Raw genomic sequence first — 115,343 nt, 5'->3', positions numbered from 1 at the left:
GAGAAGGTCCATTCCCCAATATTAGTGGGTTCTGTGCCAATTTGCAGGCGGTTTATCAAGCCTGACTGGGGGATTAGAGTGGGACATGGCTATCGGTCAGGCGAACCCGCCTGATCCGCTTGAGTCCCTAAACGCGCTCTACCCCACCGACCATCATGCACAGACAATCGACCCGATCTCCGCGTCTCGCCCTGCTCGCCGCCAGTCTTGGCTTCGTCATCATCTGCCTCGACGTGACGGTCGTGAATGTCGCTCTCGGGCGGATTCAGGAAACTTTATCCGTCAGCTCGACGGAGCTCGAATGGGTGCTCAACGCCTATACGCTCGCCTTCGCCGCCCTGCTGCTCAGCGCCGGCGCACTCGGCGACCGGTTAGGCGCGCGGCGCGTTTTCGTCGGCGGCTTTGCGATCTTCACATTGGCGTCGGTAGCATGCGGCTTCGCGCCCGGAGCGCTCACGCTTGTCGCGGCGCGTACGGTACAAGGCGTCGGGGCGGCGCTGTGTGTGCCGTCGTCGCTATCGCTGCTGAGCGCGGCCTTTCCCGACCCGCGGGCGCGCGCCAAAGCCGTGAGTATCTGGGCCGGAACCGCCGCGCTGGCGCTGGGTGCCGGCCCGCTCGTGGGCGGCTTGCTGATCGACCGCTTCGGTTGGCCAAGCATCTTTCTGATCAACGTGCCGTTCGGCATTGCCGGCATCTGGCTGACGCTCGCCCATGCGCCCGATACCCTCCGTCACGCGGCACGCCGTATCGATCTGACCGGCCAGATGCTAGCGGTGGTTGCGCTGGTGGCGTTGATGTTCGCCGTCGTCGAAAGTGGCAGGTTGGGCTGGGGTAGCCCGGCTGTGATGACGGGTATCGTTTGTTTCGTCGTGTTCGGCGCGTTGTTCGTGCTGGCGGAAGCGCGGCAAAAGGAACCGATGCTGCCGCTGTCGCTGTTCCGTATACCGGCGGTCAGCGTAAGTTCGTTGATCGGACTGTCGCTCAACTTTGGCTATTACGGGCTGATGTTCGCCATGAGCCTCTTCTTCCAGCATGTCCGGCACTACACGCCGCTCGAGACTGGTCTGGCTTTCCTGCCGATGACCGCCGTTGTCACCGTAGCGAACCTCGCATCCGGCGCGCTCACCTCACGATTCGGCTACCGTCTTCCGATGGTCGTCGGGCAGGCCGTGGCGGGGCTCGGTTTTCTGTCGCTGGCGCTGCTCGAGGTCAACAGCAGTGACCTGATAATCACCGCTCCGTTGCTGGCAATCGGCGTTGGCGTCGCGCTGGCCGTACCGTCGATCAACACCGCCCTCCTCGCGCATGTGGAGCCCCGTTCCGTCGGTATCGCTTCAGGTTTGCTGAACACGGCGCGTCAAATTGGAGGCGCACTCGGCGTGGGTATCTTCGGTTCGCTCATCGCCAGAACGGCAGGCAATCCCGTCACCGGACTGCACACCGCCGTGGTACTGGCAGGTGTATTGATGATGGCAGGCGCGGTGATCGCGATTGCGGGGTTGAAGACATCCGGCGGGGTGCCAGCCGCAGCATAGCGGCATTAGCGGACGCATCATTCCAAATGAATGCGCATCTGCTAAATTACACGGATGCAAGAAGATTCCGCGGACTACCACGCGCCATCCGGCATCGCGGCGCTGCCTTCCCTCGCCTGGGGAAGCCATATCGGTCAACTTTACGGTTCGGCCGCAGATTTGCGCGACCTTATTATTCCCTTCTTTCGGGCGGGTCTTGAGAACAACGAGCGTTGCCTGTGGGTAACCGGTACACCGCTCGACGCAGACGAGGCGCGCTCCGCACTGCGCGCGGTCGTCCCCGACCTCGACGCACGCGAGCAAAGCGGTCAGATCGAGATCCAGGACACGAGTGCCTTCTACAAGCAGGGCGAACCGCTGCGGCCACAGGCGCTCGTCGCAGGTCTCGTGCAACGCGAGCAGGAGGCGCTTGCCGCCGGCTACCGCGGTCTGCGCACCAACGGCAATTGCGCGTGGGTGGACAAAGCGAACTGGAGTGGCTTTCTCGATTATGAATCCGGCGTTGACGAGGCGGTCCATGGGCGGCGTCTCATCTGCATGTGCAGTTACCAGCATGACCGCATCGAAGCGGGGCAAGTCAGAGACGTCCTCGAAAGACACGGCCTCGTGCTGCATAGCCCGCGCTCGAACAGCACGGAACCGGGCCAGCTCGATGGCGGTGCGGCGTGCACATTGCCAGGCACGGCCGCCATGCACGACGCCCCGCAGGATGCCGAGGAAGCTGGCATGCGGCTCGCGGAAACCGAAGCTCGACTTTCCGACGCCCTTGCGCTGAACGCGCTGCACCATCAGTCGATCGCGGTGCTTGGTCACGATCTTCGCAATCCGCTCGTCGCCATCAGCGCGGGTGCAACATTCTTGCTCCGCAGCAAGCTGGACGACAAGGCACGCGCAATTTCGGAGGCCATCGCCAGAAGCGCGGATCATATGGCCGCCCTGATTGATGATCTCTCGGACATGTCGCGCGGCCGGCTCGGCAACGGCATCTCCCTGCGCCTTAGCCGCGAAGGGCTGGAGCCCGCCTTGCGTCACGCCGTCGAAGAGTTGCGCCTCGCTCATCCGGGGCGCCAGATCGAAGTCACCCTGTCACTGCGGCACCCGGTCGAAACGGACCCGGTCTACATGGCGCGGCTCCTGTCCAATCTCCTCAAGAATGCGCTGATTTACGGTTCGCAAACAGATCCGGTCGAGGTCAACGTATCCGCGGATACCGACTTCATCCTCTCGGTCAGCAACAAGGGGCCGCAAATTCCGCACGAAAGCCAAAAGCTGCTGTTCGCGCCGTTCACGCGCGGCGCGCTCGCCGCCGACCAGCAAGGACTGGGACTCGGGCTCTACATCGTCGCCGAGATCGCACGCGCCCACGGCGGCACGATCGAGGTCGCTTCGACGGAAGACGAAACGCGCTTCAGCTTTCGCATGCCGATCAGATAAAAAGAAGGCCCGGACAAACACGTCCAGGGGCCGCCGGCACCGACGCGTCTCGTCAAAAAGTGCTACGTTGCAAGGGTTCCCGCCGCTCAGCGGCCAACGTTAAACCTGCAACGGAGAAACGATGAACAACCCTTCCCGACGTGTACAAGATATTGTTTCTGAAGCCGAGTGGAATACGCGCATCAACCTTGCTGCGTCGTACCGGCTCATCGCCCATTTCGGCATGTCGGATCTCATCTATAACCACATCACCGCGAGAGTCCCGGGCAGCCATACAGAATTCCTCATCAACCCTTACGGGATGATGTACGAAGAAATTACAGCGTCGAGCCTCGTCAAAGTCGATCTCGACGGCAATGTCCTCTTCAATGTCGACGACAACTTCAGCGTCAATCGCGCCGGCTACGTGATCCATAGCGCGATACACGCCGCTCGCCACGACGTGGAATGTGTCATTCACACGCATACACGCGCGGGCATGGCCGTCTCCGTGCTGGAGTGCGGTCTCCTGCCGCTTACCCAGATGGCGATGCGCTTCGATTCCATTGCCTATCACGAGTACGAAGGTGTCGCGGTGGATCTGGACGAGCAGAGCCGGCTGGTAAACGACCTCGGCGAGCGCGACGTGATGATCTTGCGCAACCACGGACTATTGTCGGTAGGGAAAAGTATCGCCGAGGCCTTTAACGCGATGTATTGGCTCGAGATGGCGTGTCGCGCTCAGGTCGACGCAATGGCATGCAATACGCCGCTGCATGTGCCGCCGCAAGCGGTGGTTGAAAAAACGAACCATCTATATCGACCGCAGGTTCGGCGGCCGTTTGGCGTGATGGAATGGCCGGCGATGTTGCGTCTTCTTGATCGGCGTGACGAGTCTTACAAGAGCTGACAAACCGGCTGGCAGCATTCAAGTATCCACACAACCTCCCGGGGCCGGCGCTCGCCGTTCCCGTCGACGGCGTCCCGAAATAGCCAATGATCTGTCGACGAGCATTGGCACGCCATTTTCAATTCAGGCTTGTCTGAATGGCGCGTAGGGAAATACCGAACAACGCGTTTAAAACCCTGAATTATTTATCCGAATTTATCTTTCGTAAGAAAGTATAAAGTTATCCAACTATTTTCCGATATTCAGTCAGCTTCGACTCGATATGAGCGCGACGCGGGATTCGTCGTGTGTCTTCGTCTTTCACCTTCTACTCGCTGTGCATAAACCCAATAAGGACGCCCGGGCCGTCCTCAAAAAACAAAGGAAACCAATGCGTACCAGTCAGCTCTGCGTCGCAATAGCTATTGCAATGGCGACGTTTGAAACCGCGACACCCGCATACGCGGAACTCGGGGGGCCGCCGACCTGGTCGTCGAGCGGCGCCAACAACGTGACGATCCTCGCGCAACGCCAGAGCACCGCCTCGGTCACGTACAGCGTGAACCAAACCACCCTTACGTCCGGCACGGTCGTCAGTGAGTACGTGGCGCAAAGCGGCACCGTCTTTGCCATCACATGGCACGGTCCAAAGATCGCACCGCTCAATACCTTGCTAGGCACTTACTTCTCCGCTTATCTGCAGGGCTTGTCCACCGCACGCGCGACGATGGGTGGAGGCTCCGGCCCGCTATCGGTTCAGCAGTCCGGGCTCGTGGTACAGACGGGCGGCCACATGGGGGCCTACACCGGTCGTGCGTACCTGCCTCAGGCATTCCCGCAAGGGTTCAGTGCCGACGACATCCAATAAACGGGAAACAGAACAATGCGAGCAATTTTCGGGGTTATGGTCGCGGCATTGACGATTGGCCTCGCCGCATGCGGCGGCGGAGGCAGTTCGAATTCAACGACCTCCAGCACAACGAGTTCCGGTACTTCCAGTAGTACGAGCAGCAGCACCACCAGTTCCTCGACCAGCACGTCGACGCTCGCCACCGATGCGTCGGCCACGCCGACGTCCAGCAGCGCGACCAACACGGTTCCCATCACGATTTCGTCTGCACCGTACGGCAACAAAAACCGCCCGATGGTAAGCGTGACGGTTTGCACGCCGGGAAGTAACGCTGCGTCGAACTGTTCGACCATCGACAACGTCCTTCTCGATACCGGTTCGTACGGACTGCGTTTGTATGCGTCCGTCGTACCGAGCACAACGCTCTCGACGCTGACGACGCAAACGCAATCCTCAACCAGCGACACGATCGCCGAATGCGCGATCTTCGGTAGCGGCTACACGTGGGGCACGGTTCGCAGCGCAGACATCAAGATGTCCAGCGAGATTGCGGAAAACGTGCCGATCCACATCATGACCGACTCGACGCTCGCCGAGTCGGCTCCGTCGGACTGTCAGGTCAGTACTGCGCTCAGCACGCCGGCGCTGCTCGGCGCGAACGGTATCCTCGGCGTAGGCGTGCGGCCCCAGGACTGTGGCTCGAGTTGCGTGAGCGGCTCACAAAGCGCCGCCTACTATGCTTGCGGCAGCTCGACGTGCACGGCCACCACAGAGGCTCTCGCATCGCAGGTGGGCAACCCGGTCCAGTATTTCACGACCGACAACAACGGCGTGATCGTCGAGATCTCACAGGTCTCCGATAGCGGAGGGAGCACGGCGTCCGGAACACTGGTGTTTGGCATCGATACCGAGACCAACAATGTGCTATCCGGCACGAGCGCGACCGTCTTCACCACAGACGAGTATGGCGACGTAACGGCAACGTTTAACGGCACCACCTATACGGACAACGCGTTCTTCGACACAGGCTCAAACGGTCTTTTCTTCGCGGACTCGAGTATTTCCCAGAACAGCAGCACGTGGTACACACCGTCGAGCACGTTGGGTCTGTCGGCTACGGTCACGGGTTCCAACTCATCGAGCGCAAGCATTGGTTTCAACATTGCCAACGCGACCACGCTGTTTGCGACGGGCAACTACGCATTCAACGATCTCGGTGCGTATCTGTCCGGCAGCTTTGACTTCGGGCTGCCGTTCTTCTACGGGCGGCATGTGTACTTCGGCATTACCGGTACATCGTCGGCCGGCGGCGGAAGCGGGCCATACGTGTCGTACGTATCGAGCTGATCGTCGGTTGTGACACTAAAGGCCGGCGCCTTCAAGGCGCGGGCCGTTTGCATGAAATTAACGGCTGGCGCCTCCGGGCCGCTGGCCGTTTGCATCATGGGAACCGGAAACATCGTTTTCCTCAATAAGTTTCCGCGCCAGGGCGTCGGCCTGTTCTGTCTCATTGTTGGCGACAGGCGCAATGCTTGCCCCTGCGGGATCGGTGGCACTGGCCAACGCTCCGTCACGTTGATGCGTGTCGACCGACACGACCATCGACAACCCAACCCGCAGCGGATGCGCAACCAGTTCCGCCGGGTCGAGAGAAACGATCACCGGTACGCGCTGCACGACCTTGATCCAGTTGCCGGCCGCGTTTTGCGGCGGCAACATCGAAAACGCACTGCCCGTTCCGGGTGACAGTCCACCGATGCGGCCATGGAATACCATCCCCGAACCATACAGGTCGGAGACTGCGGAAACCGGCTGGCCGATGCGCAGGTTGCGGACTTGCCCTTCCTTGAAGTTCGCCTCGATCCAGAGTTGCCTGACCGGCACCACCGTCATCAGCTGGGCGCCGGGCGCAACGGGTTGACCAATCTGCACGGCGCGCTGAGCCACGGCGCCTTCGACGGGCGCCACGAGCGTCGTGCGCGCGAGCCTGACATACGCAAGCTTCAGTTGCTGCACTGCCAGCGACACGGCTGGATCGTCCTCCACGTTCCCCGAACCACTCGCCGCGAGTCCGCTGGCAAGCTGGCTGCGCGCCGCGGCCAGATTGGCCTGCGCAACGGCAACGGCCTCTCTCGCGCGCTCGTACTCTTCGCCGGACACCACCTGCACGGTGGCACCCGAGCGCGCCTTCAGTGCCTGCTCGGCCTGTGCGAGTTCCGCCGCACGGGCGTCGACCGCAGCGCGGTACATTGCATTGGCGAACTGGGCGCTGCGCGTCTGCCGCACTGCGCGGATGAGGTCCCCCTCGGCCTGCCCAAGCGCAATACGCGCTTCTGTATCGTCGAGCCGCACCAGCGGCTGTCCGGCCTTGACGTACTGCGTATTGCCCACCAGCACCTCCCGCGCGGTGCCCGCCACCTGCGCGGCGATCGGCACCACGTTGCCGGCGACATACGCGTTATCCGTTTCCTCAAAGAAGCGGCCGGAGACAAACCAGTTCACACCTACCGCGGCGGCCGCAACCGCCGCCACGCCGAACAGCAGCATAAACAGGCGGTTTCGGCGCGAAATCTTCCTTGGATCGCGATGCGCAAATGCCATGCGTTCGCCGGGCAGGTTTTCTGTACTCATGCGATTCAGCTAGAGGAAGGATTGTTGGATGAGCGATTATCACTCTGGCTTGCGGGCGAGTCCTGAATCGCGGGCTGGCGGGTCGCGGCGGGTGAAGCCGCAGCGGTACCCGTCTGGCTCGCCTCGTCGAAGCCGCCGCCCAGCGCGCGGATCAACGCAATGTCCGCATCGCGCCGTTGTGCCTCGAGTTCGAGAAGCCGCTGTTGCTCGTCGAGTTTCATATCGTGTTGCGCGAGAACATCCGCCTGTGGAATCAGGCCGCGGCGCTGCCGTTCAGTCGCGACCGCGATCATCTGCTCACGCGCGGCGAGGACGCGTTGCTGCTCATCGATGAGTGTCGTAAGGCTGCGCATCGTCGCAATCGATCTGGACACCTCGGCAAGAGCCCCATCGAGTGTCTTGTTGTACAGCGCGATCGTCTCGTCTGCTTGTGCAAAGTCGCCATGCAGTTGCGAGCGCAACTGGCCACGTTCGAAAATCGGCAGGGACACGGCAGGACCGATGGCAAAGAATGCCGACGCGCTCGAGAACAGCGAGCCGAGACTCAACGACGACAGGCCACCCCCAGCAGACAGATTGATGTTCGGGTAGAACTCCGCGCGGGTAGCATCGATCTTTGCGGTTGCGGCCTGCACACGCAGCCTGGCCGCGACAATATCGGGGCGCCGGCCGAGCAGTTCGAGCGGCAGGTTCGCGGGCACGGACAAGGCGTCGCTATCGGTGAGCGTCGGCCGTTGCAACGAGAGCCCGCGTTCCGGTCCCGCGCCGGTCAGCGCTCCAATCTGCAACTGCGTCTGCGTGATCGAATCGTCGATCGTCTGCAACTGCATGCGAAGCGCCGCCTGCTCGATCTGTTCCTGCTGCGCGCTGTAAGTGTTGTCGATGCCCCTCGCCTCGCGCGTGCGCCGGATCGCATCGAGTTGCTCGGCTTCATGGCGTCGCGCCTCTATCAGGTCGCGCCTCGCATACGCGTAGGCCAGTTGGCCGTAGAGGGTGACAAGCGAAGTGGTGAGGGTCAGGCGAGCCTGCTGCGCATCGACGCGCGCAGCATCGCGTGCCGACACCAGCGCCTGGGTGAGCGCGCGGTTCTTGCCCCACAGATCCAGTTCGTAGTTGGCGCCGACGATCACGCTCCCCGGCGACACCCACGGGTCGCTAAAGAGATCGATCGGTACCGTGGTGCCATCGAAATTCACGCTCGCCGCCCCGTCGACGGCAGGAAAGCGCGCCTTGTAGGCTGCCGCCGTCGCCGTCCCCGTCAGACCCGTGCCCGAGGCGAACCGTTCGAGTTGCGACTGCGCCTCGGCGATCCGCGCGCCGGCAATCTGAATGTCCGGATTGCCGGCAAGCGCTTCTGAGACCAGCGCGTCGAGTTGCCGGTCATGAAACGATGCGAACCATTGTGCCTCCGGCCACGCGCCGCCTGCATCTTTCGTGGTCTGCGCCAGTTCCTGCGGACCCGGCGAGCGCATGGCAAGCGGCTGATAGGGGGTGTGGTCCGCGCAACCGCTCAGTACACACAAACCGCTCAGCAAAGTAGCCGATGTTAAAGCCCATAAGCGCTTTAACGCGTGCTGGACATGGCAGAGTTCGATCGCCATCGTTCAGCCGCGCGCCAGACGGGCGGCGAGCCGCGGACGCGCGGTTTCGAGCGGACCCAGCCTGCCAAACATACCGTCGACAATCCCGCAGGCGATGCCGGAAAGCTTCGCCAGCTTGCCGGACTCGAAGAGCAACACCTGCCACACCTGCATGAGAGTGATGAAGTTAGGGATAAGCGCGACCGGAAGCGATAGCGTGTATTGCAGACACAGATGCATGCCGTTGCGTGCCATGTAATAGCGGCGAAACGCCGGATGGTTCATCGAAGTAAGGCGTATCGGACCGAACCGGTGCTGCCGTTTTTCGCCGATGCGATGTGACAGGATGAGCCGTGGCTCCACATAAAAAGGTACGCCACGCTGCAACGCGCGCAATGAATATTCCGTGTCGACGTGGTCGATAAACAACGGTTCATCGAACGCACCCAGCCGCTCATAAGCGAGGCGAGAAATGACGCAACCGGAAGACAGGAGAAAGGAGCACGGCTGCAACGATGCTCCCGCTTCGAAGGCCAGCGTGCGGATCGAAAAGCCGTTGCTGTACATCTGCGGCAGGAAGCGGCCGATGTTCTCGTCGTAGATACGCGGCCCGATAGCGAAGGCTCGTGCGCCGAGCGCCGCGCAGGACTCGCGCATCACGCGAAAGTAATCGGCACTCGCCAGCGAATCCTGATCGAACAGCGCCACCGCACCGATACCGCGTTCGAACAGGTGCGCAAGGCCCCGGTTGTAGGCGCCGGCAATCCCGCCACGATTGGCATTACGAAGATATGCAATACCGTGCGCGGCCAGTCCATCGGCAATCGAGGCAGCAGGCACCGGCGAATTGTCGACGACCAGCACCGGCACGCCAGGTTCGCACAGTTCGAGCAGATGCGTAAGCTGCTCGGGCGTCGGACGATACAACACCACCAGCGCGCCGAGCAACGGCGCGGCGCTCTCGGTGGCGCCCGCGCTGCCCGCAGAGGTGATCGTTTCGCTCATGATCGTTATCTCCCCATACGCGTCAATGTCTGGCGCGCGCCGCGGAGATGCCGCGCCACGGCCTGGTGGCCCACATCAGCACGGCGAGTGCGAGGCACACGAGGCTCGCCATATAGAACAGGTCGTTGGTCGCCATCATGTAGGCCTGTTGCTCGACCACACTGCGCACGGCGGCCAGCTGATTGGGGCCTAGTCCAAGCGTTTGCAGCGATCGCATGAACAGGCTCGTGCCGGTGGACGCATGCGTCACCGACTGCGCGAGATTGCCATAGTGATGCGCGGCGCGGTTGTCCCACCAGGTAACACTGAGCGCGGTGCCGAAAGCGGCCGAAAGCGTGCGCAAAAAATTCGACAGACCCGAGGCCGCCGCCAGTTTTTCGTTGGGGATACGCGACAGGATGGCCGCGCTCAACGGGATAAAAAAGCACGGCAGGCCGATGCCTTGAATGAAGGTCGGCGTGACGATCTGCCAGAACGACATCGTCAGGGTGAAGTGCGCGTCCCACGACAGCACGGCAAAAAACACCAGGAAACCAAACGACGTGACGACGCGCGCATCGAAGCGATCCAGAAACATGCCGACCAGCATGGAAAAAACCAGCGCAAGGATGCCGAGCGGCGCAACTGTCAATCCCGCCTGGAATGCGGTGTACCCCATCACGGTTTGCAGCCAGAGCGGAAAGATGACACCGATCACCGAGAAGCTCACCATTCCGAGCGAAATGATCGCCACGCCGAACGAAAACGTGCGGTCGCGAAACAGGCTGAGATCGATCACCGGATAGGGCTCGGCCGATTCCCAGATCAGCAGCGAGACCAAAGCGAGCGCGGCGATCAGCGAAAGCCCGACGATCAGGGACGAGTCGAACCAGCCGTGATCGCGCCCGAGGTCGAGCACGCCCTGCAGCGCCCCCACACCGACTACGAGCAGCACGATACCCATCACGTCCATCGGCGGCTGATGCGGATCGGGTGGCTCGCGTCGCAGCAGCGCGGCGCATGCCGCGAAGGCAAACAACCCGATTGGCAGATTGATGAAGAAAATCCACGGCCAGGAAAACTGGTCGATGATCCAGCCGCCCAGCACCGGCCCGAAGATCGGCGCGAGCAGAACTGTCATGGCCCACAACGCCAGCGCCAGCACACGCCTTTCCGGCGGAAACGCACGCAGCAGGATGGCCTGTGAAAGCGGCACCATTGGGCCTGAACAGAGCCCCTGCATCGCACGGCATACCACCAGCAGTTCCAGGTTGCCCGCCATCCCGCATAGCAGCGAAGTCAGCGTGAATAGCAGCACGGACCAGACGAACAGGCGCGCCTCGCCGATCCGTTGCGACAGCCAGCCGGTCAGCGGCACGGCAATCGCCGCCGCAACCGAATACGAACTGATGACCCAGGTCGCCTGTGAATTCGACACGGCGAGACTGCCCGCGATGGACGGCACGGCGACGTTCGTCACGGTCGAATCGAGCACCTCGATGAAGGTGGCGAGTGAAAGCGCAAACGTCAGCAAGGCGAGCATCGTGCCGCGCAAAGGCGGCGCCTCGCGAGCGCTGAGATCCGGTATGACTACGTCGCTTGAAGTACTCATATGGACCGTGCTGTTCCCAGGGTCTTACGGTCTGCGGGACGCGTGCCGGCAGCGGCACGTCGCTCGGCCAGACGCTCGATGTATTGCGCGGCGGCTTCGCAGGCGTCGGGGGCGGTGCCAATCCGTTGTCTGGCGATCGTGCAGCGCGCCGCGACCCATGGGTCCGTGGCGATGCGCGAGAGTGCGGACGCCAGCGCCTTACCGCTCGCCGGGCTGTCGATCCGGATGCCACAACCGCTCTGCGCGACGCGCTGCGCGTTGTCGAACTGATCGTGCGCAAACGGCGTGACCACCTGCGCAATGCCTGCTTCGAATGCCAATGCAGCCGTGCCGATCCCGCCGTGATGAACCAGCGCCGCGCAGTGAGGCAGAAGCTTGCGCATCGGCACAAAGTCGCGCACCAGCACGTCGGCGCGCGCATGCCACCGGTCTCCCACGTTGCGGGCGAGGACGATAGCGCGTGCGCCGGTACGGCGCAGCGCTTCGTCGACGGCGCCGAAATACGCCCGCTCGTCGATAAGCGTGGAGCCCGGTGTGAAGACCACCGGCCGTTTGCCCGACGAAAGGAAAGCACTCAGCTCGTCGTCGAACGCGCCGGGCGACACATCGTTGAAAAGCGGGAAACCCGCCATGAAATGGTTGCGCGGCCAGTCTGGCTGCGCGGCCGCAAACCACTCCGGAAACAGACACAGCACGCCGTCCGGCGAGTGCAGCCAGCGGCCGAGGATGCGGCTCGCCGGTGGCAGTCCCAGGCCCTGCCGGACGTCGTTCAGCGCGGGGCCGCAAGCCCTGTCGATAATGCCTGTCTCGATCATCTCCATGCACTTTGCCCTGAGCGGAAGCGGCAGCCACATGGGCACGGTCATACGCTTGTGGGTCGGCGGCGCGCTGGCGGACAGCAGCGTCGAAGGCGACACCTGAACAGATAGGTATGGCGTGCCGTGAACTTCCTGCATCAGGCGGGCAGCGAACGCCCACAGCGAGCCGACCAGTACCGTGTCGGAGGTCGTGAGCGCGGCAAGCTCATCGAAGTGCGGCCGGATCGACGGCGCGACGATGCTCCACAGCGTGCGAAACGACGTCCGCGGGTTCCAGAGCGCGGGGCTGGCCATCGCCCGCGCATACTCGTCCCACGTGCCGATCGGCACGAACGCAAAACCGTGCTGCTCGGCCAGCGGCGCGAATTGCGGATGCGTGCAAAGCACGATCCGGTGCCGCCGTTGCGCCAAAGCCCGGCCAATCCCGATGAATGGATGAACGTCGCCGGCCGAACCGATCGCGGTAATAACGATGTGAGCCATGGGTCGTGCGCCGCTCAATAGACCCAGGGCACAAGCGCCCTCACTTCGCGGCGATAGGTGCGGTAGGGGTCGCCGAAATGCTCCGACAACCACTGCTCCTCGACGCGGACCTTATAGGCCAGCGAAGCAAAGATGAGCGCGAAGCCGACCACTCCGCGCCACTCCTCCGTAACCAGAGCGGCGCCGGCGATGGCGAACAGACAGCCGGTGTAGATCGGATGGCGCACGAGCGCATAAGGTCCGCTGCGGACCAGTTCGTGATCCGCCTTCAAGGTGACCGATACGCTCCAGTTCGAGCCGAGATGGCGCCGCCCCCAGACCGAAAAACTCAGCCCGGCCACGATAATCGCCAGCCCGATCCATTGTTGCGAATCGAAGTGCGCGTCCGCAAGACTCCAGGCGCCGGCCAGCCGGTCCGGTAATACCACCAGCGCACAGCCCACGATCAACGGAATCGACTGGATCGTGCGCGACAAACGATCCTCGCGCCTGACGGTTTTCTTCGCCCACGAGGAGGCCTTCATCCAGTAGGCGAGCCACACGGCCCACGGGCCGAGAACGGCAATCGAGTGATAGATCGTCATTTTCAACCTCCGAAATCCACGTTCATTCCGGGGGTCGCAAACGTTTGCGCGACGGACAGAGAAGACGGCACCTCAGGTCGTGAACGACCGAACTCTTGAGCTACACCGAAGAAACCGAGGATTTCCTCACGGATGGCGGCCGCCTGGGTTCGCCCTTCCAGTTCGAGGAAATGCCCCGTGTTCGGCACCGCAGCGAACTGCGCGTGCATGACGTAGCGGGCGAGGACACGAATGTCCTCCGCGGTGGTGTATTCGTCGAGCTCGCCGTTGAGGAACTTGAGCCGGCAGCGAATCTCGGCCAGCTTGCCGAGGTAGCTTTCCGGCTTCAGCGCCAGGATCTGTTCGGCGTGGAACGAGACGCGGCGCTGATCTTCCTTCGGCAGGCCGGTGAGATAACGGTAGTTCAGCAGCTTCAGGATACGCGGCAGGTGCTTGCCTACGGTGTCGTTCAATAGCTGGGCGGCCTGCAGGTGCTCGCCGGCCTCGAGCATGTCCCGCGCCTGACTGACATAGGCGATCATCGCATCGTTGAGAAACGGCGAGAACGAGCCGATTACCGCGCCTTCGATACTGGCGGGCCGCCGCGCCAGGGCCAGCAGCGCCGCAAGGCCGCCCCAGGACACGGAATACAGGTAGCTCGGCTCGAAGTGATTGATCAGATGCAGCAGAATCTCCGCCTCGTCGTCCTTGGTCAGCAGGAACTCGCTGCGGTTGTGCTGCCGGGATTCGCCGGCATAAGGCAGGTCGAAACAGATAACGTTATATCGTTCGCCAAGGTATTTGATTGTTTGCCCAAATGAAGCTGATGTTGCGAGGGCCCCATTCACGAGAATTACGCTTTTCCGGTCAGCCTCGAAGATATGCCGCTCAGCCTGTACGCAAAGATAATTGGGTAGACGAACGATTGTTTTTTCAACCGGCATAGAACCCCCTTCATTCTTAATTGAATGAAAAATTGATTTGCACTTTATCGAATGCAGTGCAACAGGCAGCGCATTGGCATACAGCCACATCCATATAGGACAATGGCTTCCAGGATTTTGCGATGCAGTGATACTGCGAACAAATATTGTCTGAACAATTGTGAAAAATCAAGCACGTCTATATTTTATTTTTGGAATGAAAATTACTTATGTAAGGTTGGATAATATGCTTATTGAATTGCATATTAGAGAAATAATTCCCGAATGATATTTGTGTTGATTTTATGTCGGCAAATTATTCATCACCCGATTTATATTGTTATAACTCACGCGAATCCGGGCAGCCGCATATCACACTTCGTCCGAAGCCCCGCTCTCCCCCACGGGGATATGAAGTTGTACCGACGTGCCGTGGCCACGCTTGCTGAAAACGACCGGTTGCGCCAACGGCCAGCGCCCGTTCCCGGATGCCCAGCAAGCCTGCTGACGGGATCAAGGCTCCGTGGCCGCATCCAGTTCGAGTAGCCGTGGCAGCGTGGCCATATCGGACTTCGCCAGCGGCTTGCTATACCGAAACCCCTGCGCGACCTGACACCCGTTCGCCAGCAGGAAGTCTGCCTGTTCCGCCGTTTCGACTCCTTCCGCAACGACTTGCTGGCCGAGGCACCGTGCGATAGACAGGATCGCCTTGACGAGTTCCGCGTGGCGCCGGTCCGTGGTCACCTTCTGGACAAACGACCGGTCGATCTTCAGCGTATCGATCGGAAACCGTGCGAGATAGCTCAACGCCGAATAGCCGGTGCCGAAATCGTCGATGGCGATCGAGAGCCCCATGGCCTTGAGCGCCGAAAGCGTATCCAAGATGGTGTCGTCTTCCTCGAGCAGCAGGCTCTCCGTGATCTCGAGCTCCAGCCATTCAGGACGACAGCCGGTCTCTTCGAGCAACTCGCCGACCATCGGGACGAGATCGCGAAACTGAAACTGCCTCGCCGACAAATTGACCGCGACCGTGTGGCACGCTGTGCGACCGGCGTTCCATTCCGCTGCGGCGAGGCAAGCCTCGCGCAGGACCCACTTACCCAGATCGGCGATCAGGCCCGTCTCCTCGGCAAGCGGAATGAACTGGTTGGGAGGCACGAGGCCGACTCCAGGGCGCCGCCACCGCAGCAAGGCTTCTGAACCGATCACCTGATTGCCGTCGAGCAGTACCTTCGGCTGATAGTGCAACTCCAGTTCGTCACGCTCGACGGCGCGGCGCAGCTCCGATTCCAGTAGCAGGTACGCGGTCGCATCGACCGTCAGTTCTTTCGAGTAGAAGCGAAAGCTCCGGCCGCCGGCACGCTTGGCCGCGTACATGGCCAGATCCGCGTATTTCACGAGGTCGTCCGCTACGACGCTATCGGGCGGATACAGGGCAAGTCCAACGCTGCAGGAAACGTACACCTCTCTCCCGTTCAGGTAGAAAGGCTCGTCGAACTTGCCGAGAATCATCACTGAGATGTCCTCCAGAACGGCACGATCGCAAATGTCCGGAAGAAGAATCGCAAATTCATCGCCCCCGAAGCGGGCCACGGTATCGCAAGAACGCACGCAGAGGTTCAGACGCGCAGCCGCGTCGCGCAGCAACTGGTCGCCCACGGCATGCCCCATGGTGTCGTTGATACCCTTGAAGCGATCCATGTCGATCATCATCACGCTGGCAAACTTGCGCTGCCCGCCAGCCTCGCTGGTAATCCGCACCAAACGCTCATTGAACTCGGTACGGTTCGGCAATCCGGTGAGCGGATCGTAGAAGGCCATCTGGTGAATTTTCTGGCGTGAAACCTGCAATTCGGAAATGTCGCGGCCCACGGTCAGGACATGTTCAACCGTACCGTGCACGCCGAATTCCGGAGCCAGCTTGATCAGATGGCAACACTGCGCGCCATCCTTTTCTGTCCAGCTCAACTCGAATTCGGCGGCTTTGCCGCTAGCGAATACTTCCGTCAGCTTCTCCTCGTAAATCAGGGCATTGGGGCCGCCGGGACATTCGGACGGTTTCTTGCCGATCAGCGCGGCTAAACCGCCCTCGACGAGCGCGGCGGAAATCGGATTGACATAGACACGTCTAAGCTCTTTGTCATAGCGCACGATCGTGTCTGGCGAATTTTCCACCAGCGTCCGGAATTCCCGCTCGCGGCCGGCAAGCACCTCTTCGATACGTTTGCGCTCCGTAACATCGCGGGACAAGATGAGGAACGTGTCGGTCGCGGGCGTTTCGCCCAGCTTCTTCGCCAGCGAATACTCGAACCACCGGCGGCTGCCATCCGGCAGGTCGAGCATAAGCGTCTCGCCAACGGTCACCCCTTGCCTGTCGGCCATCCCGATGGAGCGCATCGCGGCGCTCGCCTGCTGCGCGGGCAACACTTCGTCGAGCGTTTTGCCGAGCAGCTCTTCCTTGGGCATGGCGAGCAATTCCGGATTCTTGGTCCAGACGTTCAGATACCTGCCATCACGGTCCAGTTCGAACAGAATATCGGGGATCGCGGCAATGACCCCTTCGGCGAAATCGAGCGCATGCTTGAGATCCTGCTCTGCCCGGCGCCGCTCGGTAATGTCGCCTCCAATAACCAGTACGGACACGATGACGTCCGTTTCATCGCGTTCCGGGACCAACTGGACGTGGTGGATGCGGGGCTCTCCCTCCTGCGTCGTGAAGCGCAATTCCAGTTGCCCTTCTTCTCCTGTGCGGGCTACCTCGAGAATGGCGCTTTCGTAACCCTCGAACCGCCCGTCGGGAAAAAGCTGGCTTGGCGCCTTCCCGACAACCTTGTCGATCCCGAGACCGAAGATGGCTTCGAGCCGCGGATTCAGATAGACGATCTCAGCGCCGGTGGCATGACGCGCAAGGTAGTTCGGCAGATTTTCGGCCAGGGTCCGGAACTGACGCTCGCTGGCTGCAAGCGTCTCGCGCATCCGGCTGTGCCCGTCGTTCTGGACAGCGATGTCTGCGGCAAGCTGCGCGCCCAGTGCTCGCAGACACTGCGAAAGTGTCTGCAGGCGCCTTGCCATGCGGCGATTGCGAACCTCGCCCTCCCCGGGCGTCCGGAGCTCCATCACAACCGCGTCGATACCTCTGACGATGTTCAGAAACTGTTCAGTCCGCTGCGTGACGTCGAATCTCACCGAAGCCTCCAGAAGTCAGCTCTCACCGGGCAAGAGGACAGGTTGATTGTCATTGTGGGGTTGCCTCGTCTGTGTGCGATGTCTCGGCCCAGCGCAAGGCGCCGCGGCCGGCTTCTTTTGCCGCGTAGAGCGCCATGTCGGCGGACTTGTAGAGCGTCTGGGCATCGAGTGCGTCCTGCGGACACCGCGCGACACCGATGCTCGCGCCGACCGCTAACGAAAGGTGGTGGTACGGAACTGGCTGGGCGAACGTGGCCATGATGCGTTCGCACACGGCGGCCACGGCCTCGCGCTCGCCTGGCTGCCTGAGCAGCACGGCGAACTCGTCGCCGCCAAGGCGCGCGACGAGATCGACCTCGCGCGTCGCCTGGCGCAGGCGCGCGCCAACGGCCTTCAACACCTCGTCGCCAGCATCGTGGCCGTAAGTGTCGTTGATCGGCTTGAAGCGGTCGAGATCGACCAGCACCAGCGCGAATTCGGCGCCCCGGCGTGCCTGCCCCACGAGGAGATGCAGGTCGTCGTTGAAATGCCGCCGGTTCGCAAGGCCGGTCAAACCGTCGAAGTAGGCCAGCTGTTCGAGCCGCTGTTCACTGGCCTGCAATTCCGCCGTACGGCGCACGAGTTCGTCGGAGCGTTGCTGGAGCTCATTGGTGCGTTGCTGAAGTTCCTGCGTGCGTTGCGCGACCAGCGCCTCCAGTGCCCCAGCACGCCGGCGTAGCAGGCGCGTGCGTACCTGTATCAGTACACCGAAGAGCACCAGCAAGAACAGCACCGCGAACAGACGAAAGGAAATCGTCTCGTACCACGCTGGCACAACGCGCACCGGCAAGCTCGCCCACTCCGTCCACTCGCCGCCGGCACGATTCGACGCGCGCACTTGCAGCACGTAGTTTCCAGGCGGCACGTTCGTATAGTGAGCGATCCGAAGGTTGGCAGGCGAGTCGGTCCATGCGTCCTCGAGACCCGCCAGGCGGTAGGCGTATCGCGTGCGCTCGGGGGCCGAGTAATCGAGCAGCGCGAAGGTGATCTGTATTGCGCGTTGCGAAGGGCCGAGCGTGATTCCGGACGACGGTATCGATCGGCCATCGGCATCCGTGAGCCTGATAGGAGCCTTGAAACGCGAGGGTTGAAACTCGCCGGGATGCACGATCGTCAAGCCATTGCCGCCGAACAGCAGATCTCCCTGCAGCGTGGTACCGGCCGAAGAGGCCCAATAGGGCAGCAGGCCAACCCCGTCGGCCTGTTGCAGCCGTGTCGTGGCCAGCGTGTCGTGGTCGATGTGCACGATGCCGCTATCGGTGCTCACCCAGACATTGTCCTTCGCATCGAGCAGCAGCGCGTTCGCGGCGTTGTTCTCCACACCATCCTCGTGACCGATACGGTGCACGTGCAAGACCGCACCTCGCGGACCGGGCTCAAGCGCACGCACGCCGCCGCCGTAGAACGCGATCCATAGCCAGCCGCGCCTGTCGCGCACGATGGAAGTCACGCAGCTACTGGGCAAACCGATCCGCTCCGGCGTCTCCGGCCAGGGCCGGTCAGTGTGGCCGGTTGCCGGCCAGTAGCGCGCGAGTCCCGTCTGCGTACCGACCCACAGCGCCTCGTTGTCGCGGCAGTTAAGGCTCGTAATGTCTGCGCCCCGCAGACTCGGGACGCTTTGCGCCGCCGCACCCTGGACAGACAGGTCGACCTGCGCCAGTCCACTCGGGCCGCCGATCCAGAGCCTGTTGCCGTCGACGCACAGCGCCCTGACCAGTGCCGTGGGCGGCAAACCTGGGAACGCGGCCCGCTCGACGCTGCGGCCGCCATCGCGGGTGCGGTACAGCCCCTTGGCGGTACCGATGTAGACGCTGCCGTCCGGCGCATCGACCATCGAAAGTGCGGAGCTCCTCGGGAGCGCGGTGTCCGGTCGACCGTCCTCGGGCGCGAGGCGCCGGCTGTGTCCGTGTTCCGCTGAGACGATGTCGATGCCGCCGTTGTCGCTGCCGAGCCAGACGCTGCCGTCGGGCCGTGCGAACACCGAGGTGACCTGCGCGTGCTTGCCGCCGAGCAGGTGGCCATCGCTGCCATACCACGTTGTAATCGCTCGCTGCGCCGGATCGATCGAATCGAACAGACTCGGCCCACCGGCCCAGATAAGTCCGCTGTGATCGCGCAGCAGCGCGACCACGTCATCCTCGGCGAGGCTGCCGGGCAGCCCTGCATCGTGGCGCAGGCGCCGGGTCGTCCAGTTCCGCGTGTCGACCTGGACGATGCCCTGTGACCATGTACCGAGCCACACCCGGCCGTCGCCGACATCGACGATCGCGACAACCCAGTCCGTCTCGACACCCTTTCCGCCACCGCTTTCACTATCGTGCAACTGCCGGGCCATCGTGGCGCCAGGTTCGATTACGAAGGCGCCGTCCGCACGCGTGCCGACCCAGACACGTCCGTCCTTGTCCTGCGCCAGTTGCCAGACCTCGATAGCAGCGCGGGTCATGCTTTCGGTCGGCACCGGCACGAAAGCCGGGGTGCCCGCGCGCAGGACGAACAGGCCGTCGTGCGTGCCGGCCCACAGGTTGCCGCTGCGATCAGCGAGCAAAGCGCTGATCCGGCGAGCCGGCAGGCCGGGCGGGTTGCCTCCCTCGGCCGCCCGCCGCACCTTGCCGGTGCTCAGATCCAGCCGGTCCAGTCCGGCTTCCGTACCCACCCACAACCCATCCGGGCCGTCAGCGGCAAGCGCGAAGACGCGTGCGCTGCTCAGGCCCTGGGGGCCCGCACCCAGCGTCCAGAATGTACCGGTCGAGTTGTCGAAACGTGCAAGCCCGCCGCTATCCGTGCCTACCCAGAGGCGCCCCTGGCGGTCCTCATGCAGGGCATTGATGTAAGAGGAAGGCAAGCTGCCGGGCTTGCCGGCATCGCCAATGTAGACGCGAAAGCGGTAGCCGTCCCAGCTGGCAAGGCCAGTCTGCGAAGCGATCCAGATCAGACCGTCCCGGTCCTGCAGCATCGCGGTGGGCGTGATGCTGCTAGGTGCTTCGACATGGCGAAAAACCGGCGTTGAGCCATCGTACCAGGCACCCGCCGCGGCGGCGGGTGAAACAGTCGCGAGCACCATCAAAGGTGCGAAAAAGCAGCACAGCATCTGCGACCAAAGAAACTTCCATTTCTGCATCGAACTCTGGTCCCCGGTAAGTCGTTCGGCGCGATCGCCAGTCCGATGCACAGAAGGGCTGCATACAGTCATCCGAACGGGTCACGCCAACGCGATGGATCGGCCACTTCTAAGGCGGCCACGTCACCCGCCGCGGATCCGCCCAAAAGGCACCCACGTCTCTTTAAGTTACGGCAGACGGGCGCGACTTCTGAAGCAGTTCCTCAGTAGGGATTGGCTGAATTTTTTGTAGGTCTCGCGAACCGGAAACCTGAGAAAATACGCTGCGCCGGGTATTCGCCAGGCGCCGTCGAGAGTCCCGCAGCGGCCAGTTACGAGCGGCGGCCAGGCGACTTGTTTCGCATTAGAATCTGAGTATCAGAATGAGAATCGCCGGGTTTCATGGAAGCCCGGCCGCCCGCCGTAAGGGATATCGCAATGCTATGGAAGATTGAAGGCTCCGAGACTCATATTCTGGGTTCGGTTCACGTCACCAACCTCGAGCCGTTTCGCTTGCCGCGCCATGTTCTGGAGGTGTTTAGCACCGCCAGTCACCTCGTGCTGGAAGCAGACCTGTCGGAACCGCCCGACTCGGCGCCCCTATTGCTGCCGCCCGGCACCACGCTCAAGGATTGCGTGACACCGCTTACGTATGCGAAAGCGCATTCGCACTGGTTGCGGCTCGGACTTCCCGGGCAGAATCTGCCGCGCTTCAAACCCGGCGCCGCGGCGCTGATCCTTCACCTGAACGAGGCGGCGAGGAGCGGCTATGTGATGGAGCGCGGCGTCGACCGGCTTCTCTGGGATCGCGCCGTCCACGATGCAAAACACCGTGGGGCGCTCGAAACGGTCGAGGCCCAAACCATCGCCCTGACGTCGGCGCCGATTGCCGAGCAGACCTCCATGCTGGAATATTTCGTGAACGGCGATCTCGGTGTTGCAGAGCTGTCCACGATGGTGCGCGCCTGGACTCACGGAAATACCATCCGTTTCGATGCTGCGCTCACGGAACGCCGCCGGCGCTGGCCGGCCATGTTCGACATCCTGATCAATCAACGCAACAGGAACTGGGTGCCCTCGATTGTCCGGATGGCGGCGGATCGCAGGTCGCGACTGATCGTCGTGGGCGCCATGCATACGGTCGGCCCGGCTGGACTTCCGCGTCTGCTGTCGATGCACGGGCTGCGTTTGCGCAGCCAAAGCTGGTGCCTGCCGGCCACTCCTTTGACGCGATACCGGCATCACGCACGCCGTGAAGCGCACGGCCGGGTCCAGCCCGACTAGTCCGGCGCCGCCTGACGATCAGGAAGACGAACCTTGATCGCAGTGCCGGCGCCGGGCGCACTGAGCACTTCGATCTCCCCGCCCAGCATCAGGACACGCTCTTCCATCCCGGCCAGACCGAACGAGGTTTTTCTGATCGCCTGCGCATCGAACCCTTGGCCGTCGTCGCGAACTTCGAGCACGTAGGCGCCAGGCGTTCGTTCGAGCGTGATGATCACTTCGGTGGCCGCCGAATGCCGGGCGACATTCGTCAACGCCTCCTGGACGAGGCGAAACAGCACCACGGCGTGGTCTTCGCTCATGACGATGTTCTCGTCCTGCACGCGAAGCTGGCATACCGTGCGGCCATTGCGGTCGAACTCGGCAGCCAGCCATTCGAGCGCCGCCACGATACCGGCATCGAGAGCCGGCGGACGCAGCGACGTGATGACGCCCCGCACCACCTCCATGGTGTTGTCCACCAGCGCAATCAGTGCCCGGGTTTCGTCGAACAGCTCCGGGTGGTCATTGCCGAACTGCATGCGCAACGTCGACGCGCGCATGCGTAGCGCGGTGAGATATTGCCCGAGCTCGTCGTGCATTTCCCGTGCGATATGTTTGCGCTCTTCTTCGCGTGCAGTTTCGCGGCGCGAGGTGAGTTCGCGCAACATCTCGTAAGACTCCCGCAAGCGGTGCTCTGCTTCCTTGCGCTCGGTCAGATCGACCACGAAGGCGACACCTTCCTTCCCACTAGCTTCGAAAGCGACCCTGCCGATCATGACGGGCACACGGCTGCCGTCCTTCCTGAGGTACTCCTTCTCCGTTGGCTGTGAGCGCCCCACTGTCCTTAGCTCTTCCAAAGCCAGTGCGGCGCTTTCGCGCCATTCCGGCGGCGTCAGGTCCGTCCAGCGCACGCGCCCCGAGACGAGGTCGTCGCGCTCGTATCCCACCATGCGCAGAAACGCGTCGTTCGCCTCGAGGATGTCACCATCCTCTCTCCAGACGATGATGCCGATGATGTTGGCATCGACGAGCCGCCGAATCCTCGATTCGCGCTCCGCAAGGTCACGGTACAGGCGGGTATTTTCGAGCGACGTCGCGGCCTGCGAGGCAAGCAGCCTTAGCGCGGCAATCCGTGCAGGCGCGAATACGCGGGTGAGCAGATCGTTTTCGAGGTACAGCGCGCCGATGAGTTTGGCCCGGTTCATCAAGGGCATGCAGAGCATCGAACGGGTGCGGTGCTGAACAATGTACGGGTCCGTGGCAAATGTGGGATCGCTCGCTGCATTGTCGAGAATCACGCTCTCGCGCGTACGCAGGACGTGGTACAGAACCGACTCGGGCAGCATCGCCGCGCTCACCGGCACATCGCGCAGCTCGACAAGCGGCATATCGCCGTCGGTCGTGACCTCTGCGGCGATCCGTTGCTCATTGCCGTCCGGAAGAATCAGCAAGCCGCGTCCGGCGCCGGCCTGTTCGATCGCCGTACGCATTACCGTATCGATCAGCTTGTCGAGAACGATCTCTCCCGAGACCGCTTGCGACACCTTGATCACCGTCGCGAGATCGAGGTGTTCGACCGGCGCCCCGATCGTGCTGGTGGGTCTGAGCGCCTGGTCACCTTCTCTGAGGTATGGGTGCATTTCGTCGAGCTGCCGCACCTTGCCATCTGCGCCCCAGCGCCGATACCCTTGCCGGGCGTCCTGCAGATACATGCGGGCTATCTTGTCGAATCCGCGCGCCGCATAGAAGCGCGACGCGAGTTCGCCGGCAAGCGCTTCGTTTTGCACGAAGCCGTTTGCGCGCGCCGAGCGGATCGCCGTTTCGTAGAGGCGCATCGCCTCGGCGTCGCGCCCTTCCAGGCGAGCGATCTCGGCGCCGACCAGCGCAGCGCGATCCTCGAAGTTTTCGGGGCAACTCTGCGCCCGCAATTGCAATTGCCTTTCGTGAATAGCTATCGCTTCGAGAGACTCCCGCGCTTCAGGGCCGGGGCTGGCAACAGGACCGCAGCAGGCAGCCAGCGAGAGCGCGCTGTAGAAATGATATTCCGCCTCTTCCAGGTACGATGCCGCGGTCCACAAAAGACGTTGCGCCCGCATCGAAGCATCTGCCGCCGCCGCGTAGTCGCCGGCAAAAAAGCGCGCCTGCAACTTGCGGATCCAGTACCAGCTGTGCGCAATCACGAGGTCCGGATTTTCGAGGAAGTGACGCTCGATCCGCATCTCGTCGAACTGCCCATCGTTGAAAGAGCCAAAGGCCAGCGTCAGGCCTCGCAGCGTTCGTACCAGTCCAAGCTGCGTCGCGCTGACGTCGGTGGCGAAACCGAAATGCGCTTTTTGCGCGAACATCAGGCTCGCTTCAGCTTCGCGCTGCACGTCGGCGAGTGGATCTCCCGCGATGAGCAGATTGGTGATCATATGGGTGTAGCAATACCCTTCGCAAACGAGGTCACCCGTATTCCTTGCAGCCTCGAACGCGCGGTTCATCAGTTCGCGGCCAGCCCGCAAATGTTTGGCCATCGGCAGGATGACGTTGCCGAAATGCATGTAGGTTCTTGCACGGAAACGCATCAGGCGGCGTCGTTCGACAAGGTCGTAACCCAGCTGACCGAATTGAAATCCGACCTCGTAGTGGCCAAAACGCGCTCCGGCCATCATGCCGAGCCGGACATAGGCGGAGCTGGATCCGTCGCAATTGCCGCGTTCAAGGCTCAGATTGACGGCCCTGGAGACGACCAGCGACCATAGATTCGTATCGGTAAACAGTGCGGCGGGCATGACCTTGACGAGGACGTCCATGGTCGCGAGCGATTCCGGGTCGGTCATCAGCCGCAGATCGATGAGCTCCTCGATCTTGCGGTCTCCAAGCTGGGACCAGATTCGTTCGTATTCCTCACGCGCTTTCTCTTCCGCGGTATGCGGCGACCAGTCGATGCCCAGATGTTCCAGGTAGTCCAGAGCAACCGCAACGGCGCGGCTCGCCTGATCGAGCGTCATGTACAGATCGACGCGCAAACATGTCACGTTGGCACGTTCGGGGACAGTCGCAGCACGCTGAATAAGCACACTCAAACGCTCTTCCGCGGCCGACAGGCGGCCCGTCAAAAACTCGCATTCGGCCCGCTCCAGCTCCAGCGCGAAGATCAGGTCGTGCCGGCGCACCCAGCAATCGTCCCTCAGGAATTCGGCGCCGGCGCTCAGGTAGGTGAGCGCCGACTCATAGGCTGACGACGCCTTCGCACGCTGGCCGGCAATCAGGTTGAGCCCGGCCAGTTGCTCGCGCTCTTCCTGCAGCGTGACGAGGGCTGCACCACGGTTGAGCTGGTTGACGATTTCGAAGACCGCCTCTTGCCGTTTCTCGGGTAGCGTCTGCGCAGCAAGCAAACGTCCGACGCGCAAATGGGCCTGCGCACGCAACGCCTCGGGGATCATCGAGTAGGCCGCCTCCTGCACCCGGTCGTGGACAAACCGGCAGGATTCCTCAAGTTGCTCGATGAGCTCCTGTTCGACCGCCGGCAGCAGCAGTGCCCGGATCTCGTCTCTCGAACGCTCAAGAACGTTCGCGAGCATCGCCGTCGTGGCGGTGTTGCCGAGACAGGCAAACTGTTGCAGCGCCTGCTGCGTTTCGACGGGCAAGCGGGCCAGCTTCGCGACCATCAGGTCGGCGACATTGTCGGTATAGCCCTTGCCATGAATGTTCGGCAGATCCCAGTGCCAGCAGGCTGCGTCGTGATCGAAACCGAGCAGGCCCTCGTCGACGAGTGCGTGCAGAAACTGGATGACAAAGAACGGATTGCCGGCGGTCCTTTCGTGGACGAGCTGCGCGAGCGGTGCCGCGTGTTCCGGCACGTCGCGAAGCGCCTCTGCGATCAACTGTTCGACGTGCCCGCGCGCAAGCGGCACCAGCGCCACTTCATCGAACGTTGCGCCGGCGTTGCGCACGGCCTGCAGCTTGCGCATCAGCGGATGCGAGGCGTCCACCTCATTGTTACGATACGCGCCGATCAACATCAGATGGCGCAGATCCGGACCGGTAAGCAGGTCCTCCAGCAGATCGAGCGTCGCGGCGTCGAGCCATTGCAGATCGTCGAGAAACAGCGCCAGCGGATGTTCCTGCGTGGCGAATACGCCGATGAAGCGCCGGAAGACGAGCTGAAAGCGGCGTTGCGCCTGATGTGGATCGAGCTCCGGGACTGGCGGCGGATCGCCGATGATCAGCGTCAGTTCGGGGATCAGCTCGGTCATGAGCCGGGCGTTCTGCCCAAGGGCTTCGATCAGTGCGTCACGCCAGCTTGCGAGTTCCGTCTCGCGTTTGCCGAGCAGCGGTCGCACGAGCCCCCTGAAGGCTTGCACGAGGGTCGAATAAGGTATGTCGCGCTTGTACTGGTCGAACTTGCCCGAGGCAAAGAGCCCGCGCGGGGGCACCAGCACCTTGTGCAACTCGTTGACGACCGCGGATTTGCCGATGCCCGAGTAGCCGGAAACCAGCACCAGTTCAGGCGCGCCGCTGCTGATGACGCGGTAGAAGGCGGCCACCAGCGTGCCGACCTCGCGCTCCCGCCCGTAGAGTTTCTCGGGGATCAGCAGCCGGTCGGGCGTGTCGTGCGCGCCCAGCCGGAAGACATCGACGCGACGCTGACGCGTCCATTCGGCCAGACAGTACCGCAAATCCCACTCGACGCCGGCCGCGGTCTGATAACGCTCTTCGGGTGTCTTCGCGAGCAGCTTCATCACGACCGCCGAGACGCCAGGCGGAACCGCCCCCACCCGCGCGCTGGGCGGCAGCGGCTTGCGGGCGACGTGACAGTGCACCCATTCCATCGGATCGAGAGCCGTGAACGGCAATGTGCCCGTGAGCATCTGGTAGATCGCGACGCCGAATGCGTAGAGGTCGCTGCGCGAGTCGATCGAACGGTTCATCCGTCCGGTCTGCTCGGGTGCCATGTAGGCGAGCGTGCCGGCAATGGTCTCCGGCGGCTCGGGACGTTGCCGCTCACGCGGCAGCCGCGAGGCAATGCCGAATCCGGTGAGCCGCACGTGCCCGTCCACACAGTTCACGAGGATATGGGCTGGCTTGAGATCCTTGTGGACGAGGCCGCACTGGTGGAGCTTGCCCAGCGCCACCGCGACTCCCGTAGCGAGGCGCAGGACACTTTCCATTTCCATGGGTGCGCCGGTCAACCGCTCGAGCGGCTCGCCGCCTGGATCCTCGAGCACCAGCACGGCGCGGCCTTCTGCCTGCAGCAGTTCCCTGGGGCGCACTGCCCATGCGCTGCCGAGTTGACCCCGCAGCGCAAATTCATGAGCAATACGCGCGAGGCTGGCCGGTGATGGATGCTCGCTGGCCGTGCGCGCCACCAGCACGCTCTCGCTACCGTCCTGAGACCGCTCCCGGCAGAACACGCGCTCGCCATCCTCCCAGAGAAGCTGGGGGCTGCTGCCCGCATCGAATCCGTGTGTGGCGTCCATCTGCACTGGCTGGCTGGTGTGCGGGCTTTGCCCGTCGTGTCTCTAGAGGGCGCACGCCCTGTTTATCTGTTTCATCGGCGTCCTGTGCATGTGAATGCATGACACAAAGCGGCGTATTGTGACCGGCAATTCTTACGCCTTACGATCAGGAACGTTTACAAATGACCGCATCACGCCACGATACACCTTGACGACCGCCGCAACATATTCGCGTCGACCCTTGACGTGCCTGGACGATGGCTTCGCTTGCACCACGCCGGGCGCGAGCCACTCGCCTATAGTCTGATGAAAAGATTGGAATCGCGCACGGCGGGACGTCTAATAAGAAGAGTAAGGTTGCAGGCTTCTCAAGATTAAAAAGCGTCTGGTGGTATCCGTGGTTGCGCTGCCACATCCCACACAAAGGAGAATGATCATGACCCGCACCATTTCCGAAAAACGCCAGGCATTCCGCGCGTTGCACGAAGACGGATGTTTCGTGTTGCCGAATCCGTGGGACGTAGGCAGCGCCCGTTACCTGGCATCCATGGGCTTCAAGGCACTCGCGACCACCAGTTCGGGCTTCGCGTGGTCGATCGGCCGGCCCGACAACGGAGTCTCGCGCGACGCGGTCATAGCTCACCTGCGCGAGATGGTCCATGCGACGGATCTGCCGGTGAACGCCGACTTCGAAAGCGGCTTTGGCAGCAATCCCGCCGAAGTGGCGCAAAGCGTCCGGATGGCGGTGGACGCAGGCGTCGCCGGCCTGTCTGTCGAGGACTCGACGGGCGATGCGAAGTCGCCGTTACTTCCGGTCAACGCGGCCGTGGAACGGCTCGCTGCGGCACGACGCGCGATCGACGAAACAGGCGGCGATACGCTGCTCGTCGGACGTGCGGAGAATTTCGTTGCCGGCGTGCCCGATCTCGAAGACGTGATTGCGCGTTTGCGCGCGTATGCGCAAGCCGGAGCCGATTGTCTGTACGCACCCGGCATCCAGACGCGCGAGCAGATCGAAGCGGTGGTCGCCGCAGTCAGGCCAAAGCCGGTCAATCTGCTGATCGGCGGACCCTCTGCGTTCACGCTCGACGAACTGGCGAAGCTCGGCGTACGGCGCGTGAGTGTGGGCGGTGCACTGGCCCGTGCGGCGTGGGGCGGCCTCGTGGCCAGCGTTCAGTCGCTTGCGGAGGGTCGCTTCGACAGCTTGTCGAAGGAGCCCTCAGGTGGATGGTTGAACAGCGTGTTTAAGGATCCGGCATAGCGTCCTGATCGATCGCCCAGCGGCTGTTGCACAGAGCGACCCACGCAATGAATGGAGCCTCGCGTCCACGCGAGGCTCCCGTTTCACTGACCCAGCCGTTCCCGACACACCGTTAGCGTCAGTTGACGGAGCCAGCGGTGAACAGGATCCACCTCCAGGCGCGGATGCCACATCTGCGACACGGCAATCTCCCCGGTCGTTACGGGAAGCTCGAAGGCGTGAGTGTCGGTGGATGCGGGCAACTCCTGCTGTGCGGACTGATTGTGCAGAACGGACGCAGGCACCAGCGCGATCAGGTCGGAAGCTCGCGCCACCGCGAGCGCGGCGGGAAAACTCGGAACGACGGCGACAATCGTTCGCACCAGTCCTAAAGCAGCCAGCGCCTCATCAACCGGTCCGCTGGTGCGGCCGTGACGGGAGGCGACGACATGGCCGAAGGCGGTGTACCGTTGCGTCGTCACCTCAGGCTCCATCGCGAGTGGATGGCCTTGCCTGACAACGCCTATAAAGCGGTCGCGGAACAATGCCTGCACGCGGACTTCCGGTCCCATTTCGCTCAACACACCGATCTCGAGATCTGCCGAACCGTCTCGCAAGTACGCTGCCGTCTTCTCAAGCTTGGGTGCAAAACGCAAACACACACGCGGCGCAACCGCTGTCGCCGCGGCGATCAGCGAAGCACCAAAGGCTTCGACGAAACCATCGTTGGAACGAATGGTAAAGGTGCGCTGCAACGTCGAGAAATCAAGCTCCGTCGTTGCGGGACCCAGTACAGCACGTGCCTCGTGAACCGCATTCTGTGTGCGTTGACGCAGTGCCTCTGCATGGGGTGTCAAAACCATCTGGCGCCCGGCGCGAACCAGCAGCGGGTCACCGGTCGCCTCTCGAAGCCGGGTCAGGGTTCGGCTCATTGCCGAAGCGCTCAATCCCAGCCGACGCGCAGCACCGGCCACGCTGCCATCGGCAAGCAATGCGTCGAGCGCAATGAGCAAATTCAGGTCGGCTTCTGGCATGCCTGATCCTAGCACGCGCCGTTCAGACATGGCGTTTGATGCAGGTTATAAGTGCAACGGCTGCGCCTTCCGCCATGTCTCGTGGATCGATATATTCGTTGTACCGACTTATGACCCGAACACGTGGCACCTCAAATCATGGTGTATCGGGTCTCGCTCATAGGAGTTACCAATGCAAGACACCTCTGCGCAGAAAACCGTCCTTCTCATCGGTGCATCCCGCGGCCTCGGATTCGCAATGGTCGAGGAATACCTCAAGCGTGGCTGGCAAGTGATTGCCACCGGGAGGGAGGGCTCAATGCAACGCCTGCACCGACTCGCGCAAAGCACTCAGGGTGCACTGGAAGTTGAAGCCGTCGATATCACGATCCCCGATCAGGTCGCCGCGTTACACGATCGCCTCAAGGATCGACGGCTGGATGTCCTTTTCGTGAACGCTGGCGTCAAAAACGACGATCGCGAAACGATCGCCGACGTCTCGACCGAGGAATTCGTGCGCGTCATGGTGACGAACTCGTTGAGTCCAATGAGGGTAATCGAGGCGTTTCAGGATCTTGTGCAGCCGGCCGGAACAATCGGTGTCATGTCGTCCGGGCAAGGCAGCCTCACCAATAACACGAACGGCAATTACGAGGTCTACCGTGGCAGCAAGGCTGCCCTCAACATGTTCATGCGCAGCTTTTCCGCGCGTCACCAGAACGACCCGAAAACCTTGCTATTGATGGCGCCTGGATGGGTAAAGACGGACATGGGCGGCCCCGACGCGCGTCTGACTATCGAAGAAAGCATCCCGAACCTGGTGAAGACGATCGAGGCTTACGAGGGGCGCTCCGGTTTGCATTATCTGGACTACCAGGGAAAGGTCGTTCCCTGGTGAGCAGGGACGAAAGCTCCAGGCAAACACTTCACTCGTCGCCCGGCACGCCGTAGCTCGGCGCTGCGGTCGGGTTCAACGCACGCGTCAGATAGTCCTGCATTTGCGGTCGATAGGCGTGCCACAGCGCTTCCAGTTGTCCGATCGGATCGACCTCCGCCCAGTCGACCCGCAGATCGACGATCGGCCAGATCACGTCGCCCATGACCTTGAGCGCCGCCGAATGCACGGGTCCGGCTTCGCCACCCGCCGCTATCGCGGCACGCATCGACGACAGCAAGCGCTCGGCCAACAGGCCGGGCGTTGTCTCGAACGCCTGAACCATCGCCTCGATGACCTGCACGTCCGCCAGCATGTTGCCGGCGGCGACGCATTGCTCACCCGCCACAGCGTGGTGCAGGCCCAGCGCTTCCTTGCCTGTGAAAAACGCCGTACGGCCCTGGCCGTCGATCACCGTCACCTGGCGATACTGGCTCCATCCGTCGCCGGCGAGCGCACGGTCGAGCGCTGCGGAAGGGTCGAGACGCCCTTCGTCTTCGAGGAGATCCAGAATCCGCGGGCCGAGAGCTGGCAGCGTGACATTCTGGGTCGCTACCGCGCCCACGCCCGCGCGCACCCACGGGCATCGGGCTCCCACCGAAATACTGGACGAGCTGATGGCGATCCCAAGCTGGCCCGTTTCCGCACAACGCCCAACGATGGAGAATGTCATGTGCCGCTCCTTAGTCCTGATTCGGCTTCCAGTTATCGGGAATCACCGCGATTACGTCGATCTCCATCAGCCATTGAGGCTGACCCAGGGCGCTGACCACGAGGCCGGTGGAAATCGGATAAACCCCCTTCAACCATTTACCGACTTCCTGATACACCGGCTCGCGATAACGCGGGTCGATCAGGTACGTGGTGGTCTTGACGATATGCGACAGGTCGCTGCCCGCTTCCTCGAGCAGCTGCTTGACGTTCTTCATCGCCTGCTCGGCCTGAGCTTGCGGATCGCCGAGCCCAATCAGATTGCCATCGAAATCCGTGCCCACCTGCCCGCGCACATAAACGGTGTTGCCGGCCCGCACGGCCTGGCAGAGGTCGTTATCCAGCGCCTGGTTGGGGTACGTATCCTTCGTGTTGAACATGCGGATGCGGGTGTGCGTAGGTTGGGTCATCATGCGCCTTCAGCGTAGTGAAAAAAATCCTGTGTTTGACGTTGCGACGCATCGCGATACGAGAGATACCCGCGCTGCGTGGCGATATGGTCGGCAATGTGCATGGCGTCGTGCCACACACCCCAGATGAAACTGGAGCCACGCCGCGACAGCCACGGTAGACCCAGAAAATAAACGCCGGGTTCGGACGACACGCCTCGTTGATGTTGCGGCTTTCCGTTCGCGGCGAAGGCGTTGACATGCAGCCAGCTGTAGTCGGCCGTATAGCCGGTCGCCCAGACAATGGAAGTCACGCCAGCCTCCGCGAGATCGAGCTCGAGAAGCGGATGGGTCACGCATTCGGGATCGGCCAGCATTTTGCGCGCCTCCGGTTCTTCCGGAAGGTCCAGGCCATTTCGAGCGATATACGCGTCCGCCATGTCGAGCAGCGCCAGATAGTTTTCGTCACCGCGGGTGAGGTTGGCTGCAAGGTCCGGCTGGAAGGCGACGATGCCGCGCTCGAACGATTTCGTCAGACCGGCGAGTACGATGCCTTGCTGGGCAAGCGCCCGGAAGTCGACGGTATGGCCGCCACGGGCACCGCTCACCGCAATGGTGACGTGCTCCCTGCCCGGTGTCGCGACCTCCTTGTCCCACTCGCCCAGCACGCCTAGCCACCAGCAGTAATCGCGGTTGCGATAGGCGCGCGGCGGACGATCGTGTGGCCCCACCGAGAGATATACCTGCCTGCCCGAGCGCTGCAGTTCATCGGCAATCTGCACCCCTGACGACCCGGCTCCCACTACCAGAACGGCGCCCTGGGGTAACTGGCCTGGATTGCGGTAGTCGGCGGAATGAATCTGCGTGAGCCGCTCGTCGTGCGGCGCAACAGGCGGAATCAGGGGACGCTGGAACGCGCCGGTCGCGACCACCACACGATTGGCCTCGACAATGCCCGCCGACGTCTCAATCGTGAAGCCAGACCGGCCAGCGCTACGCTCCACTTTCGTCACCTCGACGCCGGTGCGGATAGGCGCATTGAACTGCCTCGCATACGCTTCGAAATAGTCTGCGACGCGGTCTTTGGACGGAAAGGCGTCGGGATCGAGATCGTCGAATTCCAGACCCGGAAACCGGTCATGCCATGCCGGGCCGTTGGCCACCAGAGAGTCCCAACGTCCCGTGCGCCAGCGCTCGGCAATGCGGCTGCGTTCCAGCACGAGATGCGGCACCCCTTGCCTGCTCAGATGTTCGCTCATGGCCACCCCGGCCTGACCGGCGCCCACCACAAGCGTATCGATTGACGTTTTTTCAGCTGTCATGGCTGTTCCCTTCCGAAAGGCAGCTTGAGTGCGGACATGGTCCGTGGCAGCGCTGCAGGCACGCCGCGCCGGATTCGATGAATGCAATCTACGCCCGCCTCAAGCATCCGAAAAACATATTTCAAAAATGCAATACATCGCTTTTCCCTATGCAAACGGATTTCTTTCGACGCACAATCGCGACAGATAAAACGTCGAGGAGCAGGCGATGGAAGTGGGTCAATTGCACTATTCGCTACGGCAGTTGCGGTATTTCGTGGTCACCGCGGAAGCGCTGTCGTTCACCGCGGCGGCGAAGAAACTGCACATCTCGCAGCCGTCGATCTCGACGGCGCTTGCCGACCTGGAAGCGTCGTTCGGCGTGCAGCTGTTCATCCGCCATCATGCGAGCGGCCTGTCGCTGACGCAGGCCGGGCGCGACATGCTCGGACAGGCGCGCAATCTTCTGAAGAACGCGGAGGAGCTGCAGTCCGCCGCACGCGAGATGGACGGCGGCATGTCAGGCGTAATCGCACTCGGCTGCATGGTCTCGCTCGCGCCGCCGGTCATGCCGGCGCTCATCAGCCGTTTCATTGCCAGCCACTCGGGCGTCACCTTCCGCACCGAGGAAGCCCATCAGGACGACCTGCTGCACGGCCTGCGCGACGGCACGCTCGATCTCGCGCTCACCTACAGCCTCGACCTCACCGACGAGGTCGCCTTCACGCCCCTCGTTTCGCTGCCGCCCTACGTGATTCTGCCGAAGCTGCACTGGCTCGCCCGCGCACGCGCCGTCTCGCTCACGGATCTGCTCAACGTACCGTATGTGATGCTCGACCTGCCGCACAGCCGAGAATACTTCGCAGGACTGTTCGACGCGGTCGGAACGCGGCCTGTGCCCGCGTTCCGTTCGTCGCAGCCGGAAGTGGTGCGCGGGATGGTCGCAAACGGCCTCGGTTACAGCCTCCTCAACTTCCCGCTGAAGTCGCTGCGAACCGTGGACGGCGCGGACTTCGTCATCAAGCAGTTCAAGGACGACGTGACGGCGACCACGCTTGGCATCGCACAATCGCGCGAACTGAAACCACGCCAGTTAGTGAAGCGATTCGCGGACTTCTGCGAGACGCACATCCGCGAACTGCATCGCAGTGACTGAGCCGGCGCGCCCGATGCCTGCATAGGAAAAAACTGGCTTTTACATCCGAAAACAATATTTTGGCTGGCAATTTGACTTGGTAGATTGGTGTCCATCGCAACGCAATGCCGAACCGGAGGCCATATGGCTGCCCTTGCAACGTCGCCGGATACCGGACCCGAGATCGCCCGCGAGTTGCTGGCGAACTGCGAGCGCCCGTTCGACCATGCGCGCGCCATGCCGCCGCGAGTCTATACGTCTGACGCATTTCTCGCGCTCGAACAACGCGAGATCTTTCACAAGCAATGGCTTTGCGTAGGGCGCGCCAGCACGCTCAGCAATCCTGGTGATTACCTGAGCGCGCAGATCGACGGCCAGCCCATCGTGGTACTGCGTAACGAACAGGGCGAGTTGCGCGGCCTGTCGAACGTGTGCCTGCATCGCATGTCGGTACTGCTCGAAGGACGTGGCAACGTCAGACGTATCGTGTGCCCGTATCACGCATGGAACTACACGCTCGATGGCACCCTTGCCGGCGCACCGATGATGGAACGGCAGGCAGGCTTCTGCAAGGAAAGCTACCGGCTGCCGTCGATCCGCTGCGAAACCTGGCAAGGCTGGATCTATGTCACGCTCGATCCTGACCTGCCGTCCGTCGCAACCCAGCTCGAAGAACTCACGCAACTGATCGAGCCGTACGGCATGTCCGACTACGTCGAGACGTTCTACGAAGAACACGTGTGGGACACTAACTGGAAGATCCTCGCGGAAAACTTCATGGAGAGCTACCACCTGCCCATGCTGCATCGTGCCACGGTGGGCCCGCATTCACGGCTCGAAGAGATGGAGTGCCCGCCCGGACGCGCGGCCTTCAACTATCATTGGATTACGAAGGAAGCGTCGCTGCCGATCGGCAATGCGCACCCCGGCAATACGCGTCTGCAGGGACACTGGCGCCGCACGACCGCGCTCCTCGCGATCTACCCGACGCATCTCGTCACGCTCACGCCGGGCTACTTCTGGTACCTCGTGCTGCAGCCGCGCGGTGTGGGCAAGGTGCACATCCAGTTTGGCGGCGGACTCTCGCCCGAGTTTATCGACGATCCCAAAGCGGCCGACTACATGGCCACGCTGAAGACCCTGCTCGACGAGGTCAATGCGGAAGACCGGCGCGGTGTCGAAGCCGTGTTTCGCGGCGTGCATGCCCCGCTCGCGAGGCCAGGCAACCTGAGCCACCTCGAGCGGCCGAACTACGACTTCGCGCGCTATCTCGCGCAGCGAACCGCTACGTCATGACGCGCGTGAGCCGCGCACCGGATGATCACACGACCATGTCCAGCCAATCGTTCATTTCATTCGCAGGGGTCAGCAAATCGTACGACGGCGTGCATAGCGTCGTCGAAGGTCTCGATCTCGATGTCGCGCGCGGCGAATTCGTCTCACTGCTCGGCCCGTCCGGTTCAGGCAAGACCACGACACTCATGATGCTGGCAGGATTCGAGTCGCCGACGCACGGCGAGATTCGCCTGAACGGCAAGCGGCTCGACGACAAGCCGCCGCACCAGCGCGATATCGGCATGGTGTTCCAGAACTACGCACTGTTCCCGCACATGACGATCGCGCAGAACGTCGCGTTTCCGCTGTCGGTCCGCAAGATTGGTCGCAACGAACAGAAGGCGCGCGTGGCGCGCGCGCTTGAGATGGTGGAGCTGCCCCACCTCGCGGCACGCCGGCCGGCGCAGCTTTCCGGCGGCCAGCAGCAGCGCGTCGCACTGGCACGCGCCTTGGTATTCGAGCCGAGCGTGGTGCTGATGGACGAGCCGCTCGGTGCGCTCGACAAACGCCTGCGCGAAAGCATGCAATACGAAATCATGCGCCTGCATCGAGAGTTGTCGCTGACCGTCGTCTACGTGACGCACGACCAGAACGAAGCGCTGACGATGTCGGACCGCGTCGCCGTGTTTTCCGACGGCCGTATCCAGCAGGCCGCGACACCGACCGAACTCTATGAAAATGCGGCGAATGCGTTTGTGGCGAACTTCGTCGGCGAGAATAACGGCTTGACTGGCCGCGTCGTCGCGAGCGAGGGCGAGTGGGCCACGCTGCAGCTCGCCGACGGCACCACCATCAGCGGCCGCGCCGGTGCCGAACTGCGCACCGGCGGCGAAGCGATGCTGGCCTTGCGGCCCGAGCGCGCGCACATCGCGGCAGCGGCGGCTGCGACGGCCGATGCCGCGCGCGGCGAAGGCGATGCGAATGTCGTGCATGCGCTCGTGCAGGAACTCGTCTATTGCGGCGACCATCACCGTGTGCATCTGAAACTGGCACACGGCGAGAGCGTCGTCGTGAAAGTGCCCAACACACAGCATCGCGATCTGCCTGCACTTGGCCATACCGTGGCCGTGACGTGGCGACGCGACGACTGCAAGGTACTGGCCGCCGTTTCGCCACGCGTCGCGGTTACCGCCGACGGCCCCACCCAGGTTTCGCCTTCATCGTCCGCATCGCCACTCATCGCAGGAGTTAACTAAAATGCACGCTACTCGCTCTCCCATCCGGCACGGCGCTATTTTTACCGCCGTCACGGTCCTCTCTGTCCTGTCTTCGATGGCGCACGCCGCCGACACGTTGTCCGTCGTCACGTTCGGCGGCGCTTACGAATCGGCAGCAAAACAGGCCTGGTTCGAGCCGTTCACCGCAAAGACCGGGATCGGCTTTTCGACGGAATCGTACGACGGCGGCCTCGCGAAACTGTCCGCGATGGAACAGGCGAAGAACCCCACGTGGGATCTGATCGACCTCGAAACCAACGACGCCATCACGGCATGCGACGAAGGTCTGCTGCAGAAGTTCGACCGCAAGCAGCTCGGCAATACCGCTGACTTTCTGCCTGGCTCGATCAGCGATTGCGCCGTCTCGGCGATGGTGTGGTCGACCGTGTATGCGTACGACACGACAAAGCTGAAGACGCCACCCACCTCCATCAACGATTTCTTCGATCTGAAGAAATATCCGGGTAAGCGCGGCATGCGCAAATCGCCGAAGGTGGCGATGGAATGGGCGCTGATCGCCGACGGCGTTGCGCCGAAGGACGTCTATAAGGTGCTCGGCACGCCCGCAGGCGTCGACCGCGCATTCAAGAAACTCGACACGATCAAGTCGAGCATCGTCTGGTGGGACGCGGGTGCGCAGGCGCCGCAGCTGCTCGCGGACGGCGCGGTCGTGATGACTCAGGCTTATAACGGCCGCATCGACGATGCCACGCACAAGGATGGCAAGCCCTTCAAGGTCGTCTGGGATGCGCAGGTCTACGACTATGAATGGTGGGGCATTCCGATGGGCGCCAAGCACGCGGCCGACGCGGAGAAGTTCATCGTCTCGGCATCGACTCCGCAGGCCTATGCGGACCTCTCGAAGTACATCGCGTATGCGCCGCCGCGCAAGGAAGCGATTCCGCTGATCGACAAGGCACGCCTCGCCGATCTGCCGACTGCGCCGGCCAACTTCAAGCGTCCGCTGCAGATCGATGCGACGTTCTGGGCCGACAACGCGGATGCGATCAGCAAGCGCTTCCAGGTGTGGCTCACGCAGTAACGAGAACGGGCGAGACGATGAACACGCCAATGCAGCCCACAGCAACGATCGGCACCGGCAACCCCGGCGGCGTCCGTCACGCCTGGCAGCGCGCCCGTCGCAAGGCCGCCTTGCAGGCGTTACTGCTGGCGTTACCGTTGCTCGTGTTCCTGCTCGCCACGTTTATCGCGCCCATCGCCAGTCTGCTGGCGCGCAGTGTGCAGAATCCCGAAGTGCGCGGCAGCATGCCGCAACTGACGGTGGCGCTGCGGGCGTGGGATGGCAACGGCGTGCCTGGCGAACCGGTTTTTGCCGCACTCGGGCAAGGCTTGCGGCAATCGGCCGAAGCCGGCGAACTCGGTAACATCGCACGCCGAATGAATTTCTATCAACCGGAGTTCCGCAGCTTGCTGATGAAGACGGCACGCGAAACGCGCTCGCAGACACCCGACGCGTGGAAGCCTGCGCTGATCCAGATGGACCCGCGCTGGGGCGAGAACGAAACATGGCGCCTGCTAAAACGGGCCGCTACGTCGCCGACGCCGGACTACCTTCTCAACGCGATCGATGCACAGATCGCGCCGGACGGTTCCGTGACACCGGTGCCCGCGGACAGCGCCGTCTATCGCGCCGCCTTCGTGCGCACCATCCAGATCAGCGCGACCGTCACGCTCTTGTGTCTGCTGCTCGGCTACCCCGTCGCCTACCTGCTCGCCACGCTACCGCCGAAACAGGGCAACCGGCTCATGCTGTTCGTCATCGTGCCGTTCTGGACGTCGCTGCTGGTGCGCACGACCGCGTGGTACGTCCTGCTGCAGCCGAGCGGCGTCATTAACACAGCCTTGATGCGCTTCGGCATCGTCCATCATCCCGTTCCGCTGGCCTTCAATCGCACCGGTGTGCTGATCGGCATGACGCACATTCTGCTGCCGTACATGATCCTCGCGATCTATTCGGTGATGAAAGGCGTCTCGCCGGTGTACGTGCGGGCTGCGCAATCGCTCGGGGCGCATCCGGTCACGGCATTCATCCGCGTCTATATTCCGCAGACGCTGCCAGGCGTCGGCGCCGGCTGCTTCCTCGTCTTCGTGCTTGCGCTCGGCTACTACATCACGCCTGCGTTACTGGGCGGCGCGGGGGACGAGATGATCAGCCAGCTGATCGCATCGCAGACCAACGAGCAGCTCAACTGGGGACTCGCGGGCGCTCTGTCGTGCTATCTGGTGGTCTTCACGGCCCTCTTCTATTTCGTCTTCAACCGGCTTGTCGGTATCGACCGGCTGCGCTTCGGCTAGCGGAGAGACCAGCATGCAACCTCAACGTCACCAAACGCTGTCCGAGCGTATCGCGGGCGCAGGGCTGCGCGTGCATTGCGCGTTGATCTTCCTGTTTCTCGTTGCGCCGATTCTCGCGATCGTGCCGTTGTCGTTCAACTCGGGCTCGTTCTTTTCCTATCCGATGGAAGGCATTTCGCTGCGCTGGTACGCGCAGGCGTTCGGCTCGCACGACTGGCAGCTCGCGTTCGCGAATAGCATCGGCATCGGCGCGGTCGCGACATTGATCGCAACCTGCCTTGGGACACTCGCCGCGCTCGGGCTGAGCCGTCCGGTGTTCCCATTTCGCACGATCATCATGCCGCTGCTGATTTCGCCGATGATCATCCCGATCGTGGTGGTCGCCGCCGGCTTTTACCTGATCTTCGCGCCGCTCGGACTCGTGAACTCGTACATGGGCGTAGTGCTCGCGCATGCGGCGCTTGGCACGCCGTTCGTCGTGATCACGGTGACCGCCTCGCTGCTGTCGTTCGACCAGAGCCTGCTGCGCGCCGCCTCCGGTCTCGGCGCGCGGCCGTGGACCACCTTCCGCCGCGTCACGCTGCCATTGATCGCACCGGCCGTCGCGACGGGCAGCGTATTCGCGTTCGCCACGTCGTTCGACGAGGTGATCGTTATTCTCTTCATTGGCGGCCCTGAGCAGCGCACCGTGCCGCGTCAGATGTGGAGCGGCATCCGCGACCAGATCGATCCTTCGATTCTTGCGGTGGCGACGGTGTTGATTGTGTTTGCAACGTTGTTGTTCACTGCGATGAACTGGTTGCGTGGCAGGGCCACCGCCGGCTCGGCACCCTGAAACAAGCCACACAACCTCCCCGCCGCTGCCGGCCCCCGTATCAGTCCATCAATCACATCGAGCTAAAAAGTCACCGCCGCTTTCAGGCTTGTAATTGCTGCAGCATTCAGACGTATCTGGATGTTCTGCGAATAGTTGAGCGTGAAACCCTGCGTGGTGCCCGCTGCCGCAACCGGATACTCGTTGCCGCCCAGAACCGTGCCGTCCTTGACGAGGTTGCCAGAGTAGACGTTGCCGTTGAGGTCGTAATAGGTGTGATACGTCGGGGTGGTCCGGTTAGGACGCACCGCGCTGGCGACGTAGGTGGTGACGCCGTTGATGGTCGACACTGCGCCATTGCTCAGTGTGTAGGTCGTGTCGTCGGAGCCGGACTTGATACCGCCCGCCGTCATCAGCGCGGCGATGGTCGTGCCGGTCGCAACAGGTACGGGCGTGTTTCCGGTTGTCGAGCCCGTATAGTCTTCCACTGTGTACGTGTCGCCGATCTGGGTCTCTGTGTACTTCATGTACGCCGCGCCCGCGGTCCACGTCGTGGTCGTGTTCAGCAGTGCAGTGTTGAAGTACAGAAAGTTGAACCATTGCACCAGATCGGTCGGGGCGGAGGCCACGGTACCGCTCAGCGGCACGACCGAGATATTGCTGCGCAAGGTGCTGTTGACCGTTGTGGCACCGTCCACGGCAAGCGTGTCGGCCCTGACGCCGGTTCCCTGAAAGCTGATGTTCGTGATGTAGGCTGGGCCGGAACCAATCAGGATGCTGCCATTGATCAGATACCGTTCGGGAAGCGATGCGGCAGCCGGAATCGGCAAGGTGTTGGCGATCGACGCGAGCGCGGAGTTGGTCACCTTCTGCGTGCCGGCGCTCGGCGACGCAGCCAGAGACCCGTAGCTGTCGTCGAAATAGCTCGTTCCGCTAACTGTTGCGCCCGAGGCAGGCAAATCCCAGTCGGTTCGATACGCCTGATTCGGCGTGAGCTCGAAGCTTTGAAAAGTGGTTTGATCCGCGCTCAGCGTGGGCGTAGTGCTCGAACCGGAACTGGACCCTGAATGCCCGCCGCCGCACGCGGTCAACGCCGCGACCAGGCCAAATGCGACAGACAGTTTTTTGCGCTGCATCATGTTCATCTGATTCCCCTCTTGGTGTGTTTGATAATCCCCTGGTACCCGGGCACGTCTGCGTCAGGCGTCTGCCGACGTCTGCGCTGGTCTGCGTGCAATGAAAGACTATCGATTGGTCGGGGTGGGGACATCCCCAAAATTGGGGATACGAGTGGGAATCAGCTTGTTCGAACGGTGGGTATGGCAGGATGCCTAATCGGCCTGCGGGAGATCGATGCCCGCGAACAGTGTGGCGATTTCCGACATGCGACGCGTGCCGGTCTTAGCCATGATCGATTTGATCTGGCTTCGCACGGTGCTGACTTTCACGCCACTGCGCGAAGCGCATTCGGCGGGGGTCAATCCTTCCGCCATTGCGGCGGCTACGGCAATCTCGGCGTGCGAGAGCGAATAAGGACGGGTACTCGCACCGCACCAGTTCGCGCGCCGAAAAGGGCAACGCAGCAGGACCATCGCCATCGGATCCGCCGAGGCCACACTGGCCGCCAGCGAAGGATTGAGCGGCACGATATGAAGCTCGACCGAAGGACGCCCGTTCGAATCGACCGTATAGATCGGCACCGAATCGATTGTCGGCGTGGGCCGACAGATTTGTTTCACGCGTTGAACCAGTTGACGCGCAAGATGCGGATCGGACAACGTCAAACGTCCAGACCTCACGAGCACATCTTGCGCGCGATCGAGCAGCGCGCTGGCAACGCGATTGCTATAGCGAATCGTCGCGTACTCGTCGACGATGATGACAGCGCGCGGCAGCACGTCGAGTGCCGCGCAAGACATCGATGCACCGACGAGGCTTCGCGCGGCCAGCTCACGCACCCGAAACACGTGCGGAAGATGATCGAGCACGCGCTGAAGCTCAGCCACGGTATGCTCTTCGTAAGGGCGATGGCCGACCGGGCGATGCACCGCCAGGATCAAACGCCGGTTGCCGTCGAACAGCGTGCCGCCGCACGAATAGCGCAGTCCCTCGGGAATATAGAAACCCTGGTAGTACTCGCTTTTCTGCACCATGCTCTCGGATACATGGCGATGCATCGCATGCATGCGTCCGGCGGGCTCACGCAACAACACGTGGCGCGCGAGATCGAGATTGTGATAGTGGCCTGCATAATCGCGGGCCCAGTTCGCACCGTATCCGCTGAACCGGTATTCGACGAAACTGCCGGTCAGCGCGTCATGCACGAAGCAGTTTGCCGCGCGCGCATCGGCGAGACGCTTCAATGCCTCCAGGGCCGTGTCCCATTGATCGGGCGCGACTGCAGCCGCATAGAGTGCGGCAATCGCTTCATCAGCCGAATATGCGCTCACTTTTCTGCCTCTTATAATGATCGGTGTGCCACGATTTAACCGATACTGAGCTGCAGCTCGTACGCCCGTCGAACGCGTTTTTAAAACATTCGTTTCGGTTGAAGCATGGGAAGCGGGTCTTGCGACAGTTTAATTTCTCCCGTCTTTGCGTAGCTGTCCATTCCTCGTTTGAGGTGTTGCAGGATTTATTTTTTTGTTGTTGGCAAGTCTATCAAGGAGACGAATTCATGATCGAGGTTGCCCAGACGCTGCGCCAGTCAATCGGGTTCGATGCGCTCCTGATCGGAACCGGTACCTCCAACGAAGACGGCTCCGTCAGCATTAGTCAAACTCAACTGGTTAATCTCCCACCTGAATTCGTCGAAGAATATCCCAATGTGTCATCGGCCGATGTCGTTGCACAGGTATTCGCGGCGCTTCCGCACACGGTCCAGGTAGTTTCGATCCGCGACTATCGCGAACTCAAGGCGGACCACCCGATCGCCGACTATCTTGAGAAATACGATATCGAGCACCTCATGCTGACGGGCATCCATAGCTCGTATGGCCTTGCGTGGATCACCATTTACCGGTTCAGACGTGGCGCGTTTGCGGAGCCCTTCAATAGCGACGACGCCGAAGCCGCGAAATACAGTGTACCGGGTGTGCTCTATCAATGGCAATGCCGGACACAACCGAAAAGAGAAGTATCGAGCGACATATCGGCCACGCTTGCTCCGCTTGAGCGCGATGAACTGCAGATTGTGCTGTTGAAGCTTCAGGGCATGCTGAACAAAACCATCCAGGACAAGCTGCACGTCAAGGAAGACCGGGTCAAAGACGTGCTCAAAAAGGCGCGCCTGTGGTTGGGTGTATCCGGCCGAAAGCTCACACCCCAGGACCTGGAGAAGACGGCGCAGGCAAAGGACAGACAACGCGAAAGTGGCTCGTCCTGAAGTCGCGGCTCTGCTGGTGTTCCGCGCACATAGACCCGTCATCTCCAGTGGTCATTAGCGGATTCCAGCGGCGCACTGCCGAAACGGCGACTAATGTACTGGGGGATGTTTGCCGGAGTCACCACGACCACGGACGATGAATCGCCAATAGCCGACGCCGGCAGCAGCTTGTGGAAATGCATGATCTGGTGGCACGCGTTGCGCAGATCCAGACGCAGGTCATGATGCAAAACCGCGCTAATGCTTCCATCGCGCAACAGTCGAATATTGTCCCTGTCGAGATCATGCGCAATGAAGCACTGTGGCGCTTTTCCCATGCCATGCAGGGCGCGGAGTATCGCGACATTGCCACCGCCCATCGAGTACACCGCTGCGATGGCCTTTTTTCTGCCGACGGCTTTTCGCACGCGCTCCTCGGTCAGGGCGTCGAGCCCATGGCCGCCACTGGCGTCTACCAGGGCCAGTTTCGGATAGCGCGCGCGCAGTTCATCGCGAAAGCTGTCTTTACGATCTTCCTCGCCCCGGAAGCTGTCGTCGCTCATCGCCACAAGGACGTTTCCGTGTGACTGCGCAAGCCACTGACCGATCAGAAAGGCGGCGGTCGCACCCGCCATCCGGTTATCCAGACCCGCGTATGCAATCCGAGCCGATCGCGGTATATCGGTGAAAATCGTCACGACCGGAATGCCGCGTTGACGCAGTGCGGCAATTGCGTCCGTCACCTCAGGGACGTCACGCGCCTTGAGCAGCACACCATGTGTGCCTCTGCGGCCCATCGCCTCCAGTGCGTCCACCACCTGCGCGGTCGTCATGGTGTCCTGCATCGTGAAGCGTGGCCTGAATACGGCTGGGCGTAGAGTGGGAAGCTCCGATTCGAATGCTTCGCGTATTTCGTCGCAGAACCGGCTCGGCGCTTCCACCAGGACGTCGACGACAAGCTTTCTCCCGGTGACTGCCAATTGAAACTGCTGCCGCTCCAGTTCCTTGATCGCGTGTTGAACCCGCTGACGGCTGCGCTCGTGCACGTTTGGGCGGCCATTCAGCACGCGGTCGACGGTGGCGAGGCCAACGCCAGCCTGCAGCGCAATTTCCTTCATCAGAAAGCGACGGGCCATGGATTCCACTTGAGGTGTTTTTGATGTGTTTATGGTACCGCAGACCCGTGCAACGGCAGTATCGTTAGGGAAACCAATTAGCAACCCTCACATGAGAGTGCACTTTCATGGGATCGGAGACAGACATGGACACGCAGCGCTCACGCCCGGATGCCGGGCGCAGGAAACCGTACCGCGAACAGGATTGTTCGCTTCGCGACTTTCTTACCGTATTGCACGACGGTCGCGAAGCCGTTCGAGCCAAATACGCAGACGAAACGCGCGAGAACGTGCCGTTCTACGATTGCAACCGGTTAAGCGGGATGCTTGAGGATGCGACACGGCGCACGGAGCTGCAACTCGAGTGGGCGGACGTTCTGGAACATGGCGCAGGCGTGCTTGTATTGAAGCGCGCGTTTCCCGACACGACGCCGATCGACGATGCAACGGCGGTCTTCGATGCGATCATCCGGGACGAGCGGGAAGCAGGCAGCGCGGCAGCCGATCATTTTGCCAAGGCAGGAGCCAACGACAGAATATGGAACGCTCAGCAAAAGCTTTGCATGCGCGCCCCGTCCGCGTTTGCCCGTTACTACGCTAACCCCGTGCTGGTTGCCGCGGCGCAAGCATGGCTGGGCCCCTGCTTTCAGGTGACGTCGCAGGTGAACGTCGTGCGTCCCGGCGGCGACGCGCAACAGGCGCATCGCGACTACCACTTGGGGTTCCAGACCGTAGCGGAGGCCGAACGCTATCCGGCACACGTTCATACGATGTCGCCCTTCCTGACACTGCAAGGTGCGGTCGCACACAGCGATATGCCGGTGGAAAGCGGACCCACCAAGCTGCTGCCGTTCTCGCAGCGCTACGCGCCAGGCTATCTTGCGTGGCGGCGTCCGGACTTTCGTGAGTACTTCGAGGCGAACTACGTCCAGTTGCCTCTCGAGAAAGGCGATGTGACTTTCTTTAGTCCTGCGCTTTTTCACGCAGCGGGGGCGAACCGCACGGCAAGCGTTCAACGTATGGCGAATCTTTTGCAGATTTCCTCGGCTTATGGGCGTGCAATGGAATCGCTGGATCGCACGAGAATGTGTGAGGTGCTGTATCCCGTTCTGCTCGATCAAGTCATGACCCACAGGTTGAGCGCAGCTGAAGCCGAGGCGGTCATTGCGTCGAGTGCTGAGGGGTATCCGTTTCCTACCAATCTGGATAGTGATCCACCGATAGGCGGTCTCGCGCCGGAGAGCCAGCAAATGTTGTTCGCGCGGGCACTAAGGGAGTCATGGAAGGTTGATGCGTTCGTTGCGGCGCTACGTCGGCAAGCGGGGCAACGGGAGGCGTGAAGCGGGTGCCTCAGCTGCTGCGTTGTGGCCACAAACTCAGCTCCTCGCGATCCCAAGACTGTTGTAAAGGCAAGAAAACAGTTTTGCGCTCGGCGGAGTGGTAGTGCGTGCTGACTGGTGGTCTACTAATTACACGCTATAGAAATAGAAACCCCTACGAAGCATGCCGGCTTGCGCTATCCGCGCAAATGCTGGGATACATAAAAGTGGAGACGCTTCATCATGATCCATCCTTTCAGATTAGCAATTCCGATTACGCTAATGGCCGCCAGCGCATGTGCCATGGCGGGCACCCAGCTTACGCCGGAACAATGCAGCAGCTATCCTTTCAGACCGGCGCATGGACAGGTGACCAGGGCCGATCTGTCGCGTGAACTGGCTGAGCTCGAGTCAGTAGGGTATTGGCCTGGGACAGGCAACTACTCCCCGGGCATTCCTGTGATGCGAGCTCGCCTGAATGAGAAATACGCCCGGGACTGCGGGTCGCAGCACACTTCGACTGACGTTCAAACGCCGGGTGGCTGAGCGGGCTCAGGCAGGTGAACGGCGGGAAATATGTCGCAGTACGGAATGATCGTCTGGACACGACTGACGAGACAACCGGAGCTGAAATCCACCAGGGAGTGAATGCTTGATACCCCCTGATGGGTTTGCTGCTTGCATAGCTTAAAACGCGTGGTACATCCCCACCGACATCAGCAGTTGCCTGGAGGTGCTGGAGTCATAACCGGCGCCAGGAATTTCAGCAATTGCTGTACGCCCTACTACTGCACCATCGGCATCGAACACAGGAGCTATGCCATCGCCGCCTGCCTTCTGAACAATCGCAATGGCATAGAGGCTGGTGCGCTTCGAAAGCGCGTACGTCACACCCAGGTTCACCTGCTGGAAGTCCGGCTTCAGGTTCTGGTAGTCGGCCTTCCCCGCGTTGTAGATGTAGGCCGCGCCTAACAGCAATGCAGGCGTGACTCTGTAGGTCGCGCTGGCTTCGTAGGCATCCATCTTGAAGTCGTTGCCGCCTCCCGCACCCGCAAATCCGTTGATGACGAAGTACTGGCTGTTTTCCAGGTCGGTGTGCGAGTAGTTCAATGCCAGCGTTGCCTGGCCGATCGAGTACGAACCGCCAATCGTGAGCACCTTCATCGAACTGGCGTCCTGCAATCCGACGTAATCGTTCAATGAGCCCACATAGTTGCCATTGGATGCGTACACGCCGCCGGTACCGCCCGCGTTCGTCGCAGGATTCTGAATGTCCAGATAGCCCGCGGCAACCGCGAACGGTCCGCGGTTATACGCGGCGGCCAACGACCAGACGCGATTCGTCGAGAAATTACCTGCTACGCCGCCCAGGCTGAACATTCCTTCCACATGCAAGCCACCCCATGTCGGGCTCACGTACTTAACGGCGTTGTTGAAGCGGATCGACTGGTTCAGGTTGTCGAGATCGCCGAAGTGCGACCCGTAGCCGGTGGCGAAATTATTGCTGGACGGAAAGTAGCCGACCGTCAACGACGGCGGATCGTACTGACGCCCGAGCGTCACCGTGCCCCATTGATCGTTGGCGAGCCCCACGAAAGCCTGCCGCCCGAATTCCGTGCCGCCCTGTCCGAGTTTGCCGTTCTGGATGTTAAAGCCGTTCTCGAGCGTGAAGATCGCAGATGTGCCGCCGCCCAGGTCTTCCTTGCCCTTCAGCCCCCAGAGGTTGCAACTCGGTGGACCGCAGGTGTCCGCCTCGACGACGTGCCCCTTGCCGGTATTGTTGACGAACGTCAGGCCCGAATCGACCAGCCCGTACAGCGTCACGCTGCTCTGGGCCGAGGCCAGCGCCGGTAGCGCCATCAGCACGGCAAGACAGATACTGCTCTTTTTCATCAGGATCTCCAGGTAAAGGGGCTGTCGTTCGAAGAGGCTTATTCAGACGGTCGATTGCTCGCTCGCAGCACGCTCAAGCGCAACGCCGAGCGACACCGCATGCCGCCCAGGCAACGGCGTGGCCAGACTGACGAGCACAACCGTCGCTGCATTGATCGCCATCGCGATCAGACCAGGTTCGCATTGGGGGGCGACGGCATCCCAGTAGTGCGCCGCAAACGGTGCAAGCAGCGCAATGAAGCCGGCCACGAGACCCGCAAGTACACCTGTCGCAGTGGTCCTCTTCCAAATGAAACCAAGGAAGACACCGGGCGCAAGCATCCCGATTGCCGAATACGCGTCGAGCAAAATCTTGACGAGCGAGCCTTTCTGGCTGATCGACAACCACACGGCGATCGCAGCAAATACCGTGAGCGCACCGCGGGAAATCACCAGGAACGTGGCGTCCTTAAGACCCGGCAGGATCGGCGCGACCACGTTGCGGCTGAAGATCGATCCCGCGGTTAGCAGAAGCAGCGCGCCAGGCGCGAGTGCCAGCAGGAATCCGGTGCCGGCCACAAGGCCCACGATGGGCGCGGAATAGCGCTGCGAGATGAACTGCAGCAAGGCCGCGTTAAGGTTATTGCCAGGCGGATGCGTGCCGGCCAGCAACGCGGCGAAGCCAAGCAGAATAATGAAGAAGTAGGCGAGCGAATAAAGCGGTTGCCAGATCGCGTTGCGGCGGATGGCGGTAGCGCTTTGCGCTGTGTACGACATCTGGAACAGGTGAGGAAAGACCCAGTTGCCGAGCGCGATGTTGATCGACGATGTCATCAACCAGATCGCCGTAGTGGGTGACGTAGGATCCAGACCGGGGAATCTGCCAATACCTGGATGCTGAACCTCAGCCATCCGAAAGATATCCAGCATCGATGCGGCACCGACCTTACCCGCTACCGTCGCGCTCAACAGCACGACCACCACGATCATCAACACGTCCTTGACGCCGGCCGCGAATGCTGCGGAGCGTATCCCCGCGACGAACACGAACGTGATCATCAACAGCCCGGCAATCAGCGTGGCCGTCTGGGTGGAGATCAGGTCATCCAGCGTCAACTGGACGATCAGTCCCAGGCTGACCAACTGGATTTGCACATAGACGATCAGCGAAGCGATGCCGATCACGCCCGTCAGGACGCCGAGCCAGGTAGCGTCGTAGCGGGCAGCGAAGAAGTCGGCCTGGGTAACGAGTTGCCGGGTGCGTCCGGCGCGCCAGATCCTCGGCATCAGCCAGTAGCCAATGGCATAGCTCATCGACACCGAACAGAAGGCAAGATACGCAGGCGCGCCTAGCGCCCATGCATAGCCGGAGATGCCGAGCACAGCAAATGTCGTGTACACCTCCCCTGCGTTCATGAACCAGAAGATGATCGCGCCCAGACTGCGGCCGCCCGCCGCCCAGTCTGACAACGTATGCCCTTTCCGGGTGCGACGGCCATAGCCCACCGCACCGGTGAGCGTGGCAAGCAGAATCACCACAACGATGGCGAGCTTCATCGTGGCTCTCCCGCTGAACCCGACGTCGCCGCAATGAACGCCGCTTCCTCAAGTTCGACGCCATGGGCACGATCGAGCCGGAACACAATCGCGATCAGCACGCTCGTTAGCACGATTCCCGACAGTTGCCACAGCATGGGAAAGGGCAACCCGAATGGCGCCCACATCACCCCGTTGACGACAGGCGCAAGCCCTGCCTGCCATACGAAAGGAACCGCCAATAACCATCGATACGTATGACGGGGCGAGCCGCCCGTCCCGGGACCTTGTGCCATGACCGATGCTCCACGTAAAGTTACACTGCACTACCGCAGGCAAAGTGTGCATCCACAGTGCACAACATTTCAAGTGAGTCAAAAACAATTTCTCGTCCAAACGGATCAGGTAAACCCCTGGTTAAATGCAAATTTCTAGGGAATTCAGATTTTTTGTGAGGGCGGCCGCAAACGGCGTCGAGGAAATTGACGATCCAATTTTGTGCACCTATACTCCACACTAATGTACGACTCAGTTGCACGACGTGAGGCCTCAAATTGATTGGTGAACGGCTCAAGGAATTGCGGACCGCGCGCGGCATGTCGCTGCGTCAGCTGGCGAGTCTCGCGGATGTCTCACCCACCCTGCTCAGCCAGATCGAGCGGTCGGTGACTGATCCAAGCCTCGAAACGATGCGACGTCTGGCCGGGGTATTTGGAGAATCGGTCGCCTCGCTGTTCGCTCAAACAGTTGCCCCCGCTGTGTGGATCAGCCGCCCGGGTAACCGCTCGAGGCTGATTGCCCCCAAGGGTCGGGTCGGCTACGAGCGCCTGACTGCCGGCAACGGACAGCTCGAAGTGCTGCGCGCCGTGCTGCAACCAGGCGAAATCTCCGCGGATGAGCCGCGCGGCCATCCGTCCTCGGAATGCGTCTACGTCATCGCGGGCGAGCTCATCGCGCAGATCGACGGCATCGAGTACCAGGTGGCGGCCGGCGAAAGCATTTCGTTCGACTCACGGCTGCCGCACCGGTATCGCAACGGATCCACCACTCCCACCGAAATCATTCTCTCGGTCACACCACCGAACCCTTGAGCCATGACCTCTCACACTCCTGACGAGCGCGCAGGTCTGCCCTCGTTCGAACTCTACGATCTGCGTGTCGAAGTCGTTGCCCCTGAAGGGGCAAAACTCTATTGCGGCGCGCGCATCGGCGACTACTTTGAACTGCATGGGGAAATGCTGCACCTGCCGCCGGGGCAAGCATTTTCCATTTATTCGCTTGCGGCACTACTGCCGCTGCTGCCGGCCAAGCAACGCGCCACCGACCCGCATGACTGGATGTCGACCGATGCCGAAGTAGCCTGTCCCGATCCCAATTGCCCGTCGCGCTTTCGCATTTCGCGGCTCGGCAAACGCACGTTCCGTCACGTGGATACGACAGCGGTCAAACTGATTGATAAGGACTCTGAATGACACAGATGCAGCGCATCGAGCTGGCGCCAGGCTACTCGATCTCACGTATTCTCAAAGGGGGTTGGCAACTCGCCGGTGACCATGGCAGCGTGGACCGCGCCGCCGCGATTGCCGACATGGGCGCCTATTACGACGCAGGCATTACCGCATTCGACTGTGCAGACATCTACACCGGTGTCGAAGAAATGATTGGCGAGTTCCGCGACGACTACCGGCAACGGCGTGGCGCCGACAGCCTCGACCAGTTGAAGATCCATACGAAGTTCGTACCCGATCTGTCTCTGCTGCAGACGATCGACCGCAGGCTCGTCGAGCAAACTATCGACCGGTCTCTATCGCGCTTGCGCGTCGAACGGCTCGATCTGGTCCAGTTTCACTGGTGGGACTATTCCGTGGCGCGTTACCTCGAAGTCGCGCACTGGCTGCGTGAACTGCAGCAAGCCGGCAAGATCGACCGGCTAAGCGGGACGAACTTCGATACCCCACGCACCATGGAGCTGGTGGAGTCGGGCATCGAACTGACGAGCATGCAGGTGCAGTACTCCCTGCTGGACCGGCGTCCGGCGCGCCAGCTGGGCGCTTACGCTCGCGAGCATGGCATTCACCTGTTCTGCTATGGCACGGTGGCGGGCGGCTTCCTTTCCGGACGGTGGCTCGGTGCTACGGAACCGGGACAAGACATCGCAAACCGCTCGCTCATCAAATACAAACTGATCATTGACGATTTTGGCGGCTGGGATATTTTCCAGGCGCTGCTGCAAGCGCTGGACCGTATCGCGGCTAAACACAACGTCTCGATTGCGACCATCGCGACGCGCTGGGTACTCGATCAGGAGCAGGTGGCGGGCGCGATCGTGGGCGTGCGCCGCGGCGATCATCTGCCGGAGCATCTGAAGGTCATGTCGGTCACGCTGGATGCCGAGGACCGTTCAGCAATCGAGCAGGTGCTCGCCCAGAGTGCGACGATCGAGGGAGACGTATATAGCGTCGAACGCGACATTCATGGACGGCACGGCAACATCATGAAGTATGAGTTGAACAGCGCTTCGTGACAGTGGACGGACCGATCGTTAATACGCGTTGTTAGCCTTTATATTTATCGGTTGACCTGAGTCGCCTGGATTATCCTAGTCATATCCCGCGTCCCGCAGACTTTGCGCCGAGCCTCAAACAGATCAGCGGGCTGATGTTCCCCGGAGGAGACGACGGATAACCCTATGAATGACAACCCGCAACGCTCCCCTGATCAAGGCGCACAACGCCGGCAGGCCACGCTGCGTCCGGTAGCGGCAATCGGTGGCTGGCTAGACCGGATCGATCCCGGCACGCACCGCCGCATCAAAGGCTTGCGGCTCGTGACGGCGTACGGCATCGCGGCGGCACTCGGGACGTTGCAGGATATCGCCCATAGTGTGCCGAGCAGCGTCTCGCTGGGTTACCTTGCCGGGAGCTTCGCTCTGTGGGCTAGCGTGTCCGAGGGCAAAGCGACGCGGGCCGAATCGAGCCGCGACCTCGTCCTGTTGAGTTTTGCCGCCGCGCTGGGCGCAGTCCTGTTCGTGGTGTTATCCAGGCCATTGCAACTCGCGGGTCGGGCGGGACCGGAACTGGTTCTCGTGACTGGCGCGTTTCTGGTCGGATATCTGAAACGATTCGGTGTACTGGGGGCGGGCATCGGTTCGCAAATCTACATTGGAGAATTGCTCGCGTACGGCACCCATCTGACGATCGCCGATCTGTGGGCGGTTGGAATTGCGGCGCTGATTGCCGCCCTGGCGTCGGTCGTGCCGCGCATGCTCAGTGGACCCGCGGAGCGGCCGGTCACGCCTGCGGTGCTCGCAGCCGGGCCGCAACCGTTGCCCGGGAGATGCTCGCCGGAATTCCTCATGGGATTGCAGGCGGCCATCGCCGCGTTGACCATCTGCCTGCTGAACGGCCTGATTAGCCTCGAGGAGTCCGCCTGGGCGATCACCGCGTCCACGTACGTCGTCGCGGGTTCGGCAAGCGGCACGATACAGCGGGTGCGGCGACGGATCATCGGCACACTGATTGGCGTTCCGATAGGCCTCGCCTGTCTGCCGGTCGCAGAGCACGCGCCGTTGCTGATCTGGGCCGCAGCCGCCATCGCGATGATCATCTATGCGATGGCCTTGCCGGAACGCTACGACGTCGCCTGCGGTGCGTTCGCTTTCACGTTGATCGTCACGCTCGCGGCAAGTGGGGTGCACTCGATCCCCTTGCTCGCCGCTCGCGCCTGGGAGACGCTCCTTGGTGGAGCACTCGGCCTCGCTGCCGCGATATTCATCTTTCCACTTCGGTCTTCGAATCCCGAGCGGTGACCAGCACTCGGACCGCATCCCGGCTCGAAAACGCGCGTTAGTCGTGCTCATACGCGGCAGGCATTGTCATCGCAGCGTTACGGCGCAAAACGCGTGAAGACGTAATCGCGGTCCTTCACGCGAGCTGCGTGACAGGCAAAACACGTCTGGTGTTGCGCTGCGTCGACCGGTTGCCCGTTGATGAAGCGACCGAAACCCCATCCACCCGTCGACGCATATCGGCGTGAATCCTTGACCATCACCTGAACCGTCGTAGGTGTACCGGGGATCGTTGCCGATCCAATGTCAGGAGACTGCTTTCGCTTGTACGCGAGCTTCACGAGGATGGTTCCGTCGGGATAAGGCAGCGTCGAACTCTCGATGGCCTTGATAGCGGCGGGGTTACCAAGTACCAGACGCAATTCGTCGAGCGGTGCCGCTTCTTCGGCCGGGGCAATCGCTTGCCACTGGCGGTAACCGTCGGGAATCGTGACACCATAAATCGGTGACGGGGCCGATTTCGCGGGCTCCGCCACGGCGTCGTGCGCCACTGCGGCTAGTAGCAACACCGCACCAAGGGCGAGACCTGCAGTCGGGATTCTTCGCATTTTCCTGGTTCTCGTTGGCCCGGCTAGAAATGGGCTATATCGATGACGGCGTCGGTAAGTGCCTTCTGTGCTTCCTCAGGCAATTGACGTCCGATGCCGCCGTCCAGGCTCACGGCTTGGTATAGAGCGAACCGAGGCCGATCACATCCGCGGTAACGGCGTGTGAACCCGAAGCCGACGTGCCGGCCGCCGACGAACCATATGACGATGCCGCAACGCCGTTTTGCGCGCTCAGGCGTGCCTCGGCTGCCTGAATGTTCTGCGGGTATTGCGTTTGATCGGTGGCCGGGTTGTAGCCGACCTTTTGCAGTTCGACGAGTTGCGCACGCACTTCGGCGCGGGTGAGCGGCTGATTCGACGATTGGGCGAACGACAGCGCAGGCAGAGCGACAACAGCAGCGACCAGAAGAGATTGGATGACTTTCATGATTTGCACCTGGAGATTGGGTTGTTCGCGCAGACACCCGTCGGGGGCGTCTGCTTTGCGAAGCCAGAACGTCTGGCGTGGAAGTATTAGAAGCCCCGGACGTATCTGGCTTGTGTCCGCGAGAGGCGCCAGTGCAAGGTTTTGTATTTATCGTGGGCGCAGATACATTGCGATACAAAGGCGATGACTTATGACGCACTCGCTTGCGACGCGGCGAGTCACATCATCGGCCCGCGCCGATCTCCAGGTGTCAAAGCAGACGAGGCGCTTTCAGCTCCGCATCACGGCGCGCCCGCATACGAGACGCGCCATACGGTGCCGTTGCCGTCTTCGGTCACGAGTAGCGCGCCATCGTGCGCAACCGCCACACCGACAGGTCTGCCCCACACGCTGCGGTTGTTCACCACGAATCCGGTGAGAAAGTCCTCGTACGCACCGGTTGGAACGCCGTGCTCGAGACGCACCCGCATCACCTTATAGCCGGTGCGCGAACTGCGATTCCATGAACCGTGAGAGGCCACGAAAACATCGCCGCGATACTCGGCGGGGAACGCTGCCGCGCCCGTTTTCGCCGTATAGAAGCACATCTCCAACGGAGCCGAATGCGACTGCAGCAGGACGTCGGGGGTGATCGTCTTGCCGGCGAGATCGGGGCGCTCACCAGCGTGGCGAGGATCTTCGTGGTTACCCATGTAGTACCACGGCCAACCGTAGAATCCACCCGCCCTCACCCGGGTGACGTAGTCGGGCACGAGATCGTCGCCAAGGCCATCGCGCTCGTTCGTCGCAGTCCACAACTCGCCCGTATCCGGATCCACCGCGATCCCCACGCCGTTGCGAATTCCCGTCGCGAATGTGTGGAGCGGTTCATGACCTTCGGGATCGGTGACGAGAATATCGGCACGATTGGTTTCAGCATCCCACCCTGCGCCCTGCCCGTGTTGCGAGTCCCAACGAGCGATTTCCTCAGGACTCTTCTTGCTCATACCCTCAGCAACGTTCGACCCGGACCCGACCGTGATGAACATGCGCTTGCCATCCAGCGAAAAAGCCACATCGCGCGTGCTATGACCGCCGTGACTCTCCGTCAGACGTGGCACGATCACCTGCGCCGCACCGCTCACCTTGAGATCGCCGCTACGATACGGGAAACGGACAACCGAGTTGTTGTTCGCCACGTAGATCCATTGCGGATGATTCCCCGGTGGATAAAATGCGATCCCGAAGGGCTGGTCCAAGCCATCCGCAAAGATCTGATTGTCGGACGGCGCCTGGGCTCCGTCGGCGGCGCGCAATACCCTGATGCGATTCTCAGCGGTCTCCGCCACAAAAATATCCCCATTGGGTGCGACGCGCACGATGCGGGGATCGGACAGGCCTGTCGCAAACAACTGAACCTTGAACCCCGCTGGCACGGACAACGAGGCATTGGCGGGTTGCGCTACCACTCGCGGACTGTTGCCGGACGAAGTCGTCTTGTAGGGTGCCGGCAAATCCGCCACCGTGAGATGATGCTCGACACCTGGGGCGGCGTGACGCCAGTCGCCTGGGTCGGTTTCAGGCGAAGCGCCTGATCCGGTGTTCGCGGTCGACGAAACCTGGGCCGGCTGCTTCAAGGTGGAGAGGTAAGCGATCACGTTGCTGCGGTCGCTGGAATCGGCGACCGATATAGGCATGGTGGTGCCAGGGACTGCCGCCGCTGGATTGAGCAGGAAGTGCTCCAGGGTCGCTGAATCCCATGTGAGACCTGACCCGCTCAAGGCATTGGTGAAACTGAAGTTTGGGATAGAACCCGCGCGCCGGCCGAAAACGCCTACGAGGCTTGGGCCTTGTCCCATGACGGGTAAGTTGCCAGGCCCAAGGGTGTCGGCGTGGCACATGGCGCAATTTTGCTGAAAGAAGACTTTACCCTGTGAGGCATTACCTGCAGGCGGGACCTGTGCTGCGGCTTCTCCAGCAACACCAAGACCGGCAAAGACCATGCTCACAAGGAGCGCCCGGGGGAGTGGCCGCATGGACAGCACCCCATGCCCGGCTGTATTCGACCTGCGATGCGGCATAGATAACATGACCCACCTTCCGCGGATTGAGTTATCAATACTCTACGGTGGAATCGAGGCGATGTAGACCCTACTGAAGCAATGAATGCCTTTTCTGGCAGAGATGCCATCCCCCCGCCACTCAATTGTCATTCTGCGGGGCGATGTTGTGCCGTGATGTATTGCAGCGACCGACGCTCTACCGCCCCACTTAAACTGCCAAAGCGGCCTTCGCTATTTCCCAGCGCCGGATCCGGTCGTCGAGCCCGTTGGTGCCACCGTTGATCCGCCGCGTAAGCGCCACGAAGTCTCCGCTATCAGCGAGCGCATTGCAGCCGTGCTCCTTCCACCACCATGCGGCGGAACGTGCCGCCCAATCGTCGTGCTCCAGTAATTCCGGCGTGGCCGTCAGATCCACGCCGAGCGCCGCGCCACACGACGCGTAGTTCGCGCGGCCCGTTATCTGGATCAGGCCACGTCCCCTGTAACGATATCCGTCTCCTGCCCGAAGATTTCCCAGACTACGAGCTTTCTCCGAGGGCGGTTCATACAGTTTTTGCGCCGGTGTTGGCCCCCACAGTTCGTGTGTCAACTGGAAGCCAAGCGTTTCGTGTCCGGTTTGCGCGATGAAGGCAACGAGACGAACCCGGCTCGTGATGTCGAATTCGTCGAGCACGGCGCTTACACAGGTATGCCAACGAGTCGCCAGCGCTGCCGGAAGGTCGGCGGCTTTTTGAAATTCTTCGAGTGTCATTTCACTATCCCCACGCCAGGATCAGGCGTCGCATCCAGTTAGTGGATCGGAGCGGCTGGCCACGTGCCGCGCGCTATTAACGCGTCGATGGTCTGCCGGAAAGGGGCCGAACTCACGCTGACGTCGCCGGCAAATGGGCGATCGACTGCCAGCACGAAGAAAAACGCGAGTCCAAGCGTGACAGCCCATGCCGATGTGAGTGCGACGTGGAAGCGCGTCGCAGGCAGCGCATACAGCAACAGGAAGGACAACAGACTAACCACGATCATCACGGCCCACAGCGTGACAGGCATCGCCACATCGAGTGTGGCGATGCGTTGCTCGCGATACTTCACCATCTCGTTGGCGCGTGCCAGCACTTCAGCGAGCAAGGTGGTCTGCCGCGGACCGGTGGGTTGGATAAGGTTGGCCGAGTCGAACATCGCATCGAAGCGGGCCTCCGCCTCCGGGTCGAATCTCGCCTGTTGCTGCATCAGCGGCCATTCATTTTCTACGACGCGTTCCAGATAGCCGCGCAGCGCCCGTCCGGTCGCATCCGCGTTTGGACTGCTAAACGCTGCCAGATCACGCGCGAGTTCGCCGGCACAGGCGGCTTCGGCCGCCACCGTGCGATTCGCGTCGTTGTACGCATCCCATACGCTGATTGCTGCGAATGCCACCAGCAGCGAGTTGATCGTCGTGATGACGGAGACCATCGAGATGGTCATCGCCCGCTGTTCCGCATCGAGCTCAATTGGCGCGCAGCGCCGGAATATGACGTACCCCAGCAGCGCAGCCGCAAGTGTGGCGCCTACGACGAGCGCGGCCATGCAGAAGGTGGGCAGGTTGTAGAGAAGCAGCATGGTCCTACTCCTGCCCGGTGGATGCGGCACCATCGACCGCGGTGCTGGCGGAGGGCGCCGATTCGGGCGATAGCATCGCCCGTGTGAAATCGCCGAGTCGTTGCCTGATTTCCACGGGCGTGGTGCTCGCATCAAGTGCCTGCTGAAGCTCCAGCAAGCGCGCAGCGAGATCGCTTTGCGACTGAATCCGTTCGGTGGCGGCGTGGGCGCGCTGCGCATCGAGCGTCGCGCTCACCTGGGTGGATCCGTCGCCGCGTACGAGCGTCTCCACGGTGTCGACGAGACGTTGCAAAAGCCGGTGCACTGCAGTCGCGGAGAAACCACCGAGCATCGCGAGCGACGGTTTTCCGAAGCTGTTCATCGGGCCCGATCTGAACAGATCCGCGGGCAGCATCTCCACCAGGATTAGCCCTGCAATCACGCCAAGGATCAGGCGCGCACCGTAGGAGGCGTCGAATTTCGGATCGTAGGTCGAGTTCGCCACGTAGCGGTGGGCGTGAAAGAGCGTCGCGAACGATGCACCCAGCCCCGCGCAAAAGAGCAGAAACAGCGTATTCCACAGCAGTGTCGAGCCCGATGACGCGAGGAAGCCGCGTTGCATGTTCGCAGACGACACTTCCGCCGGCAGTCCGGTACCGACCACCGCCAGCAGAAACAACACCGATGCCACGGTCAGCACGCGGATCAATGGAACAGGGCCCAACCATGCGAAGCGCTGGCCGCGGCGCCGTTCCGTGTCCAGCAACGTGATGCCCTGAGGCGTCGCGGGCGCTACGGCGTGAGCCAGTTTGCGATGCATTGCCGCAAGCTCGCGGGCACGGGCGCCAGGGGTCTCCGGCGAGCGGCGTGGGGCCGCGGCCATGGTGGCATCCACATCTGCTCCATCGGTCGAATCGATGAGCGCGGAAAGCTGCGCAATCAGTTCTGCCGGCACGGCAAGGCCGTGCTGCAATGCGTGGCGTGCCATTGCTTCGCACTCCAGCTGAAGCTGGCCCACCAGCGATTTGGCGCGCTCCCCGGTCACGGCCGGCGCCAAGGTGGCACTCGACCGCCCGCTTAACGCGCGGGGTAAAGGCGTCGGCCCCAGTTCCAACGTACGCATATGCCCTCTCCTTTTATCTTGTGTGCCTGCCGTCCGGGAGGGAGAACCGTGTCATGACGCCTCTCCCTCCCGGCTGCAAAAATGCGGTTCCCTCGAACTACATGCCGCGAGTGAACAGACGGGTCAGGTTCTGCAACCGGGGTAATCCGGCGCCAAAACGGTTCTCAGGATCTCTCGCCAGGATCGGCGAGCTGATCATGCGGATCAGCCGGAACAGGCACGCCACCCGGTTCAGTCCGCGCGGCCCCAGATACTGCGAAAGCTGCGGATCGGCTAGCAGCATTGCGGCGAGCCCGGCGATATGCGGCGCCGCCATCGACGTGCCCGAATCGGGCATGAAGGTCGCGCCGGGGACTGTCGATACGATGCCGACTCCAGGTCCGCATACGGCCACTTGCGGGCCGAAACACGAGAACGTCGGCGCAAACAGCCCTTCGCGCGTGAGCGCCTGTTTGAGGATCTGCGTCTGCTCCCACACCGTAGGGGGCAATTCGCTTTGCAGTCCCAGGGCAGATACGGCAAGCACATAAGGCGAGGCCGCCGGGTATTGCACCGGGCCGCCGGAGTTGCCCGCAGCGACGATGCAGGCGACGCCACTCTGGGCCGCCTCGATCAGCTTGTGTTCGACGACCTCGGAGGTCTGCGGTGCGCCGAGGCTGAGATTCACGACATCGATGTCATGGTCGATGCAGTAGTCCAGTGCCTTGAGCAGGGTGCTGAACTGGCCGCCCGGGAAAATCTTCAGGGCGTGAATCTCGGCGTCGGGTACAAAGCCACGCATCGATAGCCGTTGTTTGTCTGCCTCCGCACTGGCCTTCGCGCCGATCACACCCGCGCAATGCGAACCGTGACCGATCGTGTCGCGCTTCCACGTCTGGACGTCGTCGCTATTGGTGAAATCCACGCCTTCGCGGATGTGGCTGAGCAACGGATGGCTGGCATCCGCGCCGGAGTCGACGATCGCCACGCGAACGCCAAGTCCACGCGGCTCGCGGCCGTTGTCTTCGAGTCCCATCAACCGTTGTCCCCATCCGAGGGACGCAGCCGGCGGCACCTGGGGATTCGGCTGTGATAACGGTACGACCTGGACCACGTTGACCTGCTCCGACGACAAGGTCGGCGTCAGCATGTATTTGTTCCAGTAGCGGTTCAACGGCCGCACAAACAGCGAGCGCGCCGGTCCCGGCTGCGACTGGACAAGTGCCAACGCGACTTCTCCGCTCGCGTCGGTCGTGCCGCTCGCCGGATTTCCGTCACCCGTCAGCGCAATGGCCACGCCTGCAACGGGCTGCCCCTCTTCCCCGATCACGCGGATCACCACCTGGCGCGTCAAGGGACCGTCGAAGGCGGATTGCGGATGCAGCAACTCAGTGCTTTCGCTCTCCGGCTTTCTCCCGTATCCCAGCGGGTGATCTTCCTCGACGATCATGTGCGGCGGCGCAACGTTCTGCAGCGCCTGCGCGTGATTCGCGTCGAGTTTGACCACGTAGGTGTGCGTAGCTTCGTCGGCGCGGACCGAATTCTGGTGCGAATTCTTATGACCGGTGACCACATGCACGATCTCCACGCCTGGCAGATTCGTCACCGCACTGTGCAATTCCGTGGCCGACATCGGCTGGACTGACGCTTGCTGCGCAAGCACGCCACGGCGCGATCCAATCAGGTATTGACGTTTGTTGTTTTCCACCGTGACTGGCTCTGCGCTGGGCGCACCAGAGTGTTTGTCCTGTTCCATGGGTGTCTCTCCATTCAGGCGCCGCGCCGAAGGCGACACCTCAGAATAATTTGCATGACTAAGTTAATAGAGGAATGATCCCGGTAATCGAATCGCCCTTTGAAAACAAGAGCCGCTACCGGCCTCTTGTCCCGTCTCTAACCGAACCCGGTGGCCTTTAACGGCGCGCACCGGATCCGGGACGCCGCGATCAGTGGTAAATGACCATCGGTTGCGCCGAGAACGGCAACAGACTGCCGATATGTCCCGCGACCGTGCCGATCTGCTGACCGGCGTTCGGATGACCGACGAGGCCACCCACCACCTGACCGACCGTCGGCGCAAGCGTACCGATCAGACTGCCGAGAATCCCTTGCGGAGCGAGCGTCACCTGCGGTTGGGCAGAGAACGGCAACAGACTGGCCACATTCCCCGCGACCGAGCCGATCTGCTGACCCGCATTGGGGTGACCGACGAGTCCACCCACCAGATGGCCAACCGTCGGTGCAAGCGTGCCGATCAGACTTCCAAGAATGCCTTGCGGCGCCAGCACGATTTGCGGTTGCGCTGAGAAAGGCGAATACCGCGCAGCCTCACTGACGATGTTGCCGAGATGCTGACCCGCGTTCGGATAGCCCACTGCAGCGCCGATCGTCGAGAAAACGGGAGGCGCCACGGTATGAACGACCGCGCCGATCGGGCCCGGATGTGCAGGCGGCTGCGGAAACGGAATGTGGCGTACGGCGCCAGCAAGCGCATGCCCCGCCACGAGTCCCGTGGTGGGATAGCCGAAGTGAGTGCCGACAGCGTGCAGGGCGTCAGGCGCTGCCGCCGCCAACGCGTCGGGCAGTCCGCTTTGCGGATGCAGAAGCCATTGCGGATGCACTGAAAGCGGCAGCACATTTCCATAAGCGTGAAACGCAGGTTGATAGCTCATTTCATATCCTTGGTTATCCATATTCCCAATGCGCGGCGGAGCCGATGCATGTCTCCTTCAGCGCTCTCATACCGGGCCTTTTTAAATCGGCCCGCGTCTCGAGGATCGAATTCGCGAAGCCTTGCGTGCACCGGTCAGGCCATTCTGCGATGGCACTTCTGACACAACCATTCGGCAAATGCGGTATGGGATGGATAAGGCAGAAAACGGAGTGTCTGGCGAATTCACTGTCTTTTTTACTTAAATTTCATTTTCATTACTTTAATTTTTCGTTTTGTAATTTTGCAAAACTGCATGGAATTGAACCGTCAAAAAAGGCAATGGACGTTCACGTATTCGTCATATCATATGAATATAGATCTATACGCAGAGCGCCAGCCTCCGGCGCCTGTACTGGGATTCCCCGTTCGCCTACGTCCGACCGTCAACGAACGGCTGCAGCCTCGAATGGCAAAGCAATCGAATTTACACGCTGTGATCTGAAAAGCCTTACCCGGCATATCCAGTTTCCGCTTGTGGGTCCGATAAAACGCGTTGTTACGGGGGCATTCCCGACGCGGTAAACATGCGGCTGCCACTCCTGCACCGGAACTGAAATTCCGGGTCGCCAGGAGACCTCCATGGGACTTACCCTTCGGGAAAAGGACGTGCTCGCGCTTATTGCACAGGGATTCACTGATCGGCAGATTGCTATGCAATTAGCATTCGCCGTTTCTACCGCACGCAAACATCGCGAAAATCTGCTTCTGAAATTTTCAGTAACCAAATCTGTTCATCTGGTCGCGCAATATTTATCAGATCAACCTGATTTGCTTAAAAAAACTTAATAATCCCTATTCCCTCCCCCTGCTCACCGCGTGAACGGGACGTTTTGCAGCAACTGGCCAGGGGCTTAAGCGACAAAGAGGTCGCAAGGTCTCTCGACATTAGCGATCAAACCGCCCGCAAACACCGCACCAATCTGCTCCGGAAGACCGGTACGCACAACGTCTGCGCGCTTGTCTTCAAGGCAGCCACATCGCACTGGATCGATCTTGCGGGACCGCTGGAATGAAATCCCGAACCGCGACATCAGCGCTCTCAAACATGAACGACTACCGCATTTGCCGTATGGCGCCGGTTAGGTTCAGTTGCGCAGAATGATTCACAACCGGTTGGGCCTTCGCAGTCGGGAGGTCCGCTCCGGTCAATCGACGTTTCGAGCGCGGCAACCACTCAACGCGACGGGGGGCGGGATGACTTGCTATCTGGTGCAGACGATGTCGAGCGGAGACCTGAGCCGCATCACCTATTTCAGGCGGCATCCGGAAAGCCATCCCTATCCGGATGAGAAGCACCGCTTCACGGAAGACGCAACGCTGGACTACGCCAGACTGCGCGGCATTGCGCCATCGGAGGTGGTGGCGGGCAAATTGATCCTGCAGCAAAACGCACTACGGGGCGTATCTGCCCGAGAGCTCGACGTCACGCACGGCATACCGCTCGAGTGTGACGGCCACATCCAACCGGCTTGAAACGCCGTACTGACAAGCCACCACTACCAGAAACTACAAGGAGTAGCGATGAAACGCCTATTACCACGATCCGCCTCGCGTCTGGCGTGGCTAAGTGCCGTCCTCATACCGCTAGCGTCAATTGGGTATGCCGCGGATTCGACTGCGCCGCTGCCCAGCTACGGAGCGGATCTTACCCAGACCTCGGTGTCCGGACTTTCATCGGGCGCATTCATGGCCGTCCAGTTCGACGTGGCATTTTCGAACGAAATCGTCGGTGCAGGCATCGTTGCAGGAGGCCCGTACTATTGTGCGGGGCTCTTTGCGCCGACCTCCCCCTTTCTCGCGGCACAGACGCAATGTATGGAGCCGCTTGGCGATTCCGGTCCGCAGGCGAGCGACGCGTTGCAAGCCGCGCGAACGTTTGCCCGCGATGGCCTCATCGACGATCCGCACGGGCTCGCGCGTCAGCGCATCTACGTCTTTAGCGGATCCATGGACAAGACCGTGGATCGCCGCGTCGTCGATCAAACCGCGGCGTTCTTCGCGCTGGCGCAGGTTCCGCCAGAAAATATCCAGTATCAGCATGACATTCCCGCCGGGCACGCGTTCATTACAGACAGGAGCACGGACGCGAATTGCGGCGTCTCTGCCGGTCCGTACATCAACAATTGCGGTTTCGAACAATCGCATCAGATCCTGCGCTGGATCTACGGGAACCTGAATCCGCCATCCGCAGGGGCCACCGGCCGTCTGCTTCCGTTCGATCAGGCGGATTTCGATCCTGGCCACCGTGCAACGCTTAGCCAGACTGGCTACGTGTACATACCTTCAGCTTGCGATACGGACACATGCCGGGTCCATGTCGTCTTCCACGGCTGCCTGCAGGACGCGCAAGCCATTGGTGACCGGTACGTGCGTGGCACGGGCTACAACGAGATGGCGGATACGAACCACATCATCGTGCTGTATCCGCAAGTCGATACGTCTTCGCGCAATCCACAGGGGTGCTGGGACTTCTGGGGATACACCGGCGAAAGCACGCGTAAGCCCGACTTCTATTCACGCGAGGCACCACAGATCGCGGCCGTCATGCGGATGGTTCAACACCTCGGCGCGCCGCGTCAATAACACTTACCGAAAACAAAGGAGCCCTTATGTATTCCGCCCTGTTTGCACCTTGGAGCAACACGAACCGCATGCAATTAGACCTGCTGGCCCAAACCTACGCGCTCTTTGCCGAAGCGTCCAGGTCCTGGCCTACGAGCAGTGACCCCGCACAGTGGCGAACGCTTGCCAGTCATTCGCTGAAGACGTTCTCGCAACTCTCGGATGAACGCGATGCAAAGGCCGAAGATCTCTGGCATGGGCTGCGCGACAAGCTCGATCTCGCGCGCACAGCACAGTCGTTGCGCAGTCTGCATGGAATCGACGCCGATATCGTGGGGCGTACAGGACAGGCCAATAGCCGGTGCATCGCGGCCTTTATCGAAAGCATGGCCTCATACATGCAGGCCGCGAGCTCGGCACGCGACGCGAACGATATCAGTCTTGCCACGGTGGAAATGGGCAGTGCTCTGCAGAACGCGCTGAAAGACTACGTTACCGATCTCGCGAGAACCGGTAGCGGAGTACTCCCGGCGTGGGTTCAGTGGTTGCGCACGAGTGTGGGCGATGCCCCCGGCGGCTCGGCGCAACCGGAAGCCAAGGCGCCGCGCGGCAAGACGCCGTGAATGGCACTACGGCTTGTATCACTCCCCCCGTATCAACCAACCAGTGAGGATTTTATGGAACACAAACTTTTGATGGCAGTGCCTCAGTCACAGCCGGAACTTCGGCATATGGTGGCCGAGGCAAAGAGGATCGCTGATCTGCATGGAGGTGCACCGGCGAATTTTGCAATCGATCTTGCCTCGATCAACACAAGATTGACTACGGCGAAAATCGACCTGGGCGTTTTAGGGGCACGCCAACAGCAACGGAGTGCAATCGTTTCCCTACTGGAACGGCTGATGATCGAAGCTGCAACTTTGGACTACGACGTATCGAATGACGACGTCTTTCGGGCCCTCTATGCGGTTGCCTGCAGCGAGCACAGTGCCGATTATGTGCCCATGCGTGTACTGGGAAATACCGCTGAGGCCATGGTGCCGAAGAAGAAATGATTGGGACTTCGGCAGGATGGACGTGTGAGCCATGTCCGAGAAGCCGAAGCTGTGCGCGCGCGAGCGGGCACAGCTTCGGCTTCTGCATTAAGGGCAAGGATGTTGGTCTCCCGATGGATATAAAATTTCACGAGTTACCAACTAATTGCCAGGTTGCCGAGACCAAAGTTTGCGCCAAGACTTGCCTGGTCGGCCACCCACCCGCGCCATGAAGTTTGACCAAAGGAGATTTGCCAAGTGAGCATCACCGACACCCAAGAGTTCCAGCGCGTCGATCCCGATACATTGCGGGACTTCGTCTGCGCCGTCTACGAAACCACCGACGCCACCGCCGAAGACGCCTACGTCGCCGCCGATGCGATGGTCCAGGCGGACCTCTGGGGCCACCAGTCGCATGGCGTGCTGCGTCTCGGCTGGTACTACGCACGCCTGCGCTCGGGTGCGATGCGCTCGCAGACCAATCTGAGCTTCCCGGTCGACGCCGGTGCGATCGCCGTGATGGATGGCGGCGACAGCATCGGACCGGTGGTCGCGAAACACGCCGCGCTAGACGCAATCAGGCGGGCCAAAGCGCACGGTATTGGCGCGGTGTCGGTGCGCAACTCGAACCACTTCGGCACCTGCATGTACTTCACGCGCATGGCCGCCGAACAGGGTTGCATCATGCTCGCCACGACCAATGGCGGCCCGAACATGGCGCCCTGGGGCGGCCTGAAGAAGATGATCGGCACCAACCCGTGGTCGGTGGCCGTGCCGGCCGGCCGTCACGCGCCGCTGATCATGGATGTCGCCAACTCGGGCGTCGCGCGCGGCAAGATCTTTCTCGCGCAAACCCGTCACGAAGAGATTCCGCTCGGCTGGGCGATCGATTCCAGGGGCCGTCCGACCACGGATCCGGAAGAGGCGCTCAAGGGCTTTATCCTGCCGATGGCGGGCCATAAGGGCTATGCGATCGGCACCATCGTCGATGTGCTGTCGGGTGTGCTGTCGGGCAGCGGCTTCATGGACGAAGTGCACGGCCCCTACGATCCGGTCAATCGCAGCCGTGCCGGGCACCTGATGATCGCCCTCAATGTGGCTGCGTTCCAGCCGCTCGAGGAATTCAACGCGCGCATGGAGCGCTACATTGAAATGCTGAAATCGGTGCCGCTTGCCGAAGGTGTCGATGAGGTGTTCTACCCTGGCGAGAAGGAGGCACGCGCTCATGAGCAGCAGATCAAGGAAGGCATCGTGTTGCCTGCGGACACCGTCGCGGGACTCGACAAGGTGGCGGCCGAAGCCGGCGTACCGCTGATCGCGCGCGGGTGAGGTCTAGCTAAGGCCGGTCCGCGATGTCCGGGGCGGCTTTACAAGGTGGGGACCAGGAAAGGCACGATCAATTGATAGATGTGTACACCGAACGTCTCGCTTACGGCTCAAGAATGCTGCTGATTCTGGACAACGCCTCGAGCGTATGACGAAGATGCTCCCGCAATGCCTCCGACGCCTCGTCGTTTCGCTCCTGCTCCAGCAACGCGAGGATGTGAAGATGCTGCTTGCAATGCTCGACATATCGGGCGCGGTTCTGCGTCGAGCGGTAAGAGAGAAGACGGCGCACACGATTGACGCGCCTGATCGTGTCGATGAAGAACGAGTTGCCTGACGCTTCCACGAGCGACTCGTGAAAACGCACGCCACGATCATGAATCTGGTCGGCGGTGTCGGTTTCGATTCCGCCAGCCAACAAATGGTGTTCCGCTGCGCGGCAGCGTTCGATGATTTTCGGATCCAGCCAGTAGCCTGGTTCGAGCAACGCGGCAGGCTCCAGTGCGATGCGCAAGCGATAAGATTGCAGCAGGCTGTCCGGCGTGGTCAGCATGCTCGAAAATTGCCAGCCGTAGCCGGGTTTGCGTTCGGCCCACCCTTCCCGTGCGATCCGGCCCAGCACCGCGTTGAGTTGTGCGTTGGTCAGCTCGTAACGGTTCTTGATCAACAGTTCCGTGAAGTCATCGGGTAACAAACCTTTGAGGCGGTCATCGGCGATACGGAAGTACGTGCTCGTCACCACATCGGACTCGGCCAATCCCAACTGGCCAACAACGTCCGCGAGCGACCCGGTAACCGCCTGCGCGACGAAAAACCCGCGATTGCGCTCGCGTCTGACGATCCCTTTCTCATGCAGCAGCGCCAAGGCCTCGTTCACTGGCGAACGTGACACACGCAGGCGGTCGGCGAGCATCTGCGCTGGCAAATGGCTGCCTGTTTCGAGCCCTTCCGTCTGGATCAGCTCGACTATCTGACTTGCAATGGACCTGTCGGTGTTCATGAGCGTTCTGATTTCCGTTGCCGCCAACATCCCGCGTATGTGTCAGGCGCTTTGCGACGAAATGACCTTCTTCAGGATTAAGGGAATCACGCCACCGGAACGCAACAACTCAATTTCCAGCTTTGTTTCGACGGCGGCGGTCGCAATGATGGTCTCGCTGCTGCCGTCGAAGCGAACGATACGGACCGTCACGGGACCTCGCGGAGCCAGCAGTTCGGCGGCAGCGTCGACCTCGATTCTATCGCCGGGCTGTATCTCCAGCGTCACCGGATTCGTTCCGGCCGGCAGGCGTAGCGGCAGAATGCCCATGCCAATGAGATTGGAACGATGGATCCGCTCGAAGCTTACCGCCAGTACCGCGCGGATTCCCAGCAGCCGTTGACCTTTGGCGGCCCAGTCACGCGAAGACCCCGTTCCGTATCGCTCTCCAGAAATCAGGACTACTGAGTCGCCAGCGTCGCGATATCGTTGAGCGGCTTCGAAGATCGGCACGACCTCTCGTGTCGGCACGTGCAGCGTGTGGGCGACAGGGGCACCCGGCTTCAGCAGGTTGACAAGCGTCCGGTTAAAAAACGCCGCACGCACCATGACTTCCCAGTTGCCGCGCCGGGACGCGAAGACGTTCAGGTCGTTGCGGTCGTCGCCACGTTCGACCAGGTAGTCCGCCACGAAGCTATCCGGCGGGATGGCACTCGCCGGAGAGATATGGTCCGTCGTCACATCGTCGCCGAGCACGAGCAGCGGATAGGCCTGGTAGCGTCCGAGCTGGCTGCCTTCGCTGGTCGAGGCAAACGGCGGCCGGCGCAGCGCCGTCGATTTCGGGTCCCATGGATAACGGGCCGAGGCCGGCGATTGCAACGCATGCCATTGCGGATTGGCGCTTGCCGCAGAAAACGCCTCCGGATAGTCCGTGGATTCAGATGCAGCGGCTACGTGTGCCGCGATTTCCTCGCGCGTTGGCCATAGATCCGCGAGAAAGATCGGCGCACCCTGCGCCGTCACGTGCAACGGTTCACGGCTCAGGTCCCGCTCGGCATCGCCAGCCAGCGCGAAGCCGATCACGAGCAGCGGCGACATGATGAACGCGAGGTCAAGTTCGGCGTGAATCCGGCCCGGAAAATTGCGGTTACCCGAAAGCATCGCGACCGGGTAGATGGCCTTGCTCGCCATGCCGTCGCGAATAGGCTTGGTTAGCGGTCCAGAGTTTCCGATGCACGTGGTACAGCCATAGCCGACGATATCGAAACCCAGCGCGGAAAGATCGTCCAGCACACCGGCCCGCTGCAGATAGGAAGCCGCAGCAGGCGAGCCCGGCCCCAACGATGTCTTGACCCAGGCTGGAACCGTCAACCCGAACGCGCGCGCCTTGCGTGCGACGAGGCCTGCCGCGATCAGCAGCGCCGGATCAGAGGTGTTGGTACAACTCGTGATCGCGGCAATCGCGACCGGATGCTTCGGCAACGGCGGATTCGCCGTAGCGGGCTCGAAGCCCAGCTTCGCGAGTACGGCGGGCATTTGCGAATAATCGAGCAGGTCTTGCGGGCGACGCGGACCGGCAATGTGCATGCCGATCGAACCGAGATCGATTTCGATGGTGCGTGTGTACTTTGGTTCGGCCGACGGGTCGAACCACAGCCCCACACGTTTCGTGAATGCTTCGACAAGTTCGACCGCTGCCGGCGAACGATGTGTGGTGCGCAGGTAATCGAGGGTCGCTGCGTCGACCGGGAAAAAGCCTGTCGACGCGCCATACTCCGGTGCCATGTTGGCGACGACCGAGCGCTCGCCCGCGCTGAGCGTCGCGACGCCCGCCCCGAAAAACTCGACGAACTCGCCCGATACGCCGATCTGCCGCAGCCGCTGCGTCACGGTCAGCGCCAGATCCGTCGCAAATATGCCCGGCTTTAACGCGCCCGTGAGCCGAACGCCAATCACATCTGGAATGCGCTGCATAACCGGCATGCCGAACATCACGGTCTGTGCCTCGAGTCCTCCCACTCCCCACCCAAGCACGCCGATGCCGTTGATCATCGGCGTATGGCTGTCGGTTCCGATGAGCGTGTCGGGCACCGCCCATTGCTCGCCATCGCGCTCCTGCACCGTTACCACTGTCGCCAGTTGTTCCAGGTTGATCGTGTGCATGATGCCCGTGCCGGGCGGGTGAATCGTTACGCCGCGCAGCGCCCTTGAGGCCCAGCGGAGGAATCCGTACCGCTCCCGGTTACGGCGAAGTTCAAGCTTCAGGTTCTGTCCGGCCGCATCGGGAACGGCGAAAAATTCGACCGCGAGCGAGTGGTCGACCGATGAATCGACCGGCAGGACCGGGTTCAATGCCGTCGGGTCCGCTCCAGCTTCTGCCACGGCATCGCGCATGGCGGCAATGTCCACGAGCGCCGGCGTGCTGGTGGTGTCGTGCATCAGTACCCGGTTCGGCTGAAAAGCGATTTCCACCTCACTCGTGCCGCGCGCGAGCCACGCAAGAATGCCTTCGACCGCCGCGCGACGCTCCTCGCCGACGGCGTTGCGCACCACATTTTCGAGGAGTACGCGCAGCACGACTGGCAGGCGCCAGAGGGTATCGCCGAATAGTCCGTGAAGATCGACGAAACGAAAGGAGGACTGCGAGGTGAGCAACCTGGCTGTGGTGGGGGCGTGGGGGGTTTCCATGACAGCATTTTTGCACTTTTGCTCGTATAAATGCAATAACGCAAAATTCCTCCCGCTTGTATATGCCTTGCCGCGTGCGATCGGTCTGTGGATGTCAGCGGGTCGGCACCCGCAAGTGTTCGCGGTATGTGGAGAACTGCGGGATTCAGGGAAGTTTACGGCCGGCTTCGTCAGCGGTCTTAGGACGCTCTGATAGACTGCCTTGTGGAACGACACGACCCAAGGCCTTTCCTGTCAGCACATGACCAGGCGCCCGGATAAAGATGAGCCAGCGCGTTCGGGGAAACATCGTCTTTAACCAATGCGTCTGGTTACCGGCACCTATAGCCCCTTGAGATCGTCATCCGCAAACGGGGGCGGGCATTGGCCCGCATAAAGGTGCTGCCAATGAAAAACACTCAACAAATCTATTCATTGCCGCGCGGTCGGCTGGCAAAGTGGCTCGTAGCGCCCGGTCAGGACACACCACACGAGATACGCGTCGCACTGGTCGGCACGCTGTTCGGAACACTCCCCATCTTCTTCGGCGGCGTTTCCAACACGATCGCGGTCGCATGGGCTCTTGCCTATCGACACCCAACGTTGCCCTTCCAGTTGTGGCTCGCGGCGGAAATACTGGTCTGCGCAACCCGCCTGTGTGTACTTTTCTTTTCGCGGCGGCGGGCCGCGCAGGCCAAGGAAACGCCCACCGACCTCTACATCCTGCTGGCGCCGCTGTGGGGCGCCACGGTCGGCTATGGCGCGTTTGTCAGCGCGATCAGCGGCGACTGGGTTGCCGCGACGCTGTCATTCCTTTCCGCAGCTGCGATGGTCGGCGGGATCTGTTTCCGTAATTTCGCCGCACCGCGGCTCGTTGCGGTGATGATCTTCTGTTCGCTCGGACCGTGCTGCATCGGCGCGCTACTCGCTCGCGAACCGGTCCTTCTTCTGACGCTGCTGCAGATCCCCTTCTACATGTTTGCGATGAGTGTTGCCGCGCAGCGGCTGAACGGCATGCTCATTTCGACGATGAAAGCCGAACGCGAGAACAGTCACCGTGCGCGTCACGATGGACTCACCGGACTACTGAACCGCGAAGGTCTCTTCAAGGCTGTCGGGCCGCGTGGCACACCGCCCGTCACGGCCGGCATGACGCTCCTTTATCTCGACCTCGATGGCTTCAAGCCGGTCAACGATGCCTACGGCCACGAGGCTGGCGACATGCTGCTGATTCAGGTTGCGACGCGCCTGCGCGCACTCGGAAGTCCGCATGCGCTGGTTGCGCGTATGGGCGGCGACGAATTTGTCATCGTTGACAGGATCGTGGACGGCCATGCATCGCAAGAAATGGCAGCAGCTGTTGCACGCGCAATCGAGCAGCCGTTCGAGATCGCGCCGGGTCTCGCGATTACCGTAGGGGCAAGCGTTGGCATGGCGACTGTAACGACAGAGGACACCGATATCGACGCAGTACTCCGTCTGGCGGATAACGCGATGTACGACGCCAAGCGTAGAAAGAAAAGTGGGCTGGGGCTTGAACACCTGGCCCCGGAAGCCGCGGGTATTGCGGTCGATGCGTTCGTTGTCGAAGGCCCGGCCAATTGAACATCGCGCGTCGCACCTGAGCGGTACCACGGCCAGGTGCTCAACCGAGGTCTGACGAAAGCTCTCAACGTCTTTCCCGCCCGCCTCTTCTCCAGTTCTCCATTTCGTCCAGTTTGCAGCGCTCAAGCAAATATCGCTGCATGACTGGCTTCTGCACGCCTCAACGGTACTCCACCCCCGCGTAAACCATCCTCGGCAAATGGGTTGACACGCCTCCGCCATCGACCTACTATACAACAATGATGCATGCATTCACTATTGTTGAATATACGCACCTGACCTGGCAGGAGACATCAAGGCTTTTACGATCGCCATCATTTATTAAGGATTCCTTTCAATGAAAAGCATCTACTTTGAACGTCGTCAGAACGTAGGCCATATCGTATTGGCCAACCCTCCCTCGAATCTCATCGCGGCTGATTTCGCAGACTCCCTCGAAACCTCCGTGCGCGAAGCCAGCAAGGCCGATATCCGTGCGCTCCTGATCCGTGCAGAGGGCCCAGATTTCAGCAAGGGTGGCGACGTCCTCGATTTCATCGACAAAGGTTTCGATGACTGGCGGACCTTCATAGCGCAGATTCACCATACGTATCGATCCATCGAAGGCCTCCAGATTCCGACGATTGCCGCCGTGCGCGGCGCGGCATTCGGTGGCGCATTCGAACTGGCGCTTGCTTGCGACTTCATCGTCGCCGCGGGGAACGCCACCTTCCGCTGCATTGAAGCATCGGTGGGCTCGGCCCCTGTCGCGGGCGGCGTACAGCGTCTGGCGGAAAGAGTGGGCCGCGCGTATGCAGCGCGCTACGCGATGCTGAGCGAATCCATGTCCGGTACGACCGCCGGTCAGCTCGGTGTTGCCGCTTTCGTGGTCGACGAAGATCAGGTCGAGCGTGTTGCCGGGGATCTCGCCACCCGGCTTGCCAACGGGCCCACGCGGTCGTACGGCGCCATTCGCGCCCTCCTCAAGGCATGGTCGGGCGGCGGCGTGCCTGGTGCCGACGTGCTGACCCTCGACCTCACCATGGGGCTGCACACAACGGAAGACGCCAGGAAAGGGCGTACCGCCCGTGCGGAAGCCGTCGCTCGTGGCGAGGAACCGGCTCCGGTCGTGTTTCTCGGCAAATGAGCCATCAGGCAAGCCCATTGCACGGAAGATACCGATGAACACGCTTTCACATGAGCGCGGAACACGTTTCCCTGAACTGATCGACAAGACCATTGGCGATGCATTCGACGAGATCGCCGGCAATTTGGGCGACCGCATTGCGGTAGTCAGCCGGCATGAAGGAGCCCGACTCACCTACGGCGAGCTTCGTGAAAGATCGGACCGGCTTGCGGCCGCACTTCTCGATTCAGGGCTCGTGCCCGGCGACCGGATCGGAATCTGGTCTCACACGAATGTCGCGTGGCTGCTGTTGCAGTTAGCCACCGCCAAGGCCGGACTGATACTCGTCAACATCAACCCGGCCTATCGGACTTCGGAGCTGGAGCATGCACTCAACCTGGTGGGATGCAAGGCCATCGTGACGATGGTCCGCTACCGGTCGAGCGAGTATCTGAACATGCTGCGGGAACTGGGAAAAACGCGGCTGCCGACCCTCGAGACGATATGGTGGATAGACGACGCCGACTGCCCCGACGAAGCCGGCGCACAACGCTTCTCCGAGCTGCTCAGCTGCGCCCCTGCAGACAGCGCATCGCTTCGCGACGCACGCCGTGAAGTGCGCCCGGACGATGCCGTCAACATCCAGTTCACCAGCGGAACGACGGGCCTTCCCAAAGCCGCCACGCTGAGTCATCGCAACATCCTGAACAACGGTTTCTTCGTAGGCGAGTGCATGAAGCTCAGCCACGAGGATCGCGTATGCGTTCCGGTTCCGATGTACCACTGCTTCGGTATGGTCATGGGCAACCTCGCGTGCCTGACCCATGGCTCGACGATCGTCTACCCCGCCGAGCGCTTCGACGCAGAAGCCGTTCTGGAGACCGTCCAGGCAGAAAAATGCACTGCCCTGTACGGGGTGCCGACCATGTTCATCGCTGCGCTCAATCATCCGCGCTTTGCGCAGTTCGATATGAGCAGCTTGCGTACCGGCATCATGGCCGGTTCGCCTTGCCCGATCGAAATCATGAGGCGGGTTGTCGGCGACATGCATCTGTCTGAGATCACCATCGCTTACGGCATGACGGAAACGAGTCCTGTGAGCTGCCAAAGCACGACGGATACCCCGGTCGAGAAACGGGTGTCCACAGTCGGTCAGGTGTTGCCTCATCTAGAGATAAAGATTGTCGATCCGCTGACCGGCCAGACCGTGGAGCGCGGTCAGCCCGGTGAGCTCTGCACACGTGGTTACTCCGTCATGCTCGGTTACTGGAACCAGCCCGAGCGCACGCGCGAAGCCATCGACGCAGACGGTTTTATGCACACGGGCGATCTCGCCACGATAGATGCGCACGGCTACGTGAATATCGTCGGGCGCATCAAGGACATGGTCATTCGCGGCGGCGAAAACCTTTATCCCCGGGAAATTGAAGAGTTCCTGTACACCTGCCCAAACGTTCTCGACGTGCAGGTGGTCGGCGTACCGGACAAACAATTCGGCGAAGAACTATGCGCGTGGATCGTCGTCCGACCGGGCGCGGCTCTCGACGACGACGCTGTCCGCGCCTTTTGTCAGGGCCGGATAGCGCACTACAAGGTTCCCAAATACATCCGCTTTGTCGACTCGTTTCCGACCACCGTGACGGGAAAAATTCAGAAGTACCTGATCCGGCAAATCATGAGCAAAGAGCTTGGCCTGCATGAGCAACACACCGCGTGACGCTCCCCGGTCAGGAGCCCACATCAATTCCGTTACCACCATTTGCCGGAGTGCTGCCATGGCAGAAGTTGATATACAAACCGTCTATTTCATCGCGAAGGATATGGACCAGCTGGAAGATTTCTACGTATCGGCGCTGGGGATGCCTGTCCAGTTCCGCGACGAGAACAAATGGACTCAATTCCGCCTGCAACGCGGTGCATTTGCCCTGAGTTCGCCAGAGGAAGCAGCTGAAGGAACCGTCGGAGCCGTCCCCGTCTTTCAGATCGCCAGCGCGGACCAAGACGAAGTCAGGCAGAAAATCGTGTCTGCGGGTGGCCAGCTACTCGCGCAGCGCGACATGGGCACGCACGGCGTCGTTACCACCTACAAGGATCCGGAAGAGAATATCTTCCAGGTATTCAGCAAGTCTTCGACCCGCTAAGTCAGAAGATCACTCATTTCTCACCTTACTGGAAAATCGATGAAATTCGGCATCTTTGATCAAAATGATCGCAATGGTCTGCCAATTCATAAGCAGTACGAAGATAGAATGCAGATTATCGAGCTTTATGACAGGCTTGGCTTCCATTGCTATCACATGTCGGAACACCATGCGACCACGCTGAGTGCCTGCCCGTCGCAAAGCGTGTTTCTCGCCGCTGCCGCGCAGCGCACGGAAAGACTGCGCCTGTCTCCGCTGGTCTACATTCTTCCGATCCATCACCCCGTGCGTCTCGCGGAAGAAATCTGCATGCTCGACAATCTGAGCGGCGGCCGCCTGGAGTATGGCGTAGGCCGAGGCGCCTCGCCCCACGAGATCGAGGCGCTCGGGATCGATCCAGCCACAGCGCAAGCCAGATACGTCGAGTCGTATGAAATCATCAAGCGCTATCTCAGCTCGGACACCCTCAACTACGAAGGGACGTTCTGGCAATTCAACGACATGCCGGTCGAACTCAAGCCGCTGCAGACGCCCCCTCCGACCTGGTACGCGCTGGCATCGCCGGAATCGACGGTATGGCCGGCCCAGGAGAAGATGAACATCGTATGCGGCGGTCCGATCCAGCGGGTCCGAGCCATCACCGACCGATATCACGAAGAATTTGCAAAACGGCACCCGTCTGTCGCTGAGCCGCTCATCGGCGTGAATCGCTATATCGTCGTCGCGGAAACGGATCAGGAGGCTATGGAAATTGCCTCGCGGGCATGGTCGGTGTTCTATCCGAACTTTTTCAAACTCTGGAAGAAGCACGGGACGGAACCGGTCAACCAGAAGCTTCCGCCGACAATAGAGCCGCTCGTGGAATCGGGCCTCGCCGTCGTGGGCCGGCCGGAAGCCGTCCGTGAAAAACTGCTGGCGCAGGCGCACGACGGGGGGTTCAACTACCTCATCGGCACATTCATGTTCGGGGACATGTCGGTATCCGAAGCAAAGACGTCTATCGGCCTGTTCCACGAGTCTGTCATGCCGGCGTTCGGCGAGTCGCAAAAGGTTCTGTCATGACTGGAGGTACTTCGTCAGACAAGGAACGTCCTGCAGTCAGGACGTTCGACAAACGTCAGTTGAGAGACGTACTGGGCTCTTTCGTAACCGGTGTCACGGTGGTCACCACCGTCGACGCCGAGGGACGCATGCACGGCCTCACTGCCAATTCGTTTTCCTCGGTATCGCTGGATCCGCCTCTCGTTTTATGGAGTCAGGCGACATCTGCGGGAAGCCATTCGGCGTTCAAAGATGCCCAGAGATTCACCATCAACATCCTGGCTGAGCACCAATACGACCTTGCCAATCACTTTGCGACCCGGTCACCGGACAAATTCTCCGGCATCGACCATGACCTTGGCGTCGACGGGCTGCCGCTGCTGCGTGATTGCAGCGCATGGCTGGAGTGCGAGGTGGTCTCCCGCTATCCCGGCGGAGATCATGTGATTTATGTGGGCTCGGTGGATAGCATCCGCCAGAGTACGAGACGGCCACTGGTATTCGGTGGCGGGCAGTATCTGGTCGCCGACCCGCACGACCTTGGCGTGGCGCCAGTCGGCACGAAAGGCGCGATGAAATCGCAGCCCCATGCTGTCCGGCTGGCGAGCCGCGCCATGTTGCGGCTCGCGCAGACACTCGACAAGACCCTTGCGCTGGTAGCGTGGGGCAATCACGGTCCCACGGTGATCGCGTGGCAGGCCGCCACCACGCCCGTGGCCGCCGATCTGCCGCTGGGACTTGTGCTACCGGTGACATCCTCCGCTTCGGGGTTGGCTCTCGCGGCCTTCCTTCCGCCCGAGGCGGTCGATCGATTCGTGACCGCAGAACTGCGTGATAACGCGCGACAAGCCTCTGGCGAACCGCCCCTCACCGCGGAGTCACTTGCACGCGAACTGGAATCCGTCAGGGCCTCACATGTTGCGACGAGGCGCCCCGCGCCGTTTTATGACGACCGGACACTCGCTAACGCCATCAGCGTGCCGATTCTTTCTCCAGGCGGACTGGCCGTGCTGGCACTGACGGCGATCGGCCCAGCCGAGCAGTTCGATGCTGCGGCCGACAGTCCTTGTGCAGAAGCCCTCGGGGCCGCCGCGCGCGAGATCTCCGCTGCGTTGAAAGAGGCGTGAACCGGCTTTTGCCCTGATTAAAGCGACTGATATATCGGCTGGACTCCTAATCATGACTGAAACAGACACCCATCTTCTTGAATCCCCGCTGCCCGCCATCGAGGAAGCCACATTGAACCTCCCAACACTCGGGGACAAACGAGTGATCACATATCGGGCTACCGGCGACGCGAACGCGCCCGCCATCATGCTGCTGCATGGCATTGGTTCGAGCTCGGCGGGATATCGCGCGCAGCTCGCGGCACTGAGCAAGAACTATCGGGTGATTGCCTGGGATGCCCCCGGCTACGGGCAAAGCAGTCCCTTCGCGGTCAGCACGCCGGCCGCAACAGACTATGCGGATGCGCTCGCGGGCATGTTGTCCGCGCTAGGCGTCACGCGTGCAACCGTCGTAGGCAGTTCATGGGGGAGCGTCATCGCCGCGACGTTTGCGGCGCGTTACCCGGCGGCTACGCATGCCGTCGTCCTGAGCGCTCCCAATGTCGCACGAGGACACCTGTCCGGTGCCGAGCGCGACGCGGCGCGAGAAGCTCTGATGCGAAGTGCAACGGCACAATCGCCCGAAGCGCGCGCCGCTGTAGTCGACGCTCTGCTCGCGCCAAACGCCGGCCCCCTGGTTCGTGCGGTCGTATCCCGGCTGCGAGACGCGGTGACCCCTACAGGTTGGGCGCAAGCCGTGGATATGCTCTTCTCGACGTATACGCCATCCGTAGTCCGTTCGATCCAGGCGCCGATCTCCGTCGTGGTCGGCAACCTGGACCGCCTCGCTCCGGTTGAAGCGCATGCCCGGCCGATTCATGAGGCCGCTCGCCATTCGACACTCCATGTGCTCGATGCGATCGGCCACATGCCGAAACTCGAAGTGCCAGAGGCGTTCAATGCCATCGTGCTGGCAGCGGCGGGCGCTGGGACAGATGGCGCGCACCGGCTTTGAGCGCCCAGCTTCTACCCGATCTTGCGGGGGACCTTTCCGCCGAGCGCAACCGTAGCTCGAACCGCGCTATCGAGCAGCGCCTTGATCTCTTTACCTTCAATTTCCGTGTTCAGTGTTGCAGGCGATCCGATGAGACTGATGGCGAATCGGAGATCACCGTCCCTGTCCCAGATAGGGGCCGCGACAGACACGTAACCCATGTCCCCGCGATGAACCGCTGTGAAACCGCAAGTGCGCAATTCAGTGATCGCTTCGTCACGGAAGGAAGCGGGGCTCCATTCCTGTCCCGCGGAAAGTTCGCGGCTGATGAGATCGTCGGTGCGCTCGGGTTGGAGACAGGCGACGAACAGCTTTCCCGCGGCAGTCGTGACGAGCGGAATCAGGCCCGTTCTGAGCTCAAGAATGCTGCGGGTCTGCCCCTCCTGCTTGAAGAGACTAACTGGTCCATCTTCGGTCCACGCGGTCACGGCCGCACCACTCAGGGTGGCTTCCCGCAAGGCGATCACCTCGCGGCGCACGATATCGAATCCGTCCAGCTGGTTGATCGCGCTCATACCCAGTGCGAGCGACGCTGGCCCGAGCTTGTAGCAGCCCGGCTTTTCGTCCGCCGATACAAGCCCGGTTCGCACCAGACTGATCATGTAGTTGCTTGTCGCGCTCGGCGACAGTTCGGACAACGCAGCAATTTCCCTGAGAGGGAGTGCTCGCACACTCGTCTGCAACGCCGACAGGATCCGGAACGCAATCTCGACAGACTGAATGCCGCGTCTCGCAGTCACATTGGTCATTTTTCAGCCGTAGTAGAAGTCATAAGAAAACGCCGCCCGGGTTTCCACGGACGTTCATCGTGTTGACACGTCCCGGGGCGGCCCCTATATTGTTCAACATACATTGTGTCATTCATTACTGTTGAATGCAACACCGGCGAACTGAGGCGATTACGCACGAGCAAGCAGCCGGGACAAATGATTGAATTTTTATCCGCCCATTTCATTAGTAGTACAAATATTTTTTGGATTTCCCTTAAATCAATAACTTGTTCGGAAGAGCAACAACCGGATTGGAGACAGGGCATGGCAATCTTTGGACGTACTGTGGCAGGCGCGATCGTGGCACTTTCCGTGACCAGTTCCGCCAACGCGCAATCCAGCGTGACCTTATATGGCATTGCGGACACCGCAGTCCAGTACATCAGCAATGTCGGAGGACATGCCCTGTTTCAGGAGGAAAACACGCACTCCCCCGACATTTTCGGCATCAAGGGAGTTGAAGACCTGGGCGGCGGGCTACGCACCGTTTTCGATCTGCAGAACGAGTACACGCTGAACAATGGCGAGGCGCTGGTTCCCGGCACGCTATTCAACAGAAAGGCATACGTCGGACTGCAGTCGGACACCTATGGCACGTTGACGCTCGGTCACCAACCCAGCTTCATGTATGACGTTCTGTCCAGCTATCAAACGCCCTTTATCCTCGGGAACATTCTCTCGCTCCACCAAGGCAACCTCGATGAGATTGCCAACTTCTTCCAGTTCAACAATGCGGTGAAGTATGTGAGCCCGACCATCGGCGGGTTCTCCTCGGGCGCCGAATTTGCATTCGGAAATGTGGCCGGCAATTTCAGCGAAAGCAGGGACTACTCGTTCTTTGTCCAGTACAAGGGCGGACCTCTGAGTCTGGCCGCCACGTACGCGAACGAGAACAATCGTTTTCTGGAACTCTCCAGCGCTATTGGGCTTCCTTCGCTGTTTGGCACCTCGCTTCCTCAGGCCGAGGGCGTTGTTGCCAACAAGCTTGTCAATTGGGGACTCGGCGCGTCGTATCAGTTTAAGAATGTGCTTCTGCACACCACGTTTACGCAGTCGCGCATCACCTTGGCAACGGGCCAAGGTAACGCCAACACCGTGGACGCTGGTGTGAACTGGACGATAGTACCCGACGATGTCATCGCGATTGGCGGATGGGTGGAAAATCTCGACGGCGGTGACTGGAAGACCATTACCCTTTCAAACTCGTACCTGTTCTCGAAGCGAACGACGGTCTATCAGCAAGTGACCTATCAGCATGCCTCGGGCACCAACGGCATCGCTTCGCTCACGGGAGCTGGCGTGGCATCCGGCCGGTCAGTGACCGCCATCTCGGTTGGTATTCAGCATTTCTTTTAGGAGTGCAATATTTATGTTTCGCACATTCCCCCGCGCAACGCGCTCCGCTGGGCAGCCGTCGATCATACTCGGGAGGACACCGGCGCCGTGCGCTGCCCATGGCAGAGCTCCCAGCAAAACTCGAGAAATGCCTCGACCGCAGCGGGAGGTAAACGCCGCGATGGCCGGATAGCATAAAGCGGAAAGGTCTCGCCCGGCCAATCCGGGAACAGTTCAACCAAGGCGCCGCTTGCAAGCAAATGCTGAACGCCAAGGGCCAGGACCTGCGCCACCCCTGCGCCGGCCACACACGCTCCGACCATCGTATCGACGTCCGTTAGCGTCAGCCTGCCTGTCGTCTCGACAGGCAGGATCTCCTTGCCACGGTGAAATTCCCAGTGAAACGGTTTGCCGTGCTGTGGATCGATGTACTGGATACAGTCGTGCCCGACGAGTTTCCCAGGCGTCGCGGGGCGCCCATATTTCTTGATATACGACGGCGACGCCACCGTCAGCACACGGGTTTCGAGCAACAGCCGGGAGGACATGCTCGACGCCGGCTGCGGCCCGAACCGCACCGCGGCGTCGATGCCTTCCGTCACCAGGTCGCCCGCATCCGGTAGCTGCACCACCGTCAGGGCGAGGTCAGGATAGCGCTCGGTGAATTCCGGCAATCTCGGCGCCAGAACGTTGCGGGCGAACACGGGATTCAGGCTGACCCTCAGTGTCCCGCGAACCGTCACCGCCGCGCCTGACACCACATTCGCAGCGTCCTCGATGCCGGAAAGATGGGGCGCCGCCAGTTCGTAGAGCCGGGCGCCCTCGCCGGTCAGGTGCAGCGCCCGCGTCGTACGGTCCAGCAACCGTACCCCCATGCGCGCTTCGAGCCGCGAAATCGACCGGCTCACGCCTGAAGCCGACAGCCCAAGCACCTCGCCCGCCCGCGTAAAGCTACCGGTCTCGACGACGGCCGCCAGCACGCTCATCCCTGCAAGCAATCTTCCGTCAAAGCTCATTTGAGTCTCGCCTTTGATTCATCTTTGACTTTTAGCATAAATCATTTGAACGACCCTATCTTAATCAAAAGTCGCGGGACGCCTATCTTCCCATCAACGACGCGTCACAGTGGCCGCCGCCACCCGGAAGTACGGCTTCGCACCGCCCTTCCGCCGTCGTCGATAACCCACCCGGAGGAGTTCACCATGCCTGGCACTGCACGCACCATCCTTTTTAAGGGCGGCACCATCGTCACGATGGACCGCAACGTTCCCAATCTCGCAACCGGCGACGTCCTGGTCGAGGGCGACCGCATCGTGGCCGTCGGCGCCAGCCTGAAGGCCGATGACGCCGAAGTCATCGATGCCGCCGGCAGCATCGTCCTGCCCGGCCTGATCGATGCGCACCACCATGCATGGCTCGGCGTCATGCGCCGGATGATGCCCGACGTCGACGATCTATTCGCCTACATCGATGTCGTCGCCGAGACGCTGGGCTCGCAATATCGTCCGCTCGACATGTATCTGAGTACGCGCCTCACGGCGGTCGCTTCGCTCGACGCCGGCATTACGACCATCATCGACGCCTGCCACAGCTCGCGCAGCCCCGAGCACACCGATGCAGCGCTCGAAGCACTCGACTCGGCCGGCATCCGGGCGCTGCATATGGTCGGTGCGGCAATGGACAAGAAAGCGTCCAATGCCCATCTGCCGCAAGATCTCGAACGACTCGCACTTAACTGGAACGCTGGGGCGGACCGGGTGCGGGTTGGCCTCTTCGGTCAGCTCAATCTCGACTGGTGGAAAGTCGCACGCCGGCTCGACATGCAGATCCTGACCGAGTTCATCGGCGATCTCGCCAAACTCGGCCCTGAATTCGCCGAGCCTGGGGTGCTGGGCGCGCACAACATCTTCAATCACTGCACACGTGTCCCGCAAGAAACGTGGAAGCTGTTCGCGGATGCGGGCGTGAACGTCACCGTCAATCCCCGTTCGGATGCGCTATTCGGTTTCGACGACGATAGCTTCGCGTATCAGCAGGCGATCGATCACGGCCTCACGCCGGCGCTCGGCATCGACCTCGACACCGCCTTCGGCAGCGATCTGTTTGGTGAGATGCACGCCCTGTTCGGGCAGCAGCGCGCAGCCATGCGGTATCGCCGATTCCGTGGCGAGGCCGACGCTCCCGCGCCGATCTCGGTAGAGGCGGTGCTGCAAGCCGCGACGATCAATGGCGCCCGCGCCGCCGGCCTGGAACGTTCGATCGGCTCGCTGACTCCGGGCAAGCAGGCCGACATCATCATGGTGCGCACCAACGGCGCGGGCGTCTTCCCGGTGAACAACGCCATCGGCACAGTCGTCCAGGCTGTCGAGCGGTCAGACGTCGACACCGTGATGGTTGCCGGCCAGTTGCGCAAGCAAGGCGGCAAGCTGATCGACGTCGATCTGGCAAAACTGTCGGCCGAGGTGACCGCGTCCCGTGACTACCTGCTCGACGCGAGCGGCTACCGGAGCGAACTCTTCGGGACGTCCGCTTCCTCTTCTGGCACTACTGCCTGAGCGTGTCCGGCCGCTCTTCGCGGAGCGGCTTTCTCTCACGATTGCCAATCTGGAGTTAATCATGCCATCGCTTACCGTGAAGACGATAGGCCAGGCCGACGCCCCACCGGCTCATCTGGCTCGTCCCTCCCTCGCCGTCATCGCAATGCTGTTCTGCGGTTACCTCGCAGTCGGTTTGCCGCTTCCCGTCATTCCGCTCTTCGTCCATGACAAGCTGGGTTTTAGCAACCTCGTCGTCGGACTCGTGATCGGGATTCAGTTCCTTGCCACCGTACTGACCCGTGGCTACGCCGGTCACGTGACCGACCATCACGGCGGCAAGCGGTCGGCGTTGCAGGGCGCTGCCTTCTGCGCCCTGGGTGGCCTGCTCTATCTGGTCTCGGCCACCAAAGGTCTCTCGCCGGCGGTCAGTCTTGCCATCGTGATTGCAGGGCGTCTGGTGGCCGGGCTCGGAGAAAGCCAGTTCGTCACCGGCTGCGTGTCCTGGTCGATCGCCTCGGTAGGCCCGCAACGCGCAGGAATGTCGATGTCCTGGACTGGCATCGCGATGTTCGCAGCACTGGCGATCGGTGCGCCCGTCGGCATGAGCCTCTATCAGCAATTAGGCCTTCAGGCCGCGATGGCGGCCTGCATCGCCGCACCGCTGCTCGCTGCCTGTATCGCCTTCGGTGCAACCTCGTACGTTTCGCCGGCCGGCCAGCGACTGCCGTTCTATCGCGTGATCAGCCAGATCTGGCGAGAAGGCTTGGGCTTGATGCTGCAAGGCGTGGGGCTGTCCGGGCTGACGGCATTTGCTTCGCTCTACTTCGCGATGCGTGGCTGGGGCCATGCCGGACTCGTCATGACTGCGTTCGGCGTTGGCTTTATCCTGATGCGGATGGTGTTCGGCCATCTGCCCGATCGCATCGGCGGCTACCGTGTGGCTCTCTGGTCACTTGGCATCGAAGCCATCGGCCAGGCGGTACTGTGGGCAGCGCCGTACGAGATCGTCGCGCTCGCAGGTGCGTTTGTCACCGGTCTTGGCTGCGCGCTGGTGTTTCCGGCCCTTGGTGTCGAGGCGCTCAAGCGCGTGTTGCCCGCGAATCGCGGCAGTGCGATGGGCGCTTTCGTCGCCTTCCTCGACATTGCCTACGGCATTGCCGGGCCAGCGGCGGGTCTCGTCGCCGGTCACTTCGGATATGCCGCGGTCTATCTGCTCGGCGCGGCAAGCGCGATTCTTGGAGCGGTCCTCGTTCTGATCAGCCGCCGCTCCGCACGTTGAGCATCCCATTCCCGGAACCGGCAACGACCATGTCGCCGGTTCGCCAACCAGTACAGGAGAATTCACATGACACGCATATTCATTTCCGGTTCGTCCACGGGCCTCGGCTTCATGGCAGCCCAACTGCTTGTGGCGCAAGGACACCAGGTTGTCCTGCATGCCAGAAACGCCGCCCGCGCAGAAGTTGCCCGGCGCGCGCTACCTGAGGCCGAGGCCGTAGTCGTAGGCGACCTTGAAACGATTGCCGGCGCCAAGGCGCTTGCTGCACGCGTCAACGAACTTGGCCGCTTCGATGCGGTGATCCACAATGCCGCGGTCGGCTATCGCGAAGGCCCGCGTCTCACCACTGATGGTCTGCCGCACGTCTTCGCGATCAACACACTATCCGCGTATATCCTGACGGCCCTGATCGAAAAGCCGGAGCGGCTCGTCTATCTGAGTTCGGGGATGCACCACCACGCTGACGCCAATCTCGACGACATCCTCTGGCGCAAGCGTCGCTGGAACGGATCCGCAGCCTATGCCGAGAGCAAGCTGCATGATGCCATGTTGGCATTCGCGATCGCCCGTCGCTGGCCCGATGTTTTTTCCACCGCGCTGGAACCTGGCTGGGTGCCTACCCGGATGGGTGGCCCCGGTGCGCCCGACGACATGGATCAGGCACATCGCACCCAGGCCTGGCTCGCCGCCAGCGACGATCCGCAAGCCAAGGTGACCGGGCAGTACTTTTACCACCTGCACCCACTCGCTCCCAACCCGCAGGCGGATGATCCCGTTCTCCAGAAGCGGCTCATTGCACTCTGTGAAGATCTGTCCGACGTCCGTTTGCCGGCATAAGCACTCGCTTGCGCGGCCGTGTTTTTGCATGACCAGCCCTCAGACCTGCCGGCACGCCGAGCGGCAGGTCTGACTGCTTCCGGGACGCAGGTTCTCATCGCTGCCTATCACAAATCTCATGCGATTAAATCTTATACGCTTGACAAAGAAAACGCTCTCGCCCATCATGCGGCTCATGCGATTACATCGCATGCGATCTAAACCACCTAACCCCCGTATTCACGAAGGAATCCGTCATGAGCAAGATCGAACAAGTCCTCCACTCCGGCAACAGCCACGCTACGATCAATCGCGCCCCTAATGCCCGGCGCGGTGAGCACGGCGCGCTGGATCTCAAACTTTCAGCTCCCGGCGCTGAAAACCGCGAATTCATCGCTACCGGACTGCACCCAAGAGCCGAGCAGCTGTTTTCGGGCGCGTGGTCGGCCTGTTACATCAGCGCGTTCGAGATTGCAGCCAAAATGAAGAAGGTCACGCTGCCGTCCGACTATTCCGTGGACATTCAGGTCAGCATTGGGTCGGTCGGTACCGGGCATTGCCTCGGCGCCCAGTTCACCATCCGCGCGCCGGATCTGGCAGCCGACGTTGTCGAGTCGATCGCGCACGTGGCTCATCAGATCTGCCCGTACTCGAAGGCTGTGCACGGCAACATCGAGGTCGGCCTGAACGTCGTCACGCAGTGACCGGATAAGGCTTGCGGATCTCGCCAGGTACCTCCCCTAATATATCGCACGCGATCAAATCGCCTGCGCCTTAAATTAACGTAACACCCTTATTCACCAAGGAATCCATCATGGAAAAGATCGAAAAAGTCCTCGCCTCAGGTAACACTCACGCCACGGTCAATCGCGACCCCAGTGTCCAGCGCGGCGAGTTTGGTGTCTTCGACCTCAAGCTGTCTGCGCCCGGCGTTGAAAGCCTCGATTTCATCGCCACCGAGCCGCACCCGCAAGCCGAGCAGTTGTTTGCGGGCGCGTGGTCGGCCTGTTACACGACCGTGTTCGGAATTGCAGCCTCGATGAAGAAGGTCACGCTGCCGTCCGACTATTCCGTGGACATCCAGGTAAACATCGGACAGACCGGTGCAGCGTGGTTCCTCGGCGCCGAGTTCACCGTCCGCGTGCCGGGTCTGGCACCGGAAGTCGCCGAGGAAATCGCGCACCTGGCCCATCAGATCTGCCCGTACTCGAAATCTGTGCGCGGCAACATCGAGGTCGGCACGACCATCGTCACGGTGTAATCCGCCAAGGCACGTGCATCTCGCTGAGGCACGTGCCTTCATTTTGGGGTATACACCATATTGCGATATAATCGCATGCGATGTATATTTGTTCGTATGTCTTGTGAAACATCAGGCTCCAGCCAAAGAGGATGCAGATGAAAACTACCAATCCGGCGCTCGCTGCGGCTGCACCGCTGTCAGACTACCTCTGCTTTGCGATCTACTCCGCGAACCTGGCGTTTGGCAAGGCATACAAGCCGATGCTCGAGGAGCTTGGGCTCACCTATACGCAATACATCACGATCGTTGCGCTTTGGGAGGAAGACAACCCAACCGTCAGCGGTCTGGGCGAGAAGCTGTTTCTCGAATCCAACACGCTCACGCCGATGCTGAAGAAGCTCGAGGTGATGGGCTATCTGGAAAGGCAGCGCGATCCTGAAGACGAGCGTCAGGTGCGAGTCAGGCTCACGAAAAACGGTCGGCGGCTGCGCGAAAGAGCCCTGACCATGAGTCTCAATGGGGCGACTGGCCTCGCGCCAGATGAATTCGCCAAAGTGCAGAAGGCGATCGTGGCGCTGCGGAACAATCTTATCGATTCAGTTCAGGCAATTTAGTACCATTTGAAATCAGGTTTGCGCCCCTGTTCGTCGGCTTGTTTGCCCTCCTTGAAGCCTCCGGTATGAAACGGGCGTGCGAATACTGTCGACCCGCCGCCAGGAAATGACCGATCCGGTGTTGTGGGCATTGCTTTAATCGGGGTCAAGGTCGTGTCGATCCCCCAATCACTCCTTCGGCGCGTATTGCATTTCGCCGTTGCCGAAGGACCAGTCTTCCCGGGCGACGTCTACGAGGTTTATCACGATATCCTCCTTTCGAACGCCCGTTTTCGCGTGAATACCGTCCGCGATCGCCTTGTAGAACGCCTTCTTGACCCCTGTCGTGCGGCCCGCATTCCACGTCACCTGAATGAATATGATGGAAGCCGAGTAAGTCATACCCAGATAGCCTTCGGCCGGATAGATCAGTTCGTCTTCAGCGTGGCGCGTGACAATCTGAAACTTGTCGTTTCGCGGCACGTTCGCGATCTCCACCATCGCCTGATAGACCGTCTCGCTCACTGCCTGCACAACTTGTGGTGTGGCATTTCTTGAGAGGTTGATGCGTACGAGAGGCATTCGATTGCTCCTGCAAATGACGGCATGGCGTCGTTGGTCAGTGCTCGCCAGTCATTGAACTGGCGCGCGAAGTGAGATCAGGTTAAGCTTGCTCACAACTTTCCTCAAGAGAATAAATGTCATGTTAAACATGACATATTGGAATTATGATCGACGACCTGAAAACGTTCGTGACGGTGATCGATGAGGCGTCTTTGACGCGCGCGGCAGACATCCTCTGCGTGTCGCAGTCGGCCATTTCGAAACGCATCCAGCGGCTCGAACAATTGCTTGGGGCCGAACTGTTCGACCGCGACTCGAAGCCACCCCGGCCCACTGCGCTGGCAAATCGCGTGTACGAACAGGCCGTAACGTTGCTTGGCGCCTGGTCGCATCTGCTCGATGTTGCTCACGAGGGCGCTGCACCGTCTGGCACTTTCCGCTTCGGCCTGCCGCACGCGGTGGCCGATGCAACGCTATTTGACGCGGTGTTAAAGATGAACGAACTGTTCCCCGCGCTGGAGATCAGGTTGCACACGGAATGGAGTCCCGCCTTGCAGCAGGCGACGGAACAGGGTCAACTGGATGCTGCGGTGTTGATGCTTCCCGAGGGCACGGGGCTACCCCACGGACTGACCGGCCGCCAGATCGTTACGTTCGAGGTGAAAGTCATCCAGAGCGCGGATAAGCCGCTGGTCAAGCGTAAGAGTTCGATACGGTCGTTAGTCGGGCATGGCTGGATTCTCAACCCGGACGGCTGCGGATATAGAGCGGCCCTTGAACGCTCGATGGAAGCCGCTGGCCAGCGGCTCAGGATTAGCGTCGACACTCAAGCAATGAACACACAGTTGCGGCTGGTCGGTGCTGGCCTGGGGCTCGGCCTCGTGCCGCTCGACGTGTTGCGCACGAGTCCGTTTCGCGACCAGCTGGAGATCCTGGACGTCAGCGATTTCAAGCTGAGCCTGGGCGTCTGGCTGGTTTATCCACGTCAGACGGGTAACCTGAAACCTGCTATAGACGCGTTGACGGAATCGCTTTGTGCGTCGTTCGAGCGGCAGGCGGCAAAAGTTTAGTAGTCCATTCGTTAACCTCTTTCACTCCCTTCACGATACAAACCGAACCGATTGTCATTGGTGCCGTTGACTTCAGGCCATCAGCCGCATCGCATCCTCCCCGGTAAGCAGAGGCGAGCGGCTGCAAGAGCTCCTCAGATTGACGGTGCCGTTGCTAGCCGCGGCATCTTCGATGGCCAGCATCGTTTCAAGGAAGTGGAATGCGAACTCGCCGTTGCACCGGTGAACCACACCGGCCTGGATCGCCGAAGCCATGTCAGCCAGCCCGAGTCCCCGATAACAGCTGGAACGGCATACGCCATCGCCAACCCAGTCACGGTTGAAAGCGCCGAAGGGCATCGTGTTCGTGTGGATGCTACGGAAGCTTTTGGCGCCCACTGACACGGCGACCTCGCCGCTGAACGAATTCGGATCAGCCAGCCGCAGCGTACCCTCCGTTCCGTGAAGCTCAATCGGACGAAGATCGCTATTCCAGACGTCCCAGCTAGCGAGCAGTGTGACGTGAGCGCCGCTGGCGAACGAGAGCAAGGCATGCAGGGTGGTGTACGTCTCCACTTTGATCACGTCACCCTTCGTTGGCCCTTCCGTCGTCACGACTCGCTCCGGGTAGCCGATCGTGCCCGATGCCTTCACGCTCGTGACCGGCCCTAACAGGTTGACCAGCGTGCTCACATAGTACGGCCCCACATCGAGCACCGGTCCGCCACCCTTCTTGTAGAAGAAGCTGGGGTTCGGATGCCAATGCTCCATACCGTGGCTCTGCACCGTGGCGAGGCCTGACACAACCTTGCCAATTTCCTGAGAGTCGACGATCGCGCGCCCCGACTGGACTGCCGGCCCCAGTATCGTATCGGGCGCGGATCCCACCCTGACACCACGCTGCCGCGCAGCATCCAGAATCGCAGCCCCTTCTGCCAACGTCACCGCCAGCGGCTTCTCGGTATAGATGTGCTTGCCTGCGGCAATCGCCATGAGGGAGACCTCGGCGTGCGCGTTGGGCACCGTGAGGTTCAGGATCACGTCGATATCGTCGCGGCCCAGCATCGCGTCAATCGACATCGCCTCGAGGCCGTAGAGCGCAGCCTTACGCTGCGCAAGTTCCGTATTGAGGTCCGCGCATGCGACATAGCTCAGGTCGCGAAAGTGCACCGCATTCCTGATATACGCATCAAAGATGTTTCCGCAACCAATCACGCCAATGTTGATTTTCATGTCGTTCACTCGCTGACAAGAGCCCGGAAAGCTGCCGCGCTGTTCTTTGCAAACCTGATCCAGTCGCCAGGACGGTCGTGTTCGAGAACAGCCACGCGCGGCTCCGCGCGGTTGACCACGGGCCAGATACGCTTCCAGTCCACCACACCCACTCCGAGGTCAGCCCATCCATCCTGTTCAAGGTTCTGGCCCTGCGGCGCGATGTCTTTCACATGCACCGCCACCAGACGGTCCGAGTACTTCTCGAGCCACACCAGCGGGTCGGCACCTGCCCGGATAACCCACGCCACATCAAGCTCCAGGCCGACGCTGTTGCCTTCGAAGATGTGCTCAACCGGAAACGAACCATCCGGTAGCCGGATGAACTCAAAGTCATGGGTGTGCCAGGCAAACGTCAGACCGGCCTTGGCGAACTTCTTTTGAAGGACGGCCAGCCGTGCTCCCAAAGCCTTCCATCCGTTCGCATCCGTTGGGCGCAATGACGGGTCGAGCCATGGCGCAATCACAATCTCGATACCAAGAGTATTGGCAATGTGAATCGCTTTCTCTGTATCGGCTTCGAGCATCGACAGATCAAAGTGACCACTGAGCGCCGACAAGCGGTTGGCGTCCAGTTCCTTGCGAAACTCAATGGGGTCGGCGTATAGGGCGCCAAATGGCTCTACGTTCTCGTAGCCCAGCTTCGCAAGCTCAGCAAGCTGTGTCTTTAGCGGAACGGTATCGCGCGCTGAAAACATCTGAAAAGACAGTGGATAGGATTTTTTCATTGCTATCTCCCGACTTTAGAACCTGAGTTCATTTCCGAGCGAGGACGCTGTGGTGACGTCACCATATCGGGATCGAAGAAAAGCTGCAAGGCCTTTTTTGACAGCGATGGTGACGTCACCACCCCATTTCTGTTCGTGGCAAAATTCGGTCGGGTTGCAAAGTCCGCCGGAAGGCCGTCCGGCGGGTTCGATAGACTATGCTGCACAGCAGCGACACAGCACGACCGCGCGCAAACCCGAGTAGTGAGATCCAATTTGTTTGTAAAGGCAAAATCATGAACGCACGAGCCAGTCGCGCAACGATGACGGACGTCGCCCGGGAGGCCGGCGTCTCCGCTTCGACCGCGTCACGAGTCGTTTACAACAACGGGTATGTTTCCGAAGAGAACCGGGCGCGGGTACTGGCAGCCGTCGAAAAGGTCGGCTACAGACCCAACATTCAGGCTAGAAGCCTTCGGAACCAGCGTAGTTACACCCTCGGCCTTGTGATCGACTCCGCGACCAACAACGCGCACTTCGCACACATCTCACACGCGATGCGCATGGAGGCCGCCGCCGCAGGTTATTCGCTGTTGACTGTCGATCATGAATATAACGTCGACCTCGAACGGGACGGGCTCAAACATCTGCTCGACCACAATGTCGAAGCAATTGTCGTGTGCCACCCATTCATTTTGGAGAACTACGATATCGTCCGCGACGCAGGGATTCCACTCATCCAGATTGAGCGCGACAACCTTGGCGATGTGCATCGGGTCGGCATTGACCCCACACCTGGAATTGAAGAGGCGGTCAGGCATCTGGTCAGGTTCGGTCACCGGTCCATCGGGTATGTAAGCGGCACCAGCACGAGAGAGGCGGGTCCCCACAGAAACTCAAGCGTCGAAGAATGCCGCATTGCTTCGTTTACCAAGGCACTGCTGCAACATGATGTAGACCATAAGCACTGCACAATCAGAACTGTGCCTTATGACCTTGTGATTCCGAACGCACCGCTTCATGGATACACGCTTGGCATCGAACTACTGTCGCGCCCACACTATCCCACGGCGCTAATCGTCGGCGCCGATGTTCTTGCCGCCGGCATTCTTCAGGCAGCGCAGGAGTTGAACATTGCAGTGCCGCAACGGTTGTCGCTCATTGGCTTCGACGACAGCATTGCGAGATTCCTCGCCCCTCCGCTTGCGACCATTGTGCAACCGTACACTGACATCGCTCGCCACGTCCTCGACATAACGTCCGGTCTCGGCACGTCCACTGCAGGCTCTCTCCAGCAGCGAATCGCCAAAACTCACTTTCTGCCAAGACGGTCTACTGGAACCGTAGCCCTATAACCTGCAGAAGACATCGGAATGCCCGAGAGGCATTGACTGGCGGTTTCGAAGTCGTTTCCCAGAAGCATTGTCATTAAACATGCCCTGCAATCCTGCCGATATGGAGCGGAAAATAAAACCATGAGCGGCCGTACCGGCCCGCTCATGGTTCATGTGGCAGAGTCATAGACCGCTGCCATCAGCGACTCAACATCACCCTCCAAGCGCTGGATCCGATACGCTGTCACGCCCGGTTTCTACGTGACCAGCAATGCGCCACAGGGCATTCGCATCCGCGTTGACCGTCACTGTCAGGTCGTACCAGCCGAATGAATTTCGCAGATCAATCATCAGAACGCTGACATCACCGCCACGCACGCTGAGATCGCCGCTCATCGGCGAGTTGTAGGCACTCTCGACCTTGAAAACGGACCGCTCTTTACCCGGGTTTGTCAGACGCAGTTGCAGATTGCCGTTTGCGACATCGTAGCCGTCGGCAATCTGAAACGCTGTTTGTTGCTCCCCTGTAGAGTTTGCTTTGCCCACAAAGCGGCGCAGATAGCCGTTGGGTCCGAACACGGAAAAGTCGTAGCTTCCTCCCGGAGCGAGCATCAACTCGTCCGAAAGATCCTTACCTGCTTCAACCGTATAGCTGCGCGGCAGATCCGTCGCATTACCCGAATAGACCTGGAAGTTGACACCCGCGCGCCCCGTGTTCGTCATGTGCAACCGGAACGCGTTGCCTTGCCCGCTCACGCCACCGCGAACGAAAAACTCGTATGGCAATGCGCGTGCCGGCCGTACTCCAGATTCCTGTTTCGGCAGCGACTGACTGCTCGGCACGACAGGTACCACATCCGGATGACGGTTCTTGTCCGCTGGAAACGAGGTGGGTGGCAGTTGCGGGAAGCCGTCGTTAGGGTTCCTGAAGTTGAAAATCGATGTCAGGTCTCCGCAGACCGTGCGGCGCCATGCCGTGATGTTCGGCTCCTCCAGGCTGTTACCGTGCCCAAAACGCTTCTGGATAAACCGGATGATCGATGTGTGATCGAAGACTTCCGAGCACACGTAACCACCCTTTGACCATGGCGAGATGGCAATCATCGGTACGCGTGGCCCAAGACCGTAGGGACCAGGTTGATTGCCGCTCGAACCCGCGAAAAACTCGTTCGCTGTGGAGACGGTAGAAAGGCCTGTTGCAGGCGTGGAAGACGCATACGGCGGCGGCATGTGATCGAACAGGCCGTCGTTCTCGTCGTAGGTCAAAAGCAGTACCGTCTTGCTCCATACTTCCGGATTGGACGTAAGTGCCTGAAGGACCTGGTCGACATACCACGCGCCGTAGTTCGGCGGCCAGTTGCCGTGTTCCGAAAACGCTTCCGGGGCCACGATGTACGAAACCTGCGGCAACGTATTGTTTTGCACGTCCTTTCTGAGGATATCGAAGTAGGTCCCGCTCACTTCGACCTGCGTACCCGTGCGTGCCTTTTCGAACAACGGACTGCCGGGTTGTGCGTTCTGATACTGCTTGAAGAACAGAAGCGAGGTATCTCCGAAGTTGCCGATGAAGGGGTTCTCGTCGTCGCCCCAGCCGGTCGACGGATTCAGACCGGAACCCATGTCCTGGTAGACCTTCCACGATATGCCGGCAGCCTCAAGCTTTTCCGGGAACGTGCTCCATGAGTAACCGGCCTCGGCGTTATCGATCACGGGGCCGCCGCCGGTTCCGTCGTTGCCTACCCAGCCCGTCCACATGTAGTAGCGGTTCGGATCGGTCGGCGTCATGGCTGCGCAATGATAGGCGTCGCAAATCGTAAATGAGTCAGCCAGCTGATAGTGAAACGGGATGTCCTCGCGCGTCAGATGGAACATCGTCGTCGTGCCCTTGACCGGCACCCACTGGTCGTAGCGGCCGCTGTTCCATGCCGCATGCGTGCCAGGCCAGCTGTGGTCCAGATCCTGCACGAACTGCAGACCGAGGTTCGGAAGATTGGGGCGGAAAGGCAAGACATAACCATCCGCGTTGTTGGCGGGCTGGAAGAATACAGACTTGCCGGTAGTCAGTGGAATCGGACGTGTGTCGCCGAAGCCGCGCACGCCGCGCAGTGACCCGAAGTAGTTATCGAAAGAACGATTCTCTTGCATGAAGACGACAATGTGCTGTACGTCTTCGATCGTGCCGGTCGCATTGTGCGCAGGTATCGCCAGTGCACTGCGGATACCCATAGGTACTGCACCCAGTGCGGTGGCCGCACCGGCCGCTTGCGCGGCGGCTCGCAGGAAATCACGTCGACTGTTTGATGTCATGTTCGCTGTTTATCTGCCGTTTATTGAGGGAGACGACGTCCAGTGCAACCAGAAGATAAGGACTCCTGGATTCACGGCACGCGCTACAGGGAGACAACTGTTAACTCACAACCGGGGAAGGCACCCGCAAGAATGAGCTTCGAACATGACCGAGATGTGGCAATTGCTTTGGGAATGAGGCGATATGTGGCAACGTGACGGCAGCCATGATCGTCAACGATCACGGCTGCCGTGTTCAAACTCTCAAGAGTAGCCGGCGACCCTGTACAAGGCGCGCTTCAGGAACCTATGAAGTAGGTCCGCACATTGTGCTCTTCGACCCAGATCTGGAGGTCGAACATAGTGCGAAAATCAATGGGCACTCCGCGGTAAATGCAACAGAAACCATGCGCCGTCCGGTACGCAATCACCCACTCGCATTCCACTTCCGGCATGGACTGCGCTCCGGCTCCGGATGAACGTTTCAGTGCATTCAGGTGAAAGAGCCTGCTCATGCGCTTGCGGACAACATCCACCCCACGTGCCAGTTTCAATTGACGCTCCTTCCCCTCTCCTGCCAATGCACTGCATCGAAAACGTGCGGCACAGCTGGTCGCACCAACCTCTATTTTCCGTGGCCGCCACCCGCGCCACTTCCGGCGCCTCCGCCGTGCCCCATGCCTGCGCTGTGAGCTCCGTCGCCGTTAAAAGTGGCGGCTCCGCCAGCACTGTGGACGCTCGGGGTACCGTGAATGCCATTGTTCCCGTGGGAATCGTTGTCGCCGTGAGGCAACCGGTCGGGTCGGTGGTCTACGTGACCGCCGCCGCCCATCGGAGGACATTGGTTAAGAGAACCGTCTGCGAGAGTGGGGGTGCAATTCTGGGCAAACACGACACCTGGGGAAACGAGAGGCGCAGCCAGACCGGCCCAAAGCGTCAACATCACGATTGATTTGGACATCATGTCTCCATTCCTTATCGGCACAACGATCTCTGTATAACGAACGGCGACCCTCGAATATTCCATGAAAATTTCGCACCTCGGGTGCTTCCTGTCATTGACCTGTTCGCTTTCGAGGTGGAGCGTTTGTAAGGTATGACTTTATTTTTCACGCGCTGGAATATTCGCGATCCTGGTTCCGTTTCTCCACCCATGACGCCGCCCCGGTTCGCGTCACTCATTGGATCAATGCTCTTGCCGTCCTTTTGATGAGGGCAAGCGACTGGTGACGTTCTTCGTCGAGCACATTGCGATCGTCATGCTCGTGCCGTGTTCGGCTCTTGTGATGTTTCGTGGACGATAGACATGGACATTCGTGAACGGACAGGAGGTGCTTGCACAAGTCAAAGATCTCGTCCAGGGCAACGACGTCTCGGACTTCAGATTGAAATAGAACAACGGGTCGCTCTTCCCTCCGCACCTCGCGAGTCGTCCATTGGACTTCACGTGGCAGCGGTTTTCGTGTCTGCGTGGATTTCTTTTCGCTCACTCTGTATGAAAGTAAAAATCTTGTTGTCCCGCTGCGTGAGGGCATTGACCCTCGTTGGTTTAAGCGCGTCAACAATGTCGGCGAATGCCGCTGACTCATTCGTGGTTCGCGACATCCGGCTCGAAGGCTTGCAACGTGTCGAGCCAAACACAGTCTTCTCCTATCTGCCCATCAAACGGGGCGACATCTTCACTGGCGACAAGGCGTCCGCTGCGATCCGCGCGCTGTACGCAACGGGCTTCTTTAACGACGTCAGGATTTCGGCCGAAGGCGATGTCATCGTCGTGCAGGTCGAGGAACGCCCTGCCATCGGCACAATCGATTTCTCGGGCCTGCACGAATTCGACAAGGACAACCTGAACAAGGCGCTGAACTCGGTCGGCTTGTCGCTGGGCCGCTATTACGACAAGTCGCTGGTCGACCGCGCCGAGCAGGAGCTCAAACGCCAGTACCTGACGCACGGCTACTATGCAGCCGAAGTCACGACCACGGTCACGCCGATCGACCGCGATCGCGTCGGCCTGCTGTTCTCGGTGATCGAAGGTCCGAGCGCGAAGATCCGCCAGGTCAACTTCATCGGCAACAAGGTGTTCAGCGACGGCACGCTGCACGACGAAATGCAGCAGTCCACGCCAAACTGGTTCTCGTGGTACTCCAAGAACGACCTGTACTCGAAAGACAAGCTGACCACCGACCTCGAGAACCTGCGCTCGTATTACCTCGACCGCGGCTACCTCGAGTTCAATATCGATTCGACCCAGGTCTCGCTGTCGCCAGACAGGAAGGACATGTACCTCACGCTCACCTTGCATGAGGGCGAGCCGTACACGATTTCGAGCATCCATCTGGCCGGCAACCTGTTGGACCGCGAGGCGGAGCTTTCGAAACTCGTCAAGATCAAGGCGGGCGACCGATTTTCCGCTGCAAAGCTGAAGGCTGCCACGAAGGCCGTGGTCGACAAGCTCGGTGAATACGGTTACGCGTTCGCAACCGTGAACGCGGAGCCGCAGATCGACCAGCAACACCATACGGTCAACCTGACACTGCAAGTGGATCCGAGCCGCCGCGTGTACGTACGGAACATCAACATCGTGGGCAACACCCGCACGCGCGACGAAGTGATCCGCCGCGAAATGCGTCAACTCGAAAGCTCGTGGTTCGATTCGAGTCGCCTTGCACTGTCGAAAGACCGGATCAACCGTCTCGGCTACTTCACGGATGTCGACGTCACCACCGTGCCAGTCGAAGGCACCGCCGACGAAGTCGATATTGCCGTCAAGGTGACGGAAAAGCCGACTGGCTCCGTCACCCTCGGTCTTGGCTATGGTTCCGGCGAAGGCCCGATCATTTCGGCGGGCGTGTCGCAGGACAACGTGTTCGGTTCGGGTACGAGCCTCGCGGTGAACGTGAATACCGCAACGACGTTCCGTACGCTGACAGTCACGCAGGTCGATCCGTACTTCACGGTGGACGGCATCAAGCGCATTACCGACGTCTACTATCGCACCAGCGAACCACTCGTTTTCTCCAGCGTTAACGACACAAGCTTTCGCATCATTACGGTCGGCGCGGACCTGAAGTTCGGCATCCCGTTCTCCGAAGCCGACATGGTGTACTTCGGTCTCGGTATCGAACAGAACCGTCTCGACGTCGACTCAACTACACCGCAAAGCTACATTGACTACGTCAACTCCTTCGGCCGCGTGTCGAACAACGTGCCGCTGACGATCGGCTGGTCGCGCGACAATCGCGACAGCGCGCTGGTGCCGAGCCGCGGTTACTTTACGCAGGCCAACGCAGAATACGGCTCGCCTCTGGGCAGTACACCTTACTATAAGGCCGACCTTCAGGCGCAGTACTACTACTCGTTTTCGAAAGGCTTCGTGCTGGGCCTGAACTTCCAGGGTGGTTATGGTAACGGTCTCGACGGCAAGCCGTTCCCGATCTTCAAGAACTACTACGCCGGCGGTATCGGTTCGGTGCGCGGCTACGAGCCGAGCTCGCTGGGCCCGCGCGATGCGACCACGGGCGATCCGATCGGCGGTTCGAAGCTGCTGGTCGGCAACATCGAACTGACCTTCCCGCTGCCGGGCACCGGCTACGATCGCACGCTGCGCGTATTCTCATTCTTCGACGGCGGCAACGTCTGGGGCAACGAAGGCAACAGTACCGGCGCGAACGGTCTGCGTTATGCGTACGGTGCGGGTCTCGCGTGGATCTCGCCGATCGGGCCGCTCAAGCTCAGCCTTGGCTTCCCGCTCGTCAAGCACGCGGGCGACCAGTACCAGAAATTCCAGTTCCAGATTGGGACGGCATTCTAGGCTGGCTGCGGTCGTTACTCATAGACCGCTTTAAGATCGGGGCGCACGGGACGACGATGAAAGATATCGGAATGCCCGGAAGCCTTGATCGGCGGAACGCGGCCGATTCCAACAGTTGCCCGCGAAGCGCCGCAAGGTTTGACTCCCGCTCTGCGTTGCCTTAACGCGGTCTACCTATCATCCTACCCAAACGGGTTTGGCTCTGCTCATGGCAGGAGTGCCTGCTTCGCATGCATAGGTCGCAATGCGGCAGTGTGAAGGATCACGGCACGATACACGTCATGTCTTGCCATTCACAGTTCGCCCGGCGCCGCCTTCACGCCCTTTCATTCAACGCACTTGAACGAAGCGGCGAGATTAACGTCGCCGCTCTGGTACCGCGGCCATTTGGGGAAATCACACAGCGGTCGCGTGCGCCCGGGAACGCCCGCAGTATCGGTCGTTACCTGGTCCACCGGCGCCCTGCCTTTTTCCACCCATTGCTCAAGTGCCGACAACGAATCCCACGTTGCATTGAAAGTACTGCTTACCGCGTGGCCCAGGCCGGGAATCTCATAGAAACGCACGAACGAATCGACCTGATCGATGCCGAACTGCGCCTGAAGCCGCCGATAGTATTCCTCAGTGGCGCGCGTACTGACCAGGACGTCAGCTATGCCATGCACGAGCAGAAGTTTCCCGCCACGTGCCCGGAAAGCGGAAATATCGGTGCTCGCATCGAGCTCTTCACTCAGCTGATTGATACGGTTGGCCCACACACCCGGCTGCTCCGGATCGAGTGCCAGCGAGTCGAAGCTGGGGTCGCGCGTAACGGAGTATTTGAACCACTGGTCGGTCAGGACGCTGACGTACGGTGCTGTCAGGGGCATCGGATTCGCCGGCTGGGAGGTTCCGAATGCGAGGAACGTGACCTCGGGCTCTATGGGTGAAGTACGGGTCGTTATGCCAAGATCGGCGCCCCAGACGTTGTAGCCGGGGTACTCTGTCTCACCATCGGCGAGCTGGAAACGCAAGTAGGTTGGCGTATTGATTGTCTTCAAGGCCTCGATCTGCGCGTCCGACAGGCAATTGTCGCCGGTGTCCGCCCCTTTCGGGCAGCGCAACGGAGCACCGTGAAGGGTAGCGGTTGATGGATCGAAGCGCGCGTTGCATTCCTGCTGATTGCTGATCAGGCCATCGACAACGCCATCAAGCGCATCGCAGGCCTCCATCGCAGCGTCGTACACGGCCTCCCTTTTCCCCGTGGAAAGGTAGGCATCAGGTTTCGCCAGCGCGCGATTCATACGCTGACCTGCTAGCAGTGCTGCTGCGTCGTTCCATGCCGGGTACCATGCGATCGCGCCGTCCCAGTCCGACGGCCAGCGCTGGATTGCCGTCACGGCTTCCCTTCCGCCAGTCGAATCGCCTGCGAAATAGGCTTCGCGAGGAGCATGCGCGTAGCGAGCCTTGATAATCGCAAGCGCCGCATCGCGCGTCTTCTTGATCGCGTCGCCGCCGAAATTCCTCACTGCCTCGTCGCTCAAGCCGAAACTCCCGTCCTGGGAAGCCAGCGCATTCGCCTGATGGCCGGAGTCGCTCGCGAACGTCGCGTAGCCACGACCGAGCGGCACGAGTTTGTCGACAGGGCCGTTGGGCACATTGCCTGTGACATCAGGGATGGTACCGTCAAAGCCGCCACCGCCGAACATGACGACCTTGTCGTTCCATTGCGCAGGCAATGCAACCTCGAAGTCGATATCGGGCGCCGATCTGTCGACAGGCGAGATCTTGCCCGTCACCTCACAGTAGTCGGGCAACGCCGCTGAACCGCTGCCACTGGCGGCGACCTCTTTGACCGCAGTTACGCTCGCGCCAGACGTTGGCAAGCCGATCTCGGAGGCAGGCACAACAAAACCCTGGAGGCGTTCGCACGCACCTGAGCGGGCTGCAGGCAAGGTCGCGCCAATGCCGCAGGTCGAGGCCGCCGAGGCGACGACGAGCGTGATCATGCGCGCGACGCTCGAGCTACGAGAATGAATGTGCACGGTGATGTCTCCGTCAGATTTGATGTTCTATGTCGCGCGAGCAGATCCACGATCACCAGTCGCAGATGATGTCCTCGATCTACCGATTTGATGTTAGTCACAGGACGGGAGTGAAGCGAGGTCAGTTTCGGACAAAAATGTGTTCCCTGAGGACATCGGTACCGTCGACTGGCAATAGCACGTTTGACATTTCGTCAGGCGTCCATGGCTTACGGCAGACCGCACTGTCCTGTTCTGTCCGTTGGCCCGACGAAAGGTGGCCCGCCCGTCTCGCCAAGATAACGATCGTCATCGCAATAGCAGACCAGGCCGGTTGTTCAAAGTGACCTTTGTCTCGTCGAAACGCTACAATCGGGCAATGATTCCTCACGATCTAACATTCGTTCTCGGCGGCGCCCGCTCGGGCAAGAGCGTGCACGCCGAGCAACTCGCAATCAACAGCTTGCGGCCCGTCACGTACATCGCAACCGCGCAGCGCGCAGGCGACGAGGAATTCGCCGCCCGCATCGCCCATCATCGCGCGCGGCGTCCGGCGCACTGGCAGTTGCTCGAGGCCTCGTTGGACCTCGCCGGCGCCGTCGCGCAAACCGATGCGCCCGGCCACTGCATCCTGATCGACTGCCTGACCCTGTGGCTCGTCAATCTGCTGTGCCCGCCGGATGGCACCGCACCCCGCGACGATTACCTCGCACGTGTCGCCGCGTTCGAGGCCGTGCTCGGCTCGGCCAAAGGCACGATCATCGTCGTCAGCAACGAGATCGGCCTGGGCGTCGTGCCGCTCGGCGCGGCGACGCGTCTCTACGTCGATGAACTCGGACGTCTCAACCAGCGCGTCGCTGCCTTGAGCACCCAGGTCACGATGATGGTCGCGGGCCTGCCGCTCGCACTCAAGACCGCGGCCCGCTAACGATGCTGTCGCTCCCCCTGACCGCCACGCTGGCCACCGCCGGCGTCTGCGTAGATCGCTGGCTCGGCGAACCCGGCACCGCGCATCCGCTGGTAGGCTTTGGCAAGCTCGCCATGCGTATCGAAGCGCGCCTGAACACCGGGCGGCACGGGCGGCTCTTCGGCATTCTCGCCTGGGCGCTTGCAGTGCTGCCTCCGGTGCTGATCGCCGTATGGCTGGTCACCGTGCTGCCGTTCATGCTGACTTGCGCGGTGCACGTCCTGCTGCTGTGGTTCGCGCTCGGCGCCCGGAGCCTCAACGATCACATTGCGCCGATCGCCCGCGCGCTCGCTCAGCACGACCTCGCAGAAGCGCGACGACTGACCGCGCTCATCGTCTCACGCGAAACCGCGCATGCGGACGAGTCGGCACTTGCGCGTGCCGCCGTCGAATCAGCCCTCGAAAACGGCAACGACGCAATCTTCGGCGCACTGTTCTGGTTCGCCGTCGGCGGCGGTCCGGGGGCGCTCGCATTTCGCCTGGCCAATACGCTCGACGCCATGTGGGGTTACCGCACGCCGCGTTATCTGCGTTTCGGCTGGGCCGCCGCGCGCATCGACGACGTGCTGAACTGGATTCCTGCGCGCCTGACTGCCGCAAGCTATGCGCTGCTCGGCGACACGCGCACCGCGTGGCGCTGCTGGCGCGAGCAGGCGCCGCGCTGGGACAGTCCCAATGCGGGACCGGTCATGGCGTCCGGGGCAGGCAGCCTCAACGTGCTGCTCGGCGGAGCCGCCGTGTATCACGGCACCATCGAAGCACGCCCGACGCTCGGCGCGGGGCAAGCCGCCGGCACTGCGCATATCGACGCTGCGCTGCGACTGGTCGAACGCACGGTGATACTGTGGCTCGCTCTGCTGATCGTACTCGCCTTGATGAGCGTGCCGTTTCATGGCTAATTCACGCTCCGCCTCGTTTGCCTGCGCAGTTCTTGTCGCCTGCGCTTTCGCATCACGCGCGCACGCAACCGTCAGCGCAACCGACGACACCGGCGCCACCGTCTCGCTTGCCGCTCCGGCCCAACGCGTGATCAGCCTCGCACCGCACGTGACCGAACTGATCTACGCAGCGGGCGGCGGCGCGAAACTGGTGGGCACGGTGTCGTACAGCGACTACCCGCCCTCAGCGCAAAAGGTGCCGCGTGTCGGCGACAACAAGGCGCTCGACCTCGAACGCATCGTCGCGCTGAAACCCGATCTGATCGTCGTCTGGCGGCACGGCAACGCGCAGGCCCAGCTCGAGCGCCTGCGCGAACTACATATACCGCTTTTCTTCAGCGAACCGCATCAACTCGATGACGTCGCGGTGACCCTCACCCGGCTCGGCAGCTTGCTGGGCACATCGGGCACTGCAGATGCAGCAGCAAGCGCCTACCGCGCGGACATCGAACGCCTACGCACCCGCTATGCGAACCGTCCGCCCGTCAGCGTGTTCTATGAGGTCTGGGATCAACCGCTAATGACGCTCAACGGTACGCATATGATCAGCGACGTGATTACGCTATGCGGTGGTCGCAATGTGTTTGCGAAACTTGCACCGCTGGTCCCGACGGTATCGACCGAGGCGGTGATCGCGGCCAACCCGGAAGCGATTGTGACTGCCTCGGCAGGCGCAACGAAGCCCGACGCCCCGTTGGCAAAACTGGACTCATGGCACACCTGGCCGAGCCTCACAGCGGTGGCGCGCAACAACCTGTTCGCGATCGACGGCGATCTGATCGATCGTCCTGCGCCTCGCATTGCACAAGGCGCCGAGCAGCTTTGCGAGGATCTGGAGGTAGCGCGCTCACGCAGGCCAGCAGTGGGCGAACAGTGAGATGGGTGCGGCGCAATAGCCTCAGGAGCGGCCCGACAAGGCGACAACGCTAACCACTCAAGCATTCCACCGCACCAGCGACCAAAGCAGCCGCTCGTCGTCACGCCGCAGCCAGACTACCCCGGACGTAGCGAGTGACCATTGAGTGGAACGCTCCACCGGCACACCGAGCACCAGCGAGGCGATCGCCCGTATCACGCCGGCATGCGTGACGACATAGGCCGGCGAACATTCGCGGGTCTGTCCGAACGCATCGAGCCACGCCTGCACCCGCGCGACAAACTGCGCGACGCTCTCGCCCCCGTGAGCACGGGCGTGCTCGAAGTTAGCCGCCCAGTCATCGAGCGCTGCCCTGTCGATTGCATCCCAGCGTTGTTGCTCCCACGCACCGAAATTCATTTCCTTCAGGCGTTCGTCGACACTGTGCGCGCAACCGAAATCCCCCGCCAACGCCGCGGCAACCGACGCACACCGTAGCAGCGGACTGGACAGCAGTACCCGCGGCGGGGGCACCTGCAAGGTGGCAAGATGCACCGCCAGCGTAGCGGCAGATGCCGTCGGATCGTCGGCAAGCGCGACGTCGCTATGGCCGTAACACACGCCTGCATCGACGGCGACGGCCGGGTGACGAATCAGGACGATATCCATGCCGATGTCCAGGCGATTGCCGCCAGATAGATAGCCAGTTCGAAAATCTGCTGCGCAAAGCCGAGGCAGTCGCCGGTATAGCCGCCAATGCGTCTGACGAAATAACGACCCATGGCCACACGCAGCACCGCCAGCATCACAAGCGCCATACAACCGAAGCGCCAATCCGGCCAGAACAGCGCCGGCAATCCAAACAGCGCCGCTACGGCGAGCGCTACGCCGCTCAGGCGCTGCGCAACCGGCTTCGCCTTGCCTTCCGCGCGCACGTAATCGAGTGTCGCCAGATAGCTGATCGCACAGGTACGGCTCGCGGCGTGCGCTGCAACCATCAGACCTGCGACACGCAGCGGCGGCACCGCCGCGAGCGTTTGCCACTTCAAGGCGAGTGCAATCATCAGCGCAATCGCGCCGAACGCGCCTATCCTCGAATCATGCATGATGCGCAGCACATCCTCTCGAGTATAGCCGCCGCCGAACGCATCGCAGCAGTCCGCCAAACCGTCCTCGTGGAAAGCGCCTGTGACGAGCAAGGTCGATGCCATCGACAGCAGCACGGCCACACCGGGCGGAAACACATGCAACGCCACTAGATAGACAAGCGCACCGAGCCCGCCCACCAGCACGCCGACAAGCGGGAAATAACGCGCAGCTGCATTGAGATAGTGCGGCTCATAGCCGACCCAGCGCGGCACCGGCACGCGCGTGAAGTAGCCTAGCGCCGTAAAGAAGTAGCGCAACTCCATGAGCGGCTTCATCAGCGTGCGGAGCCGGTCAACCGCTCAGGCATCGCGGTCCGCGACACCGGCCGACTCGAAACTCGCCATTTCATTGAGAAACGCCACTGCGGCGCGCAGCAAGGGCACGGCGAGTGCCGCGCCGGTGCCTTCGCCGAGCCGCATGTCCAGCGCAAGCAACGGGATGCCGCCAAAGTGGTCGAGCATGCGCCGATGCCCGGCTTCGTTCGAGGCATGCGCAAACACGCAGTAGTCGCGTACGTTGGGCTCCAACGCGTCGGCCACCAGCAGCGCGGAGGTCGCGATGAAACCGTCGACGAGAATCGTCATACGCGCTTCGGCCGCGGCGAGACAGGCGCCGGCCATCATCGCGATTTCGAAGCCGCCGAAGGTTGCGAGCACAACCAGCGGATCTTCGCTCGGCGCATGATGCGCCAGCGCCGAGGTCAGCACATTGCGCTTTTTCGCGAGGCCCGCGTTGTCGAGCCCGGTGCCGCGACCGACGCACTCGTCGATCGGCACGCCGCACAGGCGGCTCATCAGACAGGCTGCCGCCGAGGTATTGGCAATCCCCATCTCGCCGAAACCGATCACGTTGGTGCCGAGCGACGCGTGGTGACGGACGCGTTCTGCTCCGGCACGCATCGCTGCGAGCGCCTGATCGCGCGTCATCGCAGGTTCCTGGGCGAAGTTGCGCGTGCCCGCGCCAACCGGAATATCGACAAGACCCTCGGTAGTCGGCAACGGCGTCGCGACACCTGCATTGACCACTTCGAGCGCAATGCCGGCCACGCGGCTGAGCGCGTTAATCGCAGCGCCGCCTGCCAGGAAGTTCGCCACCATCTGCGCGGTCACGGCTTGCGGATAAGGGCTCACCCCTTCCTGTGCGATGCCATGGTCGCCGGCAAACACGATCATGGCCGGGCGCTGTACCGTGGGATGCGTCGTTTTCTGGATCAGGCCCATCTGCCGAGCCAGCGTTTCGAGCCGCCCCAGGCTGCCGGGCGGCTTGGTCTTCGTGTCGATCAGGTGTTGCAGCGTGCCGAGCAGCGTCTGGTCAAGCGGTTCGACCACAGGTAAGGCGAGTGACGACATCATAGACGTTCGTAATAGATAAGGTTCTGTTCGTTATTTCTTTTTCTTTCTTCTACCGGACGCACTGAAACAGAAATTCATCGCTTCAGTGACTGTGGACGTTCTGCTGCCCCCGGGGCCGACGAGACAGTTGATTCCCGCGGAAAGGTTACCACGCCAGGTGTTTGATACCCCGGAAGTTTGTGGTTTCGACGATGCCTGGAGGGTCACCATGCCCAACCGGGCGCTAAAATGGCGTATTGCTCCAGGCGCCCAGGTTATGCATCAGTCTCCTCCTCCACCCCCCTCGGAAAACGTGCAGCGTGATGGCCACGCATTCAGCGACGCCGAGCGTGCCGCCGTCTATCGGGCAATCTACGAGCGACGTGACATGCGCCACTTCGTGTCCACGCCTGTCGACCCGGAGGTGCTGCAACGCCTGATCGAAGCGGCCCACCACGCACCGAGCGTCGGCTATATGCAGCCTTGGCGCATCATCCGCATTAGCGATACCGGGCTACGATCCGAACTGCACGCAATTGTCGAACATGAGCGCCTGCGCACCGCCGACGCGCTCGACCAGCGCCGCGACGAATTCATGCAACTCAAGGTGGAGGGCATGCGCGAATGCGGCGAACTGCTGGTCGTCGCCCTGATGGATGGCCGGGAAAAGCATGTGTTCGGGCGTCGCACGCTGCCCGAAATGGACCTCGCCTCGGTGGCCTGTGCGATTCAGAACATGTGGCTGGCCGCACGCGCCGAAGGATTGGGCATGGGATGGGTCTCGCTGTTCGACACGGACGAAGTGCGCCGCGTACTCGGCATTCCGGCGGGCGCGAAGCCGGTCGCGATACTTTGCCTGGGCCACGTCCGGCAGTTCTATGCCGAACCCATGCTGGAAACTGAACGCTGGGCCCAACGGAAACCTCTCGCCGAGTGCGTCTACGAAAACGGTTGGCCGGAGGCCGCGCCATACAGCGTCGAGTCCAGAAAATCCTGCGATTCGAGCACCTGACCCACGAGAATCAGGGCCGTGCGCGACGCATCGGTAGGTTGCACCTTGCCCACAATATCGCCCAACGTTCCGCGAATGATTTCCTGATCTGGCCAGCTCGCCCTGTACACCACGGCGATCGCACCGGCCGGACCGTAGAACGGCAGCAGTTCCTCAACGATACGCGCGAGATGCCGGACCCCAAGATGAATCGCGAGCGTCGCGCGGTGCCGTGCCAGATCGGCAAGCTGTTCGCCATCGGGCATTGCGGTCTTGCTGGCGTAGCGCGTCAGGATCAGCGTCTGCGAAACGCCGGGCAGCGTCAGCTCACAACCCAGCGCTGCGCTGCAGGCCGCCGTCGCCGTGACACCGGGGACGATTTCATAGGGAATATCGAGTGCGCGGAGCCGGCGGATCTGCTCGCCAATCGCACCGTACAAGGACGGATCGCCGGAATGCACACGCGCAACGTCGAGCCCGCGGCGATGTGCCTGCTCGAGCAAAGCTACGATGGCATCGAGGTCGAGCTCGGCGGTATTCACGACCTGCCCGGCGCGATGGCCTGCGATAACCGCCTCGGGCACCAGCGATCCCGCATAGAGAATCACCGGGCAAGTGCGGACCAGACGCTGCCCCTTGACCGTGATGAGTTCAGGGTCGCCGGGACCCGCACCGATAAAAAACACCGTCATAAACCACTCCAAAAATTTTCTTGCCCGCTCGTGCCGTCGGTCAGGGCGCCAGTGCGTCAGGCCAATCTTCCAAAGCACCGAGCAATGCGGCGCCACTATCGAATACGCGTGCCGCCGCCGGCAGGTCCGGGCGCCTTAGCATCAGAACCGGCAAGCCACGCTCGCGAGCCACGTCGAGTTTGGCCTCGGTCGCGCGTCCGCCGCTATTCTTGCTGATCACCACGTCAATCGCCGCCTCTGCAAACAGCGCGCGTTCGCCTTCATGCGTAAAGGGACCGCGTGCATCGATCACGCGCGCACGCGCGTTGCCTGCATGCGCATCGAGACAGCGCACGGTCCAGAATTGTTGCGGCGGAATCTCGTCGAGATGCGCGAGCGGCTCACGCCCGAGCGTGAACAGAGGTCGGTGGAAGGCAGCGAGTAACTTGACCAACCCCGCCCAGTCGTCGGCCTCGCGCCAATCGTCGCCAGGCTGCGCAATCCAGCCTGGGCGACGCAGCGCCCAGCACGGTACGCCGGCCTCCCGGCTTGCCGCCGCGGCGTTCGCGCTGATTCGCGCAGCGTATGGATGGGTGGCGTCGATCAAAAGCGAAACATGCTCGTCAACCAGATAGCGCGCCAGACCTTCACTGCCTCCGAAACCTCCAACGCGGACCCGGCAGTGCAAATCCTCCGGCACCCGGCCGAGGCCTGCCAGACTGTAGATATGCTCGCCCGCGAGCCGGCGCGCCAGTTGCAGCGCGTCGCCTGTACCGCCGAGGACAAGGATGCGCATCATAAGGCAGACCCAACCAGATTCCCGACCCGATCGATCGCGAACATTTCGAGCGCCACGCCGGCCGGCGCAATCCCAACTGCCACATCGCGCGCACGCCGGCATACCGCATCGCCGAGCGGCACCGCCCGAGCGTGCGCCAGCGCTAGCGCCTCCTGACTCGTATTGGCGGCCCGCATCGACGCCTGCAGACTCGAATCGGCGCCCCACTCGCCGGCCCATTCGGCCAGCTGCGCGAGATCGATACTGGATACGCGGCTATGCAGATCCAGATGGCCGGCAGCGAGCTTGCTGATCTTGCCGAAACCGCCGCACACGCTCAGGCGCTCGACCGGAGCGCGCCGCAGATGCTTGAGCACTGCTCCGACAAAGTCCCCCATCTCGATCAACGCGATCTCGGGCAGGCCGTAACGCTGCCGCATCGCCTCCTCGCTTGCGTTACCCGTGCAGGCCGCCAGATGCCGATACCCGTTCGCACGAGCTACGTCGATACCTTGATGAATCGAGGCGATATAGGCCGAGCAGGAAAACGGCCGCACGATTCCCGTGGTACCGAGAATCGACAGGCCGCCCACGATGCCGAGCCGCGGATTCATCGTCTTGAGCGCGAGCGCCTCGCCCCCCTCCACGCCGATCGTCACTTCGAAGCCACCTCCATAGCCGCAGGCAACAGCAAGTTCCGTCAGATGTTCGGTCATCATGCGGCGCGGCACCGGGTTGATTGCCGGCTCACCGACCGGCAGCGTCAACCCCGCTCGCGTGACCGTGCCCACACCTGGGCCGGCATGAAAACCCACCCCAGGTTCGGCCCTCAGACGCACGCGGGCGAACACCAGCGCGCCGTGCGTCACGTCGGGATCGTCGCCCGCGTCCTTGATCGTGCCGGCTTCGGCTTGCGTGCCCGACTCGCCCCCAGCGAGCCGGCAAAAGGTCAGCCGCAAGGAGACGTGCTGCCCTTTGGGCAGCACGATTTCCGCCGCGTCACTCGTTTCCCCTGTCAACAGCAGCCGCGCCGCCGCCAGCGAAGTCGCGGTCGCGCAGCTGCCAGTGGTATATCCGGAGCGCAGGGGCGCAGACTGCTCGGGGGTTTCGTCACGCATACCGGTCTTCCCGCTTGCATACCTCGAGCAGCGTGACCGGCAGAGCCGGACGCCAGGTATCGAAGCGCCCAAGAGGCTCGGTTTCCGACAGGGCAATGCGCGTTAGCGTGCCCCCGTGTTGCGCGTGCCAGGCCGACAGCGCCGCCTCGCCTTGCACCGTGACCGCATTCGCGACCAGACGTCCGCCCTCGCGCAAACGCGCCCAGCAGGTATCCAGCACACCCGGCCCGGTCACACCGCCGCCGATAAAAACCGCGTCGGGAGTATCCAGCCCCTCGAGTGCTGCGGGTGCCCGCCCGGCAACCAGTTGCAGCGTCGGCACACCGAGCGCTTCACGGTTGTACTCGATAAAAGCCTGCCGTTCAGGGTGGCTTTCGATCGCGATCGCGCGGCAATCCGGGTGCGTACGCATCCACTCGATACCGATCGAACCGCTGCCCGCGCCGACATCCCAGAGTAGTTCGCCGGGCGCCGGCGCCAGACGTGCGAGCGTGATCGCGCGTATGTCACGCTTTGTCAACTGGCCATCGTTGCGATATGCCTCGTCGGGCAAGCCGGGGGTCAGCGGCAAACGCAGGGCTTGCCCATCCGCACGGCATTCGACGGCGATCAGGTTAAGTGCAGCGACCGTGCCGGCGGACCAGGCATCGGCACGTCCGTCGATACGCCGCTCGTGCACGCCGCCGCCCAGACGTTCGAAGACGGTCATCCTGCTCGCGCCGTAACCGCGCGCCATCAACAGAGTGGTCAAGGCTGCCGGGGTGTTGCCATCTGCGCTCAGCACGAGCAGACATGCGCCGTCATGCATCACCGTGCTCAGCGCGGCCAGCGGACGGCCGACCAGCGAAACCGTCTTGACCTGTTGCAAGGCCCAGCCCATACGCGCTGCGGCCAGAGACACAGATGAAGGCGCCGGCAGAACATGCAATTCCTCCGCTGGTAACTGGCGCGCCAGCACCGCGCCGACACCAAACAGCATCGGGTCTCCGCTCGCCAGCACGCAAACCGGCGTGCCACGCCGCGCGAGCACCGCCGAAAGATCGAACGGTTGAGGCCACGCTTCGCGCTGCGCCCGCAGACGTGGCGGCAGCATCGCCAGATGACGCGCACCGCCGTAGACAATGTGTGCGTCGAGCAGCGCACGGCGTGCCGGCCGGCCGAGTCCGGCGAAACCGTCTTCGCCAATCCCGACCACGGTCAACCAGGCTGGCCTTGGCCCAAATTCTTTTGCATGCATCGAGAGGTTCTGCGAACGCCTGAGCCGCACGGCCGCCGCGTCGTTTCAGATATCGAAAACAGGCATAATACAGCGCTTAGGCAGCCTTCCTTGCGGCCTTCTTTGCCCTGACACTGAGCGAACGCTGAGGCCCGCCCGCACAACACGCGGGCAGCGCCGCTCGCGCACGCGTGAAGTGATCCATGCATTTCCGGCCCTACGTGAACCGCCCTCCACTCCCCGCCAGCAGCAACGTTGCTCCGTACTCATCGGCCTGTCCCGGGTTGCTGCATATCGTCGCTGCGCGAGATGGCGGGCTGTGCCGTATCCGGCTGCCTGGCGGCGCGATCGGGGCCGCTCAACTGCACGCCCTGGCTAGCGCAGCAGAACGCCATGCGGGCGGCCCTGTCGAACTGACGAACCGCGCGAATCTGCAATTGCGGGGCATTCGTGCCGGTCACGAAACGGCGCTGAGCCAGGCGCTGCTTGAGGCAGGGTTCGGCCCCGGTGGGTACCGCGAAACCAGCCGTGCCGATGCACAAGCGGCGGACGCCCGTCGCAACCTGATGCTCAGCCCCGTAGCCGGTCGCGATCCTAACGCGCTAATCGATACGCGAGCGCTTGCGGCAAGCCTGCTCGACACTTTGCAGAACGAACCGCGCTTCGCTGCGCTCTCGCCCAAATTCTCAGTTCAGCTTGATGGCGGCGAGCGGCTCGCCATGCTCGAACATCCGCACGATATCTGGTTTGCGGCACAACCGGACGGGACCGGTGTGGGTTTCGCATTCGGCCTCGCCGGCTGCCCATCGTCCGGTGTCTACAAGGCCGGCGGCAACATGCTGAACCCAGCGCCGGAGGCGAGCGCCGATATACCGGCGCTCGGCATCGTCGGTCCGGAACAGGTCCCAGCGTTGCTCAATGCCCTGCTGCGGGCGTTCCTCGATCTCGCCACGCCGCAGCAGCCGCGCATGCGCGATCTGTTACGGACACACGCGGCCAGCTCAATCCTGCAGCGTGCGCAAACGTATCTCGACTTCCAGCCGCGGACAGTACGCGCATGGACTCGCCGTATCGCCGATCCGGCCCTGCGCTTTGGACCCCACCCGCAAGCTACAGCCGGTTTGTGGTGGGTCGGCGGCCAGCCGCCGCTAGGCCGGCTCGACACGCGCACCCTGCATGCACTGGCCGAACTCGCGCACGCGGCAAACACACAGGCCACGGTGATAGTAACGCCCTGGCAAAGCATCCTGATTCCGGATCTCGCCAAAACGGCAGTGGCACCAACCGTCGCCGCCATGGAGCGGCTCGGTTTTATCTGCGATCCCCAGGCAGCGTATGCCGGCCTGATTGCCTGCGCGGGTTCACGCGGCTGTGCGAAAGCGCGAGCCGATACCAAGGCCGACGCGCAATACCTCGCTGAACATCTGCCCCAACTTCGCCCCGCAGCACTCGAGTTGCACCTGAGCGGCTGCGAGCGCTCATGCGCGGCGGCTCATTGCGCGGCTCACACGCTGCTCGCCGTGGCCCCCGGACACTACGACCTTTACGAACGCGATGGCGGCCCCGGCTTCGGCCGCCTCGTTGCGCACGATCTGAACCTTGAACAGATCAAGACTGTACTTACAACAACCGCCCGGAGCCCTATCGATGTCTGAGTACATCCGTGACGGACAGGAAATCTATCGCCAGTCCTTCGCCACGATTCGCGCCGAAGCGGATCTGTCACGCATCCCAGCCGATCTGGAAAAACTCGCCGTTCGCGTGATTCACGCCTGCGGCATGGTCGAAATCGTCGAAGCGCTGGAATTCTCTGCAGACGCGGGGCGCTCTGGCCGCGAAGCACTGATGAGCGGTGCGCCGATTCTCTGCGATGCGCGCATGGTTGCCGAAGGCATTACACGCGCGCGCCTGCCCGCGGCAAACCAGGTCATCTGCACGCTCGGCGAGCCGCGCGTACCCGCACTGGCCGAATCGCTTGGCAACACCCGCTCGGCTGCCGCCGTGGAATTGTGGCGACCGAATCTGGCCGGCAGCGTGGTGGTCATCGGCAACGCGCCCACCGCCCTGTTCCATTTGCTGGACATGATTGAGGCCGGCGCGCCCAGACCCGCGCTCATCCTCGGTTTTCCGGTGGGATTTATCGGCGCGGCCGAATCGAAAGCCCTGCTGGCCGCCAATACGCTCAGCCTCCCCTATGTCTGCGTCGCGGGCCGCCGCGGCGGCAGCGCGATGGCCGCAGCAGCGGTCAATGCGCTCGCCTCGGAGATCGAATAAGTGAAACCAGCTGGACGTTTATACGGTCTTGGCGTCGGCCCCGGCGACCCCGAACTGCTGACGCTGAAAGCACTGCGCCGCCTCACAAGCGCCGACGTGGTGGCCTATTTCGTGGCCAAAGGCAAGAAAGGCAACGCCTACAGCATCATCGAGGCACATCTGCAACCAGCCCAGACGCAGTTGCCACTGGTCTATCCGGTCACGACCGAAGCACTTGAACCGCCGCTGTGTTACGAAACGATCATCGCCGGGTTCTACGACGAAGCGGCCGAAACGGTCGCAGAGCATCTCAATGCCGGACGCGACGTCGCCGTCATCTGCGAAGGCGATCCGTTCTTCTACGGCTCGTACATGTATCTGCACGACCGGCTCGCCGCGCGCTTCGAGACCGAGGTCGTGCCGGGTGTCTGTTCGATGCTCGGCGGTGCGGCGGTGCTCGGCTCGCCGCTCGTGTACCGGAATCAGAGCCTGTCGGTACTGTCCGGCGTGTTGCCCGAAACAGAGCTGCGCGAGCGGCTCGCCACGGCGGACGCAGCCGTCATCATGAAACTCGGCCGCAACTTCGAAAAGGTCAGGCGCGTGCTGACCGAGCTTGGGCTGGCGCAGCGCGCGCTCTATGTCGAACGCGCGACCATGGCCAATCAACGCATCGTGGCGCTCGACGAGGTCGACCCCATGGCCTCGCCATATTTTTCACTACTGATCGTGCCGGGTAAAAATTGGCAAGCCTGATCCCACCCGCCATCGTGATTCTGGGGCCGTCCGCGCTGGCAACGGCGCGCAGGATCCAGGTCTGTTACGCCGGCTCACGGGTGCACGGTCTGCAGGCGCGAGTCGCCGCCGACGAAGCTTATGCCGCGCTCGGCGAACATTTACGCGCACTCTATGCGCAAGGCACACCGCTGATTGTGCTGTGCGCCGCGGGCATCGTGATCCGCTGCCTCGCCCCGGCACTCGCCAGCAAGGGGGCCGAGCCGCCCGTGCTCGCCGTCGCCGAGGACGGCAGCGCGGTCGTGCCGCTGCTTGGCGGCCTGGCTGGTGTCAACGACATGGCACGCGAGATCGCCTCAGCACTCGAAGTATCCGCCGCAATTACCACCAGTGGCGAATTGCGTTTCGGCACCTGCCTGCTCGATCCGCCTGACGGTTATGTGCTCGCCAGCCTGGAGCACGGCAAACACTTTGTCTCGGACCTGCTCGCCGGCGAGAGCACGCGCATCGAAGGGCATGCCCCCTGGCTCGAGCAGGCGAACCTGCCGCAGGCGCCCGGAGCGAGGCTGTCGATCCGCATCAGCGAACAACTGGGCACCGGGACGGCGGATGAACTTCTGATCCATCCGCGCTGTGTGGTAGCGGCGGTGCTAGAAGGCGACGAACAGACAGCCGCACGGGTCCAACAGGCCTTGCAGGACGCGCGCATCGCGCCGCTCTCGCTCGCGGCCCTGCTCGCACCGCATCGGACCATGAACGATGCGGCACTCAGACAGGCAGCGGACACGCTCGGCGTCCCGTTGCGATTTGTCGAAACAGGCGTCGAGGCGGGCGACTCGCATGCTCTCTTGAACGCAGCACTTCGGTTGCCCTGGCGGAGGCTCGACGGCAGCGAACCCGGGCTCGCTTTGGCGTCCTGCGCGGCGCCCGTCGATCCTGCGCAGATCGGCCATGGCCGTGGCTCGCTCAGCGTGGTCGGCCTCGGCCCGGGCAGCGCGGACCTGATGGTTCCAGCCGCGCGCCGCGCACTCGACGCGGCCACCGATATCCTCGGTTACGCCACCTATGTGAACATGGCTGGCCCGTTCCGCGTCGGCCAGCAACTGCATACCAGCGATAACCGCGAAGAGTTGCAGCGCGCGCGTCATGCGTTCGAGCTCGCAAGCCTGGGGCGCTCGGTCGCCATCGTCTCCTCTGGCGACCCGGGCGTGTTCGCGATGGCCGCGGCCGTACTGGAAGCGCTCGATAATTCCGACGATGCCGCCTGGGCCAGCGTCGAACTGAATATCGTACCCGGCGTCTCGGCCGCGTTTGCTACCGCAGCTCAGGCGGGTGCGCCGCTCGGCCACGATTTCTGCCTGCTCTCGCTGTCCGATAACCTGAAGCCGTGGAGTGTGATCGAAACGCGGCTGCGACATGCGGCCGAGGCTGATCTCGTGATGGCCTTTTATAACCCCATCTCGCGTGCACGGCCCTGGCAGCTCGACCGCGCCCTGGAAATTCTGCGCGCCTTGCGCACACCCGATACCGTGGTGGTGCTGGGCCGCGATATCGGCCGGCCAGGCGCGACCCTCAATTCAACCACGCTCGGTATGCTGCGCTCGGAACAGGTCGATATGCGCACGATGGTGATCGTCGGCTCGTCGACGACGCGCCGTATTCCGGGTGGCCCGCATGGTGAGTGGATCTATACGCCGCGCTGGTATCCGGATGCGAAGGACGCAGTGTCCCAGACCGGGATTGAAGCTGTTAAAGACGCCTGAAACTGTTTCCCGTCGTGCATTAAACTCAGCTCAATCCTGGCCTAGCAGATCCTCAGGTCTGAGATACAGGGCGCCCCAACTCTCCGCCAGCGCTTTGCAACGTGCAAGCCTGAGCGGGCCGGCTTCGAAGTCGACCAGCACGATCCGGTCGGCCTCGGCCGGAAAAGGCGGCTGATCCAAGCTACGGCCGTCCGTCAGAATCCATAGGTTACGCTGTCGCGTTGCCTGACCGGTTGCAGCGCTCGCCAGCAACTGGCGCGCGCTGCGCACTCCGCTACTCAAGGGCGTGCCGCCGCCCCCGCCAAGCGGGCGCAGCCAGCGCTCGTTCCACCAGCGCGGCACCGCCGGCCCGAAGCGACGCTCAGCGCGTGTGCCGGAAAAACAGATCAGCGCCGCCTCATCGCGTGCCTGTCCGATACGATCGAACAGGCTGGCGAGCACGCCCTTCGCAAGCGCGAGACGCCGTCCGCCCAGCATTGAACCCGAGCAGTCGAGCAGGAAGCAATGCAACGCCTTCTGACCGCTCCTCTCCGGCCGGAAACGCAGATGTTGCGTTTGCAGGCGCGCCGCCCCCTTGCTGGCGAATGTCGCCGGCCAGGCGATGCGCCGCACGCCCCGCATCCCGCTGCGGCTTGCAGTGCCCGCGCCTTCCAGCCATCGAAACCCGGCGGGCAAACCCGCGGGGGCGCGCTCCCGATGGCTCAGTGTTTTTTTGCGTCTAGCGGCCGGACCGCCTTGACCGGTTCGATTCCCGCAGCCACCGGCGGCAGGTAACCCCAGTCTGTATCGGTGGTCCGACCTGCGGGTGTTGCGGTGGCCGAGGCAGGAGGCGATGCAGCGTTTGACGTATCGGTCTGCCGCGTATCGGATTCGGCTGGCGGCTGTGCAGCTTGTGCCGGGTCTGCGCCATCCGGTTGCGTCCCAGCTTCTGCGTGCCGCCGATGACGTAGCGTCGCTTCGGCCACACGATCGACGTGCTCGACCGCAATCGCTTCAGCCTGCTCGAGCGCCGCGAGTGCGCGAGCCGCGCGCAGCATCACCAGATCGGCGCGCATTCCGTCGACGGCCGCGGCGATACAGAGCTCGCTCACACGCGCATGGACCGTTTCGCTGAATTCGAGCGACGGCAGACGCATGCGCGCAGCGCGAATCCGCCGTGCGTAGTCGTCCTGCTGCACGTCGAAACCACGCCGGAAACCCTGTGGATCGAGTTCGAATGCGAGGCGAGCCTTTACGATCCGTTCGC

102 protein-coding genes (2 of these 102 running past the window's edge) are annotated in these 115,343 nt (G+C 61.6%); 53 read left to right on the top strand and 49 right to left on the bottom strand.

Annotated features, from left to right (window positions below; translation table 11 throughout):
- Window positions 1-12, bottom strand: partial view of a LysR family transcriptional regulator gene (locus P3T24_RS21240; protein ID WP_429437503.1) — the start only. Its footprint begins 909 nt before the window's first position; the window shows 12 of its 921 coding nt (coding positions 1-12); its start codon is at window positions 10-12; its stop codon lies beyond the left edge, outside the window.
- Between the two features lie 143 nt (window positions 13-155).
- On the opposite strand from P3T24_RS21240, the gene P3T24_RS21235 reads away from it, so the two are divergent.
- From P3T24_RS21235 to P3T24_RS21220, 4 genes are all read left to right on the top strand, one after another.
- Window positions 156-1,535 (top strand): MFS transporter, encoded by a 1,380-nt coding sequence (locus P3T24_RS21235; RefSeq protein WP_429437501.1) that lies wholly within the window; start codon window positions 156-158, stop codon window positions 1,533-1,535.
- Between the two features lie 54 nt (window positions 1,536-1,589).
- Window positions 1,590-2,969: an MEDS domain-containing protein gene (locus tag P3T24_RS21230; protein WP_429437498.1), complete on the top strand. Its 1,380-nt coding sequence runs from the start codon at window positions 1,590-1,592 to the stop codon at window positions 2,967-2,969.
- Window positions 2,970-3,090: 121 nt separating this feature from the next.
- Window positions 3,091-3,858 (top strand): class II aldolase/adducin family protein, encoded by a 768-nt coding sequence (locus tag P3T24_RS21225; protein WP_074267898.1) that lies wholly within the window; start codon window positions 3,091-3,093, stop codon window positions 3,856-3,858.
- 370 nt (window positions 3,859-4,228) lie between these two features.
- The gene (locus tag P3T24_RS21220) at window positions 4,229-4,705 is read left to right on the top strand and encodes a DUF2844 domain-containing protein (protein ID WP_429437496.1); all 477 of its coding nucleotides are present in this window, start codon (window positions 4,229-4,231) and stop codon (window positions 4,703-4,705) included.
- On the opposite strand, the gene P3T24_RS21215 is transcribed toward P3T24_RS21220, so the two are convergent.
- On the bottom strand, window positions 4,663-5,040 hold the full coding sequence (locus tag P3T24_RS21215; RefSeq protein ID WP_429437594.1) for a hypothetical protein: 378 nt from the start codon (window positions 5,038-5,040) through the stop codon (window positions 4,663-4,665). The genes P3T24_RS21220 and P3T24_RS21215 overlap by 43 nt on opposite strands.
- On the opposite strand from P3T24_RS21215, the gene P3T24_RS21210 reads away from it, so the two are divergent.
- Window positions 4,940-6,034, top strand: a complete 1,095-nt coding sequence (locus P3T24_RS21210) for a DUF3443 domain-containing protein (protein WP_429437588.1) — start codon at window positions 4,940-4,942, stop codon at window positions 6,032-6,034. The two genes, P3T24_RS21215 and P3T24_RS21210, sit on opposite strands and share 101 nt — an antisense overlap.
- Before the next feature lie 57 nt (window positions 6,035-6,091).
- Here the strand turns inward: P3T24_RS21210 and P3T24_RS21205 are convergent, their stop codons facing one another.
- From P3T24_RS21205 to P3T24_RS21165, 9 genes are all read right to left on the bottom strand, one after another.
- Window positions 6,092-7,318, bottom strand: coding sequence for an HlyD family efflux transporter periplasmic adaptor subunit (locus P3T24_RS21205; RefSeq protein WP_429437494.1), 1,227 nt, complete (start codon window positions 7,316-7,318; stop codon window positions 6,092-6,094).
- A 5-nt stretch (window positions 7,319-7,323) separates the two neighbouring features.
- A complete protein-coding gene (locus P3T24_RS21200; RefSeq protein ID WP_429437492.1) occupies window positions 7,324-8,919 on the bottom strand; it encodes an efflux transporter outer membrane subunit in 1,596 nt (531 codons plus the stop codon).
- A 3-nt stretch (window positions 8,920-8,922) separates the two neighbouring features.
- Window positions 8,923-9,903: a glycosyltransferase family 2 protein gene (locus P3T24_RS21195; protein ID WP_429437489.1), complete on the bottom strand. Its 981-nt coding sequence runs from the start codon at window positions 9,901-9,903 to the stop codon at window positions 8,923-8,925.
- Between the two features lie 22 nt (window positions 9,904-9,925).
- The gene (locus P3T24_RS21190) at window positions 9,926-11,494 is read right to left on the bottom strand and encodes a DHA2 family efflux MFS transporter permease subunit (protein ID WP_429437486.1); all 1,569 of its coding nucleotides are present in this window, start codon (window positions 11,492-11,494) and stop codon (window positions 9,926-9,928) included.
- Window positions 11,491-12,795 carry a glycosyltransferase gene (locus P3T24_RS21185; protein WP_429437483.1) on the bottom strand — a complete coding sequence of 435 codons (1,305 nt, stop codon included), beginning with the start codon at window positions 12,793-12,795 and terminating at the stop codon, window positions 11,491-11,493. The genes P3T24_RS21190 and P3T24_RS21185 overlap by 4 nt, the downstream gene beginning before the upstream one ends.
- Before the next feature lie 14 nt (window positions 12,796-12,809).
- Entirely contained in the window at window positions 12,810-13,379 is a 570-nt protein-coding gene (locus P3T24_RS21180) for a methyltransferase family protein (RefSeq protein WP_429437480.1), read from the bottom strand.
- Window positions 13,380-13,381: 2 nt separating this feature from the next.
- A complete protein-coding gene (locus P3T24_RS21175) occupies window positions 13,382-14,302 on the bottom strand; it encodes an alpha/beta fold hydrolase (protein WP_429437477.1) in 921 nt (306 codons plus the stop codon).
- Window positions 14,303-14,794: 492 nt separating this feature from the next.
- Window positions 14,795-17,467: a sensor domain-containing protein gene (locus P3T24_RS21170; protein ID WP_429437475.1), complete on the bottom strand. Its 2,673-nt coding sequence runs from the start codon at window positions 17,465-17,467 to the stop codon at window positions 14,795-14,797.
- A gap of 49 nt (window positions 17,468-17,516) precedes the next feature.
- Complete coding sequence (locus P3T24_RS21165; RefSeq protein WP_429437472.1) at window positions 17,517-20,624, bottom strand: diguanylate cyclase domain-containing protein; 3,108 nt, start codon at window positions 20,622-20,624, stop codon at window positions 17,517-17,519.
- Between the two features lie 417 nt (window positions 20,625-21,041).
- Between P3T24_RS21165 and P3T24_RS21160 the strand changes: the two genes are divergently transcribed.
- On the top strand, window positions 21,042-21,887 hold the full coding sequence (locus tag P3T24_RS21160) for a TraB/GumN family protein (protein ID WP_074267887.1): 846 nt from the start codon (window positions 21,042-21,044) through the stop codon (window positions 21,885-21,887).
- Here the strand turns inward: P3T24_RS21160 and P3T24_RS21155 are convergent.
- On the bottom strand, window positions 21,884-27,334 hold the full coding sequence (locus P3T24_RS21155; RefSeq protein ID WP_429437470.1) for an AAA family ATPase: 5,451 nt from the start codon (window positions 27,332-27,334) through the stop codon (window positions 21,884-21,886). The two genes, P3T24_RS21160 and P3T24_RS21155, sit on opposite strands and share 4 nt — an antisense overlap.
- A gap of 415 nt (window positions 27,335-27,749) precedes the next feature.
- Between P3T24_RS21155 and P3T24_RS21150 the strand changes: the two genes are divergently transcribed.
- Window positions 27,750-28,574: an isocitrate lyase/PEP mutase family protein gene (locus P3T24_RS21150; RefSeq protein ID WP_429437467.1), complete on the top strand. Its 825-nt coding sequence runs from the start codon at window positions 27,750-27,752 to the stop codon at window positions 28,572-28,574.
- A gap of 83 nt (window positions 28,575-28,657) precedes the next feature.
- Here P3T24_RS21150 and P3T24_RS21145 read toward each other — a convergent pair whose 3' ends face one another.
- Window positions 28,658-29,587 (bottom strand): LysR family transcriptional regulator, encoded by a 930-nt coding sequence (locus P3T24_RS21145; protein ID WP_429437464.1) that lies wholly within the window; start codon window positions 29,585-29,587, stop codon window positions 28,658-28,660.
- Window positions 29,588-29,759: 172 nt separating this feature from the next.
- Between P3T24_RS21145 and P3T24_RS21140 the strand changes: the two genes are divergently transcribed.
- The gene (locus P3T24_RS21140) at window positions 29,760-30,464 is read left to right on the top strand and encodes an SDR family NAD(P)-dependent oxidoreductase (protein WP_429437461.1); all 705 of its coding nucleotides are present in this window, start codon (window positions 29,760-29,762) and stop codon (window positions 30,462-30,464) included.
- 28 nt (window positions 30,465-30,492) lie between these two features.
- Here the strand turns inward: P3T24_RS21140 and P3T24_RS21135 are convergent, their stop codons facing one another.
- The 3 genes from P3T24_RS21135 to P3T24_RS21125 are packed head-to-tail and all read right to left on the bottom strand — an operon-like array spanning window position 30,493 to window position 32,922.
- Window positions 30,493-31,173, bottom strand: coding sequence for a DUF1028 domain-containing protein (locus tag P3T24_RS21135; protein ID WP_429437458.1), 681 nt, complete (start codon window positions 31,171-31,173; stop codon window positions 30,493-30,495).
- Between the two features lie 10 nt (window positions 31,174-31,183).
- On the bottom strand, window positions 31,184-31,621 hold the full coding sequence (locus tag P3T24_RS21130; protein ID WP_429437585.1) for a RidA family protein: 438 nt from the start codon (window positions 31,619-31,621) through the stop codon (window positions 31,184-31,186).
- A complete protein-coding gene (locus P3T24_RS21125; protein ID WP_429437455.1) occupies window positions 31,621-32,922 on the bottom strand; it encodes a flavin-containing monooxygenase in 1,302 nt (433 codons plus the stop codon). Before P3T24_RS21125 ends, P3T24_RS21130 begins: the two co-directional genes overlap by 1 nt.
- Before the next feature lie 208 nt (window positions 32,923-33,130).
- Here P3T24_RS21125 and P3T24_RS21120 point away from each other — a divergent pair, with 208 nt between their 5' ends.
- From P3T24_RS21120 to P3T24_RS21095, 6 genes are all read left to right on the top strand, one after another.
- Window positions 33,131-34,057: a LysR family transcriptional regulator gene (locus P3T24_RS21120; protein ID WP_429437452.1), complete on the top strand. Its 927-nt coding sequence runs from the start codon at window positions 33,131-33,133 to the stop codon at window positions 34,055-34,057.
- Window positions 34,058-34,180: 123 nt separating this feature from the next.
- Window positions 34,181-35,332 carry an aromatic ring-hydroxylating oxygenase subunit alpha gene (locus tag P3T24_RS21115; protein WP_429437449.1) on the top strand — a complete coding sequence of 384 codons (1,152 nt, stop codon included), beginning with the start codon at window positions 34,181-34,183 and terminating at the stop codon, window positions 35,330-35,332.
- A 35-nt stretch (window positions 35,333-35,367) separates the two neighbouring features.
- A complete protein-coding gene (locus P3T24_RS21110) occupies window positions 35,368-36,567 on the top strand; it encodes an ABC transporter ATP-binding protein (RefSeq protein WP_429437446.1) in 1,200 nt (399 codons plus the stop codon).
- Between the two features lie 76 nt (window positions 36,568-36,643).
- Window positions 36,644-37,630, top strand: coding sequence for an ABC transporter substrate-binding protein (locus P3T24_RS21105; protein WP_143787747.1), 987 nt, complete (start codon window positions 36,644-36,646; stop codon window positions 37,628-37,630).
- Window positions 37,631-37,659: 29 nt separating this feature from the next.
- Window positions 37,660-38,904 carry an ABC transporter permease gene (locus P3T24_RS21100; RefSeq protein ID WP_429437443.1) on the top strand — a complete coding sequence of 415 codons (1,245 nt, stop codon included), beginning with the start codon at window positions 37,660-37,662 and terminating at the stop codon, window positions 38,902-38,904.
- 13 nt (window positions 38,905-38,917) lie between these two features.
- Window positions 38,918-39,739 (top strand): ABC transporter permease, encoded by an 822-nt coding sequence (locus P3T24_RS21095; protein WP_429437440.1) that lies wholly within the window; start codon window positions 38,918-38,920, stop codon window positions 39,737-39,739.
- A gap of 62 nt (window positions 39,740-39,801) precedes the next feature.
- Here P3T24_RS21095 and P3T24_RS21090 read toward each other — a convergent pair whose 3' ends face one another.
- Both P3T24_RS21090 and P3T24_RS21085 read right to left on the bottom strand, forming a co-directional pair.
- The gene (locus tag P3T24_RS21090; protein ID WP_429408905.1) at window positions 39,802-40,863 is read right to left on the bottom strand and encodes a hypothetical protein; all 1,062 of its coding nucleotides are present in this window, start codon (window positions 40,861-40,863) and stop codon (window positions 39,802-39,804) included.
- A 186-nt stretch (window positions 40,864-41,049) separates the two neighbouring features.
- Window positions 41,050-42,168, bottom strand: coding sequence for a helix-turn-helix transcriptional regulator (locus P3T24_RS21085; protein ID WP_429437437.1), 1,119 nt, complete (start codon window positions 42,166-42,168; stop codon window positions 41,050-41,052).
- 227 nt (window positions 42,169-42,395) lie between these two features.
- On the opposite strand from P3T24_RS21085, the gene P3T24_RS21080 reads away from it, so the two are divergent.
- Window positions 42,396-43,103: a hypothetical protein gene (locus tag P3T24_RS21080; RefSeq protein ID WP_429408907.1), complete on the top strand. Its 708-nt coding sequence runs from the start codon at window positions 42,396-42,398 to the stop codon at window positions 43,101-43,103.
- A 38-nt stretch (window positions 43,104-43,141) separates the two neighbouring features.
- Here the strand turns inward: P3T24_RS21080 and P3T24_RS21075 are convergent, their stop codons facing one another.
- Window positions 43,142-44,218 carry a LacI family DNA-binding transcriptional regulator gene (locus tag P3T24_RS21075; protein WP_429437434.1) on the bottom strand — a complete coding sequence of 359 codons (1,077 nt, stop codon included), beginning with the start codon at window positions 44,216-44,218 and terminating at the stop codon, window positions 43,142-43,144.
- A 125-nt stretch (window positions 44,219-44,343) separates the two neighbouring features.
- Between P3T24_RS21075 and P3T24_RS21070 the strand changes: the two genes are divergently transcribed.
- Window positions 44,344-45,537 carry a phytanoyl-CoA dioxygenase family protein gene (locus P3T24_RS21070; protein WP_429437431.1) on the top strand — a complete coding sequence of 398 codons (1,194 nt, stop codon included), beginning with the start codon at window positions 44,344-44,346 and terminating at the stop codon, window positions 45,535-45,537.
- A gap of 222 nt (window positions 45,538-45,759) precedes the next feature.
- Window positions 45,760-46,062, top strand: coding sequence for a DUF4148 domain-containing protein (locus P3T24_RS21065; protein WP_429437428.1), 303 nt, complete (start codon window positions 45,760-45,762; stop codon window positions 46,060-46,062).
- A gap of 141 nt (window positions 46,063-46,203) precedes the next feature.
- Here P3T24_RS21065 and P3T24_RS21060 read toward each other — a convergent pair whose 3' ends face one another.
- From P3T24_RS21060 to P3T24_RS21050, 3 genes are read right to left on the bottom strand one after another with little or no spacing between them, the layout of a single operon-like run.
- A complete protein-coding gene (locus P3T24_RS21060; RefSeq protein ID WP_074267864.1) occupies window positions 46,204-47,409 on the bottom strand; it encodes a porin in 1,206 nt (401 codons plus the stop codon).
- Window positions 47,410-47,451: 42 nt separating this feature from the next.
- The gene (locus tag P3T24_RS21055) at window positions 47,452-48,945 is read right to left on the bottom strand and encodes a sodium:solute symporter family protein (protein WP_429437425.1); all 1,494 of its coding nucleotides are present in this window, start codon (window positions 48,943-48,945) and stop codon (window positions 47,452-47,454) included.
- On the bottom strand, window positions 48,942-49,220 hold the full coding sequence (locus P3T24_RS21050) for a DUF3311 domain-containing protein (RefSeq protein WP_429408912.1): 279 nt from the start codon (window positions 49,218-49,220) through the stop codon (window positions 48,942-48,944). Before P3T24_RS21050 ends, P3T24_RS21055 begins: the two co-directional genes overlap by 4 nt.
- Before the next feature lie 258 nt (window positions 49,221-49,478).
- Between P3T24_RS21050 and P3T24_RS21045 the strand changes: the two genes are divergently transcribed.
- From P3T24_RS21045 to P3T24_RS21030, 4 genes are all read left to right on the top strand, one after another.
- A complete protein-coding gene (locus P3T24_RS21045) occupies window positions 49,479-50,015 on the top strand; it encodes a cupin domain-containing protein (protein WP_074267861.1) in 537 nt (178 codons plus the stop codon).
- Between the two features lie 3 nt (window positions 50,016-50,018).
- On the top strand, window positions 50,019-50,396 hold the full coding sequence (locus tag P3T24_RS21040; RefSeq protein ID WP_429287877.1) for a TIGR04076 family protein: 378 nt from the start codon (window positions 50,019-50,021) through the stop codon (window positions 50,394-50,396).
- Window positions 50,393-51,448 carry an aldo/keto reductase gene (locus P3T24_RS21035; protein WP_429437422.1) on the top strand — a complete coding sequence of 352 codons (1,056 nt, stop codon included), beginning with the start codon at window positions 50,393-50,395 and terminating at the stop codon, window positions 51,446-51,448. Before P3T24_RS21040 ends, P3T24_RS21035 begins: the two co-directional genes overlap by 4 nt.
- A 165-nt stretch (window positions 51,449-51,613) precedes the next feature.
- The gene (locus tag P3T24_RS21030) at window positions 51,614-52,732 is read left to right on the top strand and encodes an FUSC family protein (protein ID WP_429287879.1); all 1,119 of its coding nucleotides are present in this window, start codon (window positions 51,614-51,616) and stop codon (window positions 52,730-52,732) included.
- A gap of 77 nt (window positions 52,733-52,809) precedes the next feature.
- On the opposite strand, the gene P3T24_RS21025 is transcribed toward P3T24_RS21030, so the two are convergent.
- The 8 genes from P3T24_RS21025 to P3T24_RS20990 all read right to left on the bottom strand — a co-directional run bounded on the left by P3T24_RS21025 (window position 52,810) and on the right by P3T24_RS20990 (window position 61,134).
- The gene (locus P3T24_RS21025; RefSeq protein ID WP_074267858.1) at window positions 52,810-53,319 is read right to left on the bottom strand and encodes a cytochrome P460 family protein; all 510 of its coding nucleotides are present in this window, start codon (window positions 53,317-53,319) and stop codon (window positions 52,810-52,812) included.
- A gap of 109 nt (window positions 53,320-53,428) precedes the next feature.
- Complete coding sequence (locus P3T24_RS21020) at window positions 53,429-53,746, bottom strand: DUF4148 domain-containing protein (RefSeq protein ID WP_074267857.1); 318 nt, start codon at window positions 53,744-53,746, stop codon at window positions 53,429-53,431.
- 281 nt (window positions 53,747-54,027) lie between these two features.
- Window positions 54,028-55,728 carry a PQQ-dependent sugar dehydrogenase gene (locus tag P3T24_RS21015; RefSeq protein WP_429437582.1) on the bottom strand — a complete coding sequence of 567 codons (1,701 nt, stop codon included), beginning with the start codon at window positions 55,726-55,728 and terminating at the stop codon, window positions 54,028-54,030.
- A gap of 268 nt (window positions 55,729-55,996) precedes the next feature.
- Window positions 55,997-56,539: a glycoside hydrolase family 19 protein gene (locus P3T24_RS21010; RefSeq protein WP_429437419.1), complete on the bottom strand. Its 543-nt coding sequence runs from the start codon at window positions 56,537-56,539 to the stop codon at window positions 55,997-55,999.
- Window positions 56,540-56,577: 38 nt separating this feature from the next.
- Entirely contained in the window at window positions 56,578-57,381 is an 804-nt protein-coding gene (locus P3T24_RS21005) for a DUF4239 domain-containing protein (RefSeq protein WP_074267853.1), read from the bottom strand.
- Window positions 57,382-57,385: 4 nt separating this feature from the next.
- A complete protein-coding gene (locus P3T24_RS21000; protein ID WP_429437416.1) occupies window positions 57,386-58,483 on the bottom strand; it encodes a hypothetical protein in 1,098 nt (365 codons plus the stop codon).
- A 97-nt stretch (window positions 58,484-58,580) separates the two neighbouring features.
- Entirely contained in the window at window positions 58,581-60,218 is a 1,638-nt protein-coding gene (locus tag P3T24_RS20995; RefSeq protein WP_074267851.1) for a S8 family peptidase, read from the bottom strand.
- Between the two features lie 190 nt (window positions 60,219-60,408).
- Window positions 60,409-61,134, bottom strand: coding sequence for a hypothetical protein (locus tag P3T24_RS20990; protein WP_429437413.1), 726 nt, complete (start codon window positions 61,132-61,134; stop codon window positions 60,409-60,411).
- Between the two features lie 620 nt (window positions 61,135-61,754).
- Between P3T24_RS20990 and P3T24_RS20985 the strand changes: the two genes are divergently transcribed.
- From P3T24_RS20985 to P3T24_RS20955, 7 genes are all read left to right on the top strand, one after another.
- Complete coding sequence (locus P3T24_RS20985; protein WP_074267849.1) at window positions 61,755-61,961, top strand: response regulator transcription factor; 207 nt, start codon at window positions 61,755-61,757, stop codon at window positions 61,959-61,961.
- Complete coding sequence (locus tag P3T24_RS20980) at window positions 61,961-62,188, top strand: response regulator transcription factor (protein WP_083611656.1); 228 nt, start codon at window positions 61,961-61,963, stop codon at window positions 62,186-62,188. The genes P3T24_RS20985 and P3T24_RS20980 overlap by 1 nt, the downstream gene beginning before the upstream one ends.
- Window positions 62,189-62,369: 181 nt before the next feature.
- Window positions 62,370-62,648: a hypothetical protein gene (locus tag P3T24_RS20975; RefSeq protein WP_074267847.1), complete on the top strand. Its 279-nt coding sequence runs from the start codon at window positions 62,370-62,372 to the stop codon at window positions 62,646-62,648.
- Window positions 62,649-62,696: 48 nt separating this feature from the next.
- Complete coding sequence (locus P3T24_RS20970) at window positions 62,697-63,758, top strand: extracellular catalytic domain type 2 short-chain-length polyhydroxyalkanoate depolymerase (RefSeq protein WP_074267846.1); 1,062 nt, start codon at window positions 62,697-62,699, stop codon at window positions 63,756-63,758.
- Window positions 63,759-63,784: 26 nt separating this feature from the next.
- On the top strand, window positions 63,785-64,360 hold the full coding sequence (locus P3T24_RS20965; RefSeq protein WP_074267845.1) for a hypothetical protein: 576 nt from the start codon (window positions 63,785-63,787) through the stop codon (window positions 64,358-64,360).
- Between the two features lie 54 nt (window positions 64,361-64,414).
- Window positions 64,415-64,792 carry a hypothetical protein gene (locus P3T24_RS20960; protein ID WP_429437409.1) on the top strand — a complete coding sequence of 126 codons (378 nt, stop codon included), beginning with the start codon at window positions 64,415-64,417 and terminating at the stop codon, window positions 64,790-64,792.
- 237 nt (window positions 64,793-65,029) lie between these two features.
- Window positions 65,030-66,100, top strand: a complete 1,071-nt coding sequence (locus P3T24_RS20955; protein WP_429437406.1) for an Ldh family oxidoreductase — start codon at window positions 65,030-65,032, stop codon at window positions 66,098-66,100.
- A gap of 100 nt (window positions 66,101-66,200) precedes the next feature.
- Here the strand turns inward: P3T24_RS20955 and P3T24_RS20950 are convergent, their stop codons facing one another.
- Complete coding sequence (locus P3T24_RS20950; RefSeq protein ID WP_429437403.1) at window positions 66,201-67,097, bottom strand: GntR family transcriptional regulator; 897 nt, start codon at window positions 67,095-67,097, stop codon at window positions 66,201-66,203.
- A gap of 42 nt (window positions 67,098-67,139) precedes the next feature.
- On the bottom strand, window positions 67,140-69,764 hold the full coding sequence (gene acnA, locus P3T24_RS20945; RefSeq protein WP_429437400.1) for an aconitate hydratase AcnA: 2,625 nt from the start codon (window positions 69,762-69,764) through the stop codon (window positions 67,140-67,142).
- A 387-nt stretch (window positions 69,765-70,151) separates the two neighbouring features.
- Here acnA and P3T24_RS20940 point away from each other — a divergent pair, with 387 nt between their 5' ends.
- From P3T24_RS20940 to P3T24_RS20910, 7 genes are all read left to right on the top strand, one after another.
- Window positions 70,152-71,348: a diguanylate cyclase domain-containing protein gene (locus P3T24_RS20940; protein WP_429437397.1), complete on the top strand. Its 1,197-nt coding sequence runs from the start codon at window positions 70,152-70,154 to the stop codon at window positions 71,346-71,348.
- Between the two features lie 337 nt (window positions 71,349-71,685).
- Window positions 71,686-72,474: an enoyl-CoA hydratase/isomerase family protein gene (locus P3T24_RS20935; protein WP_429287888.1), complete on the top strand. Its 789-nt coding sequence runs from the start codon at window positions 71,686-71,688 to the stop codon at window positions 72,472-72,474.
- Window positions 72,475-72,508: 34 nt separating this feature from the next.
- Complete coding sequence (locus P3T24_RS20930; RefSeq protein WP_429437578.1) at window positions 72,509-74,170, top strand: AMP-binding protein; 1,662 nt, start codon at window positions 72,509-72,511, stop codon at window positions 74,168-74,170.
- 58 nt (window positions 74,171-74,228) lie between these two features.
- The gene (locus tag P3T24_RS20925; protein ID WP_074267838.1) at window positions 74,229-74,594 is read left to right on the top strand and encodes a VOC family protein; all 366 of its coding nucleotides are present in this window, start codon (window positions 74,229-74,231) and stop codon (window positions 74,592-74,594) included.
- Between the two features lie 39 nt (window positions 74,595-74,633).
- Window positions 74,634-75,656 (top strand): LLM class flavin-dependent oxidoreductase, encoded by a 1,023-nt coding sequence (locus P3T24_RS20920; RefSeq protein WP_074267837.1) that lies wholly within the window; start codon window positions 74,634-74,636, stop codon window positions 75,654-75,656.
- On the top strand, window positions 75,653-76,762 hold the full coding sequence (locus tag P3T24_RS20915; RefSeq protein WP_083611655.1) for a flavin reductase: 1,110 nt from the start codon (window positions 75,653-75,655) through the stop codon (window positions 76,760-76,762). Before P3T24_RS20920 ends, P3T24_RS20915 begins: the two co-directional genes overlap by 4 nt.
- A gap of 52 nt (window positions 76,763-76,814) precedes the next feature.
- Complete coding sequence (locus tag P3T24_RS20910; RefSeq protein ID WP_429437392.1) at window positions 76,815-77,696, top strand: alpha/beta fold hydrolase; 882 nt, start codon at window positions 76,815-76,817, stop codon at window positions 77,694-77,696.
- An 11-nt stretch (window positions 77,697-77,707) separates the two neighbouring features.
- Here P3T24_RS20910 and P3T24_RS20905 read toward each other — a convergent pair whose 3' ends face one another.
- A complete protein-coding gene (locus P3T24_RS20905) occupies window positions 77,708-78,484 on the bottom strand; it encodes an IclR family transcriptional regulator (protein WP_074267834.1) in 777 nt (258 codons plus the stop codon).
- A gap of 285 nt (window positions 78,485-78,769) precedes the next feature.
- Between P3T24_RS20905 and P3T24_RS20900 the strand changes: the two genes are divergently transcribed.
- Complete coding sequence (locus P3T24_RS20900; protein WP_074267833.1) at window positions 78,770-79,861, top strand: porin; 1,092 nt, start codon at window positions 78,770-78,772, stop codon at window positions 79,859-79,861.
- Between the two features lie 62 nt (window positions 79,862-79,923).
- Here P3T24_RS20900 and P3T24_RS20895 read toward each other — a convergent pair whose 3' ends face one another.
- Window positions 79,924-80,856, bottom strand: coding sequence for a LysR family transcriptional regulator (locus tag P3T24_RS20895; protein WP_429287896.1), 933 nt, complete (start codon window positions 80,854-80,856; stop codon window positions 79,924-79,926).
- 186 nt (window positions 80,857-81,042) lie between these two features.
- Between P3T24_RS20895 and P3T24_RS20890 the strand changes: the two genes are divergently transcribed.
- The 6 genes from P3T24_RS20890 (at window position 81,043) to P3T24_RS20865 (ending at window position 86,329) form a co-directional block, all read left to right on the top strand.
- On the top strand, window positions 81,043-82,395 hold the full coding sequence (locus tag P3T24_RS20890; protein WP_429437388.1) for an amidohydrolase family protein: 1,353 nt from the start codon (window positions 81,043-81,045) through the stop codon (window positions 82,393-82,395).
- Window positions 82,396-82,456: 61 nt separating this feature from the next.
- Entirely contained in the window at window positions 82,457-83,656 is a 1,200-nt protein-coding gene (locus P3T24_RS20885) for an arabinose transporter (RefSeq protein ID WP_074267830.1), read from the top strand.
- Window positions 83,657-83,722: 66 nt separating this feature from the next.
- Window positions 83,723-84,493: an SDR family NAD(P)-dependent oxidoreductase gene (locus tag P3T24_RS20880; RefSeq protein WP_429437384.1), complete on the top strand. Its 771-nt coding sequence runs from the start codon at window positions 83,723-83,725 to the stop codon at window positions 84,491-84,493.
- Between the two features lie 236 nt (window positions 84,494-84,729).
- Window positions 84,730-85,176, top strand: a complete 447-nt coding sequence (locus tag P3T24_RS20875) for an Ohr family peroxiredoxin (RefSeq protein ID WP_429437381.1) — start codon at window positions 84,730-84,732, stop codon at window positions 85,174-85,176.
- A 110-nt stretch (window positions 85,177-85,286) separates the two neighbouring features.
- A complete protein-coding gene (locus P3T24_RS20870) occupies window positions 85,287-85,733 on the top strand; it encodes an Ohr family peroxiredoxin (protein ID WP_429437378.1) in 447 nt (148 codons plus the stop codon).
- 137 nt (window positions 85,734-85,870) lie between these two features.
- Window positions 85,871-86,329 (top strand): MarR family winged helix-turn-helix transcriptional regulator, encoded by a 459-nt coding sequence (locus P3T24_RS20865; RefSeq protein ID WP_429437375.1) that lies wholly within the window; start codon window positions 85,871-85,873, stop codon window positions 86,327-86,329.
- Window positions 86,330-86,497: 168 nt separating this feature from the next.
- Here the strand turns inward: P3T24_RS20865 and P3T24_RS20860 are convergent, their stop codons facing one another.
- Window positions 86,498-86,890, bottom strand: a complete 393-nt coding sequence (locus P3T24_RS20860) for a tautomerase family protein (protein ID WP_429437372.1) — start codon at window positions 86,888-86,890, stop codon at window positions 86,498-86,500.
- A gap of 146 nt (window positions 86,891-87,036) precedes the next feature.
- On the opposite strand from P3T24_RS20860, the gene P3T24_RS20855 reads away from it, so the two are divergent.
- Window positions 87,037-87,942 (top strand): LysR family transcriptional regulator, encoded by a 906-nt coding sequence (locus P3T24_RS20855; protein ID WP_429437369.1) that lies wholly within the window; start codon window positions 87,037-87,039, stop codon window positions 87,940-87,942.
- Between the two features lie 72 nt (window positions 87,943-88,014).
- On the opposite strand, the gene P3T24_RS20850 is transcribed toward P3T24_RS20855, so the two are convergent.
- Window positions 88,015-89,154: a Gfo/Idh/MocA family protein gene (locus P3T24_RS20850; protein WP_429437366.1), complete on the bottom strand. Its 1,140-nt coding sequence runs from the start codon at window positions 89,152-89,154 to the stop codon at window positions 88,015-88,017.
- Window positions 89,155-89,159: 5 nt separating this feature from the next.
- Window positions 89,160-89,921, bottom strand: coding sequence for a sugar phosphate isomerase/epimerase family protein (locus P3T24_RS20845; protein ID WP_429437363.1), 762 nt, complete (start codon window positions 89,919-89,921; stop codon window positions 89,160-89,162).
- A 275-nt stretch (window positions 89,922-90,196) separates the two neighbouring features.
- On the opposite strand from P3T24_RS20845, the gene P3T24_RS20840 reads away from it, so the two are divergent.
- On the top strand, window positions 90,197-91,255 hold the full coding sequence (locus P3T24_RS20840) for a LacI family DNA-binding transcriptional regulator (protein ID WP_429437360.1): 1,059 nt from the start codon (window positions 90,197-90,199) through the stop codon (window positions 91,253-91,255).
- 192 nt (window positions 91,256-91,447) lie between these two features.
- Here P3T24_RS20840 and P3T24_RS20835 read toward each other — a convergent pair whose 3' ends face one another.
- Window positions 91,448-93,541 (bottom strand): phosphocholine-specific phospholipase C, encoded by a 2,094-nt coding sequence (locus P3T24_RS20835; protein ID WP_429437357.1) that lies wholly within the window; start codon window positions 93,539-93,541, stop codon window positions 91,448-91,450.
- A gap of 278 nt (window positions 93,542-93,819) precedes the next feature.
- Window positions 93,820-94,074, bottom strand: a complete 255-nt coding sequence (locus tag P3T24_RS20830) for a hypothetical protein (protein ID WP_429437354.1) — start codon at window positions 94,072-94,074, stop codon at window positions 93,820-93,822.
- Between the two features lie 941 nt (window positions 94,075-95,015).
- Here P3T24_RS20830 and bamA point away from each other — a divergent pair.
- Complete coding sequence (bamA, locus tag P3T24_RS20825) at window positions 95,016-97,331, top strand: outer membrane protein assembly factor BamA (RefSeq protein WP_429437351.1); 2,316 nt, start codon at window positions 95,016-95,018, stop codon at window positions 97,329-97,331.
- Window positions 97,332-97,657: 326 nt separating this feature from the next.
- Here the strand turns inward: bamA and P3T24_RS20820 are convergent, their stop codons facing one another.
- On the bottom strand, window positions 97,658-99,319 hold the full coding sequence (locus tag P3T24_RS20820) for a tannase/feruloyl esterase family alpha/beta hydrolase (protein ID WP_429437576.1): 1,662 nt from the start codon (window positions 99,317-99,319) through the stop codon (window positions 97,658-97,660).
- A gap of 394 nt (window positions 99,320-99,713) precedes the next feature.
- Here P3T24_RS20820 and cobU point away from each other — a divergent pair, with 394 nt between their 5' ends.
- From cobU to P3T24_RS20805, 3 genes are read left to right on the top strand one after another with little or no spacing between them, the layout of a single operon-like run.
- Window positions 99,714-100,262 (top strand): bifunctional adenosylcobinamide kinase/adenosylcobinamide-phosphate guanylyltransferase, encoded by a 549-nt coding sequence (gene cobU, locus P3T24_RS20815; RefSeq protein ID WP_429437348.1) that lies wholly within the window; start codon window positions 99,714-99,716, stop codon window positions 100,260-100,262.
- A 2-nt stretch (window positions 100,263-100,264) separates the two neighbouring features.
- Window positions 100,265-101,200, top strand: a complete 936-nt coding sequence (cbiB, locus tag P3T24_RS20810) for an adenosylcobinamide-phosphate synthase CbiB (protein ID WP_429437345.1) — start codon at window positions 100,265-100,267, stop codon at window positions 101,198-101,200.
- The gene (locus P3T24_RS20805; RefSeq protein WP_429437342.1) at window positions 101,193-102,116 is read left to right on the top strand and encodes a cobalamin-binding protein; all 924 of its coding nucleotides are present in this window, start codon (window positions 101,193-101,195) and stop codon (window positions 102,114-102,116) included. The genes cbiB and P3T24_RS20805 overlap by 8 nt, the downstream gene beginning before the upstream one ends.
- A 57-nt stretch (window positions 102,117-102,173) precedes the next feature.
- Here P3T24_RS20805 and cobC read toward each other — a convergent pair whose 3' ends face one another.
- The 3 genes from cobC to cobT are packed head-to-tail and all read right to left on the bottom strand — an operon-like array spanning window position 102,174 to window position 104,596.
- Window positions 102,174-102,764: an alpha-ribazole phosphatase gene (gene cobC, locus P3T24_RS20800; protein WP_429437339.1), complete on the bottom strand. Its 591-nt coding sequence runs from the start codon at window positions 102,762-102,764 to the stop codon at window positions 102,174-102,176.
- Window positions 102,749-103,519 carry an adenosylcobinamide-GDP ribazoletransferase gene (locus P3T24_RS20795; RefSeq protein ID WP_074267814.1) on the bottom strand — a complete coding sequence of 257 codons (771 nt, stop codon included), beginning with the start codon at window positions 103,517-103,519 and terminating at the stop codon, window positions 102,749-102,751. Before P3T24_RS20795 ends, cobC begins: the two co-directional genes overlap by 16 nt.
- A 24-nt stretch (window positions 103,520-103,543) precedes the next feature.
- Window positions 103,544-104,596, bottom strand: coding sequence for a nicotinate-nucleotide--dimethylbenzimidazole phosphoribosyltransferase (cobT, locus tag P3T24_RS20790; RefSeq protein ID WP_429437336.1), 1,053 nt, complete (start codon window positions 104,594-104,596; stop codon window positions 103,544-103,546).
- A 256-nt stretch (window positions 104,597-104,852) separates the two neighbouring features.
- On the opposite strand from cobT, the gene bluB reads away from it, so the two are divergent.
- On the top strand, window positions 104,853-105,587 hold the full coding sequence (bluB, locus tag P3T24_RS20785; RefSeq protein WP_074267812.1) for a 5,6-dimethylbenzimidazole synthase: 735 nt from the start codon (window positions 104,853-104,855) through the stop codon (window positions 105,585-105,587).
- Here bluB and cobM read toward each other — a convergent pair.
- The 4 genes from cobM to cbiE are packed head-to-tail and all read right to left on the bottom strand — an operon-like array spanning window position 105,515 to window position 109,370.
- A complete protein-coding gene (gene cobM / locus P3T24_RS20780) occupies window positions 105,515-106,258 on the bottom strand; it encodes a precorrin-4 C(11)-methyltransferase (protein ID WP_074267811.1) in 744 nt (247 codons plus the stop codon). The genes bluB and cobM overlap by 73 nt on opposite strands.
- A 40-nt stretch (window positions 106,259-106,298) precedes the next feature.
- A complete protein-coding gene (locus tag P3T24_RS20775; protein ID WP_429437333.1) occupies window positions 106,299-107,036 on the bottom strand; it encodes a cobalt-precorrin-6A reductase in 738 nt (245 codons plus the stop codon).
- Window positions 107,033-108,133 (bottom strand): cobalt-precorrin-5B (C(1))-methyltransferase, encoded by a 1,101-nt coding sequence (locus P3T24_RS20770; protein WP_429437330.1) that lies wholly within the window; start codon window positions 108,131-108,133, stop codon window positions 107,033-107,035. Before P3T24_RS20770 ends, P3T24_RS20775 begins: the two co-directional genes overlap by 4 nt.
- The gene (cbiE, locus tag P3T24_RS20765) at window positions 108,126-109,370 is read right to left on the bottom strand and encodes a precorrin-6y C5,15-methyltransferase (decarboxylating) subunit CbiE (protein ID WP_429437327.1); all 1,245 of its coding nucleotides are present in this window, start codon (window positions 109,368-109,370) and stop codon (window positions 108,126-108,128) included. Before cbiE ends, P3T24_RS20770 begins: the two co-directional genes overlap by 8 nt.
- 200 nt (window positions 109,371-109,570) lie before the next feature.
- On the opposite strand from cbiE, the gene cobG reads away from it, so the two are divergent.
- Genes cobG through cobJ form a run of 4 tightly spaced genes read left to right on the top strand, consistent with a single transcriptional unit; the run spans window position 109,571 to window position 114,097 of the window.
- A complete protein-coding gene (gene cobG / locus P3T24_RS20760) occupies window positions 109,571-111,004 on the top strand; it encodes a precorrin-3B synthase (RefSeq protein WP_429437574.1) in 1,434 nt (477 codons plus the stop codon).
- Window positions 110,997-111,623 carry a precorrin-8X methylmutase gene (locus P3T24_RS20755; protein ID WP_429437324.1) on the top strand — a complete coding sequence of 209 codons (627 nt, stop codon included), beginning with the start codon at window positions 110,997-110,999 and terminating at the stop codon, window positions 111,621-111,623. Before cobG ends, P3T24_RS20755 begins: the two co-directional genes overlap by 8 nt.
- Window positions 111,624-112,355: a precorrin-2 C(20)-methyltransferase gene (locus P3T24_RS20750; protein WP_429287920.1), complete on the top strand. Its 732-nt coding sequence runs from the start codon at window positions 111,624-111,626 to the stop codon at window positions 112,353-112,355.
- Complete coding sequence (gene cobJ, locus P3T24_RS20745; protein WP_429437571.1) at window positions 112,352-114,097, top strand: precorrin-3B C(17)-methyltransferase; 1,746 nt, start codon at window positions 112,352-112,354, stop codon at window positions 114,095-114,097. The genes P3T24_RS20750 and cobJ overlap by 4 nt, the downstream gene beginning before the upstream one ends.
- A gap of 30 nt (window positions 114,098-114,127) precedes the next feature.
- On the opposite strand, the gene P3T24_RS20740 is transcribed toward cobJ, so the two are convergent.
- Together P3T24_RS20740 and P3T24_RS20735 are read right to left on the bottom strand one after the other, a co-directional pair.
- Window positions 114,128-114,718 (bottom strand): vWA domain-containing protein, encoded by a 591-nt coding sequence (locus tag P3T24_RS20740; protein ID WP_429437321.1) that lies wholly within the window; start codon window positions 114,716-114,718, stop codon window positions 114,128-114,130.
- Between the two features lie 80 nt (window positions 114,719-114,798).
- Window positions 114,799-115,343: the 3' portion of an ATP-binding protein gene (locus tag P3T24_RS20735; protein ID WP_429437318.1), read on the bottom strand. Its footprint extends 577 nt past the window's final position; only the last 545 of its 1,122 coding nucleotides appear in the window; its start codon lies off the right edge, out of view; it ends in the stop codon at window positions 114,799-114,801.

The sequence above is a fragment of the Paraburkholderia sp. GAS33 genome, from assembly GCF_050436645.1.
In the GTDB taxonomy this organism is placed as follows: Bacteria; Pseudomonadota; Gammaproteobacteria; order Burkholderiales; family Burkholderiaceae; genus Paraburkholderia; species Paraburkholderia phenazinium_B.
This window is presented reverse-complemented; position numbering and strand designations above follow the sequence as displayed.

Coding starts and splice junctions, on each gene's coding strand:
- P3T24_RS21235 (WP_429437501.1), top strand. CDS start 156: ATGCACAGACAATCGACCCGATCTCCGCGTCTCGCCCTGCTCGCCGCC.
- P3T24_RS21230 (WP_429437498.1), top strand. CDS start 1,590: ATGCAAGAAGATTCCGCGGACTACCACGCGCCATCCGGCATCGCGGCG.
- P3T24_RS21225 (WP_074267898.1), top strand. CDS start 3,091: ATGAACAACCCTTCCCGACGTGTACAAGATATTGTTTCTGAAGCCGAG.
- P3T24_RS21220 (WP_429437496.1), top strand. CDS start 4,229: ATGCGTACCAGTCAGCTCTGCGTCGCAATAGCTATTGCAATGGCGACG.
- P3T24_RS21215 (WP_429437594.1), bottom strand. CDS start 5,040: ATGGTCGAACAGTTCGACGCAGCGTTACTTCCCGGCGTGCAAACCGTC.
- P3T24_RS21205 (WP_429437494.1), bottom strand. CDS start 7,318: ATGAGTACAGAAAACCTGCCCGGCGAACGCATGGCATTTGCGCATCGC.
- P3T24_RS21200 (WP_429437492.1), bottom strand. CDS start 8,919: ATGGCGATCGAACTCTGCCATGTCCAGCACGCGTTAAAGCGCTTATGG.
- P3T24_RS21195 (WP_429437489.1), bottom strand. CDS start 9,903: ATGAGCGAAACGATCACCTCTGCGGGCAGCGCGGGCGCCACCGAGAGC.
- P3T24_RS21190 (WP_429437486.1), bottom strand. CDS start 11,494: ATGAGTACTTCAAGCGACGTAGTCATACCGGATCTCAGCGCTCGCGAG.
- P3T24_RS21185 (WP_429437483.1), bottom strand. CDS start 12,795: ATGGCTCACATCGTTATTACCGCGATCGGTTCGGCCGGCGACGTTCAT.
- P3T24_RS21180 (WP_429437480.1), bottom strand. CDS start 13,379: ATGACGATCTATCACTCGATTGCCGTTCTCGGCCCGTGGGCCGTGTGG.
- P3T24_RS21175 (WP_429437477.1), bottom strand. CDS start 14,302: ATGCCGGTTGAAAAAACAATCGTTCGTCTACCCAATTATCTTTGCGTA.
- P3T24_RS21165 (WP_429437472.1), bottom strand. CDS start 20,624: ATGCAGAAATGGAAGTTTCTTTGGTCGCAGATGCTGTGCTGCTTTTTC.
- P3T24_RS21160 (WP_074267887.1), top strand. CDS start 21,042: ATGCTATGGAAGATTGAAGGCTCCGAGACTCATATTCTGGGTTCGGTT.
- P3T24_RS21155 (WP_429437470.1), bottom strand. CDS start 27,334: ATGGACGCCACACACGGATTCGATGCGGGCAGCAGCCCCCAGCTTCTC.
- P3T24_RS21150 (WP_429437467.1), top strand. CDS start 27,750: ATGACCCGCACCATTTCCGAAAAACGCCAGGCATTCCGCGCGTTGCAC.
- P3T24_RS21145 (WP_429437464.1), bottom strand. CDS start 29,587: ATGCCAGAAGCCGACCTGAATTTGCTCATTGCGCTCGACGCATTGCTT.
- P3T24_RS21140 (WP_429437461.1), top strand. CDS start 29,760: ATGCAAGACACCTCTGCGCAGAAAACCGTCCTTCTCATCGGTGCATCC.
- P3T24_RS21135 (WP_429437458.1), bottom strand. CDS start 31,173: ATGACATTCTCCATCGTTGGGCGTTGTGCGGAAACGGGCCAGCTTGGG.
- P3T24_RS21130 (WP_429437585.1), bottom strand. CDS start 31,621: ATGACCCAACCTACGCACACCCGCATCCGCATGTTCAACACGAAGGAT.
- P3T24_RS21125 (WP_429437455.1), bottom strand. CDS start 32,922: ATGACAGCTGAAAAAACGTCAATCGATACGCTTGTGGTGGGCGCCGGT.
- P3T24_RS21120 (WP_429437452.1), top strand. CDS start 33,131: ATGGAAGTGGGTCAATTGCACTATTCGCTACGGCAGTTGCGGTATTTC.
- P3T24_RS21115 (WP_429437449.1), top strand. CDS start 34,181: ATGGCTGCCCTTGCAACGTCGCCGGATACCGGACCCGAGATCGCCCGC.
- P3T24_RS21110 (WP_429437446.1), top strand. CDS start 35,368: ATGTCCAGCCAATCGTTCATTTCATTCGCAGGGGTCAGCAAATCGTAC.
- P3T24_RS21105 (WP_143787747.1), top strand. CDS start 36,644: ATGGCGCACGCCGCCGACACGTTGTCCGTCGTCACGTTCGGCGGCGCT.
- P3T24_RS21100 (WP_429437443.1), top strand. CDS start 37,660: ATGCAGCCCACAGCAACGATCGGCACCGGCAACCCCGGCGGCGTCCGT.
- P3T24_RS21095 (WP_429437440.1), top strand. CDS start 38,918: ATGCAACCTCAACGTCACCAAACGCTGTCCGAGCGTATCGCGGGCGCA.
- P3T24_RS21090 (WP_429408905.1), bottom strand. CDS start 40,863: ATGAACATGATGCAGCGCAAAAAACTGTCTGTCGCATTTGGCCTGGTC.
- P3T24_RS21080 (WP_429408907.1), top strand. CDS start 42,396: ATGATCGAGGTTGCCCAGACGCTGCGCCAGTCAATCGGGTTCGATGCG.
- P3T24_RS21075 (WP_429437434.1), bottom strand. CDS start 44,218: ATGGCCCGTCGCTTTCTGATGAAGGAAATTGCGCTGCAGGCTGGCGTT.
- P3T24_RS21070 (WP_429437431.1), top strand. CDS start 44,344: ATGGACACGCAGCGCTCACGCCCGGATGCCGGGCGCAGGAAACCGTAC.
- P3T24_RS21065 (WP_429437428.1), top strand. CDS start 45,760: ATGATCCATCCTTTCAGATTAGCAATTCCGATTACGCTAATGGCCGCC.
- P3T24_RS21060 (WP_074267864.1), bottom strand. CDS start 47,409: ATGAAAAAGAGCAGTATCTGTCTTGCCGTGCTGATGGCGCTACCGGCG.
- P3T24_RS21055 (WP_429437425.1), bottom strand. CDS start 48,945: ATGAAGCTCGCCATCGTTGTGGTGATTCTGCTTGCCACGCTCACCGGT.
- P3T24_RS21050 (WP_429408912.1), bottom strand. CDS start 49,220: ATGGCACAAGGTCCCGGGACGGGCGGCTCGCCCCGTCATACGTATCGA.
- P3T24_RS21040 (WP_429287877.1), top strand. CDS start 50,019: ATGACCTCTCACACTCCTGACGAGCGCGCAGGTCTGCCCTCGTTCGAA.
- P3T24_RS21035 (WP_429437422.1), top strand. CDS start 50,393: ATGACACAGATGCAGCGCATCGAGCTGGCGCCAGGCTACTCGATCTCA.
- P3T24_RS21030 (WP_429287879.1), top strand. CDS start 51,614: ATGAATGACAACCCGCAACGCTCCCCTGATCAAGGCGCACAACGCCGG.
- P3T24_RS21025 (WP_074267858.1), bottom strand. CDS start 53,319: ATGCGAAGAATCCCGACTGCAGGTCTCGCCCTTGGTGCGGTGTTGCTA.
- P3T24_RS21020 (WP_074267857.1), bottom strand. CDS start 53,746: ATGAAAGTCATCCAATCTCTTCTGGTCGCTGCTGTTGTCGCTCTGCCT.
- P3T24_RS21015 (WP_429437582.1), bottom strand. CDS start 55,728: ATGGTCTTTGCCGGTCTTGGTGTTGCTGGAGAAGCCGCAGCACAGGTC.
- P3T24_RS21010 (WP_429437419.1), bottom strand. CDS start 56,539: ATGACACTCGAAGAATTTCAAAAAGCCGCCGACCTTCCGGCAGCGCTG.
- P3T24_RS21005 (WP_074267853.1), bottom strand. CDS start 57,381: ATGCTGCTTCTCTACAACCTGCCCACCTTCTGCATGGCCGCGCTCGTC.
- P3T24_RS21000 (WP_429437416.1), bottom strand. CDS start 58,483: ATGCGTACGTTGGAACTGGGGCCGACGCCTTTACCCCGCGCGTTAAGC.
- P3T24_RS20995 (WP_074267851.1), bottom strand. CDS start 60,218: ATGGAACAGGACAAACACTCTGGTGCGCCCAGCGCAGAGCCAGTCACG.
- P3T24_RS20990 (WP_429437413.1), bottom strand. CDS start 61,134: ATGAGCTATCAACCTGCGTTTCACGCTTATGGAAATGTGCTGCCGCTT.
- P3T24_RS20985 (WP_074267849.1), top strand. CDS start 61,755: ATGGGACTTACCCTTCGGGAAAAGGACGTGCTCGCGCTTATTGCACAG.
- P3T24_RS20975 (WP_074267847.1), top strand. CDS start 62,370: ATGACTTGCTATCTGGTGCAGACGATGTCGAGCGGAGACCTGAGCCGC.
- P3T24_RS20970 (WP_074267846.1), top strand. CDS start 62,697: ATGAAACGCCTATTACCACGATCCGCCTCGCGTCTGGCGTGGCTAAGT.
- P3T24_RS20965 (WP_074267845.1), top strand. CDS start 63,785: ATGTATTCCGCCCTGTTTGCACCTTGGAGCAACACGAACCGCATGCAA.
- P3T24_RS20960 (WP_429437409.1), top strand. CDS start 64,415: ATGGAACACAAACTTTTGATGGCAGTGCCTCAGTCACAGCCGGAACTT.
- P3T24_RS20950 (WP_429437403.1), bottom strand. CDS start 67,097: ATGAACACCGACAGGTCCATTGCAAGTCAGATAGTCGAGCTGATCCAG.
- acnA (WP_429437400.1), bottom strand. CDS start 69,764: ATGGAAACCCCCCACGCCCCCACCACAGCCAGGTTGCTCACCTCGCAG.
- P3T24_RS20940 (WP_429437397.1), top strand. CDS start 70,152: ATGAAAAACACTCAACAAATCTATTCATTGCCGCGCGGTCGGCTGGCA.
- P3T24_RS20935 (WP_429287888.1), top strand. CDS start 71,686: ATGAAAAGCATCTACTTTGAACGTCGTCAGAACGTAGGCCATATCGTA.
- P3T24_RS20930 (WP_429437578.1), top strand. CDS start 72,509: ATGAACACGCTTTCACATGAGCGCGGAACACGTTTCCCTGAACTGATC.
- P3T24_RS20925 (WP_074267838.1), top strand. CDS start 74,229: ATGGCAGAAGTTGATATACAAACCGTCTATTTCATCGCGAAGGATATG.
- P3T24_RS20920 (WP_074267837.1), top strand. CDS start 74,634: ATGAAATTCGGCATCTTTGATCAAAATGATCGCAATGGTCTGCCAATT.
- P3T24_RS20915 (WP_083611655.1), top strand. CDS start 75,653: ATGACTGGAGGTACTTCGTCAGACAAGGAACGTCCTGCAGTCAGGACG.
- P3T24_RS20910 (WP_429437392.1), top strand. CDS start 76,815: ATGACTGAAACAGACACCCATCTTCTTGAATCCCCGCTGCCCGCCATC.
- P3T24_RS20905 (WP_074267834.1), bottom strand. CDS start 78,484: ATGACCAATGTGACTGCGAGACGCGGCATTCAGTCTGTCGAGATTGCG.
- P3T24_RS20900 (WP_074267833.1), top strand. CDS start 78,770: ATGGCAATCTTTGGACGTACTGTGGCAGGCGCGATCGTGGCACTTTCC.
- P3T24_RS20895 (WP_429287896.1), bottom strand. CDS start 80,856: ATGAGCTTTGACGGAAGATTGCTTGCAGGGATGAGCGTGCTGGCGGCC.
- P3T24_RS20890 (WP_429437388.1), top strand. CDS start 81,043: ATGCCTGGCACTGCACGCACCATCCTTTTTAAGGGCGGCACCATCGTC.
- P3T24_RS20885 (WP_074267830.1), top strand. CDS start 82,457: ATGCCATCGCTTACCGTGAAGACGATAGGCCAGGCCGACGCCCCACCG.
- P3T24_RS20880 (WP_429437384.1), top strand. CDS start 83,723: ATGACACGCATATTCATTTCCGGTTCGTCCACGGGCCTCGGCTTCATG.
- P3T24_RS20875 (WP_429437381.1), top strand. CDS start 84,730: ATGAGCAAGATCGAACAAGTCCTCCACTCCGGCAACAGCCACGCTACG.
- P3T24_RS20870 (WP_429437378.1), top strand. CDS start 85,287: ATGGAAAAGATCGAAAAAGTCCTCGCCTCAGGTAACACTCACGCCACG.
- P3T24_RS20865 (WP_429437375.1), top strand. CDS start 85,871: ATGAAAACTACCAATCCGGCGCTCGCTGCGGCTGCACCGCTGTCAGAC.
- P3T24_RS20860 (WP_429437372.1), bottom strand. CDS start 86,890: ATGCCTCTCGTACGCATCAACCTCTCAAGAAATGCCACACCACAAGTT.
- P3T24_RS20855 (WP_429437369.1), top strand. CDS start 87,037: ATGATCGACGACCTGAAAACGTTCGTGACGGTGATCGATGAGGCGTCT.
- P3T24_RS20850 (WP_429437366.1), bottom strand. CDS start 89,154: ATGAAAATCAACATTGGCGTGATTGGTTGCGGAAACATCTTTGATGCG.
- P3T24_RS20845 (WP_429437363.1), bottom strand. CDS start 89,921: ATGAAAAAATCCTATCCACTGTCTTTTCAGATGTTTTCAGCGCGCGAT.
- P3T24_RS20840 (WP_429437360.1), top strand. CDS start 90,197: ATGAACGCACGAGCCAGTCGCGCAACGATGACGGACGTCGCCCGGGAG.
- P3T24_RS20835 (WP_429437357.1), bottom strand. CDS start 93,541: ATGACATCAAACAGTCGACGTGATTTCCTGCGAGCCGCCGCGCAAGCG.
- bamA (WP_429437351.1), top strand. CDS start 95,016: ATGAAAGTAAAAATCTTGTTGTCCCGCTGCGTGAGGGCATTGACCCTC.
- P3T24_RS20820 (WP_429437576.1), bottom strand. CDS start 99,319: ATGATCACGCTCGTCGTCGCCTCGGCGGCCTCGACCTGCGGCATTGGC.
- cobU (WP_429437348.1), top strand. CDS start 99,714: ATGATTCCTCACGATCTAACATTCGTTCTCGGCGGCGCCCGCTCGGGC.
- cbiB (WP_429437345.1), top strand. CDS start 100,265: ATGCTGTCGCTCCCCCTGACCGCCACGCTGGCCACCGCCGGCGTCTGC.
- P3T24_RS20805 (WP_429437342.1), top strand. CDS start 101,193: ATGGCTAATTCACGCTCCGCCTCGTTTGCCTGCGCAGTTCTTGTCGCC.
- cobC (WP_429437339.1), bottom strand. CDS start 102,764: ATGGATATCGTCCTGATTCGTCACCCGGCCGTCGCCGTCGATGCAGGC.
- P3T24_RS20795 (WP_074267814.1), bottom strand. CDS start 103,519: ATGAAGCCGCTCATGGAGTTGCGCTACTTCTTTACGGCGCTAGGCTAC.
- cobT (WP_429437336.1), bottom strand. CDS start 104,596: ATGATGTCGTCACTCGCCTTACCTGTGGTCGAACCGCTTGACCAGACG.
- bluB (WP_074267812.1), top strand. CDS start 104,853: ATGCATCAGTCTCCTCCTCCACCCCCCTCGGAAAACGTGCAGCGTGAT.
- cobM (WP_074267811.1), bottom strand. CDS start 106,258: ATGACGGTGTTTTTTATCGGTGCGGGTCCCGGCGACCCTGAACTCATC.
- P3T24_RS20775 (WP_429437333.1), bottom strand. CDS start 107,036: ATGATGCGCATCCTTGTCCTCGGCGGTACAGGCGACGCGCTGCAACTG.
- P3T24_RS20770 (WP_429437330.1), bottom strand. CDS start 108,133: ATGCGTGACGAAACCCCCGAGCAGTCTGCGCCCCTGCGCTCCGGATAT.
- cbiE (WP_429437327.1), bottom strand. CDS start 109,370: ATGCATGCAAAAGAATTTGGGCCAAGGCCAGCCTGGTTGACCGTGGTC.
- P3T24_RS20755 (WP_429437324.1), top strand. CDS start 110,997: ATGTCTGAGTACATCCGTGACGGACAGGAAATCTATCGCCAGTCCTTC.
- P3T24_RS20740 (WP_429437321.1), bottom strand. CDS start 114,718: ATGCGGGGCGTGCGGCGCATCGCCTGGCCGGCGACATTCGCCAGCAAG.